This window comes from Sphingomonas adhaesiva, assembly GCF_036946305.1.
GTDB lineage: Bacteria > Pseudomonadota > Alphaproteobacteria > Sphingomonadales > Sphingomonadaceae > Sphingomonas > Sphingomonas adhaesiva_B.
On the sequence record NZ_JAQIJJ010000003.1, the window covers coordinates 1 to 111831 of the forward strand.

Annotated in this window: 113 protein-coding genes, 2 tRNA genes and 2 pseudogenes (1 of these 117 only partly in view); 75 read left to right on the top strand and 42 right to left on the bottom strand. The window is 68.5% G+C overall.

The genetic code is table 11. The annotated features are described in order from the left end of the window. Positions 1-188: 188 nt before the first annotated feature. Positions 189-443 carry a helix-turn-helix domain-containing protein gene (locus PGN14_RS16825; protein WP_443019445.1) on the bottom strand — a complete coding sequence of 85 codons (255 nt, stop codon included), beginning with the start codon at positions 441-443 and terminating at the stop codon, positions 189-191. Between the two features lie 151 nt (positions 444-594). On the opposite strand from PGN14_RS16825, the gene PGN14_RS03535 reads away from it, so the two are divergent. The 8 genes from PGN14_RS03535 to PGN14_RS03570 all read left to right on the top strand — a co-directional run bounded on the left by PGN14_RS03535 (position 595) and on the right by PGN14_RS03570 (position 3484). Then, positions 595-738, top strand: coding sequence for a hypothetical protein (locus PGN14_RS03535; protein WP_335298054.1), 144 nt, complete (start codon positions 595-597; stop codon positions 736-738). Continuing rightward, positions 738-1070 (top strand): hypothetical protein, encoded by a 333-nt coding sequence (locus PGN14_RS03540; protein WP_335298055.1) that lies wholly within the window; start codon positions 738-740, stop codon positions 1068-1070. Before PGN14_RS03535 ends, PGN14_RS03540 begins: the two co-directional genes overlap by 1 nt. A gap of 1 nt (position 1071) precedes the next feature. Further along, a complete protein-coding gene (locus PGN14_RS03545) occupies positions 1072-1455 on the top strand; it encodes a hypothetical protein (RefSeq protein WP_335298056.1) in 384 nt (127 codons plus the stop codon). Position 1456: 1 nt separating this feature from the next. Continuing rightward, entirely contained in the window at positions 1457-1852 is a 396-nt protein-coding gene (locus tag PGN14_RS03550) for a hypothetical protein (protein WP_335298057.1), read from the top strand. A gap of 3 nt (positions 1853-1855) precedes the next feature. Next, the gene (locus tag PGN14_RS03555) at positions 1856-2473 is read left to right on the top strand and encodes a hypothetical protein (protein WP_335298058.1); all 618 of its coding nucleotides are present in this window, start codon (positions 1856-1858) and stop codon (positions 2471-2473) included. Then, on the top strand, positions 2470-2766 hold the full coding sequence (locus PGN14_RS03560) for a hypothetical protein (protein WP_335298059.1): 297 nt from the start codon (positions 2470-2472) through the stop codon (positions 2764-2766). Before PGN14_RS03555 ends, PGN14_RS03560 begins: the two co-directional genes overlap by 4 nt. Beyond that, on the top strand, positions 2763-3011 hold the full coding sequence (locus PGN14_RS03565; protein WP_335298060.1) for a hypothetical protein: 249 nt from the start codon (positions 2763-2765) through the stop codon (positions 3009-3011). Before PGN14_RS03560 ends, PGN14_RS03565 begins: the two co-directional genes overlap by 4 nt. Positions 3012-3085: 74 nt before the next feature. Then, positions 3086-3484, top strand: a complete 399-nt coding sequence (locus PGN14_RS03570; protein WP_335298061.1) for a BLUF domain-containing protein — start codon at positions 3086-3088, stop codon at positions 3482-3484. Here PGN14_RS03570 and PGN14_RS03575 read toward each other — a convergent pair. From PGN14_RS03575 to PGN14_RS03590, 4 genes are all read right to left on the bottom strand, one after another. Further along, complete coding sequence (locus PGN14_RS03575; RefSeq protein ID WP_335298062.1) at positions 3468-3968, bottom strand: hypothetical protein; 501 nt, start codon at positions 3966-3968, stop codon at positions 3468-3470. The genes PGN14_RS03570 and PGN14_RS03575 overlap by 17 nt on opposite strands. Positions 3969-4087: 119 nt before the next feature. After that, entirely contained in the window at positions 4088-4456 is a 369-nt protein-coding gene (locus PGN14_RS03580; RefSeq protein WP_335298063.1) for a hypothetical protein, read from the bottom strand. Positions 4457-4556: 100 nt separating this feature from the next. Next, positions 4557-4976 carry a BLUF domain-containing protein gene (locus tag PGN14_RS03585; RefSeq protein WP_335298064.1) on the bottom strand — a complete coding sequence of 140 codons (420 nt, stop codon included), beginning with the start codon at positions 4974-4976 and terminating at the stop codon, positions 4557-4559. A 46-nt stretch (positions 4977-5022) separates the two neighbouring features. Next, positions 5023-5313, bottom strand: coding sequence for a hypothetical protein (locus PGN14_RS03590; protein WP_335298065.1), 291 nt, complete (start codon positions 5311-5313; stop codon positions 5023-5025). Positions 5314-6402: 1089 nt separating this feature from the next. Here PGN14_RS03590 and PGN14_RS03595 point away from each other — a divergent pair. Next, positions 6403-6921 carry a hypothetical protein gene (locus PGN14_RS03595; protein WP_335298066.1) on the top strand — a complete coding sequence of 173 codons (519 nt, stop codon included), beginning with the start codon at positions 6403-6405 and terminating at the stop codon, positions 6919-6921. A gap of 463 nt (positions 6922-7384) precedes the next feature. Here the strand turns inward: PGN14_RS03595 and PGN14_RS03600 are convergent, their stop codons facing one another. Then, the gene (locus tag PGN14_RS03600; RefSeq protein WP_335298067.1) at positions 7385-7636 is read right to left on the bottom strand and encodes a hypothetical protein; all 252 of its coding nucleotides are present in this window, start codon (positions 7634-7636) and stop codon (positions 7385-7387) included. 86 nt (positions 7637-7722) lie between these two features. Between PGN14_RS03600 and PGN14_RS03605 the strand changes: the two genes are divergently transcribed. Then, a complete protein-coding gene (locus PGN14_RS03605; RefSeq protein WP_335298068.1) occupies positions 7723-8412 on the top strand; it encodes an SOS response-associated peptidase in 690 nt (229 codons plus the stop codon). Between the two features lie 37 nt (positions 8413-8449). Here PGN14_RS03605 and PGN14_RS03610 read toward each other — a convergent pair whose 3' ends face one another. After that, on the bottom strand, positions 8450-9175 hold the full coding sequence (locus PGN14_RS03610; RefSeq protein WP_335298069.1) for a haloacid dehalogenase type II: 726 nt from the start codon (positions 9173-9175) through the stop codon (positions 8450-8452). A 621-nt stretch (positions 9176-9796) separates the two neighbouring features. On the opposite strand from PGN14_RS03610, the gene PGN14_RS03615 reads away from it, so the two are divergent. Beyond that, the gene (locus tag PGN14_RS03615; protein WP_335298070.1) at positions 9797-10309 is read left to right on the top strand and encodes a helix-turn-helix domain-containing protein; all 513 of its coding nucleotides are present in this window, start codon (positions 9797-9799) and stop codon (positions 10307-10309) included. A gap of 1488 nt (positions 10310-11797) precedes the next feature. On the opposite strand, the gene PGN14_RS03620 is transcribed toward PGN14_RS03615, so the two are convergent. The 12 genes from PGN14_RS03620 to PGN14_RS03675 form a co-directional block, all read right to left on the bottom strand. Further along, positions 11798-12595, bottom strand: a complete 798-nt coding sequence (locus PGN14_RS03620) for a S1/P1 nuclease (RefSeq protein WP_335298071.1) — start codon at positions 12593-12595, stop codon at positions 11798-11800. Between the two features lie 59 nt (positions 12596-12654). Further along, complete coding sequence (locus tag PGN14_RS03625) at positions 12655-13155, bottom strand: flagellar basal body-associated FliL family protein (protein WP_335298072.1); 501 nt, start codon at positions 13153-13155, stop codon at positions 12655-12657. A 522-nt stretch (positions 13156-13677) separates the two neighbouring features. Continuing rightward, positions 13678-14235, bottom strand: a complete 558-nt coding sequence (locus PGN14_RS03630) for a hypothetical protein (protein WP_335298073.1) — start codon at positions 14233-14235, stop codon at positions 13678-13680. A 760-nt stretch (positions 14236-14995) separates the two neighbouring features. Further along, on the bottom strand, positions 14996-15604 hold the full coding sequence (locus PGN14_RS03635; protein WP_335298074.1) for a hypothetical protein: 609 nt from the start codon (positions 15602-15604) through the stop codon (positions 14996-14998). Between the two features lie 259 nt (positions 15605-15863). Beyond that, on the bottom strand, positions 15864-16106 hold the full coding sequence (locus PGN14_RS03640; RefSeq protein ID WP_335298075.1) for a helix-turn-helix domain-containing protein: 243 nt from the start codon (positions 16104-16106) through the stop codon (positions 15864-15866). Positions 16107-16149: 43 nt separating this feature from the next. Next, on the bottom strand, positions 16150-17616 hold the full coding sequence (locus tag PGN14_RS03645; protein ID WP_335298076.1) for an AAA family ATPase: 1467 nt from the start codon (positions 17614-17616) through the stop codon (positions 16150-16152). Next, positions 17613-18527, bottom strand: a complete 915-nt coding sequence (locus tag PGN14_RS03650; protein ID WP_335298077.1) for a DUF7146 domain-containing protein — start codon at positions 18525-18527, stop codon at positions 17613-17615. The genes PGN14_RS03645 and PGN14_RS03650 overlap by 4 nt, the downstream gene beginning before the upstream one ends. Before the next feature lie 40 nt (positions 18528-18567). Further along, entirely contained in the window at positions 18568-18912 is a 345-nt protein-coding gene (locus tag PGN14_RS03655; protein ID WP_335298078.1) for a hypothetical protein, read from the bottom strand. After that, positions 18909-19118 carry a hypothetical protein gene (locus PGN14_RS03660; RefSeq protein ID WP_335298079.1) on the bottom strand — a complete coding sequence of 70 codons (210 nt, stop codon included), beginning with the start codon at positions 19116-19118 and terminating at the stop codon, positions 18909-18911. Before PGN14_RS03660 ends, PGN14_RS03655 begins: the two co-directional genes overlap by 4 nt. Then, positions 19111-19302 carry a hypothetical protein gene (locus tag PGN14_RS03665; RefSeq protein WP_335298080.1) on the bottom strand — a complete coding sequence of 64 codons (192 nt, stop codon included), beginning with the start codon at positions 19300-19302 and terminating at the stop codon, positions 19111-19113. Before PGN14_RS03665 ends, PGN14_RS03660 begins: the two co-directional genes overlap by 8 nt. Before the next feature lie 211 nt (positions 19303-19513). Further along, positions 19514-19681 carry a helix-turn-helix domain-containing protein gene (locus PGN14_RS03670; protein ID WP_335298081.1) on the bottom strand — a complete coding sequence of 56 codons (168 nt, stop codon included), beginning with the start codon at positions 19679-19681 and terminating at the stop codon, positions 19514-19516. Between the two features lie 558 nt (positions 19682-20239). After that, a complete protein-coding gene (locus tag PGN14_RS03675) occupies positions 20240-21466 on the bottom strand; it encodes a tyrosine-type recombinase/integrase (RefSeq protein WP_335298082.1) in 1227 nt (408 codons plus the stop codon). 280 nt (positions 21467-21746) lie between these two features. Here PGN14_RS03675 and PGN14_RS03680 point away from each other — a divergent pair, with 280 nt between their 5' ends. The 4 genes from PGN14_RS03680 (at position 21747) to PGN14_RS03695 (ending at position 24099) form a co-directional block, all read left to right on the top strand. Beyond that, positions 21747-22844 (top strand): hypothetical protein, encoded by a 1098-nt coding sequence (locus PGN14_RS03680; protein ID WP_335298083.1) that lies wholly within the window; start codon positions 21747-21749, stop codon positions 22842-22844. Beyond that, positions 22841-23155: a hypothetical protein gene (locus tag PGN14_RS03685; RefSeq protein WP_335298084.1), complete on the top strand. Its 315-nt coding sequence runs from the start codon at positions 22841-22843 to the stop codon at positions 23153-23155. Before PGN14_RS03680 ends, PGN14_RS03685 begins: the two co-directional genes overlap by 4 nt. Positions 23156-23203: 48 nt before the next feature. After that, entirely contained in the window at positions 23204-23470 is a 267-nt protein-coding gene (locus PGN14_RS03690; protein ID WP_335298085.1) for a hypothetical protein, read from the top strand. A 122-nt stretch (positions 23471-23592) separates the two neighbouring features. Continuing rightward, on the top strand, positions 23593-24099 hold the full coding sequence (locus tag PGN14_RS03695) for a hypothetical protein (protein ID WP_335298086.1): 507 nt from the start codon (positions 23593-23595) through the stop codon (positions 24097-24099). An 85-nt stretch (positions 24100-24184) separates the two neighbouring features. Here PGN14_RS03695 and PGN14_RS03700 read toward each other — a convergent pair whose 3' ends face one another. Continuing rightward, entirely contained in the window at positions 24185-24475 is a 291-nt protein-coding gene (locus tag PGN14_RS03700; RefSeq protein ID WP_335298087.1) for a DUF1244 domain-containing protein, read from the bottom strand. 93 nt (positions 24476-24568) lie between these two features. Here PGN14_RS03700 and pyk point away from each other — a divergent pair, with 93 nt between their 5' ends. Beyond that, on the top strand, positions 24569-26059 hold the full coding sequence (gene pyk, locus PGN14_RS03705; protein ID WP_335298088.1) for a pyruvate kinase: 1491 nt from the start codon (positions 24569-24571) through the stop codon (positions 26057-26059). Between the two features lie 108 nt (positions 26060-26167). On the opposite strand, the gene PGN14_RS03710 is transcribed toward pyk, so the two are convergent. Together PGN14_RS03710 and PGN14_RS03715 are read right to left on the bottom strand one after the other, a co-directional pair. Beyond that, entirely contained in the window at positions 26168-27235 is a 1068-nt protein-coding gene (locus tag PGN14_RS03710; protein WP_335298089.1) for a phosphotransferase, read from the bottom strand. Next, positions 27232-27975, bottom strand: coding sequence for an SDR family NAD(P)-dependent oxidoreductase (locus PGN14_RS03715; RefSeq protein WP_335298090.1), 744 nt, complete (start codon positions 27973-27975; stop codon positions 27232-27234). Before PGN14_RS03715 ends, PGN14_RS03710 begins: the two co-directional genes overlap by 4 nt. 102 nt (positions 27976-28077) lie before the next feature. Here PGN14_RS03715 and PGN14_RS03720 point away from each other — a divergent pair, with 102 nt between their 5' ends. After that, entirely contained in the window at positions 28078-28413 is a 336-nt protein-coding gene (locus PGN14_RS03720) for an HNH endonuclease (protein ID WP_443019464.1), read from the top strand. A 236-nt stretch (positions 28414-28649) separates the two neighbouring features. After that, complete coding sequence (locus PGN14_RS03725; protein WP_335298091.1) at positions 28650-29243, top strand: opacity protein; 594 nt, start codon at positions 28650-28652, stop codon at positions 29241-29243. Positions 29244-29363: 120 nt separating this feature from the next. On the opposite strand, the gene PGN14_RS03730 is transcribed toward PGN14_RS03725, so the two are convergent. Both PGN14_RS03730 and PGN14_RS03735 read right to left on the bottom strand, forming a co-directional pair. Further along, a complete protein-coding gene (locus PGN14_RS03730) occupies positions 29364-30254 on the bottom strand; it encodes a hypothetical protein (protein ID WP_335298092.1) in 891 nt (296 codons plus the stop codon). 94 nt (positions 30255-30348) lie between these two features. Further along, positions 30349-31578, bottom strand: a complete 1230-nt coding sequence (locus PGN14_RS03735) for a S8 family serine peptidase (protein ID WP_335298093.1) — start codon at positions 31576-31578, stop codon at positions 30349-30351. Between the two features lie 89 nt (positions 31579-31667). On the opposite strand from PGN14_RS03735, the gene PGN14_RS03740 reads away from it, so the two are divergent. The 6 genes from PGN14_RS03740 (at position 31668) to PGN14_RS03765 (ending at position 38112) form a co-directional block, all read left to right on the top strand. Continuing rightward, a complete protein-coding gene (locus tag PGN14_RS03740; protein ID WP_335298094.1) occupies positions 31668-32150 on the top strand; it encodes an RNA polymerase sigma factor in 483 nt (160 codons plus the stop codon). Next, positions 32147-32854: an anti-sigma factor family protein gene (locus PGN14_RS03745; protein ID WP_335298095.1), complete on the top strand. Its 708-nt coding sequence runs from the start codon at positions 32147-32149 to the stop codon at positions 32852-32854. Before PGN14_RS03740 ends, PGN14_RS03745 begins: the two co-directional genes overlap by 4 nt. A 129-nt stretch (positions 32855-32983) precedes the next feature. Further along, the gene (locus tag PGN14_RS03750) at positions 32984-34159 is read left to right on the top strand and encodes a carbohydrate porin (RefSeq protein ID WP_335298096.1); all 1176 of its coding nucleotides are present in this window, start codon (positions 32984-32986) and stop codon (positions 34157-34159) included. A gap of 35 nt (positions 34160-34194) precedes the next feature. Next, on the top strand, positions 34195-37566 hold the full coding sequence (locus PGN14_RS03755) for a glycosyltransferase (protein WP_443019465.1): 3372 nt from the start codon (positions 34195-34197) through the stop codon (positions 37564-37566). Between the two features lie 10 nt (positions 37567-37576). Further along, positions 37577-37918 carry a PilZ domain-containing protein gene (locus PGN14_RS03760; protein WP_335298098.1) on the top strand — a complete coding sequence of 114 codons (342 nt, stop codon included), beginning with the start codon at positions 37577-37579 and terminating at the stop codon, positions 37916-37918. A 53-nt stretch (positions 37919-37971) separates the two neighbouring features. Beyond that, complete coding sequence (locus tag PGN14_RS03765; RefSeq protein WP_335298099.1) at positions 37972-38112, top strand: hypothetical protein; 141 nt, start codon at positions 37972-37974, stop codon at positions 38110-38112. Between the two features lie 119 nt (positions 38113-38231). On the opposite strand, the gene PGN14_RS03770 is transcribed toward PGN14_RS03765, so the two are convergent. Next, entirely contained in the window at positions 38232-39902 is a 1671-nt protein-coding gene (locus PGN14_RS03770; RefSeq protein ID WP_335298100.1) for an acyl-CoA dehydrogenase, read from the bottom strand. A 37-nt stretch (positions 39903-39939) separates the two neighbouring features. Between PGN14_RS03770 and PGN14_RS03775 the strand changes: the two genes are divergently transcribed. After that, positions 39940-40866, top strand: coding sequence for an L-threonylcarbamoyladenylate synthase (locus PGN14_RS03775; RefSeq protein ID WP_335298101.1), 927 nt, complete (start codon positions 39940-39942; stop codon positions 40864-40866). A gap of 126 nt (positions 40867-40992) precedes the next feature. Here the strand turns inward: PGN14_RS03775 and msrA are convergent, their stop codons facing one another. After that, complete coding sequence (msrA, locus tag PGN14_RS03780; RefSeq protein ID WP_335298102.1) at positions 40993-41532, bottom strand: peptide-methionine (S)-S-oxide reductase MsrA; 540 nt, start codon at positions 41530-41532, stop codon at positions 40993-40995. 65 nt (positions 41533-41597) lie between these two features. Here msrA and galE point away from each other — a divergent pair, with 65 nt between their 5' ends. Together galE and PGN14_RS03790 are read left to right on the top strand one after the other, a co-directional pair. After that, entirely contained in the window at positions 41598-42593 is a 996-nt protein-coding gene (gene galE / locus PGN14_RS03785) for a UDP-glucose 4-epimerase GalE (protein ID WP_335298103.1), read from the top strand. Beyond that, positions 42590-43423, top strand: a complete 834-nt coding sequence (locus tag PGN14_RS03790) for an HpcH/HpaI aldolase/citrate lyase family protein (protein ID WP_335298104.1) — start codon at positions 42590-42592, stop codon at positions 43421-43423. The genes galE and PGN14_RS03790 overlap by 4 nt, the downstream gene beginning before the upstream one ends. On the opposite strand, the gene PGN14_RS03795 is transcribed toward PGN14_RS03790, so the two are convergent. After that, positions 43400-44137, bottom strand: a complete 738-nt coding sequence (locus tag PGN14_RS03795; RefSeq protein WP_335298571.1) for a phosphatase PAP2 family protein — start codon at positions 44135-44137, stop codon at positions 43400-43402. The genes PGN14_RS03790 and PGN14_RS03795 overlap by 24 nt on opposite strands. Positions 44138-44168: 31 nt before the next feature. Between PGN14_RS03795 and ruvA the strand changes: the two genes are divergently transcribed. Both ruvA and ruvB read left to right on the top strand, forming a co-directional pair. Then, a complete protein-coding gene (gene ruvA / locus PGN14_RS03800; RefSeq protein WP_335298105.1) occupies positions 44169-44768 on the top strand; it encodes a Holliday junction branch migration protein RuvA in 600 nt (199 codons plus the stop codon). A gap of 284 nt (positions 44769-45052) precedes the next feature. Continuing rightward, on the top strand, positions 45053-46078 hold the full coding sequence (gene ruvB, locus PGN14_RS03805; RefSeq protein WP_335298106.1) for a Holliday junction branch migration DNA helicase RuvB: 1026 nt from the start codon (positions 45053-45055) through the stop codon (positions 46076-46078). A 121-nt stretch (positions 46079-46199) separates the two neighbouring features. On the opposite strand, the gene PGN14_RS03810 is transcribed toward ruvB, so the two are convergent. Further along, positions 46200-46664, bottom strand: coding sequence for a hypothetical protein (locus tag PGN14_RS03810; RefSeq protein ID WP_335298107.1), 465 nt, complete (start codon positions 46662-46664; stop codon positions 46200-46202). 153 nt (positions 46665-46817) lie between these two features. Here PGN14_RS03810 and ptsP point away from each other — a divergent pair, with 153 nt between their 5' ends. The 5 genes from ptsP (at position 46818) to ftsH (ending at position 54111) form a co-directional block, all read left to right on the top strand. Then, entirely contained in the window at positions 46818-49085 is a 2268-nt protein-coding gene (gene ptsP, locus PGN14_RS03815; RefSeq protein ID WP_335298108.1) for a phosphoenolpyruvate--protein phosphotransferase, read from the top strand. Between the two features lie 118 nt (positions 49086-49203). Continuing rightward, the gene (locus PGN14_RS03820) at positions 49204-50112 is read left to right on the top strand and encodes a helix-turn-helix domain-containing protein (RefSeq protein WP_335298109.1); all 909 of its coding nucleotides are present in this window, start codon (positions 49204-49206) and stop codon (positions 50110-50112) included. Positions 50113-50186: 74 nt separating this feature from the next. Next, on the top strand, positions 50187-51080 hold the full coding sequence (locus tag PGN14_RS03825) for a hypothetical protein (RefSeq protein ID WP_335298110.1): 894 nt from the start codon (positions 50187-50189) through the stop codon (positions 51078-51080). Position 51081: 1 nt separating this feature from the next. Further along, a complete protein-coding gene (tilS, locus tag PGN14_RS03830; protein ID WP_335298111.1) occupies positions 51082-52056 on the top strand; it encodes a tRNA lysidine(34) synthetase TilS in 975 nt (324 codons plus the stop codon). Between the two features lie 75 nt (positions 52057-52131). Further along, a complete protein-coding gene (gene ftsH, locus PGN14_RS03835) occupies positions 52132-54111 on the top strand; it encodes an ATP-dependent zinc metalloprotease FtsH (RefSeq protein ID WP_335298112.1) in 1980 nt (659 codons plus the stop codon). Between the two features lie 303 nt (positions 54112-54414). Here ftsH and PGN14_RS03840 read toward each other — a convergent pair whose 3' ends face one another. Then, positions 54415-56493 (bottom strand): TonB-dependent receptor, encoded by a 2079-nt coding sequence (locus PGN14_RS03840; RefSeq protein WP_335298113.1) that lies wholly within the window; start codon positions 56491-56493, stop codon positions 54415-54417. An 88-nt stretch (positions 56494-56581) separates the two neighbouring features. Here PGN14_RS03840 and PGN14_RS03845 point away from each other — a divergent pair. The 21 genes from PGN14_RS03845 (at position 56582) to PGN14_RS03945 (ending at position 72240) form a co-directional block, all read left to right on the top strand. Next, positions 56582-56655: transfer RNA gene (locus PGN14_RS03845), tRNA-Gly, on the top strand. 208 nt (positions 56656-56863) lie between these two features. After that, on the top strand, positions 56864-57295 hold the full coding sequence (locus PGN14_RS03850) for a hypothetical protein (RefSeq protein WP_335298114.1): 432 nt from the start codon (positions 56864-56866) through the stop codon (positions 57293-57295). Beyond that, positions 57292-58629 carry a DNA-packaging protein gene (locus PGN14_RS03855; RefSeq protein ID WP_335298115.1) on the top strand — a complete coding sequence of 446 codons (1338 nt, stop codon included), beginning with the start codon at positions 57292-57294 and terminating at the stop codon, positions 58627-58629. The genes PGN14_RS03850 and PGN14_RS03855 overlap by 4 nt, the downstream gene beginning before the upstream one ends. Before the next feature lie 135 nt (positions 58630-58764). Continuing rightward, positions 58765-59838 carry a phage portal protein gene (locus tag PGN14_RS03860; protein ID WP_335298116.1) on the top strand — a complete coding sequence of 358 codons (1074 nt, stop codon included), beginning with the start codon at positions 58765-58767 and terminating at the stop codon, positions 59836-59838. Next, positions 59835-60155, top strand: a complete 321-nt coding sequence (locus PGN14_RS03865; RefSeq protein WP_335298117.1) for a DUF6127 family protein — start codon at positions 59835-59837, stop codon at positions 60153-60155. Before PGN14_RS03860 ends, PGN14_RS03865 begins: the two co-directional genes overlap by 4 nt. Then, positions 60152-60523 carry an HK97 family phage prohead protease gene (locus tag PGN14_RS03870; RefSeq protein WP_335298118.1) on the top strand — a complete coding sequence of 124 codons (372 nt, stop codon included), beginning with the start codon at positions 60152-60154 and terminating at the stop codon, positions 60521-60523. The genes PGN14_RS03865 and PGN14_RS03870 overlap by 4 nt, the downstream gene beginning before the upstream one ends. Before the next feature lie 196 nt (positions 60524-60719). Further along, positions 60720-61727, top strand: coding sequence for a phage major capsid protein (locus PGN14_RS03875; protein WP_335298119.1), 1008 nt, complete (start codon positions 60720-60722; stop codon positions 61725-61727). Between the two features lie 68 nt (positions 61728-61795). After that, the gene (locus PGN14_RS03880) at positions 61796-62308 is read left to right on the top strand and encodes a hypothetical protein (RefSeq protein ID WP_335298120.1); all 513 of its coding nucleotides are present in this window, start codon (positions 61796-61798) and stop codon (positions 62306-62308) included. Continuing rightward, on the top strand, positions 62305-62478 hold the full coding sequence (locus PGN14_RS03885) for a hypothetical protein (protein WP_335298121.1): 174 nt from the start codon (positions 62305-62307) through the stop codon (positions 62476-62478). Before PGN14_RS03880 ends, PGN14_RS03885 begins: the two co-directional genes overlap by 4 nt. Next, complete coding sequence (gp17, locus tag PGN14_RS03890; RefSeq protein ID WP_335298122.1) at positions 62475-62870, top strand: tail completion protein gp17; 396 nt, start codon at positions 62475-62477, stop codon at positions 62868-62870. Before PGN14_RS03885 ends, gp17 begins: the two co-directional genes overlap by 4 nt. Further along, positions 62870-63277 (top strand): phage major tail protein, TP901-1 family, encoded by a 408-nt coding sequence (locus PGN14_RS03895; protein ID WP_335298123.1) that lies wholly within the window; start codon positions 62870-62872, stop codon positions 63275-63277. The genes gp17 and PGN14_RS03895 overlap by 1 nt, the downstream gene beginning before the upstream one ends. After that, positions 63274-63576, top strand: coding sequence for a gene transfer agent family protein (locus PGN14_RS03900; RefSeq protein ID WP_335298124.1), 303 nt, complete (start codon positions 63274-63276; stop codon positions 63574-63576). The genes PGN14_RS03895 and PGN14_RS03900 overlap by 4 nt, the downstream gene beginning before the upstream one ends. Further along, the gene (locus PGN14_RS03905; protein ID WP_335298125.1) at positions 63573-63764 is read left to right on the top strand and encodes a phage tail assembly chaperone; all 192 of its coding nucleotides are present in this window, start codon (positions 63573-63575) and stop codon (positions 63762-63764) included. Before PGN14_RS03900 ends, PGN14_RS03905 begins: the two co-directional genes overlap by 4 nt. Then, positions 63757-64320 carry a tail tape measure protein gene (locus PGN14_RS03910; protein ID WP_335298126.1) on the top strand — a complete coding sequence of 188 codons (564 nt, stop codon included), beginning with the start codon at positions 63757-63759 and terminating at the stop codon, positions 64318-64320. The genes PGN14_RS03905 and PGN14_RS03910 overlap by 8 nt, the downstream gene beginning before the upstream one ends. A gap of 12 nt (positions 64321-64332) precedes the next feature. Further along, a complete protein-coding gene (locus PGN14_RS03915; protein ID WP_335298127.1) occupies positions 64333-66594 on the top strand; it encodes a DUF2460 domain-containing protein in 2262 nt (753 codons plus the stop codon). Continuing rightward, entirely contained in the window at positions 66591-67409 is an 819-nt protein-coding gene (locus PGN14_RS03920) for a DUF2163 domain-containing protein (RefSeq protein ID WP_335298128.1), read from the top strand. The genes PGN14_RS03915 and PGN14_RS03920 overlap by 4 nt, the downstream gene beginning before the upstream one ends. After that, positions 67406-67783, top strand: a complete 378-nt coding sequence (locus PGN14_RS03925; protein ID WP_335298129.1) for a peptidoglycan endopeptidase — start codon at positions 67406-67408, stop codon at positions 67781-67783. The genes PGN14_RS03920 and PGN14_RS03925 overlap by 4 nt, the downstream gene beginning before the upstream one ends. Positions 67784-68289: 506 nt before the next feature. Beyond that, complete coding sequence (locus PGN14_RS03930; protein ID WP_335298130.1) at positions 68290-69903, top strand: GTA baseplate fiber-binding domain-containing protein; 1614 nt, start codon at positions 68290-68292, stop codon at positions 69901-69903. A gap of 10 nt (positions 69904-69913) precedes the next feature. After that, positions 69914-70414: a DUF2793 domain-containing protein gene (locus PGN14_RS03935; protein WP_335298131.1), complete on the top strand. Its 501-nt coding sequence runs from the start codon at positions 69914-69916 to the stop codon at positions 70412-70414. Positions 70415-70545: 131 nt separating this feature from the next. Next, positions 70546-71667, top strand: coding sequence for an OmpA family protein (locus PGN14_RS03940; RefSeq protein WP_335298132.1), 1122 nt, complete (start codon positions 70546-70548; stop codon positions 71665-71667). Between the two features lie 132 nt (positions 71668-71799). Next, on the top strand, positions 71800-72240 hold the full coding sequence (locus PGN14_RS03945; protein WP_335298133.1) for a VOC family protein: 441 nt from the start codon (positions 71800-71802) through the stop codon (positions 72238-72240). 3 nt (positions 72241-72243) lie between these two features. On the opposite strand, the gene ygfZ is transcribed toward PGN14_RS03945, so the two are convergent. Beyond that, a complete protein-coding gene (gene ygfZ / locus PGN14_RS03950) occupies positions 72244-72987 on the bottom strand; it encodes a CAF17-like 4Fe-4S cluster assembly/insertion protein YgfZ (RefSeq protein WP_335298134.1) in 744 nt (247 codons plus the stop codon). Between the two features lie 53 nt (positions 72988-73040). On the opposite strand from ygfZ, the pseudogene PGN14_RS03955 reads away from it, so the two are divergent. Continuing rightward, positions 73041-74376 (top strand): annotated as a pseudogene (locus tag PGN14_RS03955) (dihydroorotase). A gap of 39 nt (positions 74377-74415) precedes the next feature. Here the strand turns inward: PGN14_RS03955 and PGN14_RS03960 are convergent. Beyond that, positions 74416-75160 (bottom strand): annotated as a pseudogene (locus tag PGN14_RS03960) (DUF1134 domain-containing protein). A 182-nt stretch (positions 75161-75342) separates the two neighbouring features. Here PGN14_RS03960 and PGN14_RS03965 point away from each other — a divergent pair. Next, positions 75343-75432, top strand: a tRNA-Ser gene (locus PGN14_RS03965). Positions 75433-75583: 151 nt separating this feature from the next. Here the strand turns inward: PGN14_RS03965 and PGN14_RS03970 are convergent. Then, on the bottom strand, positions 75584-77980 hold the full coding sequence (locus PGN14_RS03970; RefSeq protein WP_335298135.1) for a TonB-dependent receptor: 2397 nt from the start codon (positions 77978-77980) through the stop codon (positions 75584-75586). Between the two features lie 426 nt (positions 77981-78406). Here PGN14_RS03970 and PGN14_RS03975 point away from each other — a divergent pair, with 426 nt between their 5' ends. The 9 genes from PGN14_RS03975 to PGN14_RS04015 are packed head-to-tail and all read left to right on the top strand — an operon-like array spanning position 78407 to position 89295. Then, complete coding sequence (locus tag PGN14_RS03975; RefSeq protein ID WP_335298136.1) at positions 78407-79489, top strand: putative urea ABC transporter substrate-binding protein; 1083 nt, start codon at positions 78407-78409, stop codon at positions 79487-79489. A gap of 25 nt (positions 79490-79514) precedes the next feature. Beyond that, positions 79515-80330 (top strand): ABC transporter permease, encoded by an 816-nt coding sequence (locus PGN14_RS03980; protein ID WP_335298137.1) that lies wholly within the window; start codon positions 79515-79517, stop codon positions 80328-80330. Further along, complete coding sequence (locus tag PGN14_RS03985) at positions 80327-81106, top strand: ATP-binding cassette domain-containing protein (protein ID WP_335298138.1); 780 nt, start codon at positions 80327-80329, stop codon at positions 81104-81106. Before PGN14_RS03980 ends, PGN14_RS03985 begins: the two co-directional genes overlap by 4 nt. Continuing rightward, positions 81103-81558: a CopG family ribbon-helix-helix protein gene (locus PGN14_RS03990; RefSeq protein WP_335298139.1), complete on the top strand. Its 456-nt coding sequence runs from the start codon at positions 81103-81105 to the stop codon at positions 81556-81558. Before PGN14_RS03985 ends, PGN14_RS03990 begins: the two co-directional genes overlap by 4 nt. Further along, positions 81555-82379 (top strand): urea amidolyase associated protein UAAP1, encoded by an 825-nt coding sequence (locus tag PGN14_RS03995; protein ID WP_335298140.1) that lies wholly within the window; start codon positions 81555-81557, stop codon positions 82377-82379. The genes PGN14_RS03990 and PGN14_RS03995 overlap by 4 nt, the downstream gene beginning before the upstream one ends. 11 nt (positions 82380-82390) lie before the next feature. After that, positions 82391-83026: an urea amidolyase associated protein UAAP2 gene (locus PGN14_RS04000; RefSeq protein ID WP_335298141.1), complete on the top strand. Its 636-nt coding sequence runs from the start codon at positions 82391-82393 to the stop codon at positions 83024-83026. Then, positions 83023-86622: an urea carboxylase gene (gene uca, locus PGN14_RS04005; RefSeq protein WP_335298142.1), complete on the top strand. Its 3600-nt coding sequence runs from the start codon at positions 83023-83025 to the stop codon at positions 86620-86622. Before PGN14_RS04000 ends, uca begins: the two co-directional genes overlap by 4 nt. Beyond that, entirely contained in the window at positions 86619-88382 is a 1764-nt protein-coding gene (gene atzF / locus PGN14_RS04010) for an allophanate hydrolase (protein ID WP_335298143.1), read from the top strand. Before uca ends, atzF begins: the two co-directional genes overlap by 4 nt. A 1-nt stretch (position 88383) precedes the next feature. Next, positions 88384-89295 carry a Vgb family protein gene (locus tag PGN14_RS04015; protein WP_335298144.1) on the top strand — a complete coding sequence of 304 codons (912 nt, stop codon included), beginning with the start codon at positions 88384-88386 and terminating at the stop codon, positions 89293-89295. Between the two features lie 320 nt (positions 89296-89615). Here PGN14_RS04015 and PGN14_RS04020 read toward each other — a convergent pair whose 3' ends face one another. The 6 genes from PGN14_RS04020 to PGN14_RS04045 form a co-directional block, all read right to left on the bottom strand. Continuing rightward, positions 89616-89951, bottom strand: a complete 336-nt coding sequence (locus PGN14_RS04020; RefSeq protein ID WP_335298145.1) for a UrcA family protein — start codon at positions 89949-89951, stop codon at positions 89616-89618. Between the two features lie 115 nt (positions 89952-90066). Beyond that, entirely contained in the window at positions 90067-90441 is a 375-nt protein-coding gene (locus PGN14_RS04025; RefSeq protein ID WP_335298146.1) for a hypothetical protein, read from the bottom strand. Continuing rightward, the gene (locus PGN14_RS04030) at positions 90428-92032 is read right to left on the bottom strand and encodes a tetratricopeptide repeat-containing sulfotransferase family protein (protein WP_335298147.1); all 1605 of its coding nucleotides are present in this window, start codon (positions 92030-92032) and stop codon (positions 90428-90430) included. Before PGN14_RS04030 ends, PGN14_RS04025 begins: the two co-directional genes overlap by 14 nt. Further along, positions 92032-92919 (bottom strand): sterol desaturase family protein, encoded by an 888-nt coding sequence (locus tag PGN14_RS04035; RefSeq protein ID WP_335298148.1) that lies wholly within the window; start codon positions 92917-92919, stop codon positions 92032-92034. The genes PGN14_RS04030 and PGN14_RS04035 overlap by 1 nt, the downstream gene beginning before the upstream one ends. 5 nt (positions 92920-92924) lie before the next feature. Beyond that, positions 92925-93101, bottom strand: a complete 177-nt coding sequence (locus tag PGN14_RS04040) for a hypothetical protein (protein WP_335298149.1) — start codon at positions 93099-93101, stop codon at positions 92925-92927. A 79-nt stretch (positions 93102-93180) separates the two neighbouring features. Further along, the gene (locus tag PGN14_RS04045; RefSeq protein ID WP_335298150.1) at positions 93181-94119 is read right to left on the bottom strand and encodes a LysR family transcriptional regulator; all 939 of its coding nucleotides are present in this window, start codon (positions 94117-94119) and stop codon (positions 93181-93183) included. A 121-nt stretch (positions 94120-94240) separates the two neighbouring features. Between PGN14_RS04045 and PGN14_RS04050 the strand changes: the two genes are divergently transcribed. From PGN14_RS04050 to PGN14_RS04065, 4 genes are all read left to right on the top strand, one after another. After that, a complete protein-coding gene (locus tag PGN14_RS04050; protein WP_335298151.1) occupies positions 94241-95233 on the top strand; it encodes an isopenicillin N synthase family dioxygenase in 993 nt (330 codons plus the stop codon). Continuing rightward, positions 95230-96036, top strand: coding sequence for a hypothetical protein (locus PGN14_RS04055; RefSeq protein ID WP_335298152.1), 807 nt, complete (start codon positions 95230-95232; stop codon positions 96034-96036). The genes PGN14_RS04050 and PGN14_RS04055 overlap by 4 nt, the downstream gene beginning before the upstream one ends. Positions 96037-96152: 116 nt before the next feature. Next, entirely contained in the window at positions 96153-97136 is a 984-nt protein-coding gene (locus PGN14_RS04060; protein WP_335298153.1) for a sterol desaturase family protein, read from the top strand. Continuing rightward, positions 97133-97813 carry a hypothetical protein gene (locus tag PGN14_RS04065; protein ID WP_335298154.1) on the top strand — a complete coding sequence of 227 codons (681 nt, stop codon included), beginning with the start codon at positions 97133-97135 and terminating at the stop codon, positions 97811-97813. The genes PGN14_RS04060 and PGN14_RS04065 overlap by 4 nt, the downstream gene beginning before the upstream one ends. An 81-nt stretch (positions 97814-97894) precedes the next feature. Here the strand turns inward: PGN14_RS04065 and PGN14_RS04070 are convergent, their stop codons facing one another. Next, on the bottom strand, positions 97895-99040 hold the full coding sequence (locus PGN14_RS04070; RefSeq protein ID WP_335298155.1) for a helix-turn-helix transcriptional regulator: 1146 nt from the start codon (positions 99038-99040) through the stop codon (positions 97895-97897). Positions 99041-99218: 178 nt separating this feature from the next. On the opposite strand from PGN14_RS04070, the gene PGN14_RS04075 reads away from it, so the two are divergent. Then, complete coding sequence (locus PGN14_RS04075; protein WP_335298156.1) at positions 99219-102275, top strand: Calx-beta domain-containing protein; 3057 nt, start codon at positions 99219-99221, stop codon at positions 102273-102275. A 49-nt stretch (positions 102276-102324) separates the two neighbouring features. On the opposite strand, the gene PGN14_RS04080 is transcribed toward PGN14_RS04075, so the two are convergent. Then, the gene (locus PGN14_RS04080) at positions 102325-104154 is read right to left on the bottom strand and encodes a methyl-accepting chemotaxis protein (RefSeq protein WP_335298157.1); all 1830 of its coding nucleotides are present in this window, start codon (positions 104152-104154) and stop codon (positions 102325-102327) included. A gap of 271 nt (positions 104155-104425) precedes the next feature. Between PGN14_RS04080 and PGN14_RS04085 the strand changes: the two genes are divergently transcribed. Then, positions 104426-105595: a carbohydrate porin gene (locus tag PGN14_RS04085; RefSeq protein ID WP_335298158.1), complete on the top strand. Its 1170-nt coding sequence runs from the start codon at positions 104426-104428 to the stop codon at positions 105593-105595. A gap of 4 nt (positions 105596-105599) precedes the next feature. Here PGN14_RS04085 and PGN14_RS04090 read toward each other — a convergent pair whose 3' ends face one another. After that, entirely contained in the window at positions 105600-107408 is a 1809-nt protein-coding gene (locus PGN14_RS04090; RefSeq protein ID WP_335298159.1) for an SLC13 family permease, read from the bottom strand. A gap of 139 nt (positions 107409-107547) precedes the next feature. Here PGN14_RS04090 and PGN14_RS04095 point away from each other — a divergent pair, with 139 nt between their 5' ends. Then, entirely contained in the window at positions 107548-108360 is an 813-nt protein-coding gene (locus tag PGN14_RS04095; RefSeq protein WP_335298160.1) for an SDR family NAD(P)-dependent oxidoreductase, read from the top strand. Positions 108361-108521: 161 nt separating this feature from the next. Here PGN14_RS04095 and PGN14_RS04100 read toward each other — a convergent pair whose 3' ends face one another. Beyond that, positions 108522-109292, bottom strand: a complete 771-nt coding sequence (locus PGN14_RS04100; RefSeq protein WP_335298161.1) for a helix-turn-helix transcriptional regulator — start codon at positions 109290-109292, stop codon at positions 108522-108524. 197 nt (positions 109293-109489) lie between these two features. Here PGN14_RS04100 and PGN14_RS04105 point away from each other — a divergent pair, with 197 nt between their 5' ends. Both PGN14_RS04105 and PGN14_RS04110 read left to right on the top strand, forming a co-directional pair. Next, positions 109490-111214: a thiamine pyrophosphate-binding protein gene (locus PGN14_RS04105; RefSeq protein ID WP_335298162.1), complete on the top strand. Its 1725-nt coding sequence runs from the start codon at positions 109490-109492 to the stop codon at positions 111212-111214. Further along, positions 111211-111831: the 5' portion of a zinc-binding dehydrogenase gene (locus PGN14_RS04110; RefSeq protein ID WP_335298163.1), read on the top strand. 432 nt of this gene lie beyond the right edge of the window; the window shows 621 of its 1053 coding nt (coding positions 1-621); it begins with the start codon at positions 111211-111213; its stop codon lies beyond the right edge, outside the window. The genes PGN14_RS04105 and PGN14_RS04110 overlap by 4 nt, the downstream gene beginning before the upstream one ends.

Genomic DNA, 111831 nt, shown 5'->3' on the forward strand with positions numbered 1-111831 from the left:
GGGGCCGCTACCGCGTGGGGGATCCAGCCCCGCTATAGCCTAACTAACCTCGGCGCCGGCGTGACGATTCGCCTCGACCGGACAGGCGGAGACATGATCGGGTGCGAAAGGCTCGCGTGTCGGGCTATCGTCAAAGACGGCAAGCCGACCACATCGAACCCTTTTGACAGGTTCGATGGCGCGACGCACTAACCCCTAAGGCGGACACCAGCGCCTGAGGTGTCTCGACCAGGGCGCATGATCGAGCCGGCCTCGACAAACTCAACTCCCGCCGCCTCCAACGCCCGTTGTATAGCGTGACCGGTTTCCGGACGAACCTCATTGCCCGTCTCAAATCGGCGAACTGTTGCGACACCTACCTCCGCGGCCCGAGCAAGGTCGTCAGCATTCCAGCCGAGAAGAGCGCGGGCCGCTTTGCACAGCCGGTCATTGAACATCAACATCTGGCGATAGGAATAATATCAAACAGGAGTTGACGCAATCGGCGCATTTGATATGTTTCATATCACCGCTTGCAGCGGCTGCGACCGAACGGGAGGCTTGAGCCCCTCCCGCCCGGTCTGATCGACAACCCTCCTACGAAGGGCAACGACTATGCTGGTACGTACCGCATCGGTGCGTGAGACGCTACGCGCGCTCGCCACCGTCACCCTGTATATTTTCGGCGCTGCCACCCTTGGCACCGGCCTTGCGCTGGTGGCCGAGGCTCACGCCACCCCAATGGCGGAGGTGCGCTGATGGGACAGCTTCTCGCCTTCACCGGCGGCATCGGCCGTCCCGTTCTCACGCCCGGCCAGCGCGCCGCGATCGAGGGCCAGATCGAAACGCTGATCGCGTTTCTCGACCTGGCCGATGGCGATACCGACAGCGAACCCGAACATGATGTGGACGAGGCGCACGACGACGGCTGCGGCCCGATCGTGCTTCAGGGGCGCACCGTGTGGGGTGCGGTAGACGACGAGCCTTATCGCTACTCGCCGCTTCCCATCTACGCGCTCGACCAGACCCGCGGACCGATCAACCACGCTGCTGCCGTGGCTGCCTACCTCGACCAGATGGAGGGCCGCTGACATGGCCACCATCGTACCCACCCGCCGGGGCATCCTCGGCGCAATGGTTATCGCTCCTGTCGCCATCGTCGCCCCCGCTGTGGCGGCGGCACCGTCGCAGCCGTATGCCGACCTTATCCAGCAGCTTCGCGACTGCGCTGCGTGGGTAAAGCGCCTTGATGCCGCCCCGCAGGCGCCGGACACCGAATGGGAGGCGTGGGAAGCCCATCACGGCGCTTTGCTCACCAAGGTTGAAGCGCTGCCGTTGGCTTCGGATGCGGTCCGCGTCCGCGCTGTGGCTGTGCTGGCGATCTACGGCGGGGACGAGATGTGGGAGGACGATCAGACCACGGCTACGCGTCTCGCTCGACAGCTGATCTACTCGCTCGATGGGGAGGGTCGCTGACATGGCGCAGATCGTCCCAACCCGACGCACTCTCATCGGCGCAGTTGGCATCGCCGTGGTCGCCGCCGCTGCCGCTCCTACCTCAGCCCACATGGCCCCTGCGGGCACGAGGACGCTCTTTGCGGCGCGACTTGCCGCATGGAAGGAGGCGAACGCCCGCCTTCTTCACGCGGCGAACGTCACGCTTCCTGACGACCAGCACGTTGACGCTCTGTGTGACGCTGCGGGAAACGCGAACTGGTTGCTTCTTCGGACCCCGGCTCCGGATGCACCGGCGCTTTTAGAAAAGATCGTGGCGCTCACTGACTGGGCCGTGGGAGCCGACATCCCATCCGAGACAATCGAAGCGCTCGGGCGAGAAGCCAGCGCCATCCTAGCAACGCATCGGGAGGCCTGAACCATGGCCAATGTGAACACCACGCGCCGCGCCCTGCTGGGTGCGGCAACCACCGCGCTCGCCTATGCCGGCGGTGCTGCCATCGTTGGCGGAGCAGCTGCCGTCGCTTCCGAAGCGAAGGGCGCAACGATCGACGCCGAATGGGACCGGCTCTATCGCGACTTCCAAGCCGCTGCCGCCCGCTCGCGTGCGGCGATAGAGGTCTACACGAAGGCTGAGACTGCCCACAATTTGCGGCTCCATGAGCTGGGTGACAAGCCGGCCAAGCCTGCGTCTCCGCCTCTCGACACGTCGTTGTCGCTGGCAACGATCATCGCGCAGACAGACGATCCCGCATACGTGAAGAAGTGGGACCACTACGAGAAGCGCGTTGCCGAATGGGACGCACGTAGCAAAGCGCTAAAAGCCGAAACGCTGGACGACGCCGAAAAGGGCTGGAACCTCGCCGACAATGCCGCGATTGCAGTTGCGGCGCGCGTAAGGGCCTACCCGGTGTCGACGCTCCTTATGCTGTCGCAGAAAGCTTCGGCTCTCCACGACTTCTTCGACGGTCACCTTGAAGCGCACGACGCCGCAGCGCTCGTCGCCGACATTTGCCGTCTGGCAGGGGAGGCGCTGTGATGGCCCATGAGCATCAAGCCGCTGCGACTACTCCGATCGCGATCATCGCACGCGGCTTCCTCGCGATCGGCGGGCGCATCATGGTCAATCCTGCCGGGCATGTCGAAAGCGCCATCAACGCCCGCATCATTCTCGGGCATAACGTGCCCCGGAAGGATCGCCGCGCCTGCCGCGAAAGCCTCCGGGCGATGGCACGGGCGGAGGAACGACACACGCGTGAGCTGACCTCGCTTGCCACGGCCCACGGCGCACGTCGTCGCGATGGCTGGATCGTGTGGGAGGGCCGGGCATGACAGAGCAGACTGTCACCGCACGGCCCTGTGCCACGCCCTTCGACGCCTCCGCTTGGCTCAACGCCTGGAGCGACCAAGGCGGGATCGTCATGCTGGTGGATGACCGGCTATGGCTCAGCCGCCTCGCCATGATCGACAGGGGCTCCGCCGTCGCGCTCGACACCCTGCAGGGGCACCTGCATCGCCCAGGTGCAAAGGATGCGCTGACGAAATTATTGCAGGCGAGAACAACGGCTTTCGGCTAAGGAACGCTTGGAACCGCACTGATGTAATCCGGTGATCGCTATCGGTTGCAGCGTTGCGGCCCGCGGAGGTGGCTGTGCTGCAACTGATTTACACAAGCTTGCCTGTTGGCCGGATCGACCTGACCCGCCTTTGCGAAGAGTGTGTAAGCAAAAACATACGTGATGAGATCACGGGGGTTCTTGCAGAATATAACGGCTTCTATTTGCAGGTTCTTGAAGGCCCGCAGGTGCCGGTAGAGGACGCCTTCGTGCGCATCATAAGCGATCAGCGTCATAAAGAACTTCAGTTGCTCTCACGGAGGCTCGTGACGGTTCGGGGCTTCGGCCATTTCGCTATGGCGGAGGTAAGCGACAACAAGGGTCAGCGGCAAATTATTGATGCCGTTCGCCCTCTGCTGGCGAACGCGCCAGAAAATTGGAGAACCCTTTTCGAATCCCGCTTTGGCGATCCAGGTTTTAGTCGTCCACGATAGGCCGCCCCCGTGCCGCCCGCTCGTACTGCTCGCTGACCTTGGGCTTCAGGCTCAGGCTGTGCCGGATCCACTCAGCCGTAGTCATCTTGTCCTCAACGGGCTTAGGCTCATCCTCCGGGATGAAGTCGATATAGATGTCCGGCAGGTTCGGTTCGAACCGCCCTTCGACATTGCCCTTGTCGTCGTAGCCAAACCAGCCGTCGCCGCGAATCTCTACCGGGCCATCGTCGCACATGCCGTCGATCACGATGCGCGCTGGAATAGCCTCGCCGGCATCCGGCACGGGGGCACCGAGCGTGCGGAATGCGGCTGCATGCTCTAGCTGGGAGGGCACGAGACGATCAGCAGCCCCGTACTCGACGGCATATCGCCCCTCCTCGTACTCGAAGTCGCCTTGCTCCACGATCGCGCCCCCACCCTTGAGCATGACCACGATCCGGGCGTTCCGGATCTTGTACGTGGTGATGAGATTGTCCCAGCCCATGATTCGCCTTCCTGTTGCGGTTGGCGATGCTGCTCGCTTCAGGCAGGGGCACCATCCCTGCGACGGTGACAATGCGATGGGGGGAGTCGAATCTGAGTCCAGCCGCGTGGACCGTTACGTCAGGCCGGCAGCGGCTCAACGTGCTGCACTACCCACGCCTGCCCTTCCTCGATCGTGTTCACGATCCTGGCGTAGGGCTGGGTGAACAGCCGGCGAATCTGCATCTTCGCCAGCGAACTACCCGTGACCACCGCGAGAGAGCGGGCCTTGGGCATGGTCGCCATATGCGCGCCCATAGCTTTGATGGTGTCCTGCTGCTGGATCGGGCAGTCGCGCACGTCGATGACCATGGCATATTCGCGAAGCCGGTTTGCGACGCAGGTGCGTCGAACGTCCGTGATATAGGCGGCCACTTCGTCAAGGGTCATCATACCCGATAGCGTAACGTTGATGACCGACTGCTCGCCGTCGAGTACAATCTGGTACATATTCCCTCCTATCTAGAAGGGCTTAGCGACATAAAATTGAGAACGTATGAAAGCGCCGCAGCTGTGCGACGGTCTGAAATTTCGCCGGTACGGGCTTTATCTAGGCGCGGTTCCGACCGCTGCTCGCCAACCGGGCGAAGCCGATGAATAGTGCCTTCAAGCTCGCGTCGGAAACCAGCTCGACATCGCTTTTCACCTTTTCCAGAAAGACCTGTGCGTCATCCCCAAGCTCAAAAGGAGCATCCATAGACCATTCAGGAAATTCGCGATGGGGCGCCCTGTCACGGTAGGCATAGGTCATGTCATAGTGGCGCTTGTCATCGGCAATCCGCCGCATAACCGAGATCACATTATCGTGGTCACCTTCTAAGGCTTGAAGGAAGCGAACGCCATCGTACAGCAGCAAGCCCGTAAGACCATTCCGGCGATTGTTCGCAGCTGCAACATGACAAAGTTCGCGCATCTCCGCGCTTTCGAAAAAGCGACTGGCGCGGCTCGTGTAGATTATCCGAAATAGCATACGGCTATGCGGATTATCGCATTTTCTAAGTACGAGTAGAGGCGCCTTATATGTTGTAAGGAATCGCGTCAGAGGCTGGCTTGATTTGATCGCCCTGCCAGTCGAGCCGGTTGATGAGATCCGTCACAACGATAGCCACCTCGAAGCAGCGGGCGTCACCGACGAACGCGGTGATAATCTCGACCATGAGGCTGCCGCGAAGAGGACCGCCCAAATCGTTCAACATCGAGACAGCCGTGCGACGCGCTGCGGCGCACGCGGCATCTAGTGATGGATGATGCTCGTAAGCCCTCGCCACACAGGCCCCGTCATCGATCGAGATGCGGTATTCCGGCATCTGTCGACCCTACCGCCGCCACACCGGAGCGCTCTAACCTATTTCATTGAGCCGAGATGGTGCTCATCGTCTGATGGAGCTGTGACGCCGCCAAGACGGAAATGCCGCGCCCATCCCGGTTGCCGGGCATCCGCTTGAGCTATTGAAGCCGGAACTTGCGCTCCAGTGAAGCCGCCTCGCGTTCGCTTTCATCGGCGAGCTGTAGGATAATCCTGCGCGTGGCTGCGTCGCTCACACCCTCAGCTAAGCGCCGACATCGTGCCGCTTCGGCGCGCAAAGATAAGCCCCGCGAAAAGTCATCAACATCGCTCACGTGGGCTCTCCCGAAGCGCGCTCGCGCACTGCGCGCTCTGCTATCGGAGCCGGGCGAAAGGGGCTAGCGGATCGATCCGGTTGTTCGGGCGCTTCGCCGCAAGACGTCTAATACATGTTAATCTGCACCATTCGCTGAAGGATGATGTTCTTTGTCAACCGATGACGGTTGCTTACCCTCGCCACCGCCAAAGCCACGCAGCCATTCGTTACGCTCTCGTTCCAACAACTCTGAGCTGTACGGACAATCATCTATAGTGCTTTTCCTGCCTGCCCGGGCGGCTACTCCCTCGGAGTATGGGTTGTGCATCGCCAGCAATCCCTCTGCATCTCGCCTTTGGTCTAGAGCAAAGGCAGGGTAAATCCAGCTTTAAGTCAATGATTTATGTGGTGAATATCGTCATGGCTTTCGCCGAGGACGAGGGTGGTGCAAGCCGAACGACGCGCTCTGTCGGCCGGAGCCAGACACTTGCAGTGGTCGATCGCATTATCCGACATCGTTACGTCCCGCGCCTACAAGGCTTCGTTCGTAGCCATATCACTCAGTAGATCGGCTACCCACTTCACTGCGTGGCTAACTCGTTACAGATTGGCCATTGACGTTAGGGTCTGAGCAGGGCGAACGGGTCGGTGAGGCAGCGCATGCGAGACCGTAGGGTGCCGCCGCTGCGGTACGACCCACCGGTGCCGTTTCGTGCAGCCATTCCATGGTGATGGTGCATAAAGCATCCAAATGCCAGTCTTTTTGTTCCTAATGTGTTCTGCAATTGTCGTTGCATGGTTGACGATCCAAAATCCCTGTCAGACCTGTATCGCGTGGAGGCGCAGGTGCGTGTCTCGTGCCGCGGCTGCGGCGCTGCTGAGGTGTGGGAACTGGACGCCCTAATAGCGGAGGTCCGGGCGAACGGTGGCAACACAGACTGGAGAGGCGCCCGATCGGCGCTGAAGTGCCCGCGACGCTGCGCAGCGCCCCGAATCGACCTTCTCCCGCTACCCTATGGCAAGCAGCGTGCCCGGCGCCGTGCTCATCGTCACGCGCTCATCAACTTGTCGCTCCAAGTGCTGCGGGAGGCGGCGCAGCGATCCGCGAGCGAGACGGTGGGTACGATCGAGGTTCGGCTTGCTCTGCACGTCCTACGGCCCTTCGTGCGCGAGCAGCGGCTGCTGACAGAATACTGGAAGGCCGCTACGATCGAGCCGCGGCATCCGTGGACCAGCTGCCATCTGCCTTATCGCTGGATCGCGCAGCGGCTGCTGGATCAGGGGGCGGAGGTGGAGGAAGCCAACCGGCCGTGAGAACCAATGTCCGGGATTGGTGGTTAGCGGACGTTCCTGCGCAACCAGCGAGGCACCACCTGTCGCGGCTCACTCACATGCTCAAGCCGCACGCTAGGCCTGCCAAACGCCGTCCCTGCCACTTCTCCTTCCACCCGAGCCTCATAGAACAGGCGCTCGGGAGGAACGCTCGCATCCGCACCTCGATGGCCGGGAAGAATCACGCCGTCCGGCAGATCGGCAGTGACGCCGCCGTCACAGGCCACTGGAGAGATCATCGGCCTCTGATCGTAACCGGCTAAGATCAGCACCGTGCCACGAAACCTGTCGCCTTGCCGCAAGTCGGCCGCTCGCCAGCACGGCGATAACGTCTTTCGGGTCGATCCGCAGGCACCGAGCGCCGCGACCGCGAGAACAGTAAGCAGTGGACGACCGAGCCGCATGGTCCGACTATACGGAAAGCTTGAATGTCCGCAATTGGGCGTTAGCTGCCTTTCAGCATCAGGGCAGTGAGGTGATCGCGCATCCGCTCACGCTTAAAGGCGGCGTAGCGTTCATCCCGCTCACGGATGTCATTATCGTCGGTCCAATGGCTCAATTCTACCCACGCGTTCTTCTCGGCAGGATCGAGCGCAATTGGGTGAGGAACGGCGGCATCAAGTTCGGCTTCTCTTATGTCCCCGCCGCGGGCCACGCGGTCGAGTGCTTCGAGAAGAAAGGCACGTGTGGCGCTCATCCGGTCACTCTGCGCTACATCCATCATGTCTGCTAGGGGACGTGAGCGAACGTTGACTCCGCCGCGCCAGCCAGCACGATACGACCATGTGCAACCGCTACCGCATGACCGAGGCCCAAGCCGCTGTCGCCGCGCGCTACGGCATCGACGTCCTCTACCCGCCTGACCTCGACATCCCGCCGCCTGAACTGTTCCCAGACAAGGCGGCATACGTAGTGCGGCAGGAAGACGGCGCCCGCACGCTGGACGTCATGCGCTGGGGCTTCCCGCGAAAGGTGCCGGGCAAGCGCATCGACAAGGCGACCGGAAAGCCCGTGCTGCTCGACACCAAGGTGACGAACGTCAGGAATTACACGTCTCCGTTCTGGAAGTCCGCGCTGGCGAACCCTGAGCGGCGATGCCTGGTGCCGTTCACCGCCTTCAGCGAATATGGGCCCGGGCCGGTCGGTAAAAAGCCGCTGTTCTGGTTCGACGTGTCAAGCAGGCCGATCGTCAGCTTCGCGGGCGTGTGGAGGCCAACCGAGACGGGAGCGGTGTTCGCCTTCCTGACGACCGAACCGAATCCGCTGGTCGCTCCGATCCACCCCAAGGCCATGCCGGTTCTGCTGGACGAGGAGGACGAACAGCGCTGGCTTACCTGCCCGTTTGACGAGGCAATGGCACTGGCCAAGCCATACCCGTCACAGCTCATGACAGCGACGCAGGCAGAGCCGAAGGCGGAAGTTGCCGCCGGCAGCGCAGATGACGCATCGCAACCTACTTTGGATTTGGGCTGACACCAGCCAGCAGGTTGGAGAGCGTTTTCCTGAGCGGCTAGCAGCCCATCAGATCGGCAAGGTGGGTGATGCTGGTCGCGTCCCAGTCCCACTCCTGCCGTTTATCCGCATCGGGGGCAGGCCTTCCCCCATACTCCATGGGTCGCGCGACGAAGGCGGTTGCCAGCCCGCAGGCGCGAGCCGCAGCCAGATCGGTGTGGTGCGCAGCGACGAGACATAGTTCCGCCGGAGAGACATCCAGCATCTCTGCGGTCCGGACATAGGCACGAGGATCTGGCTTGTAGGCGCGGACGACCTCGGCTCCCAAGATAGCATCCCACGGCAAGCCCCCGTGACGCGCCAGCTCCAGCATCAACGCCACATTGCCGTTCGACAGGGTGACGATCGGCATAGCGCGCTTCAGCCGCGTCAGACCGGCGACGCTATCCGGCCACGGCGCAAGGCGCCGCCAGGCGTGCGCCCAGTCCACGAGAAGGTCGTCGCTGAGTGCACCGGGATCGATGTCCTTATCCTTGAGCATCGCCTCCAGCATCTCCCGGTGGAGCTGGTCGAGGGGGACGAAGCCTCGCCCGGATGCGGCATATGCCATCATCGTGCTGAGGTACCGCCCGCGCCAGTCATCAGTGAACGCGGCGGGATCGAGACCGCCGTGCCCGATCCGCTCCAGAAAGCTGGCGGTCTGGGCGATGATGCTCGTGCGCCAGTCGACCACCGTCCCGAATACGTCGAAGGCGAGAACCCGAGGGCGTTGCTGCTTGATCAATGGGCTGCTCCTATTCGATGGCAGCGTACCCGGTCACGGTTGAGTTGGAAGCCCGAGAGAGTGCGACGACACGCTTCCTGACCACTTACGCGCAACCTTGCGGCGATTTAAGTTTCTTCCGATCCTATCCGGCCATAGCCTCCTCTCGCCCGATGGCCGGGCAGGAGGATGACCTATGCGTTCCCTGATGGCTGCAGCCGCTGCGCTGACCCTCATCGCTGGATCTGCGCCCGCACTGGCGGCACCGTGCAAGGATCCCAAGACGGGCAAGTTCGTAAAGTGCCCCGCCGCGCCTGCCAAGGCGACCAAGTGCAAGAATGCGAAGGGTCAGTTCGCGAAATGCGGCACGCCTGGTGCCAAGCCCATGTGATGGGGAGGCGGACCAATCAAGCCGATGTGATGGGGAGGCGGACCAATTTGGCAGGTCCGCCGCACCGCACCCAGCAGCCATGCCTCCGCCAAAAGCCGGCGCCATTCGTCGCACGCTAATGCCTCTAACGCTGTGAAAAGCTGATGCAGCTTGCCTGCGCTTCGCCTCCACCGCTGCTGATCTGATGTCACGTTCGCATACGTGTTGATTCAGATCGTTGACCCACGAAGTATGGCCCTCATAGCGTGCGAATGCGCGGCTGGGGCGTCGTGCATCGTTTTGGGGGCGCACATGCGAACTATGATTCCGTTATCATGCAGCGGCTGACGCCGCGGCAGCAGGAATGCTTGCGCCTTACCTACGAACGCAAAACTTCGAAGGAGATCGCCAGCACGCTTGGGCTCAGCGTGGGGACCGTAAATACATACATTTCTGAGGCAATTTCGGTACTTGGCGCGCGAAACCGCAGGCACGCGGCGGAGCTGCTGCATGCTTCGGAACCGCCCCAGGCGACCCCCGATAAAGTTGAGTTGCACTCCGAAGGGGTGCCCGCAACCCCGGCGGCCACAGCAGTCGAGCCCCAGGGCAGCGGCGATTGGCGCCGACTGCTCCCCATCCGAGCAAAAGGGGCTACTGGTAATGACCTCTCTGTCACCCTCCGCATCTTGTGGATCTTCGTCCTTCCTGTCCTCGCCGCCATCGCCTTCGGAATGCTCGCGGTCGGCACCCGCGTTCTCTCCGACTTCCTCAACCTCCTTCGGTAACGTGGAGGCGGTTCCAGCATCCGAGCGCTTCGTTGCGGAACTGCACGCCTTCGAACGCCTGCTGAGCGATGCATTCGCAGCGGGAGGTCGATTGGCCGCAGCCGCCGTCGGAGCACAATCTGAGAACCGCCTTTCGCCGACGGCAGGTCATCAGGTACTCGGGGCGATTAGCGCAGCGAACCTTTCCATCAGCGAGGCGCTCAGCCGTGCATCACAGAGCCATCGCCTGGCTGAAGCGCTGGGTCGCCAACTTGGCATTGATCCTGCCGCATATGGCGATGGCCTCAAGCCGCCCGCCATGTCCCTATCGACCATCCCGACCTCGGTCGACGGCTAGGTTTACGCCGGAGTGTCGCCTCTAGCTTTCGCGAACTTCATCGCCTTCTACCTCACCCAGGTACTCGTGTCCGGGTACGCCGTGGCGAGGGGTGGGGCGCCGGAGCGTTTTGCAGGGGCGGCATTGCTTGTTGCCGCGATCCTCTCGACCACGGCACAGCATCTCATTGGATTTAGCTTCGCGGAGGCAGCGCCAGCGCTCGTCGGGATCGACCTGCTCCTGCTGCTCTTCCTGATCACGTTGGCAGCGGTTGCAGACCGATTTTGGCCGCTTTGGCTAGCTGGATGCCAGCTACTCTTGATCGCCAGCCACGGCGTCCGAAGCTACGATCCGTCCGTTCTTCCATTCGCGTACTGGCTCATTGTCAGCAAGCTCGCGTATCCGATGCTGCTGATAGTCTTTCTGGGGGTTCACCGGCACCAAGCCCGCGCACCTGAGCCAGCGTGGACATCCGATAGGAAGCGCAGTGAAAGCGCAAATCGAACCCATAACCCACCTTACACCGAGTAGGTTGGAAGCTATCGTCATCACAGGGGACGCGTCGATCTCCCCTTCAGACCGAACCTTGCGGCTTTTAGCCTCGGACCTCATCCGCATCCGCCGGCGAAGGGACGAGCTTATCGGAGATAGCGTAGATCTATTCGGCGAACCCGCTTGGGATATTCTTCTAGACCTATACGTCAATCGCGGATCGCGTCCGGTGAGCGTCAGTAGCGCCTGCATAGCAGCTGCATCCGCTGCAACCACAAGTCTTCGCTACATCTCCAAGTTGCAGGCGCGCGGATTAATCATCCGGACGCCAGATCCGTTCGATGGCCGTCGCAGCAACGTCAGTCTGACGGCAGTTGCGATTGCGTTTATCGAGGTGTTGCTGCGCGACCATGTTGGTGGGCGAGAGAGTAAGGTGAGGTATCGGTTCAGAGATCCCACTCTCCGACGCGGCGCCGCCGATCATTAATCCCGAAGGCTTCGGCTGTGCCCGATGACTTGGACGTGCGACATGATGCTGTCCTACATCGTCCAACAATCGCGACCTTCCCGTCATGGACGAGGAAGATCGAGCCGCGCTGCTCTGGTGGCTGATGACGGCGATGCTATGCGGCGCATTCGTCGCCGGCCTCTTGAGCGGAACTGCGGCCCTGGCACATCCGCTATCGCGGACGCCGCCCGGAGAAGATGTCGTTGAGCACTGCCGCGAGCCGAACCCCAGCCCGCTCAAGCCGCCCCTCCAGCCGAGGCTCGTTGTCGTAGACGTACCGGTACGACAGTGTGTTGTCCCCTGCGGGCGGATAGACCTGATCGCGCAGCGCTGTGCTCTCGGCAATCCACACGCGCGGATTGGTGGAAGACCACGCTCGAACATCCGCCGCCGTGATCCGCGTATTCAGCCAAGCCGCCATCTCGGAGAAGGACAGCTGCGTTTCGTCGATGAGGCCGGAGTCCCACACGCTGTGCAGGTTGGTCGACCGACCGAAGAACGTGACGCGGCGATCATTGCCACCACGATCGGTGCCGTTCCCGGCATGCAGCGGCTGATGAAGGTCGCCGACCAGATGCACGACGAAACGGAGGGCAATCTGCTTGTCAGCGGGTGACGCCCTACGGTCGCGGAGCACTGCCGAGTAGCGGGCGAGCGCAGTTACCGCATCGCCTTCCGGCGGATGGTCAGCCTCATCGTAGGTCTTCCCGACCGGCACCGTCACGTAGTGCCAGGGGTCAGCTGTCTTCTGCCAGAAAGGCGATGGGTCCGACTTCATAAAGTCCGGCCAGTTTGCTGCTTCCGCCAGCGTCTCGGCGCCGAGGATGCGCTTCACCGCCGCTCGCGACTTGGTCGTCAGACGCGCGTCTGCGATCTGGCCGACGATGCGATGCCCCGTCTTGCCCCAAGCGATCGCCTGCGACGGAACCAGCAGGGCGATAATCAGCGTCATTGCAGAGAGGTAGCGCATGTGACGCCGATGCCCGCTCTCCGTGGCATAATCGTGTCATGGGCGCGCACTCTATGCGCTTACTGAGCGTCACCTCCGCCGACGACGAAGCTGGTGAAGTAGGCGCCATCCACGTTACCGGGATAGCCATCACGCTGTAGCTGCTCGTTGACGGCGGTGACGATACGAGAAAGCATCAAAGCTTTCCCCTGATCGGATGATGCCGTGTCCTGAGGTAGATCTGCGAGAGCCATAAGGATCGCGGATCGCAACGCTGGATCGTCGTTCTTGAGCGCGTCGTTGGTTGCGGCGTAGTGCGTCGACAGAGACACTCCGGCATCGATGACAGCGTCACTATCTTTGACGTTCAGCGTGATGTCCGGGCTGAAGGAGTAGTAGAGCGGCTGGGCTTGCCGAGCGAGGTCAGCGGGTACTGCGCTCGCGTCCGCCTCCGCTTGGCCGGCATCGCGATCTAGATGGGTTGCGAGGCCATCTCGCTGCATCCAGATGCCGAACGCACTGCCTGCTGCCACTATGAGCAGGGCCGCAAATGCCCACACGAGCTTTCGCTTGATCGTCAACGCTTTTCCCCGTTCACAATAGCGGTCGACCCCCCGCTAAGGAAAGCGGCGGGGACATACCGCACGACATGTAAGGCACTGATAGCGAGGCGAGTCTTGTGATTGCCCTAATTAGCCAAGGAGGTGCGTTCGAAGGGGCGGGCGCATGGCAGTCGAGACTGCCACCTCCATCCTTTTGGAGCTTAGGTCCGGTGACGGGTGGCTTGTGATCAAAGGACGCTGGCGCATCGCGTCCCGACGCCTAACGCAAATTTGTGAGTAATTGCCAGCAGGCTAGCCGCAACTGGCGTTTCCAAGTTGCGTTAGCGGCGAATGGCAACCGTCCAACCAGCTCCGCGCGCATCGCAACCTGAAGCCGCTGTCATCGCCAGCGACTTTAGGGAGCGGTTTGGGACCGACGCAATCCCCGCCGCAAGAGCGCTGTACGCGCTGATGCTGCAGAAGGAGCAGTCAGAGCGTGCGGGCGTGTATCATGCCGTCATCGCTGTCTTGGAAGGTAGCGGGCGCTGAAGCCGCTGGTCCTCAGCGTCGGCTACAGATCGGACGCCCGCGGCTATCGCGGAGCATCTCTTTGCGCTCGCGGCCATTGCGCGCAGTGCCCTGATACAGCGCACAGCCTTTGGCATCGTACTCGATGCGGGCGTTGCGGTAGTTGAGGCGCTTGTCGGCTTGCTGAAATGCGACCACCTCCGCGCTTGGAAGCGCGTCGTTCCCGTATGAGCGAACGCCAGAGACGGAGCCCAGCTCAGCGTCAATCCCGACAACCAATCGATCGTAGCTCGCCAACTCGGCCGCGCTGACGAAGCCCTGCTGGCGCTCGAACCGTTCCATCTCACGCTGTGCTTGGACAAGCTGACGGCGCAGGGCGTCCGAGCGCGCGGGCGACAGCCTACCGTGCTCCTGCGTAACACGAACCCGATCGATGGCCGCGGACAACCTGGAACGCATGTCCTTCGTCGATTGCGCATTGCTCGGACGGTAAGCCTGATTGCCCCGGTACTGAGCGGCAGCGCTTGTGGGCAGCCCTCCGGCCACGGCAAGGATAGCGAATACAGGAAGAACGATCTGGCGAAGCGGCATGAGCAAAACCCGATTTAGAGGACGGCCTACCAGACGCTCCACTGAGGGACGCGATCCAAGAGACTGCGGATTATGGTCGCGATCCTGTCCACTGCCACGACGGCCTGCGAGCGTTCCGGCCTACCGCTTACCCTTCGCCAGATCTGGGATCAGCCCGCTCTCTCGAGCAATCGCGGCCTGATGGATCGCGTGCTCGAGATGGATCGCCGCAACCTCCTTCATCGGGCTTTCCACCGCCGACTTCACAAGCCGGCTCGCCGCCTCTCGGGGATCATCTAGAAACGGGGACTTACGCATTCCGCCTCTCCCGCCGCGCCTTCATGGCACCGACCGGTCTCAACGATCCAATCACCGACTGGTGCCAGCTTCGGCTAATGCCACAGCCCGCTCGGCGTCGGCTCCAGATCGTGTCGCTCCTCGATCGACCAGGCCTCGTCCGACAGCCGCTCCGCGCGCATCACGTGCTCGTCCTGATCAGCGCCCGGCGGGAGTGCTGCGGCAATCGCCTTCTCCCGCTCTTCCTCTGCATGGAGGCTTTGGGCCTCGGCCTCCGTGGCGTCTCGGTCCATCAACATCGACTTTCTCCCGGTCAGGCGGGATCAACGCGCCTGCATGCGAGATCGTGTCGAGCAATCGTCATGACGCAGGTTAGCCTTACCTGCTCGTTCAATGAGGCCGTCGCGCTGGCGGATCCCTATTCGCCGCAGCTCATGCCGGTGAGGCAGGCCGATCGCTAAGGCCGGCAGCTACCTTTTTCACGTCAACGCTCACGGGCTCGGCCGAGACGCTTCAGCACTGCATCAACTTTCACGAGCTTTATGGGCGCACGGCCGGGCTTTCCAATGTCGCCAACGTAGAGGTAGCTTGAAAGGTAATCTTGCACTCGGCCTTGAGCCGCGGTCAAATCCGTCCACCTCTGTGGAACCGCTAGAGCGGCATCCCGGTCGCCATCGCGTGCTGCAAGGTGCGCCATGGCCACTTGATTGTCCGCCTCAATCACGCCGGCCATGAGCGCGACCATTTCCGTACTGAACAGCCATCCTGCCTCGGTTTCAAGCTGCCAAAGCTGAGAGAGGTAAGGGCTCCTCGGCGGCACACCCCCGGCCAAAATTCTGTCGATATGTTCCATTCGTTCCACGGCTCTGCCGTCAAGCGCGGCGCGAACCCTGTCATACCATTCTGCCCGCCGGGGCATCAGGTCCAGAAAGAGCTTTCGCTCGGCCAACTTTCTGTTGGCGCTGGCAACTCGCCACGTCAGGATGATCCCGCCGGCGGTAACCAACAGCGGCAAGCTCGCGATTGGAAGTGCCACGAAAGCCGAGGTAATCGCAGCCGCGAGAAGTATTAAGACGATAAGCGCGTCAATCATCACACCCCTAGTAACCGAGATACGCCCTCGACAGAATAGCGCCACGCGCGCGCCGATAACCGGTGCCTCACAGCTCTGTTTCCAGCACGGCTGCCTGTTGTCGCCTGTAAAAACAGGCCGGGCGGGAGCCGTCTTTTTACTAAATAGGCCTATTATATTCCGGGCATCCCGTACCGCCCGTCGCAGGCCGCCCCTCCTTCTAAGTAAGGTATTTAACGCGCACGCGCGCGCGATGCGCGGCGAAACGACGGGCATCCCGTCATTTCGGAAGTCCCCACCGTTCCTCCGCCGCCTGAGCCGCTTTCGCCATAAAGAACGGGTCCAAGTCGATCGCCGCAACGAGCACCTTGAACGCCGAGTGTGGGTTATGCCGTCCCTGCTCCTGATCCTTCAGCATCGCGAGGCTCACGCCATACCGCTCGGCGAATGTCTCTTGGCATATGCCCAACTTGCGGTGGCGAATGTACCCGAGGTCCCGCGCGAAGGTGGTGCTGTCGCTCATCGCCGTTTCTCCTGTTTGTTCGCCTCGTAGCTTCGCTACGCGATCAATCATCGGGGCCGCTGTACCCATAAGCCTTCGGCTCTCTCGACTGCGTTGCCGGCACGACCGGTTTGCCGTGCGGGGATGCACCACCAGCCGCCCCACCTTCGCACAGCCCTGCGCCGGGTGCCCCGCCCACCTCCCCTATAAAGGGGGAGGTGGGGCGGGGCGCTTTCGGTGCCCCACCTTGCCCCACTTCGACCGCCCCACCTTGCTCAAGTGGGGCACCCCTCGCATCAGCCCACTCGCCGACTTCCACAAAGGGCTTGTCCTCACGCTTCGCGGGATCTCGACGGCTCACCACAACGAGAGCCTTGTTCGAATACCAAGACCGGAGCAGCTGGCTGATCCGTCCGCGGTCGACACTTCCCTTGCCGGCATCGAGCCCCAGCACCTCGGCGACGCAGTAACCCACCCAGTCGCGGGCTTGACTGCTCTCCTTCCACGCCCCTGCTGCAACAGCCTCCTGCACCCGAAGGAGATGATCGACATTCAGTCCCTCAAAGGCGTCAGGCGGCGTCCAGCGCGTCACCACGCCAACGCTGTCGCCCCACTCCCCGTAGGGATCGTCAGGCCCGGCTGCGTTGCCGATGTCCTGCGACGCCATGCGGAACCACAGAGCATCCTCGGCTGGCGCCCGATTGGCTTTGTCATCTCGCACGTTGAACAGGCGCAGCCGCTCCTTGTCGTCAGCGATACCGAAGCGGTTGGCCTCTTCCCGGTCCATACGGTTCAGAACCAGGGTAATACGCGCAGCAGCGATCAGCGCGACCGCGCCGCGCGAGGCCTCCGCCGTCACCTTCTCGCCCGACAGCTTCTTTGTGTGATGCACGAGGACGATGGCGCAGTTGGCTTCCTTGGCGATCCGCGCCCAGACCTTCGCCACGGCATCGATCGCGCCGTTGTCGTTCTCGGGCACGGCGTGTGACGAGACGAATGGGTCGATGACCAGCACGTCTATCCGGCGCGTCTTTAGCTCCGCAATAAGCGCCTCGACCACCGGCACGGCGATCTTAAAGCCGTCCCGATCCTCCACCGCGATGCATAGCGCCGAACCTTCAGGCCCGCTGTCGATGTAGACGCGGTTGCCGCACGCCTCCTGTGTGACCCGGTGAAACATCGACGCAGCGGTGAACTGCATCTCCAGCTCGGCGAGCGTGTCTTCCAAATTCCAGTACCAGACGGTCTTCGGACCGCCCCATACCGTCTTCCCCAGCACGTCCTCTCGTCCACTAGCGAGCGACAGAAGCATGGAAGCGACGAACGAAGACTTGCCCACGCCACCAGGCGACACGATCGCGCTGACGGTCTGGCGCAGCAGCCAGCGGCCAAATACCCACGGCCGACGAGGCAGCGTGGACGCGGCAGGCCAGCGGAAAGGCGTGGCGCTAATTTGGAGCGGGGGGGCAGGTTGCGGTCCGCCGAAAGGCGTGGCCCCCTCGAAGCACTTCTGAATGGAAGCAGCGTTCATGCGCGCATCCCCATCAGTTCGGCGTTGAAGTCCTTGAAGCCGGGGGACGGCCGCATAATTCGCACCTTCCGCCCGGCCGCGGTGAAAGCGTGCGCCGCTTTGGTCGCTGCCACCTCGCCAGGCGCGTCCCCGTCCGCCCCAATGACGACTGCACGGGTGATGTCCGCCAACTCCATGCGGGGCAGCATCGACGTGCCAGCCGACACCCAGACCGTTCGGCCTAGAGCCTGGGCGAGCGTTAGGCCGTCCTCCAGCCCTTCGGTGACGATGAGGCTGGCGACGGGCGGTCCAAGCTGGATCGCGCCGCCAGCTACCCGCCCAAGCGATAGCTTCACCTCGGGCACATCAGCCTTGCGGCCGTCGTCAGTCAGGAACGTGCGTTGAATGCCCGTCAGATCGCCCGCCGCGTCACATACCGCCGCGACTAGCGCGGGACGGCGGTCCTGCTCCTGCGGGTAGCGCAAGCGAGCGAAGCGCAGCGTGTGCGGCAGATCCATCGTGATGCCGCGCGCGCGGAGATACCGCTCGGCAGGGGTGCCGGCGATCGGCGACGCGGCATCCCAAATCGAGCGTGCCGCCTTCGACCAGTCGGCCTTGGGCGTAGCGACAACGCGCTGCTGCTCCAGCTCGCGAAGCGCCCCGCCATCCAACATCGCGATCCCATCCAGCAGCTTCACGCCGTATGCACGCTGGACGAAGTCAAGAACGTCGCCTTCGGCGCCGCAGCCGAAGCATTGGAAGCGGCGGTCGTCCGCGTAGATCGTAAAGCTTGGTGTCTTATCGGGGTGAAAGGGGCAGCGGCCTTTCAGCTCCCGCCCCGCCCGGATCAACTTGACGCCCGCCTGACTCGCCACGCCGGACACCGGAAAGCGGTCGCGAATGTCGGCGCAAATGCGGGGAATATCGGCCATGGTACGCTGACCGTATTCTCGCCCATGGGCGGCATATGGATCAGGCATCATCGGCGCTTCCGATCTTCACCGGTCCGGCATGTTCGCGCGTGACCCACACGATTGAACGAATGCCGCTCTCGCTCGGTCGGCGCTGCTGGCTGTCACGTATCCAGCCGAGTTTGCGCAGTTCCGCAGTGCGGGGGCGAACGCGATACTTCTCCCAGCCCAACGATGCGGCAATCTCATCGCCGGTCATGCCCTCAGCGCCCGCAGTCTCCAGCTTCTTCATGATCTGCTGCCACAGAGCGTCCCGCGCAGGCGTGATGACCTGGGCAGCTTCGATGGACCCGCCGATGCCACGATGGCCGGCGTGGTCGCGTGGATAGTCAGAGGTGTTGTTCATGCTTCGCCTCCATCGGCGAGAGGGGGAAGGCCGTGCTTCTTCAGCAAGTCTTGCAGCCAGCGCGCTTGGCGCTCGCTCAGGTCTTCGGCATCACTGTCGAAGAGAAGTTGCCCGATGAAACTGCCGCTACGGCGGTTCAGGTCGGGCTGGGGGTGGTCGATCAGCGCGCGCGCAGCCGACTTTACCGTGCGAAAGGGCTCAGCCATGGCCGCCCTCCTGCGTCTCATCGACGATCTGGAAGCCGCAATACCGCTTTACGCCACGAGCGAATGTCCACCCGCTGCGGTAATCGGGGTAGATAGCGTTGAAGTCGAACCCCGGTACGCTGGGCTCAACGGTGACGGCGAAGCCGTCAGCAACTGGACGGACGTGAATGATGCTATCAGTCATTGTGACCTCGCAGCATAGCGAGCACCACACCAGCGACAGGGCCTGAGAGGTGAAACCTCGCCGCGAGATGTTGCGATTGGGCCTGAAATTCGTTAGTCGCTGCGGTGCTGACGTTAATTGGTTTCCGGGAGCCCTGTGAGCCGAGTAGGACCGGCTTGCGGGGCTTTCGCGATTTAGGGCTGACCTCCCGTGTGGTAGCGAACACAGGGGGTCACGCCGCCTGATCCACGAGCGCACGGATGCTCTCAGTTTTTACAAGCGTGCGGCGACCAACCTTGATCGTCTGAAGTTTGCCTTCGCCGATCAGTTCATACAGTTTCGTGGTTCCAAGACCGAGAGCCTTACGAGCCCCTTCAACAGTTACCGTCAACGGTTCCATGCGCGTTCTCCTGCAATCGCTAGCGGTCGCCAGCGGGAGAACACGAATTAACTGAGTGGAAATCGGGCCCGCTGAAATGGGACAGAAATCAAAGCCTAGTCGGCTAGAGCCGAGTTGGTTGCCTTCCAGCACGTTCGAACATGGCGCGCTGATACTGCCGATCCAAACCTTTCACTCGCCCATTTCGCAACATCCGCTTCGATTTTCGATCTGATGCCATACGTGCGTGTTACGGGTACGCGGACAGCTCGGTTTGGAGCATCATCGTCGGGCGTGCATTGAATTTCACGCAACGCGCTATCAACGTCATCGGAATGGTCGGTGCCTTCGAATGAAGAAGCCCATCGGCTCCGATCGACTATGGGAACAGACTTTGCAGTATTTACCAAGTCTTGATAATCGCTGCGATTATCAAGATAGTGTCGTATGGATGTCTTTCTCTTTTCTTCTCGCGCCTCATTCAATCGTCGCTCACATTCAATACCAATCTCAAGCTCTTGCCACGGGTCAAGGACTCGCGGGCGGCCAGCACCGATACGTTTCCCGCCGCGTGGCGGGTCAGCCATTTTTAGTATCCGTCACGAACGCGCCCCATCCATCAAGGAGCTGGCGCCGCATCTCCATGAAGGTGGTCCGCTTGTACGCTCGCACCACCTTGTCAGGCACAACGTGCGCGAGCGCTGCCTCCGCAACCGGGTCAGGGACCTCGGGCATCTTCTCCGCCGCCCAATCGCGGAACGAGCTGCGAAACCCGTGCGCGTCATAAGGCTCGTCAGCCGATCGCAGCACTTTGTTCATGGTCATGTCGGAAAGCACGCCACCCCGCTGGCCGGGGAAGATCAGATCCTCCGCCTTTGGCTTCTTCTCGCCCTTGGCCTGCCCCAGGAGCGAGATCGCGGCAGCGCTCAGCGTCACAGTGTGGGGAGGGGCGTCGACGCCCTTCATCAAATCGGACGGCCTGTTCCACTCCGCCTTGTCGAAGTCGATTTGGCCCCACCGGGCACCGCGAACCTCTCCAGGCCGGGCAGCGGTGTAGATCTGAAAGAGCAGCGCCAGCCTCCCGTTCGTCGCCGGCTTGTCCTTAAGCGACGCGACGAAGGCTGGCACTTCTGCATACGGCATCGCGGCGTAGTTGCCGCCCTTGGGCTGGCGCGGAAGGCCGACCGTCACCGAGCGCCCAGGCGCCTCAGTCGCCCGCCATCCTTTCCCATGCGCGAAGTTGAGCACGGTGCCGATCCGCTGGCGTACCTTGCGTGCCATATCCGGCTTGGTCGTCCAGATCGGCGCGAGGACGCAGGTGATGTCAGCTGCCGTGATCTGGTCAATTCGGGTGGTGGCCAGCTTGGCAAAGACGTGGTTTTCGAGCGAGCTGATGAAGGTAGCGGCCCCCTTCTTCGACCAGCCCTCCTTTAACGCGGCATGCGCCTCCTTCGCAGCCTTCTTGAAATTCGGGATCTGGAAACGCTCACGATCGCGCTCAGCGACCGGATCAAGACCGGACTTCGCCGCGACGCGCAGCATGGACGCTTTCTCTCTAGCCTCGCCAAGCGACAGGATTTTCCGGTGAAGGATGGGAATGACGATCGGCGATGTCTCGCCCTTCCCCAGCGCTCGCGGTGACGTGTCGACTGTGCCAAGTCCAACATCCCGGCGCTTTCCGTCGACCTGCACGCGAAGCAGCCACGACTTGGCGCCGGTCGGCTTGACGAGCAGATACAGACCCTCGCCGTCAGCGTGCCGGCCCGGCTTAGCATTCTTAACTGACAGGGCAGTGAGTTTGGCCATTCCGCTCCCGATTCCGTTCCCTCATTCTGGAGCGGCTAGGGGCGAACGTCAACGAACAAGTGCGGAACGGGAAACGTGAATCTATAGGGAACACCAAGGCGTAAGCGGTCATTGGCGAACAACCGCGAACAATAAGTTAGATGCCTGTAGGCGGCACCACCTATCATTTCTTACAATTCGCAATTCTGGATGGGGCGCCAACCGCTTGCGCGTTACCGTGGCAGATTGATTTGGATTAGTGCGTTCTGTATATGTTCCCATGCTGAAGGGGGTGACCAGCATGGACCGTATGATGGATGGCGAGGAGCAGAGCGCCTTTTCCTGGTGGCTGCGGACCGGGCGATTGCCTCGGGTTCGTGATGCCGATGGAGTCGAGCTCAAGTTCAATCCCTGGCACGATCCCGCGAACGGCCGATTCACCTTTTCCGGCACGGGGAGCCGGAACGGCGGGGGCGGGGATCCGCGGATCAAACGTGCCGGGCACTCACCGCAGATGGTTGGCCACGGCCGCGGTCATCAGCGGAAGAATGCGGTCATTTTGTCGGGTGGGGCATCGCGCGCAACCGGGCGGATACCGCCTGGGAAAGCAATCGGAACATTGCGAACGAGCGCGGCGGCACCGGCATCCGGCGCGCCTGCCGTGCCGAAGCGTGATCGCAGCCATGTCGCCACCGAGTTCGTCGCCGGGGTCGGCGAGGGGCTCTATGGTGTCGCGGACGGGGCTGTGCGGGGTACCTATGCGCTGCTGACCACGAATCCTGTCGTGACCGTGCGCGAAACAGGACGCGGTATCGCGGGCATGATCGACAAGGTGATCGCTGCCGAAGACACGCCGGCTCGTATCCAGGTCGCGCGCGCAGCCGATGTGGTCGCTCACGCCTCCGCACGTGACATCGGCCGCGCCACCGGCACGACGGTCGGCAATGTCGCGCTGGCGGTGGTGCCGGGAAGCGCGGCGGCCAAGGTGTCGGCGATGCGTCATCTGCGCACGCTGCGGCCGCGGCCGGTGTTCGATCCGCCGCAGATCGGATGGGCCAAGGAGACGCTTCCGCCTGACAAGCCCTGGGCATTGTACAACGATACCGCGACCGGCGCGCGCCCCGGCCGCGCACCGACGCTGATGCGAACGATGCCGGACGGATCGAAACGACCCGTCAAGTTCGACGGGATCGAGGGCGATTACGTGATTGACCGGAAATGGTCCGTAAGCGGACGATCGAATGCGGTCGCTCAGTTGAAACGGCAATCGCAGGTGTTGGCCGAACACAGATTATCGGGAACGTGGGAAGTCCCCAATGAAAAACAGCTGAAGGCTGCGCGAAGGCAGTTCAAGAGGCACAATGTACGCAACATCAAGGTAAGGGTGGTTAGGCCATGATCGCTTTACAGGTTGCCCGGATCGTCGCTCACATCGCATTGTTCCTCGACACGGAGGATGAGGACGTCCTGGAGCTGGACGCCGCCGTCGATATGCAGGAGTGGCTTGCAAAGCAGCTTTCGGAACTCGATCCCGTCTTCCTCAGGGAGTTGGTCGACGCATTCGCGGTTATTGCTCCCGAATATTCTGGTGACGTGCAAAAATCGGTGAGAGATATACCGTATCATTTCTATCTCGAAGAAGAGCTGGCTCAGGATGATCCGGTGCGGCTTGCCGAACTGGATGCGATCAGGGACAGCCGCGAAGATTGACTCGGTTAACACCCGTGTCGCTGAGACACGAACAGAGGATAGTCCATCATGGTTTCACGTGATGTCGCCGGTATCGTTGCCGCTTTCGTGGTATTCCTCAGGCTAAGCGGCAAGGACATTGTCGATCCTGTCGTCGCGGCCGAGGCGATACAGGAGCTTGCCCCGAAAGTGCGGGCGCTCGACAGGGCATTTCTTCGTGAATTGGTCGATGCCTTTCCGGTCATCGCATTGGACTACGACGAGGAGAGCAAAGAGGTAGTACGCAACATCCCGCGCGACTTTGGTCTGGAGGAGGCGCTGGCTGTCGACGACTGATGTCTGCCGGGCTGCCACGCTGCACTGTCGGTCAGGTAGAGCCGGGTGACGCCGGGGGCGTCCGACATCGGGCATTCTTCTTCATGCTGTCCGTCAGGTAACGCAAGTCGGTCACCTGCAGGATGGCAGCGATCGATCGCTATCATCATGAACAATTAAGCTTTTTGGCGCAGAGTGGTCGCGTCATGGAAGAACAGATCGAACATCTCGAAGAGCTGTATCGGTTGGCCGCTATCCGTGTTGCCGCGCTGAGGCGTGTCTGTACTGATCCGACACCCGATATCGCGCAGTTGAGCAAGGCGCGGCATGGCTTGATCTCCGTCAGCATCGCGCGATCGCGCTATCTGCAAACCGTGATCTATCCTCTCTTGGGGGCGGTGTCCGATGCCGCGCTGTCGCTGGCGATCCAGGATCTGGACAGCGATCTGGCGACCAGGCGTGCGCTGTCCAGCCGTCATGTGACGCACTGGTCGCTCGACGCCGTGCAGGCGGACTGGCCCGGCTACCGAAAGGCGGTGGCGCGGCTGTTGCGGGGTGTCGAGACGCGCATCGTCAAGGAGAAATCCGTTATCCTGCCGGCGCTTCACAAGGCGGTGATGACACGGGCCGAGTGCAGGATACCGGCGTGACGACGTGACGACGTGACGACGTGGCGCGTTGCTGGCAACGCCCGGCGATGAGACACGGGCGCCGGGCACACGCGCCGGCGCGGCGTCAGGCGTTCTTCTTCACGCTCTCCGCCATACGCGCCAGCTGTTCGGGCGTCGCCTCCTGCTGGTGCCCGGCCTTCCACTGCGCATAGGGCATGCCGTAGATCGCCTCGCGCGCGGTGTCCTTGTCGAGCCCGGCGGCCTCCGCGGTCCAGTCGGACAGGCAGTTGCGGCAGAAGCCGGCGAGCCCCATCAGGTCGACATTCTGCGCGTCGCTACGGTGGCGCAGGTGGCGCACCAGCCGGCGGAAGGCGGCGGCCGCGGCGGCGTCGTCGATGGTGTCCAGCGGGTCCATGCAATCGTCTCCAAAACCTGATCGTGAAAACCAATCGAGGTTGATCCGTCGCCGTTAACCGCTAGAGCGCCGGGCGGCAAAGCAGGAACGCGCATGACCCAGATTCCGACGCTCGACGCGAACACGATCCTCCCGCGGTCGCGCAAGGTGCGCGTGCTCGCGACGCTCGGCCCGGCCAGCAACACGCCCGAGATGATCGCGACGCTGTTCCAGGCCGGCGCGGACGCCTTCCGCGTCAACATGAGCCACGGCGACCAGGCGTCCAAGGTCGGCGTGATCCGCGCGATCCGCGACATGGAGGCGCGGTTCAACCGCCCGACCACGATCCTGGCGGATCTCCAGGGGCCGAAGCTGCGCGTCGGCAAGTTTGCGGGCGGGCGCGTGGTGCTGGAGACGGGCAGCACCTTCGTGCTGGATCATGACCAGACGCCGGGCGATGCGACGCGCGTGCGGCTGCCGCATCGCGAGATCTTCGCCGCGATCGAGCCGGGTGCACGGCTGCTGCTGGACGACGGCAAGCTGGTGCTGCGCGTGACCGATCATGACGCGGATCGCATCGTGACGACGGTCGAGGTCGGCGGTGCGCTGAGCGACAACAAGGGGTTGAACGTTCCCGACGTCGTCGTGCCGATGGCGGCGCTGACCGACAAGGACCGGTCCGACCTGGCGTTCGCGATCGAGCAGGGGGTGGACTGGATCGCGCTGTCGTTCGTGCAGCGCCCCGAGGATCTGGCGGAGGCGCGCCGACTGATCCAGGGGCGCGCGGCGCTGATGGCGAAGATCGAGAAGCCGGCCGCGATCGAGCGGCTGGAGGAGATCGTCGAGCTGTGCGACGGCGTGATGGTGGCGCGCGGCGACCTGGGCGTCGAACTGCCGCCGCAATCGGTGCCGCCGTTGCAGAAGCGCATCGTCGAGACCGCGCGCAAGATGGGGCGCCCGGTGGTGGTCGCGACGCAGATGCTGGAATCGATGATCCAGTCGCCGTCGCCGACGCGCGCGGAGGTGTCCGACGTCGCCACCGCGATCTACGACGGGGCGGACGCGATCATGCTGTCGGCGGAAAGCGCGGCGGGAGCGTGGCCGGTCGAATCGGTGGCGATGATGAACGCGATCGGCGACGCGGTGGAGCGCGACCCCGCGCATGGCGACCGCATCCATTTCACCGTGACGCGCCCCGATCCGACGACCGCGGACGCGCTGGCGGAGGCGGCGAAGAACATCGCCGCGACCGTGTCGGCGTCGGCGATCATCTGCTTCACCACCTCCGGCTCGACCGCGCGGCGGATCGCGCGCGAGCGGCCGGCGGTGCCGATCCTGGTGCTGACGCCCAGCCGCGACACCGCGCGCCGGCTGGGTTTGCTGTGGGGGACGCACAACGTCACCACGCGCGACGTCGAATCGTTCGAGGAGATGGTGGCCAAGGCGAAGCGGATCGCGCTGCGCCAGGGGATCGCCAAGGCGGGCGACAGCGTGATCGTGATGGCGGGCGTGCCGTTCCGCACGCCGGGATCGACCAACGTGCTGCACGTCGTGCGGATCATCGGCGACGAGCTGAAGGGGTATAAGGGGCCGGACGCGGCGTAATTGAGCCGTCACCCCGGGCTTGACCCGGGGTCCCGCTTCTTCTGCGACGTGGAAAGGAAGCGGGACCCCGGGTCAAGCCCGGGGTGACGGGCGATTATCGATTGTGGGTCAGTTCAGCAACGCCAGGGCGTCGGTGTCGATCGCCTGGGCGCAGCCGCCGCGGGCCATGGCGAGGAACATCGCGTCGCCGCGCTCGGTCCGCTTGGTGCTGGCGCTGGCGAAGACCGCGGTGGAGACGCCCGAGAGTAACGTCAGCCGATAGTCGCGGTACAACTCGTCATAACCATAGTCGCGCACGCCGCGGGTGCGCAGCTGGTCGAGGTAGTAATCGAGCAGGTGCCGTTCGTGGCGGCGGCGGTCCTCCACCGACAATGCGAGGCCGAGGAAATAGGCGACATCGACCGCGCCCTTGCCGATCGCCGGCGACTGCCAGTCGAGGATCGCGAGCCGGTCGCGCCCGCCATTGGCGTCGAACAGCATGTTGTCGAGCCGGAAATCGCCGTGGGTGAGCGTGACGGCGCCCTCGGGCGCGGCCATGGCGGCGTGGATGCGCGCACCATAATCGTCGCACACCGCCATATATTCGGGTTCGAGCACGCCGTCGTAGCGGCGGTGGAACTCGGCGAGGCAGTCCGGAAAGACGCGCAGCACCACGTCGCGCGCGGCGCTGGTGTCGAGGAAGTCGTGCGCGCGCAGCGTGGCGTCGTTCCAGCGCGGCGCGTGGAGCGCGGCGGCCTGTTCCATCGCCGCCTCCGCGTCGGCCAGGTCGCAGCCGGTGAGCTGGTTGCCGGGACGGGCGGGGGTGAGATCCTCCAGCAGCAGCGCGAAGCAGCCGTCCGCCGCGTCATATTCGGCGACGTGGCAATGCGGCGTGCGGACCGCCACGGTCTGCGCGAGATGGCGGTAGAAGCCGACCTCGCGCGCATAGAGGCCGAAGTCGCGCCCGGTGGCGCGGCTGACCGGATCGGTGGCGGCGAACTTGCCGACGAACGAGGCGGGCGCGCCCTCGTCACGGTCGTAGGTGACCGCGAAACGGATCGAATCGCCCAGCATCCCGACGCCCACCGGCGTCGCGTCGACCGCGATCACGCTGGCCTCCCGGATCGTGCCGGCGTCGCGCAGCCGCTGCGTCAGCCAGGCGGCATCGACCGCGTCCGCTTCCAGTGCGGCGCTCACCGCTGTCCACCGTCGCAACGCACCACCGCGCCGGTAACGAAGGACGAGGCGGGGCTGGCGAGCCACAAGGCGGTCGACACGATCTCCTCCGGGCGGCCGGGGCGGCCCAGCGCGTTGGCGGCACGCTCACGCGTTTCGTCGTTCCACGCCTTGGCGATGTCGGTCAGGAAGGGGCCGGCAGCGATCGCGTTGATGCGGACCTTGGGCGCATATTCCGCGGCCATGCCGACGACCATCGCGTTGAGCGCCGCCTTCGCCCCGGCATAGGCGACGACCGCGGGCATCGGCTCCATCGACGCGATCGAGGAGGTGGCGATGACGGTGCCGCCATCGCCGCGCGCCATGCGATCGGCGACATGGGCGACCAGCCGGAACGGCCCCTTGAAGTTGAGCGAGACGACGCTGTCGAACAGCGCCTCGCTCACCTCGTGGCTGGGGGTCATCGGCCCCATGCCGGCATTGGCGACGAGCAGGTCGATGCGGCCGAACTCTTCCCACGCGCGGTCGGCGAGCGCATCCATCTCGTCCCACCGCCCGGCATGCGCGGGCATGGCGGCGGCACGGCGGCCCTTGGCGCGGATCTCGTCGGCCACGGCCTCGCACGCGTCGCCCTTGCGGCTGGAGATGATGACGTCCGCCCCCGCGTCGGCGAAGGCCAGCGCCATCTCGCGCCCCAGCCCGCGCGACCCGCCGGTGACGAGCGCGACCTGACCCGACAGATCGAACAAGGGATGCGGCATGTGTCTTCCTCTCCGTGGTGCCCCGTCGGCCGGGGCGGGCATAACTCCTGTTATGCACATCACGCGGGGAACGCCAAGCCGCTGATGCGCGCTGTCGGCGGCATGGCCGGACGGGTGAAGCGCAAGGCGGGGCTGGCGGCGGCGGCGGCGCAGGCGGCGTCCGCCGCGGTCGCGCCGGTGACATGTGCGCTGTGCGGGCGCCCGCTGGGCACGCGGGTGGAATGGCATCACGTCGTGCCGCGAAGCCAGGGCGGGGTGGAGACCGCGCCGCTCCATCCGATCTGCCACCGCGCGATCCATGCCGCGGCGGACAATGCGACGCTGGCGCGCGCCGGCACGCTGGATGCGATCCGCGACTGGCCCTCGATCCGACGGTTCCTGGACTGGGTGGCGGACAAGCCACCCGATTTCCACGCGCCGACCCGGCGCAGGCGCTGACACGATCGGCGCATGCATGTGGCGCGTTTGCGGCAGGGGTGCCGCATCGCTGCCACAAAGCCACCGATCCGTTCATGCTGGCGACAGGAACCGTGGCGGTTGCGCAACAGTCGCCGAATTGATCGCGATCATTGTGCGATTGCGAGCAACCAAGCCGCGCGACCTCGGTTAGCGCAGTCCAAGCCCGGCACCGCGATACGGCAGAACGGGCGACAACAGAGAGTTTGAGGGATCGTATGCGTAAGCTCGTTCTTGCGGCCGTCGCCGCTTCCGCCGCGTTCGTGGCCACCCCGTCGCTGGCGCAGGACGCCACCACCGATACCGGCGTCGCGACCGCACCCGACGGCACCCGCGCGTTCGGCATCGAGCCGTATTTCGGCGTCCGCGGCGGCTGGGAGGAATTCTCCAAGGACAGCGTCCCCGGCGCGCCGATCGGCGACAAGCTGAACGGGTCGCTGGTCGAGGGGCTGGTCGGCGTCAACGTGCCGCTCGGGCCGTTCTTCGTCGGCGCCGAGGGCAATGTGGCCAAGGGCGTGTCGGGCGACATCGACTGGCAGTATGGCGCCGCTGGCCGCTTCGGCCTGCGCGCCGGCGAGAGCGGCATGATCTACGGCAAGGTCGGCTATCAGTGGGTGAACTTCGACAAGCGCGTCGACACCAACCAGGACTTCCATGACGTGACCTATGGCGTCGGGTTCGAGGTCGGTCCGAAGGAGATCGGGCTGGGTGGGATCACCGGCAATTCCGGCATCCGTCTGCGCGGCGAGGTGTCGACCTTCGGCTGGACCAACAGCTTCCGTCCGACGCTGGGTGTGATCGCCCACTTCTGACGAACCGGTTCCGGTCGCCGAGAAAGCCGAGGCGACCGGCCGCACCAGTAGCGTTTCGTGCGGACAAGAAGAGGGGGCGGTGCCGGGTGGCACCGCCCCCTTTTCCGTGCGGGGACGGGATCAGTTCTTCGTCACGTCGCCGGTGCCGGTGACGAGGACGTTGCCGTCGGCCCCGAAGCTGGCGGCGGGCAGCGTCGACACCTGACGCCCGATCGCCATGTCGACCGCTTCGACCCGGCCCTGCGCGTCGCGACGGACCTGCCGGACGTGCCCGACCAGCCGGCCGCGCGCATCCTCGATCCGCGCGCCGGGCGCGAGCTCCTGCGGCGAGGCGGCATCGAGCGAGACGAGGCCGTTGCCGCCGGCCTGGCCCGACGCCCCGCCGTTCCCCGCGCTGCCGTTGGCGGAACCGCTGCCCGAGGCCACGCCGGAGACGCTGCCGGTCAGCCCGCGTGCGGTGCCGACGGCGTTGCCCGCGGTGTCGCGGGCGCGACCGGCCACCGCCTGCGCGCGGTCGCGGGTGTTGCCGATGGCGGTCGTCGCGCCGTTGCGGACGCGGCCGGCGGTGTCGCGCACCGCATCCGTGCCGACCAGCTGCGCGTCGAGCGAGCCCGAGCCGCTGCCCGATCCGGCGGCGCTGCCCGATCCGGACAGCGGCGTGCCCAGCGCCTGCGTTTCGTTGGTCAGGCCCGCCACCGCGCTGCCATTGGCGTCGCCGCCGGCGCTCACCTTGCCGCTGCGGTGATCGACGCTGCGGCGCGTCTGGACGTCGCCGCTCAGGTCGCGGCTGGTGCGGGTGGTGCTGCGCGTCGTCTCGCGCAGGCGATCGGTGCCGCGATCGAGCGAGCCCATCGTGCCGCCCAGGTTACCACCCAGACTACCGCCCAGTCCGCCGGTCACGCCACCGGCGAGCCCGCCACCGAGGCCGCCGCCGCCGCCGAGCAGCTGCGCCTGCGCCGGAACCGCCACGAGCACCGCCAGGGTCGCGCTGGCGAGGAAGAGAGCTTTCATCGAATGTCTCCTTTCGAGTGACCGCGCGTCGGTCGCGACGCGCTTCGAAAGGAGAACGGGCGCCGCTTTCGGTTTAATCCCGCCGCGTGGATTTTTATCGCGCCGGCGTGCGGCAGTCGCCGCAGAGGATGCCGCGGCCGGTCGCCGGCCCGCCGCGCTTCGCCTCGCGGTCGAGCGCCGCCAGCGCGCGGTCGATGCCGGGGAGATGCGCGGACAGGCGGGCGGCGACGAACGGGGCGGCGAAGGAGGTGCCGCGGACCGCATGCGCGCGTCCGTTGCGGTCGAGCGCGAGCAGGTCGGCGGCGGGCGCGGCATAGTCGAGCTTCGCCGCACGCCCCGCCTCGATCAGCACGCGACCGCGCGCGTCGACGCCGGTCACCGCAATCGCCTGCGGATAGGAGGCGGGATAGGCGGGCGGTGCGGCGGGGCCGTCGTTGCCGACCGCGGCGACCACCACCGTCCCGCGCTGGCGCGCCGCCGCGACGACGCGCGCGACCAACGGGTTGGCGGGACCGACCAGGCTGACGACCGCGACCGGCACCTGCTCGCGCGTCAGCCAGGCGAGCGCGCGCGCGATCGCCACCGCATTGCCGCCCGCGGGATCGCTGCCATAGACGTCGGCCACGTACAGGCCGGCGCTGGCGGCACTCGCCCGGATGCCGCCGCCGCCGGTCAGCAGCGAAGCGATCGCGGCGGCATGGTCGTTGGGCTGCGGCGCGCCGATGGCGAACGCTTGCTGACCGACCAGTCCGGGGGTAGCGGCGCGGACGCCGCCGTCGATGATGCCGATGCGCGATGCGGCGGGGGCGGCGGCCGTGGGTGCGGCAATGGCCGTCGCCCCCAGCGCGCCGACGGGAAAGTGGAGCGGGTCGGCGCTGACCTCGCGCCCGCCGGCGATGCGGCGCAATCGCGACAGTGCGCGGTCGATCGACTGGCCGGCGGGGGCACGGAAACGCGCATAGCCGATGCCCAGACCATCGAGGTCGGCGCGCTCGATCAGGCGGAAGCCCTGTGCCTCCGCCGCGCGGATGAGCGCGGTGTCGGCATCGACCACCACCAGCTCGCCCGCGCGGACCGCGTCGCCGGCGCGGTCGACCTCGATCCGGTCGGGATAGCGCCGCGCCAGATCGCGCACCCGGCGCATCTGCGTGCGGGCCAGTGCGCGTGCGTCGGACAGCGTCGCCTCGACCGGCGCCAGCGTGGATGCGACGCCGTCGAGCGTCCGCCCGACCATGTTGCCGAGCGGGGGCACGAACTGCGCCGCGGCGACGGCGGGCAGCAGCAGCGCGGTGGTGGCGGCAATGGTGCGCAGGGATCGCATCATGGCAGGCGTTTTAACCCAAATCACATTCATGTCATGCTGGATGAAACGGCGGGTGCGGTTCGTTTCATCCATCGAAAGGCGAGGTATCGGTGCGGTTCGAAGAGGAATTGCTGACGCTGATCCCGCGCCTGCGCCGGTTTTCCCATGCGCTGGCGCGTCATCCCGCCGATGCCGACGACCTGTTGCAGGCGTCGGTGGAGCGCGCGCTGACGCGTCGCGAGCAATGGCAGCCGGGGACCAGGCTCGACAGTTGGATGTACCGGCTCATGCGCAACCTCTGGATCGATACCGCCCGCAGCGTGCAGCGCCGCGCCGAGACGTTCGTGCCGCCCGAGGCAGGGGAGCAGGTCGGCGCCCCGGGCGGGCAGGAGGCGCAGGTGGAGATGGGCAATGTGATGCGCGCGATGCGGGCGCTGCCGCCGGAACAGCGCGAGGCGGTGGCGCTCGTGGTGGTGGAGGGGTTCGCGTACAAGGAAGCTGCCGCGATCCTGGACGTGCCGATCGGCACGCTCACCTCGCGGCTGGTGCGCGGGCGCGAGGCCTTGATGGCGCGGCTGGGAGAAGCGGCATGACGATCGAGCCCGAGATGCTGATGGCCTATGCCGATGGCGAGCTGGACCCGATCGCGGCGAAGCGGGTGGAGCGCGCGATCGCCGACGATCCGCGGCTGGGGGACGAGGTGGCGCGCCACCGCGCGCTGGCGGCGCGGATGCGCGACGCGCTGGCCCCGGCGGCGCAGGCCCCGGTGCCGGAGGCGATCGCGCGGATGCTGCACGGATCGGCGAGCGTAACGCCGATCGCCGCCGCCCGGCCCGCGACACGCGGGTGGATCGGTTGGGCGGGCGCGATCGCGGCCAGTCTGGTGGTGGGGGTGATGACCGGGCAGATGCTGTCGCGCGACGCCGCTCCGATCGCGCTGGCGCAAAGCGGCGCAGTGGTACGCGGCGATATCGCGCACGCGCTCGACACCCAATTGGCGTCGACCCAGCAGGCGGATGCGCCGGTGCGTGTCGGCGTCAGCTTCCGCAACGCGCAAGGATCGCTGTGCCGCACGTTCGAGCGCGCGGCGGTGGCGGGGATCGCCTGTTCCGACGGCGGCGACTGGGGCGTGGCGCGGCTGTACGGTGGTGCGGCGGCACCGCGCGGCGCGTTCCGCCAGGCGGGATCGGCGAATGCGGCGATGATGGCGGATGCGCAAGCCATGGCGGTGGGCGAGCCGATGGACGCGACGGCGGAGCGACGCGCGCTATCGCAGATCAAGGCGCGCCGCGACTGAGAATGATGCGCACGGCATCGACTGCCGAGGCGGGACGATTCGGCAACAATCGCCTCCGTCGCCGGCGGTTTCGACCTTTTCTTTTGTGAGGACGGCGGCACCCTTTCCCCGTTGCGTGGGGGGAAATGCGTGCCGCGGTCGGTGAAGCTGGCGTCGATGCTGGGCTGGGGGGCGACGGCGCTGCTCGCCCCCGGCGCGGTCGCGGCGCAGCAGGCGGAACGGCCGGTCGTCTTCGACCTGCGCTACAAGGCGGACGTGCTGGCGGTGGCCGCGGGCGGGGTGCGGCACGGGGTGCGCTATCTCGACAATCTGGATGCGACGATGGCGGTCGATCTGGATCGGGTCGCGGGCGTGCCGAAGACGCAGGCGTTCGTCTATCTGCTGTACAATAACGGCACCAGTTTCTCCTCCACGCTGGCGGGCGATGCGCAGATCGTGTCGAGCATCGAGACGGGGGTGCAGGCGGTGCGCCTGTACGAGGCGTGGGTGGAGCATGGCGACGCGCGGCTGTCGGCGCGCGCCGGCCTGTACGACGTCAACAGCGAGTTCGATGCGCTGACGGCGTCGATGCTGTTCGTGCATAGCGGGCATGGCACCGGCACCGACATCTCGCAAACGGGGAACAACGGTCCGTCGATCTTCCCGGTGACCGCGCCGGGGCTGCGCGTGCAGGGCATGGCGGGCGAGCGCGTGACGCTGCGCGCGGCGGTGCTGGGGGGCACGCCGGGAAATCCGGCGCATCCGGGACGTACCGTCGTCACGCTGCGCCCGCGCGACGGCGTGTTCGCGATCGCGGAGGCCGACTGGCGCATCGGCCACGCACGGCTGATCGCGGGGACGTGGCGCTATACCGCGCGCTTCGCGCTCCATACCGCGGACGACGCGCGCGCGCCGGCGCGGGGCGGGGGCAATGCCGGCGTCTATCTGCGCGGCGAAGCGCGCGTCGCGGGCAGCGCGGCGCGGCCGGTGTCGGCCTTCTTCCGGCTGGGGACCGCGGCGGGGCGGTTCAACCTCTTCGATCGCTTCGCCAGTATCGGCATCAATGCGCAGGGCGTCGCCGCGCCCGGCGGGCAGGACGAACTGGGCTTCGCGATCGCGCATGCGCGCACCGCGGGGGCGGCGCGTGCGGTCGCGCGCGATGTGGCGGACAGCGAAACGGTGTTCGAGCTGACCTATCGCACGCCGCTCACCGCGCATCTGTCGATCCAGCCCGACCTGCAATATGTGGTCGACCCCTCTGCCAGCCGGCGGCAGCGCGACGTGCTGGTCGTGGGCGTTCGGTTCGAGATGACGCTGCGGCGATAAACTCGCGGGATGTGGTTAACCGCTTGTTCGCGGTCATGGCGTATCGGCGGCGCGACCAATCGGCGACAGACGGAACAAGCGTGGCGATATTCTACGATGCCAGCGGGCGACGCGGGCGGCGGGTACGGGTGCTGCTCGTCATGCTGGCGGCGGTGCCGGCGCTGCTGCTGGCGATGCTGGCGGCGGCGGTGCTGCGCCCGATGGCGGCGGCCGCGCCGCGGTTCGCCGCGACGGCGGAGGCGCCGCGCGGGCTGGTGCCGGCCTCGGCGACGGTGGAGCGTGGCGCGTGGCTGCCCGAGGCGGCGCGGGGCCGGCTGACCGGTGGGACGATGGGCTTCTACATGCCGTGGGACGATGCGTCGCGACGCTCGCTGGCGGCGCATGTCGGCGAGCTGGAATGGCTGGTGCCGGGGCTCGCCACCGTCACCGGGGCGGATCACCGCTTCGTCGCGGACAGCGACGATTATCTGCGCGGCGTGCTGGCGCGCGCGGGCAAGCGGCCGGGCGTGCTGCCGATGGTGCAGAATGCGGCCGCGGACGGGACGTGGGACGGCGCGGGCACCGGGGCGCTGCTGGCGGATGCGCGCGCGCGTGCGCGGTTCGCCGGGCAGATCGAGGCGCTGGTGACGCGCGAGAAGGGGGCGGGCGTGCTGCTCGACCTCGAAAGCCTGCCGGCGAGCGCGCACGGGAATTACCGCATGTTCCTGCGCGAGTTGCGCGCCCGGTTCGGGGCCAAGGGGTGGATCGTGACGCTGGCGGTGCCGGTGGCGGACCCCGACTGGGATCTCGCCGCCTATGCCGCCGCCGCCGATCGCGTCGTGCTGATGGCCTATGACGAACATTGGATGGGGGGCGCGGCGGGGCCGATCGCGTCGCAGCCGTGGTTCGCGCGCGTCGTCGACGCGGCGGTGCGGCAGGCCGGCGCGGACAAGGCGATCGTGGCGATCGGCAGCTATGCCTATGACTGGGCGGGCCGGAAGACGACACCGCTGGGCATCGCCGACGCCTGGGCGCTGGCGACGCGCGCCGGCGTGGTGCCGACCTTCGACGCGGCCAGCGGCAACAGCCATTTCGCCTATGCCGCCGACGGGCAGGACCATCAGGTGTGGCTGCTCGACGCGATGAGCGCAGCCAACCAGATGGCGGTGATCCGCCGCACCGGCGCCGCGGGCGTCGCGCTGTGGCGGCTGGGGAGCGAGGATCCGCATGTGTGGAACGCGCTGTCGGGGGCGCGGCGCCCCGACATGGCGGCGCTGCCCGCGCCCGCCGGGATCACGGTGACCGGGCATGGCGAGATCATGCGGATCGCGGGCGAGGCGACCGCGGGCGCGCGCGCGGTGCGCTGGGACGGCGGGCTGATCCGCGCGGCGCATTATGCGCGGCTGCCGCAGCCCGACCGGGTCGAGCGCACCGGCGCGCACCGGCGGCTGGTGGCGCTGACCTTCGACGACGGACCGGACCCGGCGTGGACGCCCGCGATCCTGGACGTGCTGGCACGCGAGAAGGCGCCGGCGACGTTCTTCGTCACCGGGGCCAATGCGCTGGGGCAGGGCGAATTGCTGCGGCGGATCGTCGCGCAGGGCAGCGAACTGGGCAATCATTCCACCTCGCACGCCGACCTGTCGAAGCGGTCGGACGATGCGATCGCACTGGAGCTGAAGGCGACCGAGCGGCTGGTCGAGGCCTATACCGGGCGCGCGATGACGTTGTTCCGCCCGCCGTTCCTGGGCGATGCCGATCCCGACCGGCGCGACGAACTGCACGCCACCCGGGTCGCGGCGCGGCTGGGTTACTGGACGGTCGGCCTCAACGTCGATCCGCTCGACTGGCAGGGGCCGGCGGCGGCGACGATCGCGGCGCGCACCATCGCGCAGGTCGAGGCGGGCACCGCGACGCGCCCGGCGCAGGTGGTGCTGTTGCACGATTCGGGTGGCGACCGGACGCAGACGATCAAGGCGCTGCCGCTGATCATCCGCGGTTTGCGGGCGCGGGGCTATGAGCTGGTCGGCGTCTCCACGCTGGCGGGCGTGTCGCGTGCGCGGGTGATGCCGGTGCTGGCGGCGGCGGAGGCGAGCGGTGCGGCGGGGACGCGCGGATTGTTCGACACGCTGGCGTGGCTGCGCGATGCGGGAGCGGTGCTGTTCGCCGCGGTCATCGCGATCGGCATCGCGCGCGCGCTGGCGCTGACCGGACTGGCGTTGTGGCGGCGCGGGCGTGAACAGGCGCCGGCGGGGGCGCCGCATCTGGTGCCGAATTTCGTGACGGTGCTGATCCCCGCGTTCAACGAGGCGCGCGTGATCGAGGCGTCGGTGCGCCGCATCCTCGCGAGCCGGGGACCGCGCATCGAGGTGATCGTGATCGACGACGGATCGACCGACGACACCAGCGCAGTGGTGGCGGCGGCGTTCGGGATCGATCCGCGCGTCCGCCTGCTGACGCTGGAGAATGGCGGCAAGGCGCGCGCGCTCAACATCGCCTTGGCGCAGGCGAGGGGCGATGTGGTGATCGCGCTGGATGCCGATACGCAGTTCGAGGAGGATACGATCGCAAAGCTGGCGCGCTGGTTCGCGGACCCCGCGATCGGCGCGGTGGCGGGCAATGCGAAGGTGGGCAACCGCACCACGCTGATCGCGCGCTGGCAGGCGCTGGAATATGTCACCGCGCAGAATCTGGAGCGCCGCGCGCTCGCCGCGCTGGGCGCGGTGACGGTGGTGCCGGGCGCGGTGGGTGCGTGGCGGCGCACCGCGCTGGATGCGGTCGGCGGATACCCCGAGGATACGCTGGCGGAGGATCAGGACCTGACGATCGCGATCCAGCGCGCGGGGTGGCGCGTGGCGTGCGACAATGATGCGATCGCCTGGACCGAGGCGCCGGAAACGGTGCGTGCGCTGTTCAAGCAGCGCTTCCGCTGGGCGTTCGGGACGCTGCAATGTTTGTGGAAGCATCGTGCGCTGCTGGGGCGGCGGGGCGGGCTGGGGCGCGTCGGGCTGCCGCAGGCGTTGGTGTTCCAGTTCCTGTTCACGCTCGCCGCGCCGCTGATCGACGTCGCGCTGTTGCTGGGCATCGGCGGGACGGCGTGGCGGGTGTACGATCGCGGCTGGGACGCGGCGGGCGGCGATGCGCTGGCGGTCGCCGCGTTCTGGGCGGCGTTTGCGGCGATCGATCTCGCCTGCGGATGGATCGCGTTCAAGCTGGACGGGCGAGAGGCGCGGTTCCCGGCGATGCGACTGCTGATGCAGCGGTTCGGCTATCGCCAGCTGCTGTATGCGGTGGTGCTGCGCGCGCTCTATGTCGCGGCGACCGGGCCGAAGGTGGGCTGGGGCAAGCTGGAGCGCACCGGCAGCGTCGCCGTGGTGCCGGCGCAGGAGAGCGACGACTTAACCTATCCGCAGGCAATCGCAGCCTAATATCGGCGCCATGAGCTTCGAACCCACCCCTGCCATCCTGCCGCGCTGGCTGGATCGCGATGCGCGCACCGTCGAACGGTATCTGTCGGGCAGCCATGTCGGCGTCCGGCTCGGCATGGGCGAGCCGCGACTGCTGCGGCTGGTCGATGTGTCGGTGCTGGGCTGCCGCGTCGAGCGGCCGGCGGATGCGCTGATCGGGCGGAGCGTCACCGTCGCGTTTGCGGGCGGGGTGGAGACGCACGGCTGGATCGTGTGGTCGGACGGCGCGGAATGCGGGATCGATTTCGCCGAGCCGCTGGCCGAGCACGATCTGTCGCGCATCGCCCGGCCGCGGCAGAAGCGCGACGGCTGACGCGACCGCGGGCGCCGCCGTGCGTTGACGCTCCTGAACGAGAGGAGTGGACGATGCAGCAGGATCCCGACGAGAACGAGGGCGTGCGCCCGACCCCGGCAGACGATGTCGCCAAGCCCGAGCAGCCGCCGATGGACGATGACGCCTCCGGCCTGCCGGAGGGGGAGGCGGACAGACTGGGGGATTTTGCGTAGCGTCGCGTTACGTCCGGTAATCTTGTTCCCCGGCGAAGGCCGGGGTCCAGTTGCGGGCGGATCGCGGGATGCGGCAACCTTGCCCAACTGGACCCCGGCCTTCGCCGGGGAACAGCGCGTCAGAACGCGTCGGCGGGCAGGTCGTACAGCACCTTCGCGGGGGCGTTGGCGGCGGCCTCCAGCCCCAGCGCCTCGGGCACCAGCTGGTCGAGGTAGAAGGCGGCGGCGGTCTTCTTGACCGTATCGGCGCTATCGACGCGCGCGGAGCGCTCCATCAGCCAGCCGCACGACGCCACCGACAGCATCGTCAGGAACGGATAGCTGGCGGCGTGGCGATCGTCGGCGTCGGCGGACTGGAGGCGGCGGCCGATGCCCTCGCAGGCGTCGATCAGGCGCACCAGCTGCGGATGCTGCGCCTCGGCGCGCAGGTCCGCGATCAGGTCCGCGAAGGCGCCGCCATTGGACATGGCCAGCTTGCGCCCGACGAGGTCGGCGGCCTGGATGCCGTTGGTGCCTTCGTAGATCGGCGTGATGCGCGCATCGCGGAAGAACTGCGCCGCGCCGGTTTCCTCGACATAGCCCATGCCGCCGTGGACCTGCACGCCGAGATCGGCGACCTCGTTGCCCAGATCGGTGGCATGCGCCTTGGCGAGCGGGGTCATGATCTCCAGCCGCTCCTTCGCCTTGGCATCGCCCAGCCCGGCGCGGTCGACCATGCCGCAGGCGTAATAGACCAGCGCGCGTGCCGCCATCGTCTGCGCCTTCATCCGCAGCAGCATGCGGCGGACGTCGGCATGTTCGACGATCGCGGCGGGCCGGCCGTCGCGCGCGCCCTGGATACGCTCGCGCGCATAGGCGACGGCCTTTTGCGTCGCGCCTTCCGCCACCTGCACGCCTTGCAGGCCGACATTGAGGCGGGCGTTGTTCATCATCGTGAACATCGCACGCATCCCGCCGAACTCGGGGCCGATCAGCTCGCCGAGGCAATCGTCATGGTCGCCGAACGACAGCACGCAGGTGGGGGACGCATGCAGCCCCATCTTGTGCTCGATCGAGACGACGCGGACGTCGTTGGGAGTGCCGTCCAGCCGCACCTTGGGAACCAGGAACAGCGAGATGCCGCGCGTGCCCGCGGGGGCGTCGGGGGTGCGCGCCAGGACGAGGTGGACGATATTGTCCGCCAGATCGTGGTCGCCGAAGCTGATGAAGATCTTCGTGCCCTTGATCGCGAAGGTGCCGTCGCCCTTTGGCGTGGCGGTGGTGCGCAGCGCGCCGACGTCGCTACCCGCCTGCGGCTCGGTCAGGTTCATCGTGCCGGTCCATTCGCCGGTCGCGAGCTTGGGCAGGTACGTTTCCTGCTGTTCCGGCGTGCCGTGGTGCGCCAGCGCCTCGATCGCGCCGACCGACAGGATGGGCGCGAGCGCGAAGCCCATGTTGGCGGTGCCCAGCGTCTCCAGCACCGCGGCCTGGATGACGAAGGGCAGGCCCTGCCCGCCGAACTGCTCCGGCACGCCGATCGTGCCCCAGCCGCCCTCGACATAAGCGCGATACGCCTCCGGGTAGCCGGCAGGCATGACGACCCCTTCCGGGGTCCATTTCGCACCCACGGTGTCGCCGGCGCACGCGAGCGGTGCCCATTCGCCCTCGGCAAATTGCGCGATCCCTTCCAGCACCGCGTCGACCGTGTCCGGGCTGGCGGCGGCGAAGCGGTCGGTGGCGGCCAGTTCGTCGACGCGGACGATGTGATCGAGGACGAAACGCTGGTCGGCGACGGCGGCGGTGAAGGTCATTTCTCTCTCCCGGATCGTGCCGCTATAGCCGCTGGACATGGACGCTCAACTCCCCGTCATCCGACGCTACGGCGAGGCCGCGGTCGCAGAGGCGGCGGCGGTGCTGCGCGCCGGCGGCATCGTCGCGCTGCCCAGCGAGACGGTCTATGGGCTGGCCGCGGATGCGCGCGATTCGGCGGCGGTGGCGCGCATCTATGCGGCGAAGGGGCGGCCGAGTTTCAATCCGCTGATCGTGCATGTGCTGGACCTTGCCGCGGCGGAGGCGATCGCGCTGTTCGATGCCGATGCGCGCGCGCTGGCGGCGCGGTTCTGGCCGGGGCCGCTGACATTGGTGCTGCCGGTGCGCAGCGAAGCGGGGATCGCGTCGCTGGTGACCGCGGGGCTGACGACGGTGGCGATCCGGGTGCCGGCGCATCGCGCGTTTCGCGCCGTGCTGGCGGCGAGCGGGACGCCACTGGCGGCGCCCTCGGCGAATGCGAGCAATGCGATCAGCCCGACGCGCGCGGACCATGTCGCGGCGAGCCTGGGGGCGCGGGTGCCGCTGATCCTGGACGATGGTGCCACCGCGGCGGGGGTGGAATCGACGATCGTGGCGGGGCGCACGATCCTGCGTCCGGGGCCGGTGACCGTGGAGATGCTCGCCGAGGTGCTGCCGGTGGCGGCGGGGCGGACCGCGCATGTCAGCGCGCCGGGGCAGCTGGCGGTGCATTACGCGCCGGTGAAGCCGGTACGGCTGGGGGCGGTCGGGCGCCGCGAGGGGGAGTGGCTGATCGGATTCGGCGAGGTCGCGGGAGACGATACGCTGTCGGCGCGCGGGGATGTGGTGGAGGCGGCGGCGCGACTGTTCGATGCGCTGCATCGCGCGGATGCGAGCGAAGCGCGCGCGATCGCGGTGGCGACGGTGCCGGAGGCGGGGGTCGGGGTGGCGATCAACGATCGGTTGCGGCGGGCGGCGGGGCGGTAGGATTACTTACTAGCCCCTCCCCTTCAGGGGAGGGGTTGGGGTGGGGGATGTCTCACCGAGATTGTCGCTCGTGACTGCCCCACCCCCAACCCCTCCCCTGAAGGGGAGGGGCTTTTTTCCCGTTCGTTACGCCGTCACCGTCTTGCTCCGTGCCGCGAAGCTCTTGCGGAGTTTCTGCAATTTCGGCGGGATGACCGCGAGGCAGTAGGGATTGCGCTGGCCTTCACTGTCCCAATAATCCTGATGGTAATCCTCCGCGGGATACCAGTCGCCGAACTCCTCGATCGTCGTCACGATCTTCTGCGGCCAGTCCGCCTGCGCGCGCGCGATCGCTTCATTGGCCTGTTCCTCCTGCATCACCGTCTCCGGGAAGATAGCGGAGCGATATTGCGTGCCGACGTCGTTGCCCTGGCGGTTCAGCTGAGTCGGATCGTGGGTGGCGAAGAAGATGTCGAGGAGGTCGGCGTAGCTGACCTGTTCGGGGTCGAAGCCGACGCGGATCGCCTCGGCATGGCCGGTGCTGCCGCTGCACACCTGCTTGTAGCTGGGATTGGCGACATGGCCGCCGATATAGCCGCTCTCGACGCTTTCGACCCCGATCACGTCCTTGAACACCGCCTCCGTGCACCAGAAGCAGCCGCCCGCCAGCGTCGCATATTCCGTCATGTAAGCGTCTCCTTTACCGCCCATGTAGGAAGGCCTACGCGCACGACAAAGGGAGACGCGCGACGATGCTCGACGGCAAGGTGATGGTGACGGGCGGGGCCGGCTATATCGGCAGCCATGCGGTGCTGGCGCTGCTCGACGCAGGCTTCCAGGTGGTGGTGATCGACAATCTGGTCACCGGGTTCGACTGGGCGGTCGACGCGCGGGCGGCCTTCGTCGAGATGGCGGTGGAGGATGCGCGCGTCCGCGACGTGATCGCCGAGCATGATGTGAAGGCGATCATGCATTTCGCCGGATCGGTGGTGGTGCCCGAGTCGGTCAGCGACCCGCTCAAATATTATCGCAACAACACCGCCGCGACGCGCAGCCTGATCGAGAGCGCGGTGCACGCCGGCGTGCCGCATTTCATCTTCTCCTCGACCGCGGCGACCTATGGTACGCCGGAGCGGGTGCCGGTGAAGGAGAGCGACGCGACGCGCCCGATCAACCCCTATGGCATGTCGAAGCTGATGACCGAGGCGATGCTGCGCGACGTCGCGGCGGCGCATCCGATCAATTATGCCTGCCTGCGCTATTTCAACGTCGCGGGCGCCGATCCGCAGGGGCGCAGCGGGCAGTCGACCGTGGGCGCCACGCACCTCATCAAGATCGCGGTCGAGGCGGCGACGGGCAAGCGCGACGCGGTGTCCGTGTTCGGCACCGATTTCGACACGCGCGACGGCACCGGGGTGCGCGACTATATCCATGTCAGCGATCTGGCGGAGGCGCATGTCGCGGCGCTGAAGCTGCTGATCGCTGAGCCGGGCGAGAGCCATATCCTGAACGCCGGCTATGGCCGCGGGTTCAGCGTCCTGGAGGTGCTGGACGCGGTCGACCGGGTGACCAACCTGACGATCGCGCGCAAGCTGGAGGGGCGACGCGCGGGCGATCCGGCGGAACTGGTGGCGGACAATAGCGCGATCCTGAAGACGATCGACTGGACGCCGAAGCGCGACCAGCTCGACGGGATCGTGCGCGATGCGCTGGCGTGGGAACGCGCGCTGGCGGAACGCGGGCGGTGAGGCTGCGCTCGCTGCTGTTCGTGCCCGGCGACCGGCCGGAGCGGATGGAAAAGGCGCTGGGGCTGGGCGCGGATGCGCTGATCCTCGACCTGGAGGATGCGGTCGCGCCCTCGGCCAAGGCGGCGGCGCGGGCGGCGGTGCGGGCGTTCGTGGACGCCAGGGCGGGCGAAGGGCCGGCACTGTTCGTGCGGGTCAATCCGCTCGACGGCGATCTGGTGGCGGACGATGTCGCGGCGATCGCGGGCGCGGCGATGACGGGCGTGGTGCTGCCCAAGGCGGAGGGGCGCGCGTCGGTCGCGACGCTGCGCGCGATGCTGCCCGGCGATTATGCGGTGCTGCCGATCGCGAGCGAGACGCCGCGTGCGGTGTTCACGCTGGGTGATTACGACGCGACGGGCCTTGCGGGGCTGACCTGGGGGGCGGAGGACCTGCCCGCCGCGATCGGCGCCGCGACCTCGCGCGAGGCGGATGGCGGATACACCGATCCGTATCGCGTGGTGCGCGCGCTCACCCTGTTCGGCGCGCATGCGGCGGGGGTGCCGGCAATCGAGACGGTCTATCCCGATTTCCGCGATCTGGACGGGCTGGCCGCCTATGCCGCGCGCGGGCGGCGCGACGGGTTCACCGGCATGATGGCGATCCACCCGGCGCAGGTGGCGGTGATCAACGCCGCTTTCTCGCCGTCCGAAGCGGAACTCGCGCAGGCGCGGGCGGTGGTGGCGCTGTTCGACGCCAACCCGGGAGCAGGGGCGCTCCAGCTCGACGGCAAGATGGTGGATGCGCCGCACCTGAAGGCGGCGCGGCGGTTATTGGCGACGGCGGGCGAGTGACGTGCGGGCGGTCGCGCCCAGCCACCACCATAATGCCGCCCAGCCGGTGCCCGCGCACCAGCCCGCGACCACGTCCGACGGCCAGTGGACGCCGAGATACACGCGGCTGACGCCGATCGCGCCGACCAGCAGGATCGCCACCGCGCTGGTGTAGCTGCGCGCGCGATGGCCGCGCTCGACCTGTGCGAGCAGGCCGGCGAGCGTCAGATAGACGATCGCGCTGTTGGTGGCGTGTCCGCTGGGGAAGCTCAATCCGGTGACGGGGACGAGATGATCGACCAGCTCCGGCCGGGTGCGGTGGAAGAAGAACTTGGCCTGCGCGGCGAGCAATGATCCGGTGACCGTCGCCGCCAGCACCAGCGCGGCGGTGAGCCACAGGCGGCGCACCAGAAGCAGCCCGACGGCGACGACGACCGCCAGCGTCAGCACGGTGCCGCTGCCCAGCGCGGTGATGTCGACCATCGCCTGATGCAGCCAGTCCGGCCCGATCGGCTGGCGGGTGTCGCCCGGCACGCGCAGCGCCAGGATGATGGCGCGATCCCAGGCGAGGGGCACGTCGTCGAGGATCGAGAAGCCCAGCAGCAGCACGGCGAGCAGGCCGGCGCCGGCCATCGCGATCCATGCGGCGCGCGGCGCGGCGGGCGCGACGGCGGGCTCCCCGATCGGGATCAGCGGGTCGTTGGACATCGTGCCGCGCTGCCACAGGTGTTGCACGCGGTTCAAGGATGGCCTTAACGCGGGCACCATGATCGCGCATCTGAAGGGACGGCTGGAGGCCACGGGGATCGACCATGCGGTGATCGACGTCGGCGGCGTCGGCTATCTGGTCGGCGCGTCCGCGCGCACGCTGGCGGCGATCGGCCCGGTCGGCGAGGCCGCGACCCTGTTCACCGAGATGCTGGTGGGGGAGGATTTCATCCGCCTCGTCGGCTTTGCGCATGCGGCCGAGCGCGACTGGTTCCGGCTGCTGACCGGAGTGCAGGGGGTAGGCGCACGCGTCGCGCTGGCGATCCTGTCGGCGCTGGAGCCGGCCGACCTGTCGCGCGCGGTGATGGCGCAGGACAAGGCGACGGTGGCGCGCGCCAACGGCGTCGGTCCGAAGCTGGCCGAGCGGATCGTGCGCGAGCTGAAGGACAAGGTCGGCGGGGTGGCGCTGGGGCCAGCGGCGGCGGCGCAGGTGGTACCGGCGGGTGCGGGCGCGGACGCGGTGTCCGCGCTGCTCAACCTGGGGTTCCGCCCCGCGGAGGCGGCGAGCGCGGTGGAGGCGGCGGAGGAGGAACTGGGCGGCGGCGCGACGCTGGATGCGCTGGTGCGGCTGGCGTTGAAGAAGGCGGCGAAGGGGTGATGCTCCTTCCGTGAGCCTCGTCACCCCGGGCTCGACCCGGGGTCCATTTGTCCGCGAGCACAGCGTTCTCGGCGGGATGGATGCCGGATCAAGTCCGGCATGACGGTTTGGGCGATGGAAAACTTCGTTATGTCATCATCCTCGTCACCCCGGACTTGATCCGGGGTCCCGCTTCCTTTCCGGCGTCGCGGTAGAAGCTGGACCCCGGCTCAAGGCCGGGGTGACGGGTTTTGGAACGAGGTGGTTCTCGACACGCCGCCCCCGCCTCCGCTACGGAACGAAGCGTGACCGAGGACGACGATCGCCTGCTCTCCCCGCTGCGTGCCGCGGAGGATGTGGATGCCGCGCTCCGGCCGCGGCATCTCGACGAGTTCGTCGGGCAGCAGGCGGCGCGCGAGAATCTGCGCGTGTTCATTCAGGCGGCGAAGGCGCGCGGCGATGCGCTGGACCATGTGCTGTTCTTCGGGCCGCCGGGACTGGGCAAGACGACGCTGGCACAGATCGTCGCGCGCGAGATGGGGGTGGGGTTCCGCGCCACCTCCGGTCCGGTGATCGCCAAGTCGGGCGATCTGGCCGCGCTGCTGACCAATCTGGAGGATGGCGACGTCCTGTTCATCGACGAGATCCACCGGCTCCAGCCCGCGGTCGAGGAGGTGCTGTACCCCGCGATGGAGGATCGCGCCCTCGACCTGATGATCGGCGAGGGGCCGTCGGCGCGGTCGGTGCGGATCGACCTGCCGCGATTCACGTTGGTGGGGGCGACGACGCGGCAGGGATTGCTGACGACGCCGCTGCGCGATCGCTTCGGCATCCCGATCCGGCTGCAATTCTATACCGTCGAGGAGCTGGAGCGCGTGGTCAGCCGCGCGGCGCAGCTGCTGGGGCTGGGGATCGCGCGCGATGGCGCAGTCGAGGTGGCGCGGCGCTCGCGCGGGACGCCGCGTATCGCCGGGCGGCTGCTGCGCCGGGTGCGCGACTTCGCCAATGTCGCGGGCGCGACGACGGTGGATGCGCGGGTGGCGGATGCGGCGCTCAATCGGCTGGAGGTGGATGCGCTGGGGCTGGACGCGATGGACCGGCGCTATCTGACGATGATCGCCGACATCTATCGCGGCGGGCCGGTGGGGGTGGAGACGCTGGCCGCCGGCCTGTCCGAGCCGCGCGACACGATCGAGGAGGTGATCGAGCCGTATCTGATCCAGCTCGGGCTGGTGGCACGCACCGCGCGCGGACGCGTGCTGAACGCGGGCGGGTGGAAGCATCTGGGGCTGAACCCGCCGGCGGGCGCGCAGGACGGGTTGTTCGACTGATCGATCGTCATGCCGGGCTTGTCCCGGCATCCAGGGCGCCATCCATCTCGCTTGGGCGGTGCGCGCAACCCCGGACCCCGGAACACGTCCGGGGTGACGGCATGTGCAGGGTGGGGGCGCGCTACTGCACGTCGATATCGGCGGCGATGCGGCGGACGAAGCCGTCGGAATTGGCGTTCTGGAAGGTGAGGTGGTCGTGGCCGTGGAAGCCGGGGTCGGGGGTGTAGAACACGACCTTGCCGGGCACCTGCTGACGGTCGCAGGCGACGCGCGGGTTGGGGGGCGTGAAATTGGGATAGAAGGGTGCGTCGACGATGTCGGCATGGCCGTGGCGCGGCGTATCGATCAGTTGCGACGCGATCGTGCCCGAGGGCGTGCAATCGGGATTGATCATCGTCGCCGACCACAAGCGGATTTTCTGCCCGTCGATCGACACCTTGGTGATGTGGATCGTCTGTTCGCCCTTCGGCTGCTGCGTGGGTGAGACCTGATGGACGACATAGGTCTGCGCCGTGGCGGCGGTGGTCAGTGCGGCGCTCAGGAGAGCGGCCGGTAGCCATCGGGATCGTGCGGTATCGCGTAGCATGTTCGTCACCTCGCTTCCCGGCGCGGACGATCTAGCAGGGCGGCGGGGCGGCGAGAACATCGCCGCGGCGACATTACCGATATTTCATCCACGCCGGATGCGCGCAAAAATGCTGCGTGGCACCCAAGCCCCGCGTCTGTTAGCCACGTCGCCATGCCCGTTTCCGCCGCCCGTTCCGCCCGCGACATCCTGGTCAACCTGCACGACGTGATGGCGGCGCGATCGAACGCGCAGGCGAAGCTCAACTCGGTGGTCGAGATCATCGGCGAGGCGCTGGATAGCGAGGTCTGCTCGATCTACCTGCTGCGTGAGGGCGTGCTGGAGCTGTTCGCGACGCGCGGCCTGTCGCCCGAGGCGGTTCACGTCACCAAGCTGGCGATGGGCGAGGGGCTGGTGGGCACGATCGCCGCCAATAACGAGGTGCTCAACCTCGACGAAGCCGCCAGCCATCCCGACTTCGCGTACAAGCCGGAGACGGGAGAGGACCGCTACCATAGTTTCGCGGGCGTGCCGATCATCCGGCGTGAGCGCGCGGTGGGGGTGCTGGCGGTGCAGCATGCCGATCCGCGCCGCTACGAGGATGTCGAGATCGAGGCGTTGCAGACGGTGGCGATGGTGCTGTCGGAGCTGATCGCCAATGCCGGGCTGATCGATCAGGGCGGGCCGAAGGACCGGCCGCAGTCGACCGCGCCGACACGGATCGCGGGCCAGAAGCTGGTCGACGGCATGGCGGCGGGCTGCGCCGTGTTCCACCAGCCACGCATCCATATCGAGCATACGGTCGCGGAGGATACCGAGGCGGAACGCCACCGCGTCTATGCCGCGTTCGACAAGATGCGCGAGCAGATCGACCGGATCGCACGCGAGGCGGAGTTCGGCGTCGGCGACGAGCATCAGGAGGTCATCCAGACCTACAAGATGTTCGCCTATGACGAGGGATGGTCGCGCCGGATCAACGAGGCGATCGACAGCGGGCTGACCGCGGAGGCGGCGATCGAGCGGGTGCAGCAGCGCACCCGCCAGCGGATGCGCGAGATCGACGATCCGCTGCTGGCCGACCGGATGCACGACCTGGAGGATCTGTCCAACCGGCTATTGCGGATCGTCAGCGGGCAGATGGGGACCGCGGCGCAGCTGGGCCTGCGACAGGACACGATCCTGATCGCGCGCAACCTGGGGCCGGCGGAGCTGCTGGAATATGACCGGCGGCGGCTGAAGGGTGTGGTGCTGGAGGAAGGCTCGCTGACCGCGCACGTCACGATCGTGGCGCGCGCGATGGGCGTTCCGGTGCTGGGGCGCGTGCGCGATGTGCGGCGGTTGATCGCGGAGGGCGACCTGCTGCTGCTCGACGTGACCGAGGGGACGCTGACGGTACGCCCCACCACGCCGATGGAGGAGGCGTTCGACGCCAAGCTGGCGGCGCGGCAGAAGCGCAAGGCGGCCTATGCCGCGCTGCGCGAGGTGCCGCCCGAGACGAAGGACGGGCATCGCGTCACCGTGATGGTCAATGCGGGGCTGCGCGACGATGTCGCCGCGCTGGACCTGACGGGGGCGGACGGGATCGGGCTGTTCCGCACCGAATTCCAGTTCCTCGTCTCCGCCACGCTGCCGCAGCGCGAGCGCCAGCAGCGGCTCTACAAGGAGGTGCTGGACGCGGCGGGGCAGCGGCCGGTGATCTTTCGCACGGTCGATATCGGCGGGGACAAGGCGCTGCCCTATCTGGTCCATGCCGAGGACGAGGAGAATCCGGCGATGGGGTGGCGCGCGCTGCGGCTCGCGCTGGAACGCGACGGGTTGATGAAGGCGCAGGCGCGCGCGCTGCTGGAGGCGGCGGCGGGGCGCACGCTGAGCGTGATGTTTCCGATGGTGTCGGAATATTGGGAGTTCGAGGAGGCGCGTGCCCTGTTCGAGGCGCAGCGCGCGTTCCTGGTGGCGCGCGGAAAGCGGTTGCCGCTCGACATCCGCTATGGCGCGATGCTGGAGGTGCCGGCGCTCGCCTATCAGCTCGACCTCCTGCTGCCGCAGGTGGACTTCCTGTCGGTGGGCACCAACGACCTGACGCAATTCCTGTTCGCCGCCGATCGCGCCAACCCGAAGCTGGCCGAGCGGTACGACTGGTTGTCGAGCGCGATCCTGCGCTTCCTGCGGCAGGTGGCGGGGCCGGCGCGCGCGGCGGGCGTGCCGATGGCGGTGTGCGGCGAGATGGGCGGGCGGCCGCTGGAGGCGATGGCGCTGATCGGGATCGGGATCGACCGGCTGTCGATCACTCCGGCGGCGGTGGGGCCGGTGAAGGCGATGCTGCGCTCGCTGGACCGGGGGGCGCTGATGGCATTCATGGACGCGCTGCTGGCGGCGCCGCCGCGCGACATGCGCGGGGCGCTGACGCAATGGGCGGGCGAACAGGGCGTGGAACTGGCGTAAGGGTGCGGCGAGCCGAGCGCGCGTGGCGCGCGGGTCGGTTGACACTCAACCGGCGCTTTGGGAGACGAACGCTTTCCCGCGGCGCGAACGGGCGGCGCCGGGGGAAGCGGAGACAGGAATGAGCGACGGTCAGCAACCCGCACCAGCGGCACCGGCCCAGGCACCGACAACGGTCGGCGCCCGGCTGCGCGCCGCGCGCGAGGCGCAGGGACTGTCCTTGCCGGAGGTGGCGGCGCGCACCCGCGTGACGCAGCGCTTCCTGGAGGCGCTGGAGAACGACCGGCTCGACCAGCTGCCGTCGCCGACCTATGCGTCGGGCTTCGCGCGGGCCTATGCGCGCGCGGTCGGGCTGGACCAGGCCGAGGTGGGGCGCGCGATCCGCGGCGAACTGGCACGCGGCGCGATGCCGGTCCGCCAGCATCATATCGAGGAGATCGCCGACCCCGCGCGCGGGCCGTCGCGCGGGCTGGTGATCGTGGCGGCGGGCGTGGCGCTGGCGGTGCTGGTGCTGGGCGTGCTGTGGCTGACGACGGGTGTGTTCCGCGGCACGCGCGAGGCGCCCGAGGCGGGGCAGGTGGTGGCGGCGAGCTCGCCGGTGCCCGCCGCGCGCGCGGTGCCGACGCCGGCGCCCGCGGGCAAGGTGGTGCTGACCGCGCGCAGCGACGTGTGGATGCGCATCTACGATGCCGCAGGGCAGACATTGTTCCTGGGCACGAAGAAGCCGGGCGAGACGTTCGAGGTGCCGGCCAATGCCAATGCGCCGATGATCAATGTCGGGCGGCCGGACCAGCTGACGATCACGGTCGACGGGCGCGAGGTGCCGCCGCTGGGCGACGGCAAGCGCGCGATCAAGGACGTGGGGATCAGCGCGACCGCGCTGGCGGCGCGTGCCGGCGGCAATGCGCCGGTGGCGGCGTCCTCGCCCGCCGCCGCCGTCGCGCCGCGGCCGCGCGCGTCCGGTTCGCCCGCCGTGACGCAGGCGGTGCCGGCGGCCTTTCAGGATGCGCCGGGGAATAGCGCGCAATAACGACCGCTTCAGGCTGGAGTCAGCCGGGGTGGTGCAGACGGATCGGGTGCAGCGGCGCATTCGGGGGTGAGGGCATGAAGACGTATTGGCTGGCGGCGGTGGCCGTGGTGATCGCGGTTCCCGGGCTGGCGCAATCGGGCGCGCCGCTGGAGGGACGCGTCGGCAAGCTGGAAAGCGAGATGCGCGCGGTGCAGCGCAAGGTGTTCCCGGGCGGCGCGGGCCAGATGGTGGAGCCGCAGATCGCGCCCAGCATTGCGCCGGTGACGCCCGACGGCGTGCCCGCGACCAGCGCGATCGCGGACGTGTCCGCCCGCGTCACCTCGCTGGAACAGCAGATGGCGACGATGACGGGGCAGATCGAGCAGGCGCAATATCGCCTGCGCCAGCTGGAGGAGCAGTTCGCGGCCTATCGGAAGGCGACCGATGCGAAGCTGACCGCGCCGATCGCGCCCGCGCCCGCCGCAGAAAGCGACGTGGTGGTGCCGACCGCGCCCAAGCCTGCGGCGACGAAGCCGGGCGCCAAGCCGGCGGCGGACGCGTCGGCCGATGTCGCGGGCGTCGAGAAGCCCGATAGCGGCGACGCGGCGGAGGACGGCTATCTCTATGGCTATCGCCTGTGGTCGGCGAAGAAATATGCCGCGGCCGAGACGCAGCTGAAGAAGGTGGTGGCGGACTTCCCCAAGCATCGCCGCGCGAGCTATGCGCAGAACCTGCTCGGGCGTGCCTATCTGGACGACGGCAAGCCGAGCCTTGCGTCGATCGCCTTCTACGACAATTACAAGAAATATCCGGACGGCGAACGGGCGCCCGACAGCCTGTTCTATCTGGGCAGCGCGCTGGTGAAGCTGAACAAGCCGGCGGATGCGTGCAAGGTCTATGGCGAGCTGACCGACGTCTATGGTGCGACGATCTCCGCGACGATGAAGGCCGATGTCGCCAAGGCGCGCACCGCCGCCAAGTGCAAGTGAGGTGATCCCGCCGCCGGGCGCGGCGGTGGCGCGGTTCCGTGACGATGTGGCGCGGGTGGCGAACGCGGCGAGCGTGGCCGGTGCGCCGCTCGCGCTGGCCGTGTCGGGCGGGGCGGACAGCATGGCGATGCTGGTGCTGGCCACCGCCGCGTTCCCGGGAAGGGTGGCTGCGGCGACGTTCGATCACCGGCTGCGTGCCGCGTCGGCGGACGAGGCGGCGATGGTCGGGGACGTCTGCGCCGCTTTGGGCGTTCCGCACGCGATCCTGACGCCTGATGCGCCGATCGTCGGCAGCAGTATCCAGATGCGCGCGCGGGCGCCGCGCTATGCGGCGCTGACGCGCTGGGCCGCAGGTCGCGCGTTGCTGACCGCGCATCATGCCGACGATCAGGCGGAGACGCTGCTGATGCGGCTGAATCGCGCGTCGGGCCTGGCGGGGCTGGCGGCGATCCGGGCGTGGCGATGGAGCGACGGGGTAGCGATCCTGCGGCCGTTGCTGGCGTGGCGGCGCGCGGAATTGCGCGCGGTGGTGGAGGCGGTGGGGGTTCCCTTCGTCGACGATCCGTCGAATGACGACCCGCGCCACGACCGGACGCGCTTGCGCATGCTGCTGGCGACGACGCCGGAACTGGACGCGGTGCGGCTGGCGGCGTCGGCGGGGTGGCTGGCGGAGGCGGAAGAGGTGATCGCGCGCCAGGCGGCGCGGCTCTGGAGCGAGCGTTGGGGTGGTGTGCGGCATCCGCTGGACATTGCCGACGAGCCGCGCGAATTGCGCCGGCGGCTGGTGCGCAAGGCGATCATCGAAACGCGCGATGCGCTGGGAATCGTGCTGCCGGCCTTCAGCGAATCGGCAAACGTCGAACCGCTGCTGGATGCGCTGGAGTCGTGGCAGGCGACCGTTCAGGGCGGGGTGAAGGTGACGCCGGGACGCGATGGCTGGACCTTCGCGGCGGCTCCACCGCGTCGATCACACTGACCGGCGTTCTTCCGCCCCTCGTTCCATTGCCATTAACCCACATGCGCCTACATTGTCGGCGACGAAAGGTATCGCATGAACGACAACGATCGGCAGAATGGCGGCGGCGACCCGAATGGTGGCGGGGGCAACCCCAATCCCTGGATGAAGAGCCTGTTGATCTGGGTAGGCGTGCTGCTGTCACTGGCGGTGGTGGTCACGCTGTTCGACGGCCGCACGACATCCGGCTCCGGCAACACGGTCGCTTACTCCACCTTCCTCGACAAGGTCGACGAAGGGACGGTCAAGGACGTCAACGTCTCGCGCGACATGATTACGGGCACGTTCAGCAGTGGCGACAAGTTCCGCACCTATCCGGTGCAGGACAGCGGGCTGATCGAGCGGCTGCGCAAGGCGGGTGTCGAGGTGGCGGGCAAGCCGGAGGAAGGCCCGTCGATCTGGATGCTGATGCTGTACAATTCGCTGCCGTTCCTGCTGTTCATCGGCATCGCCTTCTTCGTGCTGCGCCAGATGCAGAAGGGTGGCGGCGCGGGCGGCGCGATGGGCTTCGGCAAGAGCCGCGCGCGGATGCTGACGCAGAAGGAAGGCAAGGTCACGTTCGACGATGTCGCCGGCATCGACGAGGCGCGCGCCGAACTGACCGAGATCGTCGACTTCCTGAAGGATCCGTCGAAGTTCGCGCGGCTGGGGGGCAAGATCCCCAAGGGCGCGTTGCTGGTCGGCAGCCCCGGCACCGGCAAGACGCTGCTGGCGCGCGCGATCGCGGGCGAGGCGGGGGTGCCGTTCTTCACCATTTCGGGTTCGGACTTCGTCGAGATGTTCGTCGGCGTCGGCGCCAGCCGCGTGCGCGACATGTTCGAGCAGGCCAAGAAGAGCGCGCCGTGCATCGTCTTCATCGACGAGATCGACGCGGTCGGGCGGCATCGTGGTGCCGGGCTGGGCAATGGCAATGACGAGCGCGAGCAGACGCTGAACCAGCTGCTGGTCGAGATGGACGGCTTCGAGGCGAACGAGGGGATCATCATCGTCGCGGCGACCAACCGCCCCGACGTGCTGGACCCCGCGCTGCTGCGTCCGGGCCGCTTCGATCGTCAGGTCGTGGTGCCGCGCCCGGATATCGAGGGTCGGATCAAGATCCTCGAAGTCCATATGAAGAAGGTGCCGCTGGCGCCCGACGTCGACGCGCGCGTGATCGCGCGCGGCACGCCGGGCTTCTCGGGCGCCGACCTCGCCAACCTCGTCAACGAGGCGGCGCTGATGGGCGCGCGCAAGGGCAAAAGGCTGGTCGCGATGGCCGAGTTCGAGGAGGCCAAGGACAAGGTGATGATGGGCGCCGAACGGCGGTCGATGGTCATGACCGAGGACGAGAAGCGCATGACCGCCTATCACGAGGCGGGGCATGCGATCGTCTCGATCCACGAGCCGGCGTCGGACCCGATCCACAAGGCCACGATCATCCCGCGCGGGCGTGCGCTGGGCATGGTGATGCGGCTGCCGGAGCGCGACAGCTACAGCTATCACCGCGACAAGATGTACGCGAACCTGGCCGTCAGCATGGGCGGGCGCGTCGCCGAGGAGATCATCTTCGGCTATGACAAGGTGTCGTCGGGGGCGTCGGGCGACATCCAATATGCCACCGGGCTGGCGCGCGACATGGTCACCAAATGGGGCATGTCGGACAAGGTCGGGCCGGTCGAATATGCGCAGCCGGAGGGCGAGAGCTTCCTGGGGTATTCCAACAGCCAGCCGGTGCGCATGTCGAACGCCACCGCGCAGCTGATCGACGATGAGATCAAGGGCATCGTCGAGGGCGGGCTGGTGCGCGCCAAGCAGCTGCTGACGGATCATGTCGACCAGCTGCACCTGCTGGCGGGCGCGCTGCTGGAATATGAGACGCTGTCGGGCGAGGAGATCAAGCGCCTGATCGCGGGCGAGGATATCGGCCGCAATGATTCGGGGCGGACGACCAAGGCGGTGCCGACGGCGGGGACGTCGATCCCGAAGACGAAGCGGCCGTCGGGGCCGTTCGGAAGCCCGTCGCCGGCCGGGGCGTGATCGGGTTGGTATCGGGATGAGGGGGCGGCCTGCGGGCCGCCCTTTTTTGTTCACGCGGAGGCGCGGAGACGCGGAGAGGTTGCGTTCCCGGCGAGGTGGTGGCCGCCGCAGGCAGGATGGGCCGGTTGATAGGACCATAGGGTTTCCCCGGTGTGAGCCCTCTCTGCGCCTCCGCGCCTCCGCGTGAACATCTCTTTCTTTGTTCGCGCGAAGACGCGAAGACGCAAAGAGGGCGCGCGTGAGGCCGATGTGCGGATCATGATGGGCGCGCGGGATGTGGAGGGCGCTGCGCGCCGAGGAGCTCTACATCGTTGCGGCTTCGCGGCTTCGCGTGAACCTCGTCAACCGCCGCGGTAGCGCAGGCCGATCCACAGGGTGCGGGGGGGTGGCGCGTTCGATCACGTCGGCGCCGCTGATGCCGGCCTCGACGCGGGCGTCGAACAGATTCTCGGCGCGCGTTTCCAGCGCGAGCGTGCGGGTGATCGGAACGGCGAGCGCGGTGTCCAGCGTGGTGGCCGGCGCGAGGGTGCGGGTGTTGGCGTCGTCCTCGAACTGGCGCGCGACGTGGCGCAGCGTGGTCGAGGCGGCGATGTCGCCGCGGCGCCAGGCGAGCGTGGCGGACAGCTGGTCGAGCGGGGTCTGCGCCGGGCGCAGGCCGTTCAGCGCGGCGGCGGTGCCGGAGGCGGCGACGCGCGGGTCGACGTGGCTCCACGAGGCGAGTGCGGTGACCTCTCCGGTGGTGGCGCGCGCCTCGACCTCGACGCCGGAGGAGCGGATCGCGTCGAGGTTGCGGCGGACGCGATAGGTGCCCGCGACGAAACCGACGCCGGAGAAGGTGCCCGGTCCCGCGCCCGCCGTGACATTGGCGATCGCACCGTCGAGGCGGTTGCGGAACACGCCGGCGGACAGCGACAGGCCGGCGAGCGGGGTCAGCGTGAGGCCGGCATCCACGCCGGTCAGCCGCTCCGGCGCGAGCGCGGGGTTGGCGGCGGTGGCATCCGCGCCGACGCGGAACGGGCGGTAGAGTTCGTTAAGCGTCGGCAGCCGCCAACCGCGATAGCCCGCGGCGCGCAGCGTGACCGCGCGCAGCGGCGACCAGGCGAGGCCGGCGCGGCCGGTCGCCTGCGTGCCCGTGCGATCGGCAAAGCGGGCGTCGGTCAGCGCCGGTCCGCCGGCGAGCGGGGTCTCGGTAAGGAAGCCGCGGGTGATCTGCCAGCGGTCGATGCGCCCGCCGAGCGTCAGCACCCAGGCGCCGCGGGTGGCGCTGCCGTCGGCGAACAGGCCCATCGTGCGAGTGTCGCCGCCCGCGACGCGGCGCCGCGTGGGGTGCGCGGCGACGAAGGTGTAGCGTTCCTGCGTCCGCCCCGACAGCGCACGCACGTCGGCGCCGAACCGCAGGTCGTTGCCGGTGCCAACGGGAGGGACGATCTCGACCCGTCCGCCGAGGCCGGTGGCGGGGGTGTTATACTGGTCGAGCGTCTCGGTCGCGGTGATGCGTGCCGCGTCGACGCTGGCGAATTGCGACGCGAAGGCGCGGGTCTGGAGATAGGCAAGCGCGGACCAGCCCCAGTCGCCGCGGCCGACGAGGCGCAGCGAAGCGTCGGCGCCCTGGCTGCGGTTGCGGGTGAAGGCGGTGCCGCGATCGCGCGTGTCGGTAAAGGCGGCGACATTGGCCTGAAGCTCGGTCGCGGCGTCGAGCGCGACGACGGTGCGGAGCGCGACGGATGCCTGTTCATAGGGCGCGGGGCGATCGGCGGGGCCGCGATCCTCCGCCACCGTCGGCGTGAAGCCGTCGCCGCGGGCATAGGCGGCGGACAATGTGGCGAAACCGGCGTCGCGCGACAGCAGCGCGGTGGCGCGGGTGTCGAGCGACTGGCGGCTGCCATAAGCGAGGCTGGCGACGAGCGGGGCGAGCTGTGCCGGGGTGGCGCTGTCCAGCTCCACCGTGCCGGCGAGCGCGCCGGGGCCGAGGTAGCCGCTGCCCCCGCCGCGCGTCACGCGGATGCGGCCGATGCGGTCGGTGGCATAAGCGGGGAAGGCGACCCAGCCGCCGAACGGATCCGCCTGTGGCACGCCGTCGAGGACCAGCAGCGCGCGGCTGGACGCATTGCCGCCGATCCCGCGTAGCGAGATGCCCTGGCTGGTCGGGTTGGCGGAGCGCGAATCGGAGCGGCGGAACTGCTGCAACCCGGCGACATCGGCCAGCACGTTCTCCAGCCGCGCGCTGGCGCTGGCGGCGATGCGATCGGCGTCGATCGTGACGATGTCGAACGCGCGGTCGCCGGGACGATCGGCAAGCCCGCGCCCGGTGACGACGATGTCCTGCGCCGCGGCGGGGGTGGCGGCGAGGACGGCGGGGAGCAGGATCAGGACGTGGCGCATTCGCGGTGCGGTGTAGGGGAGGTGTGCGAGATTGCGAAGGGCGCGGTTGACCCGCGGGCGCGGAACGTGGCAAGCGGTCGCGGCGCGGGCGGGTATAGCACAATGGTAGTGCAGCAGCCTTCCAAGCTGAATACGCGGGTTCGATTCCCGCTACCCGCTCCACCTTTCCGACATCGTCAGGTTCCTGTCGCGGGGCAAATCCGTGCTTGACATCGTCACGCTCTTTGGGTACAAAACAGGAACATCGAGATGATGCGAACGGGCCGGGCGGCTCGGGGCCGGATGACGGCTCCGCCGCGCCGGCCCTTTTCGTGTCCGGCGAACGTGGGGGTGCGACATGGCGGCGGATGGAGATCGAACGGATGGCGTGATGGCCGATGCAGCGGTCGACGAGTGCCGGACGGCGACGACGGCAGGGGATACGCGCTGGACGAAGGCGAAGCGCGAGACGTTCCTGGATCACCTGAGCATGACCGGCGACGTCGCCGCGGCTGCGGCGGCGGCCGGGGTGGCGATGATGGCGGCCTATGCCAGGCGGCGGCGCGACGCGGGGTTCGCGGCGGCGTGGCAGCAGGCGGCGGCGGGCGCGTATGAGCGGCTGGAAGCGGCGGTGGTGGCGCAGGTGCTGAGCGGGGGGCAGGGCATCGACCTGGCCACCGCGATGCTGCTGCTGGCGCAGCGACCAGGCGTGGCGGCGGCGCCCGTGGCGAAGAAGCGCGACGAGCGGCGCGAGGCGGCGGCGGCGCTGCTGAAGCAGTTGCGCGCCCAGGCCAAGCGGGGCGGCACGCCGGAGCCGGCATGACGGAGCCGGCCGAGGAGGCAGGCGACGGCGGGCTGTATCGCGTTGTCCGGTGGATGCTGGCCAGCGATGCGCGCGAGCGGGAACGCGCGGCCGATCCGGTGGGGGACGGTCTGTTGCAGACGGTGCGCGAGGCATGGGAGGTATGGGCGCACGAGGGGCAGTTGCCGCCGCCCGGCGACTGGACGGTCTGGCTGATGCAGGCGGGGCGCGGGTTCGGGAAGACGCGCGCGGGCGCGGAATGGGTGAGCGCAATGGCGCGCGCGCATCCCGACGCGCGGATCGCGCTGGTGGGTGCGACGATCGAGGACGCGCGCAAGGTGATGGTGGAGGGGCCGAGCGGCGTGATCGCGGTAGCGCGCGCGGCGGAGCCGGTGGTGTGGCGACCCACCAGCGGCGAGGTGCGCTTCGCCAGCGGAGCGGTGGCGCAGGTCTATTCGGCGGCCGCCCCGGAGAAGCTGCGCGGGCCGGAGCATCACCTCGCCTGGGCGGACGAGCTGGCGAAATGGCGTGGGGTCGCGGCATGGGACAATCTGATGATGGGATTGCGGCTGGGCGATCGGCCGCGCGTGCTGGTGACGACGACGCCGCGCCCGACCGCGCTGATGCGGCGGGTGGCGGCGTTGCCGGGGACGCATGTCACGCGGGGACGGACGCGCGACAATCCGCATCTGCCCGACGCGTTCGTGGCGGCGGTGGCGGCGACCTATGGCGGCACGCGGCTGGGGCGGCAGGAACTGGACGGCGAGATGATCGGCGACGTCGCGGGCGCGCTGTGGCCGCGCGCCCTGATCGAGCGGCAGCGCGCGGCGCGGGTGCCGGCGCTGGTGCGGGTCGTCGTCGGCGTCGATCCGCCGGCGGGGGTCGAGGGCGACGCCTGCGGGATCGTCGCGGCGGGGCTGGGCGACGACGGCCATGGCTATGTGATCGAGGATGCCAGCGTGGTCGGCGCGACGCCGGAAGGCTGGGCGCGTGCGGTGGCGGCGTGCAGCGCGCGGGTGGCGGCGGACCGCGTCGTGGCGGAGGCGAACCAGGGCGGGGCGATGGTGAAGAGCGTGCTGCAGGCCGCGGAAGCGGCGCTGCCGGTGCGGCTGGTTCATGCCACGCGCGGCAAGGTGGCGCGCGCGGAGCCGGTGGCGGCGCTCTATGAGGCGGGGCGGGTGTGGCATGCGCGGCCGTTCCCGCAGCTGGAGGACGAGCTGGCGGGGCTGTCGGCGGGTGGCGGGTATGACGGGCCGACGCGCTCGCCGGATCGCGCGGATGCGTGTGTCTGGGCGCTGACCGCATTGATGTTGGAGCGGCAGGGCGAAGCACGGGTGCGGAGTTTCGGAGGGTAGCGAGCGGGGCTCCTGCGCATGCAGGAGCCCAGGGCCACGACGTGTAACCGGCGTTGTCCTGCTTGGCCCTGGGTTCCGGCGTTCGCCGGAACACGGTGGCGGCATGACGGGGCGGGGCTGAAAAGGAACAATCGGATGGCTTGGTTCGGGTGGAAGTCCGGGCGCGATGATGCGCGTCCGGCGTTGGCGGGCACTTCCGGGGCGGTGCGGCCGATCGGGCAGTGGCCACAGGGGTATGAGGCGCAGGTGCGCGCAGGCTATTGCGGCAATCCGATCGCGCAGCGCGCGGTGAAGCTGATCGCGGAGGGTGTCGCGGGCGCGCCGCTGGATGCGAGCGATGCGCGGCTGGGGGCGATCGTCGGCGCGGTGCTGGAGGGGGTGGCGGCGCAGGTGCTGCTGCATGGCAATGCGTTCGTCCAAATTCTGCGCGACGATGACGGGGACGTGGCGGAGCTGTTCGCGTTGCGGCCGGAGCGGGTGACGGTGGAGCTGGGCGCGGACGGGTGGCCGGCAGCGTACCTGTATCGCGTCGGCGTGCGCAGCGTGCGGCTGGATATTGCCAGCGTGGTGCATGTGCGGCGGTTCAACCCGGTCGACGATCATTACGGGCTGGGGTGCCTGGGCGCGGCGTCCGGCGCGGTGGCGATCCACAATGCTGCGTCGGCGTGGAGCAAGGCGCTGCTGGACAATGCGGCGCGGCCGTCGGGGGCGCTGGTCTATGATGCGGGAGACGGATCGGTGCTGTCGCCCGACCAGTTCCGCCGGCTGCGCGAGGAGATGGAGACGGGGTTCGCCGGGGCGGCCAATGCCGGGCGGCCGATGCTGCTGGAGGGTGGCCTGAAATGGCAGGCGATGAGCCTGACGCCCGCCGACATGGACTTCGCGGGCACCAAGGCGGCGGCGGCGCGCGAGATCGCGCTCGCCTTCGGGGTGCCGCCGATGCTGCTGGGGCTGCCCGGGGACAGCACCTATGCCAATTACAAGGAGGCGAACCGGGCGCTGTGGCGGCTGACGGTGCTGCCGCTGGCGGGCGCGATCCTGAGCGCATTGCGCGGCGGGCTGGCGCCGTGGTTCGCCGACGCCACGCTGGCGATCGATCTGGATCGCGTGCCGGCGCTGGTCGAGGATCGCGAGCGGCTGTGGCGGATGGTCGGGGCGGCGGACTTTCTGTCGCCGGAGGAGAAGCGGCAGATGGTGGACTGGCAATGACCGCCGCCACCGTGCTGGCGCAGCTGATGGCGCAGGAGCAGGCGCGCGGGGTCGACATGGAGACGCTGCGCGCGATCGTGGAGGAAGCGGGCGAGCTGGGCGCGACGCGCGCGCTGACGCGGCTGGGGCTGGCCGACGAGGGGGCGGCGGGGGATGTCGCCGAGCTGCGCGAGCTGTTGAAGGCGTGGCGCGAGGCGAAGCGATCGGCGTGGCGCGCGCTGGCGGCATGGGTCGTGCGGATGGTGTGGGCGGCGCTGCTGGTCGGGATCGCGGTGAAGCTGGGGTTCGGCGCGTGGATCGACGGGAGCGGGGCATGAAGATCGCCGGCTATGCCGCGGTCTATGACCGGGTCGACCGCGCCGGCGACGTGATCCGTGGCGGTGCCTTTGCCGGCGCCGCGGCGGTGCCGCTGCTGATGCAGCATCGCGGGCGCGCGGTCGGCACGCTGACCGCGGTGGCGGAGGATGCGCGCGGCCTCAGGATCGAGGCGGAGGTGGCGGATGCCGAGGTGGCGCGGCTGGTGCGCGCCGGTGCGCTGCCGGGGCTGTCGGTGGGCTATCGTGCGCGGGCGACGCGGCAGGGGGTGTGGCGCGAGATCCTGCGCGCCGATCTGGCCGAGGTGAGCCTGGTGGCGGTGCCGATGCAGCCCGCCGCGCGTGTCGACCGCGTGTTCGAGCGGGGATAGGGAGGATCTATTCCCTACCGTTTGCCCTGAGGAGCCGTTGAGCGAAGTCGAAACGGCGTCTCGAAGGGCGGTGCTTCGAGACGAGGCTTCGACAAGCTCAGCCTCTCCTCAGCACGAACGGTTCTGACTTGAATCTCGATCAGCTTTTGATTGCTTTTTCGGGGTCCGGGGGCGGACCCATCTTCAGGAGACAGTGATGAGCGATACGGTGGTGGCGCGCCCGGTGCTGGACGGCGCGCGGGCGGTGGCGACGGATGCGGCGTTCGACGGCTTCGTGCGGACGGGGGCGGCGATCGAGATGAAGGCGTTCACGGGGGTGAGCGGCGACCAGGGCGGCTATGCGATCCCGCGCGAGATCGACCAGCAGATCGATGCGGTGCTGAAGAGCGCCAGCCCGATCCGCAGCATCGCCAATGTGGTGCAGGTGGGATCGGCGGGGTATCGCAAGCTGGTGACGACGGGCGGCACGCCGTCGGGCTGGGCCGGCGAGACGGAGGCGCGGCCGGTGACGGGCACCTCCACCTTCGTCGAGATCGCGCCGCCGATGGGCGAGCTGTACGCCAATCCCAGCGCCAGCCAGGCGATGCTGGACGATGCGCAGTTCGACGTCGAGGCGTGGCTGGCCGGCGAGATCGCGGCGGAATTCGCCAAGGCGGAGGGCGCGGCGTTCGTCAACGGCAGCGGGACCAACCGGCCCAGGGGGTTCCTGCAGGCGCCGACCGCAGCCACGGGTGACGCGGTGCGCGCGTTCGGCACGCTGCAATATCTGGCGACGGGCGCGGCGGGTGATTTTGCGTCGAACGGCGCGGACCGGCTGATCGACCTGGTGCAGGCGCTGCGCGCGCCGTACCGGCAGGGCGCGGCGTTCGTGATGAACGCCAGCACCGCGGCGCGCATCCGCAAGTTCAAGACCAGCGACGGTCAGTTCCTGTGGCAGCCGAGCCTGGTCAGCGGGCAGGCGGCGACGCTGCTGGGCTATCCGGTGGTCGAGGCGGAGGACATGCCCGACATCGCCGCCAACAGCCTGTCGATCGCGTTCGGCAATTTCCGCGCCGGATATCTGATCGCGGAGCGGACCGAGACCGGCATCCTGCGCGATCCGTACACCAACAAGCCGTTCGTCACCTTCTACGCCACCAAGCGCGTGGGCGGGTGCGTGTCCAACAGCGAGGCGATCAAGCTGATGAAGTTCGCCGCCAGCTGACACGAGTTGCGGTGGGGGCGGCGATGCGGCCGCCCTCGGAGCGGGGATGACGTTTCGAAAGGATGGATATGGCGATCGTGACGGGGGCGCCGGGTACGGTGACGCTCTCTGCGGCCGACCGGGCGGCGGCGCTGATAGCGGTGAAGGCGCAGCTGCGCGCCGGGCTGCCGGACGACGACGCGCTGATCGTGGCGTTCGCGGAAGCCGCGCTGGGGCTGGCGGAGGGGTTCACGGGGCAGGTGCTGATCGTGCGCGACGTGGTGGTCGACGTGCGCGGCGCGGAGGGGTGGCAGCTGCTGCCGGCGCGGCCGGTGCGCGCGATCGTCGCGGCGGGTGTGTCGGTCGATATCGATGCGGGCGGCAGCGGCTGGGTGCGGGCGGCGGCGGATGCGCGGGTAACGTTTACCGCGGGTATGGCGGCGGATTGGGGCACGCTGCCAGCGGCGTTGCGGCAGGGCGTGGTGGTACTGGCGGCGCATCTGTTCACCGATCGCGAGGGACGCGCGCCGGTGCCGGCGGCGGTCACCGCGCTGTGGCGACCGTTCCGGGTGATGGAACTGGCGCCGGCGGCGCACGCATGACGGCGGCGGAACGAGCGGTCGCGCGGCTGCGCGCGCGGGTGGCGGCGCGGCTGCGCGAACTGCTGCCGGATGCGCGGGTCGAGGAGCGCGACGACGGCGTCGGCGTCGAGGCGCGCGGGCTGAGGCGGCGGTGGGTCGAGGATCCGCAATTGTCGTGGTGGCGACAGTGACGGGCATCGCAGAGCTGCGTGCGGCGATCCTCGCGCGGTTGCGCGGCGATCCGGCGGTGGCGGCGCAGCGCGTGGTGGAGGGCGCCGCGGCGCGCGCGGCGGCGGTGCCGTTCGTGGTGCTGCGCGATGTCGCCGCGACCGATTGGGGCACCAAGGATCGCGGCGGGCGCGAGGTGCGCGTGAGCGTGGCGGTGCGCGACGAGGGCGAGAGCGGTGCGCGGGCGGCGGCGATCGGCGCGGCGGTGGAAGCGTCGCTGCTGGGGCTGCCGTCCGCGCTGGGCGGGTGGCGGGTCGTCACCGTCGTGCCGGTGCGCAACGCGCTGCTGCACGAGGGCGGGCAGCGCTGGGCGGCGCTGGTCGATGTCAGGGTTCGGATGCTGGAGGAGGTGTGATGGCGGCGGAGAAGGGAAGCGCGTTCCTGCTGAAGGTGGGCGACGGTGCCAGCCCGGTGACGTACCGGACGGTGGCGGGGCTGCGCACGACGCAGCTGAGCATCAACGGCGAGGCGGTGGCGATCACCAGCAAGGATTCGGGCGGGTGGCGCGAATTGCTGTCGGGCGCGGGCGTGCGCTCGGTCAGCGTGTCGGCGGCGGGCGTGTTCACCGGATCGGCGGCGGAGGCGCGGGTGAAGGCGAGCGCGCTGGCGGGCACGCTGGACGATTATCGCCTGACGTTCGAGGGCGGCGAGACGATGACTGCGCGCTTCCTGGTGACGCGGCTGGACTATGCCGGGGATTACAACGGCGAGCGCAGCTACACGATCGCGCTGGAGAGCAGCGGCGCGGTGGTGAGCGCATGAACCCCGCGAGGGGAGAAACCGCCATTCGCGTGGCGGGAGAGGCGGTGGTGCTGCGCCCGACCTTCGCCGCGCTGGTGGCGGCGGAGCAGGAGCTGGGGCCGCTGTTCGCGTTGGTCGAGCGGGCCGCGGAAGGGCGGCTGACGCTGGGCGAGACGGTGGGACTGTTCTGGCATTGCCGGCATGAGGCGCCCCCGGCGATGACGCGCGACGCGATCGGCGACGCGGTGGTGGCGCAGGGGGTGGCGGCGTGCGCGCCGGTGCTGAACACGTTGCTGCGCCAGATCCTGGCGGGGCGGTGACGTTCGCCGAACGAGCGGCGCGGCTGGCGGGGCTGGCCGGGGTCGTGTTCGGTTGGCGGCCGGCGGAATTCTGGCGCGCGACGCCGGATGAACTGGCGGCGCTGGTCGCCGCGCTGACGCCGGAAGAGGCGACGCCCCCCGATGCGGGGCTGATCGCGCGGATGCAGGAGGCTTTCCCGGATGGATGAGGAGATCGAGCGGCTGGTGATCGGCGTGCGCGCCGACACCGCCGCCTTCGCGCGTGACGTGCGGGACATGTGCGGCAGTGTGGACGTGCAGTTGCCCAAGGCCGCGGACCGCGCCGGGCGCGCGATCGAGGGGGCGCTGGGGCGGGCGATCCGAACCGGCAAGCTGGGGTTCGACGACCTGAAGGCGGTCGCGCTGGCGGCGATGGCGGAGATTGCGGCGGGAGCGATCCGCGCCGGGATCGGCAGCGTCACCGGCACGGGGGCAGGTGGCGCCGCGGGGCTGCTGGGGCCGCTGATCGGGCTGCTGGGGTTGCCCGGGCGCGCCACCGGCGGGCCGGTAAGCCCGGGGCGACCCTATTGGGTCGGGGAGCGCGGGCCGGAGGTGTTCGTGCCGACCAGCAGCGGACAGGTGGCGGTGCCCGGCGGCGGCGGTGCGCGCGACGTGCGCGTGGCGATCACGGTGCAGGCGGCCGGCGGCGAGGCGCCGGCAGCGCTGGCACGGTCGAGCCGGCAGGTGGCGCGCGCGGTGCGGGCGGCGCTGGCGGAGGCCCAATAGCGGAGGGTGCAGATGGGGCATTGGCTGGCGACCGAGCGGGTCGAGCAGGCGAGCGATATGGTCACGCGGTTCGATCCCGTCTTCTGGACGGTCAATTTCCCGCGGCCGATGATGGCGGCGGTGACGACGACCGCGGCGGATGCGCTGCGGGTGGATGCGGTCTTCTATCGCCGCGACGATCTGGCGGGGCTGATCTGGGAGAGTGCGGATCGGCACGACCATCCGCTGCTGCGCTACGAAACCGATCGCGACTATCGCGATTGCGTGCTGTCGTTCCGCTGGCGGTCGGCAGGGGTGCTCGCGCTGGATGCGGTCAACGGCCCCGTGCTGACGATCGAGGGGCGCGATGCGCAGGGGCAGGCGCGGGCGTGGTACGTTCGGCTGTGGAACTATGCCGTCGGCACCCCGACCGATGCGCGGGTGACGATCGACTTCGCGACGATACAGGGCGGCTTCCTGCTGCCGGGCGAGGCGGACCCGGTGTGGGCGGGGGATATCGACCGCATGTTCGTCTCGCTGGTCGCGCCGGGTTACGACGCGGCGGGTGGAGCGCTGCCCGTGCCGGTGGAGGCGTGGGTCGAGCTGAGCGAGATCGCGTGCGCCGGGGCGGGATCGGTGTTGCCGATCGGCGACGTGGTGGTGCCCGGCCACGACCTGCGCATCGCGAGCGGATATGACGACAGCTATCACCTGACGCCCGCGCGGCTGCTGCGCAATGCGCTGCACTTGGGGTATCGCGGCGGGATCGTCCATTATGTGGGGATGAGCCATTATTTCCGGCTCGACGCGGCGTTGCTGGCGACCGCGGCGGGCGGGGTGCTGAACGTCGCGTGCGCGGCGTGGCACGCGGATTTCGCGCGCCGGGCGCAGGCGCTGGGCTATGAGCTGATCTGGTCGCTGTCTTACGAATTGTTCGACGCGCATTGCCCGCCGCCGTGGAAGCAGCGCGCGGCGGATGGATCGCCGGCGCTGACCGGCTGGTCGCCGCCGTCGACGCTGCTGTCGCCGACGCAGGGCGACGCGATGGCGTATCTACAGTCGGTGGCGCGCGCGTTCGTCGCGATCGGCAACGCGGCGGGGCTGGCGCCGCGGTTCCAGGTGGGGGAACCGTGGTGGTGGGTGACACCCGATAACGCGCGGCCGTGCCTGTATGACGCGAGCGCGGTGGCGGCATTGTCGCCGGTGCCGATCGCGACGGTGCGCGGGCCGCTGGATGCGGCGCAGCGCGCGACGCTGGATCGTGCGGGGGCGGCGCTGGCCACGTCCACCGCGGCGCTGATGGCAGCGGTGAAGGCGAGCCGCGCGGACTGCGTCACCTATCTGCTGACCTATCTGCCCACGGTGCTGGACGCCGCCGCGCCCGAGGTGAAGCGGATGAACATGCCGGCGGGCTGGGCGGCGCCGGCGTTCGATGTCCTGCAACTGGAGGATTACGACTGGGTGACGGCGGGCGACACCGCGTCGAGCGCGGCGGGCGCGGCGGCGGCGGTGGCGCGGCTGGCGTATCCGGCGGCGCGACAGGAGTATCTGTCGGGGTTCGTGCTGAACGCGGCGGATCGCGCGCAATGGAGCGCGATCATCGCGGCGGCGGGGACCGCGCAGCGTCGCGGGGTGGCGGGCGTGTACCTGTGGGCACTGCCGCAGGTGATGCGCGACGGATTGATCTACTGGCAGGAGGAGGAGCGCGTGGAGGCGTTCGACGACGTGGCATTCCCGCTGGCGCTGGGGCGCGAGGCGGAGGTGACGCCGGGCTTCTCGACCCATATCACCACCAGTGCGGGCGGGCGCGAGACGCGCAACGTCGCCTGGGCGCAGGCGCGCACCCGGTACGACGTGGGGCCGGGGGTGCGCAGCGAGGCGGACGTGGCGACGCTGCTGGCGTTCTTTCGCGCGCGACAGGGGCCGGCGCGCGCGTTCCGGCTGCGCGATCCGTTCGACTGGCAGGCGAGCGATACAATCATCGGCACCGGGGACGGGGTGCGGCGCACCTTCGCGCTGGTGACATCATATGGCACCGAAGTGCGTAGGATCACGCGGCCGGTGGCAGGCAGCGTCAGGGTGACGGTGAACGGGGTCGCGACGCAGGGCTTCGCGATGGCGGGGCTGGGCGAGGTGGTGCTGGACGCCGCACCCGCGGCGGGCGCGGTGGTGCGCGCGTCGTTCGATTTCGATGTGCCGGTGCGGTTCGCGGAGGATCAGTTGAGCGTGGCGCGCGCGACGCATCTGGCGGGCGCGGCGCCGACGGTGCCGCTGATCGAGGTGCGCGAGGCATGAGCGCGGGCATCGACGCGGACCGGGTGACGGCGCTGTCCTTGTGCTGGCGGATCGAGCGGCGCGACGGGGTGACGGTGGCGCTGACCGATCACGACCAGGATCTGGTGGTGGGCGAGACGACCTATCGTGCCGCGCCGGGGATGACGCCATCGGCGATCGTGCGCGCGGAGGGTGTGCAGCCCGATACGATGGAGGCGAAGGGCGCGCTGGACGCGGCGGCGATCACCGCGCGCGACCTGGGGGCGGGGCGCTGGGATGCGGCGCGCGTGGTGATGCTGGCGGTGCGGCGCGACGATCCCGCCCTGCCGCCGATCGCGCTGGGCGAGGGACGGATCGGCGAGGTCGAAATGCACGACGGCAGCTTCACCGCCGAACTGCGCGGCGCGGCGGCGGCGCTGGAACGTCCGGTCACGGAGGCGACCTCGCCATCGTGTCGCGCGCAGCTGGGCGATGCGCGCTGTCGCGTGGCGATGGCCGGGCGGCGGCGGTTCGCAAGCGTCGTGGCGAGCGCGGGCGAGGTGGTGACGCTGGACCGCGGCGAGCCGGGTGCCAACGCCTATGGTGACGGGCGGCTGCGCTGGTTCGGGGGTGAGAACAGTGGGCTGGAGAGCGCGATCGTGGCGTCCGCGGGGACGGCGGTGACGCTGCGCCACACGCCGCCCTTCGCGATCGCGGCGGGCGTGCTGGTGGAGGTGGTGGAGGGGTGCGACAAGCGGATCGCCACCTGCGCGGACCGCTTCGGCAATGCGGCGAACTTTCGCGGCGAGCCATACCTGCCGGGGATGGACCTGCTGACGCGCTATCCCGGCGCATGACCGCGGGAGAGGCGGTGGCGGCGGCGGCGCGCGCCACGGTGGGCGTGCGCTTCCGGCCGCAGGGGCGCGATCCCGCGCTGGGACTGGATTGCGTCGGGGTGGTGGCGGTGGCGCTGGGGGGCGTCGACCTGCCGCGCGACTATCGGCTGTGGTGCGGGCGGGTGCCCGACGGCGGCGTGCCGCCGGGAATGGCGGCGTGCGACGGCGCGCGGCCGGGCGACGTGCTGCTGTGTCGCGTGTCGCCGGCGCAGCTGCACCTGATCGTGCGGACGGCGACCGGGTTCGTCCACGCCGATGCCGGCGCGCGCCGCGTGGTGGAGCGACCCGGCGAGGTGCCATGGTCGGTGGTGGCGGCGTGGCGGAAGGAGGGGTGAGATGGCGACGCTGGTGCTGACGACGGTGGGCGGGGCGATCGGCGGACCGATCGGTGCCGCGCTGGGGGCGGTGCTGGGGCAAGCGGTGGATCGCACGATCTTCGCACCGCCCGGGCGGCAGGGGCCGCGGTTGAGCGACCTGCGCGTCCAGACCTCCTCTTATGGCATGCCGATCGCCAAGGTGTTCGGCACGATGCGGGTGGCGGGATGCGTCATCTGGTCGACCGACCTGATCGAAACGCGCGGGCGGGCGGGCGGGGGCAAGGGGCAGCCGGCCACGACCACCTACAGCTATGCCGCGTCGTTCGCGGTGGCGCTGTCGGCGCGGCGGATCGCGGATGTCGGGCGGATCTGGGCCGACGGCAAGCTGCTGCGCGGTGCGGCGGGCGACTGGAAGAGCGCGACCGGGTTCCGGCTGCATCGCGGCGGCGAGGATCAGATGCCCGATCCGCTGATCGCGAGCCTGGAGACGGCCGCGCCCCGCGCATCGCGGCATCGCCTATGCGGTGTTCGAGAACCTGCAACTGGCGGACTTCGGCAACCGCATCCCGTCGCTGACCTTCGAGGTGATCGCGGATGCCGTGGCGCCGGACGTCGGCGCGATCGCGCGCGCGCTGGCGCCCGATGTCGTGACGGGCGCGGGGCCGGAGCAGGCGGTTGCCGGCTATGTCGCGGCGGGCGATACCGCGGCGGCGGCGCTGGGCACGCTGAGCGCGCTGGGCGGGGCGTGGCTGGTGCCCGACGGGCGTGCGATGCGACTGGCGGACCGGCTGGACGCGGATGCGGCGCTGACGCTGGACGAGGATGCGACGGTGGTCGAATCGCGGCGCCCGATCGAGACCGTGCCGCGGACGCTGGCGCTGTCCTATTACGATCCCGCGCGCGATTATCAGCTGGGGGTGCAGCAGGCGCGCCGCGGCGGCGGCGGATGGCGCGACGAGGCGGTCGAACTGCCGATGGTGTTGAACGCGGTGGATGCGCGCGGGGCCGCCGATGCGGCGCTGCGACGGGCCGAGCGCGGGCGGATCACGCGGCAGGTGACGCTGGACGCGACCGCGATCGGGATCGCCCCGGGTGCCGCGGTGCGGGGGGAGGGGACCGGGCTGTGGCGCGTGACGCGGGCGAGCGTCGAGGGGCATCGCGTCACGCTCGACCTGGTGCCCGGTGCGGTGGCGCCCGTCTTAATGGGGGCAGCGGATGCGGGGCGCGGGACGGTGGCGGCCGACATCGTCGTCGGCGCGACGCGGCTGATCGCGGCGGAGCTGCCCGCGCTCGACGATCGCCTTGCGGGCGAGCCGTCGCTGACCGTCTTCGCCGCGGGCGAGGCGGCCGGGTGGCGACAGGCGACGGTGCTGCTGAGCCGCGACGACGGTGCCAGCTGGGACGTGGCGGGCACGACCGCGGCACCCGCGGTGATGGGAACGCTGACCGCCGCGCTGCCGCGTGCGCCGGGTACGCTGGAGGATCGCACCGGCACGATCGAGGTGACGCTGGCGCATGACGCGATGCAGCTGGAGGCGATCACCGACCGCGCGCGCGATCGCGGCGGCAACCTGGCGCTGGTCGGCGAGGAGCTGATCCAGTTCGGCGATGCGGTACAGGTCACGCCACGGCGATGGCGGCTGTCGCGGCTGTGGCGCGCACGACGCGGCACCGTCGCTGCCGCGCATGCGACGGACACGCGCTTCGTCCTGATCGAGCGCGAGGCGATGCTGGTGGTGCCGCTGGCGGGGGCGGAGCCAGGCGCGACGGTGCGGCTGCTGGCGAGCGGCGTCGGCGACGTTGCGGGACCGGTCGCCGCCGCGGCGACGCTGACCGGCGTTTCCGTCGCGCCGCCATCGCCGGTGCGGTTGCGCGGCGCGCGGCGTGCCGATGGCACCGTGGCGCTGTCGTGGACGCGGCGCAGTCGGCTCGGCTGGTACTGGCGCGACGGAGCAGAGGTGCCGCTGGGCGAGGAAAGCGAGCGCTATCTGGTCACGATCGAGGATGGTGGCGCCGTGCGCACGATCGCCACCGGTACGCCGGACCTGATCGTGGCGGTCGGCAGCGCGCCGGTCGTCGTGTCGGTTCGGCAACAGGGGAATGTCGCGGCGTCCGCGGCGGCGATGCTCACGATCTAGGAGATGACGGATGGACGATGCGACCGCGCGGCTGGCGCTGCCCCTGCTGGAAGCGGGGCAGGCCCAGAAGGAGATCGCGCACAACGAGGCGCTGGCGATGCTGGACATCGCGGTACAGGCGATCGTGCAGGCCGGGCCGACCGACCAGCCGCCGGCGGCTCCGGCCATCGGCGCGTGCTGGATCGTGGGCACCGCGCCGCAGGGCGCCTGGGTCGGGCAGGCGGGGCGCGTGGCGGGATGGACCGGCACCGGCTGGCGCTTCGTCGTGCCGCAGCCGGGCTGGTGTGCGTGGGATGCGATCGCGCGGCAGGAATGGCGCCTGACGGCAGCCGGATGGGAGCGCGGCGTGGTGCGTGCCGAGCGGGTGACGATCGGCGACCGTCAGGTGGTCGGCGCACGGCGGCCCGCGATCCCGGATCCGCTCGGCGGTACCACGGTCGACGGGGAAGCGCGTGCGGCGCTGGCTAAGGTGCTGGATACATTGCGCCAGCACGGGCTGATCGAGCCCTAGGCACGGTGTCGGTCGCAATCGGAGGTGTGTCCAAAGCGCCACAGTGGCCGGCTTTTGTCAGCTTGTCGTGAAACCATCGTTCCGATACTGGGTTTGGCTGTCCGTAGTGACACCATGGAAAGGGGATTATGATGCGTAAGCTTGCCATTTTGGCGGCGCTTGCCTCCACCGCCCTCGCCACGCCCGCGCTTGCCCGCGACAAGGCGTGGTATGTCGGCGTGGAAGGCGGTGCGATGATCGTCGAGGATATCGACTATTCGATCGTCGGCGCCACCGGCTCGGGCCGTTCGGGCACGGCCACTGTCGACCACGACTACGGCTATGACGTCGACGGCGTCATCGGCTACGACTTCGGTGCGTTCCGTCTGGAGACCGAGGTCGGCTATCGTTCGGCGACGGTCGACGCGTACCGCAACACCGGCGTGACGCCGAACGGCGGGACCGGCCTGGCGGCCGGCACGTACAACGGCTTCGGCGGTCGTACCTCGGCGCTGAGCTTCATGGTCAACGGCCTGCTGGACTTCGGTCCGGACGACGGCCTTCAGGGCTTCGTCGGCGGCGGTGCGGGTGTCGCCCGCGTGAAGGCGACCGTCGATGCCAGCCGCGCCTATCGTCTGGTCGACGATTCGGACACGGTCTTCGCCTGGCAGGCGCTGGCGGGTATCCGCGCGCCGCTGAGCGAGAACGTCGACGTCTCGCTGAAGTACCGTTTCTTCAACGCCGACAGCGTCAAGCTGTTCGACCGCGTTGGCAGCGCGTATGACGGCCGCTTCCGCTCGCACTCGCTGCTGGGTGGCGTGACCTTCAACTTCGGCGCTCCGGAAGAGGCCGCTCCGCCGCCTCCGCCGCCGCCCCCGCCGCCGCCCCCCCCGCCCCCGCCGCCGCCGCCGCCGGAGGTGGTCTGCTCGCCGGGTCCGTTCATCGTGTTCTTCGAATGGGATAAGTCGGACGTCACCCCGGAGGCCGCGTCGATCCTCGACAACGCCGTCACCCAGTATCAGAACTGCCAGAACGCGCAGGTCATGCTGGCCGGCTACACCGACACGTCGGGTTCGTCGAAGTACAACGTGGGTCTGTCGCAGCGCCGCGCGGACTCGGTGAAGGCGTACATGGCGTCGAAGGGTATCCCCGACGGCGTGATGACGACCGAAGCGTTCGGCGAGACCCGCCTGCGCGTCGAAACCGCCGACGGTGTGCGCGAAGTGCAGAACCGTCGCGTGGAGATCACCTACGGTCCGGGTTCGGGCCAGTAAGGTCGGTCGCTTCGGCGAAGGAAATGAGGGAGGTCGGCATCCGCCGGCCTCCCTTTTTCTTTGTGGCCGTCATCGCGGACTCGCGGCGCGATCCGCGCGGCGGGGCGTTCTATTCCGACAGGGAGATGCCACATGACCGCGCCGCGTATCACCGGCCTGCTGGAAAGCGCGATCTACGTCGACGACATGGCGCGCGCCTGCGCCTTCTATCGCGACGTGCTGGAGCTGGCGGAGATGTTGGTCACTCCGCGGCTGACCGCGTTCGATGCCGGTGCCGGCGGTGTCCTGCTCGTCTTCGCGCGCGGTCAGTCACGCGACGACATGCCGGGAGCGGGCGGAACCATTCCCGGGCATGACGGGGCGGGGCCGCTCCACCTCGCCTTCGGCATCCCGGCCGATGCGGCACCGGCATGGCGCGCGCGGCTCGACGCCGCGGGCGTGGCGATCCGCAGCGAGGTGACGTGGCCGCGCGGCGGGATCAGCCTCTATGTCGACGATCCCGATGGCCATGTCGTCGAACTTGCCACGCCCGGGCTGTGGGCGAACGATGCCGACCGGCCGGGCGCGCGGTGACGGCTACGATACGGCCGTGTCCTGCGGCAGCGCCATCGCCAACCAGTCGGGCACCAACGCATCGCCGAGCGCCTCGACCCGGCGCAGCGTCACCATCCGGCCCAGATCGTCGTGTATCGCGCGATGCCGCGGATCACTCGCATCGACCGGTGCGACGACCAGCCGCCGGTTGACCTTCGCGCGGTGGTGCATGCGCGCGGTATTCTCCTGTCCGACGTAGCAGCCCTTGGTGAAGCTGACGCCGTTCAGCTCGCGTGCGTTGCACTCCAGCCACAGCCTCTCGCCCGAACCCAGCTCCGCCACGCCCTCCGCCACGCCCAGCGCCAGCCGATGCGCGTGCCAGCCCTCCACCGGCGCCGCAGGGGGCGCCAGCCAGCGCCAGCCGAGCGCGTCCAGCCGCGGATCGCGCGTCGCCCCCGTCTGGGCCGGACGATCGCGGCTCCAGTGGACCGCCAGCGCATCGTCGCGCGCGATCGTGATCGCGCGGCGCAGCCGGTACATCGACAGACGCCGCGCCAGCGCGTCCGCCTGCGCGCGCTCGACGTCCAGCAGCACGTCGTCGCCATCCGGCCAGACGATCATGTCGAACAATGCCTTGCCCTGCGGCGTCAGCAACCCGGCCCAGACCGGATGCGCAGTGGCCATGTCGTTGGTCAGCAGCCCTTGCAGGAAGCCGCGGACATCCTCGCCCGACAGTCGCAGCAACGCGCGGTCGGCCAGCATCGTTGGCGGGGTGGTTTCGTCCATCCCGGCAAGGTAGGGAGGCAGCCGATCCGACGGAAGAGCTAGAAAGGCGAGAGATGGCGACCTACGACCTCCTGCTGCGCGGCGGCACGGTGCATACCCCGGGCGGCGCGGTACGCGCGGACGTGGGCGTCCGCGACGGACGGATCGTCGCGATCGGCGCCAGCGGCGACGCGGGGCGCGTGGTCGACTGCACCGGGCTGGACGTGCTGCCGGGCGTGATCGACACGCAGGTCCATTTCCGCGAGCCGGGGCTGGAGCATAAGGAAGACCTGAAGACCGGCAGCGAGGCCGCGGTGATGGGCGGCGTGGTGGCGGTGTTCGAGATGCCGAACACCAAGCCCAACACCGATTCGGCCGAGGCGATCGCGGACAAGCTGACGCGCGCGAAGGGGCGAATGTGGTGCGATCACGCCTTCTACGTCGGCGCGACCAATCACAATGCGCGCGACCTGACCGAGCTGGAGCGGCTGCCCGGCACTGCGGGGGTCAAGATCTTCATGGGCGCCTCGACCGGCGACCTGCTGGTAAGCGAGGATGCGCGGCTGGCCGAGGTGTTGGCCCACGGCCAGCGCCGCGTCGCGATCCATGCCGAGGACGAGGACCGGATGAACGCGCGCACCGGCGAGCGCATCACCGGCGATCCCGCCTCGCACCCCGTATGGCGCGACGACGAGAGCGCGCTACTGGCGACGCGGCGCATCCTGCGGCTGGCGCGTGCGGCGCGGCGGCGGATCCACGTGCTGCACGTCACCACCCCCCGCCGAGCTGGAACTGCTGGGGCAGAACAAGGATATCGCCACCTGCGAGGTGACGCCGCAGCATCTGACGCTGGCGGGCGAGGAGGCCTATCCGCGGCTGGGCACGCTGGCGCAGATGAACCCGCCGATCCGCTCCGGCGCGCATCGCGACGGCTTGTGGCACTGGCTCAACCAGGGCGTGCCCGATGTGATCGGCTCCGATCACGCGCCGCACACGCTGGAGGAGAAGGCCAAGCCCTATCCCGCGTCGCCGTCGGGGATGCCGGGCGTGCAGACGCTGCTGCCGCTGCTGCTGGATCATGCCGCACACGGGCGGCTGACGCTCCAGCGCGTGATCGAGCTGACCAGCGCGGGCGCGCAGCGCGTGTTCAACATCACGGGCAAGGGGCGGATCGCCAAGGGCTATGACGCCGATTTCACGATCGTCGACCTCAAGAAGCGCTGGACGGTGGACGAGGCGTGGCTGGCGTCGCGCGCCGGCTGGTCGCCGTTCACGGGGATGGAGCTGACCGGCAAGGCGATCGGGACGATCGTGCGCGGTCATGTCGCGATGTGGGAGGATACGCTGGGCGACGCGCCGCTGGGCGCGCCGATCCGGTTCGAGGCGACCGAGTTCCCCGGCGGCGCGTGACCGCGGCCGGGCGGTGCGATCAGTGGGCGGGCTGCCGCGTCAGAACGGCAGCCACTTCGACGTTTCGCTGAACTTCATATAGCCGACGTTGACCCCGGCCCGCCAGCCGACGCCCAGCCGCACCGGGATCAGCACCACATTGCCGCTGCGCAGATAGGTCGCGGCGAACCCGCCGACGAAATACAGCCGCCCCTCCGCGCCCGGGAAGCGCTTGAACAGCTCCTGCGAATCGTAGAGGTTGTAAACGAGCACGAAGACCTTGTTGGCGTCGCCGCCGACGTCGAACCCGACCGATGGCCCGGTCCAATAAACCGGGCGCTGCCCCTCGACCTTGTGCGTCATGACGCCCGAACCGTAGCGCAGCCCCACCACGAACGCGCCCGCCGCCTCGCGCCCGGCGATATAGGCGTTGGGCTCGCCCTGGTCCTTCAGGATCTTCTCGATGATCTGCGCGAAGCCCTCCGCGCCCTTGCCGAACACGTCCTCGCCCGCGGCGATCAGGTCGTCGCGCTTATAGGTGTCCGCCGCGACGGTGGTGGCATTGGCGCGGGTTTCGGCGCCGGGGGACGGCACCGGCGGCGGGGGTGGTCACCTGCGCGCGCGGCGCCGGTGCCGGCGCGTCTGGGTAGGAGGGGGTCGGTGCGGGGGCAGGGGCGGGGCGCGAGCTGCGCGGTGCGACGTCGCCGTCGATCGCGGCGTTGGGATCGATCGTGCGGACCTGCGCCGCGGCGGGCGCGGTCAGCGCCAGACCCATGACCGCCAATGCGGTCCACCGCTTCGTCATCCCCATGATCCCCGCCATCTCACCCTCACCCGCCACGCGTCGTATCAGTCTAGCCACGAACAGGCTGTCGCCGCAATGAACGGGCGACGATGCGAGTCCGCGACGCGCCGGGTGGAATTTGCGCGCACACTCGGTTGATCCCGCGCCACGGCCTCGTTATAGCCCCACCCCACGCCGGACCCGGAGACGTGGGTGAGTGGCTGAAACCAACGCTTTGCTAAAGCGTCGTATGGGAAACCGTACCGAGGGTTCGAATCCCTCCGTCTCCGCCATCTGCTGCGAGCAGCGGAAAGCCAGCCTTTTCTCCACGCATCTGCCGGATTTGCGGCAGTCGCGCGGCACCCGTGGGCAGCGCAGCGAATGCGCACCCATCGCGCTCCCGGCGACGGCGTCCCGTCCGTCGCCGGTCCGGGGATGTTTGCCCTAGTAGCGCACGCGAAAATCGACGCCCAGGCGTCGCGGCGTCAGCACGCTGCGTGCGTAATAGCGCTCGACCACGCCCGTGCGGACCTGGTTGTACGAGCTGAGGTCGTTCGACACCGAGGTGATCGCATATTTGTCGAACAGATTGTCGCCGAACAGGCCGATGTCGAAGCGATCGGTGCGATAGGTAATCGCCGCGCGGTGCGTGACATAGCCGGGGATGACCTCGCCATTGCCGCGCAGCCCGACGCGCGAATAGATGTCGCCGATGTACGAAGTCGCCCAGGTCGCCTCCACCTCCGCGCCATGGTCGAGCGGGTGGGTATAGGTGACCTGCCCGCTGGCGGTGTGCTTTGCCGAACCGGGGAGGCGGTCGCCGGCGAAGGCATCGTAATTCTGCCCCTGGCTGACGATGATCCCCGGCGCGTCCTGCGTCAGCTTGGCATCGACATAGGAATAGGTGCCCTGCACCGACAGCCGCGGCGTGATCCGCAGCAGCGCCGACACATCGAAGCCCTGCGATCGCGCGTTGCTGCCGTTGACGGTGATGCCGACCGCGCCATTGACGGTCTGGCTGGGCACCTGAATGCCCTTCCACAGGATGCGATAGAGTGATGCGGTCAGCTGGAGCCGCTTGTCGAACAGCGTGCTGCGGGCGCCGACCTCCGCATTGCGGGTGCGATCGGGGGCATAGAACAGTTCGTTGGGCAGCGCGCAGACGTTCTGGACGTTGGTGTTCAGCGGCAGCACGCACGGCGCGACGCGGTTGACGTTGCCGGTGCGATAACCGGTGCTGTAGGTTCCATAGACCAGCAGCGCGTCGCTGAATTTATACGACGTATTCGCCTTCCACACCGTGCCGTTGGCGCCGGTATTGCCGCTCTTGATCCTGCTGGGCGCGAAGACGACCAGAGGATAGGGCGTGTTCTTGCTGAACAGCGGTGTGTCGGTGCCGCCCTGTGCGAAGGCGTCATATTCGAAATACCGCAGGCCCCCGGTTACCTGCCATGCATCGGTGATGTGCAGCGTGCCCTCGCCATACACCGCCTTTTCCTTGGTGCGCGTGTTGATGAAGGACATGTACTCCAGATTGTCCGGGCGATAGATACCGGCGAACTCGGGATAGCCCGGCACATATTCGCGATATTGCTGCTGCTGGCGCAGGTTGTTGTAGAAGCCGCCGATCACCCAGCTGAACGGGCCGCCATGCGTCGACACCAGCCGCACCTCGCCGTTGAACTGGCGATACTGGTTCGTCGACTGGTTGTAGGAGGAGAAGCCCGGAAACGCCTCATATCCGTAATCGAGGTCGAGCAGCAGGTCGGTGTTGTCGAACTGCGACACGATCTTCTGGTTGGTCAGCGCCGCGGTCGCGACCAGGTCGGCGACATGGCCCAGCCCCAGGTTGAACTCCGCGGCGTACAGGTCCGCCTTGCGGCTGCGCGGCTCGGCATAACGCCACGGCGCCTCGTAGCGCCCGGTGCCCAGCACGCCGGCGCCGTTCGCCTGCTGCCCGCCGGTGTCGGTGGTCTGGTGCGCATAGGTCAGGAACAGCTTCGCGGTCGCGCTGGCCTGGAGCAGCAACTGGTTGCGCGTGGTGAAGGTGCGCTCGTAGTTGAGATCCTTGCGGCGGTAGAAGTTGGCGGCATAGTCCGCCGGGGTGCCGAACGATCCCTGCGCCGCGGTGGTGCCGCGCACGGGCTGCGGGTTGGACACGCCCGGCTGCTGGAGCAGATAGGGATAGTCGATGAAGCCGGGATTGTCGTAATAGCCGGTGGCGGTGCGAAACGCGATGTGATCCGCCACGATCGGCAGGTTGAGGGTCGCGTCGCCGTTCACGCCGGGGCTGCTGCCATGCGCCACGCCGAAGTAGCGGCCGTGATATTCCAGCGAGATACGATCGGTCAACGGGCGGTTGGGCATGTAGCGGATCGCGCCGGACAGCGTGCCCAGCCCGTACAGCGTGCCCTGCGGCCCCTGCAGCACCTCGACCCGCGCCAGATCGATCAGCTTGAAGTCGAGGTACAGCGGAACCTCGCCCAGATAGATGCCCAGCGCGCTCTGGGCATTGGCGCCCGACGCGCTGGTGTCGGCGGAGGAGATGCCGCGCAGGATGACGTTGCCCGTCGACGACGGGCCGGTGTCGGCCACGGTCAGCCCCGGGGTGAAAGCGGCCAGTCCGCGCACGTCGTCGATGCGCTGGCGCGCCAGCGTCTCGGCGCCGATCGCGCTGATGTTGATCGGGGCGTCCTGCAGCGTCGTCTCGCGCCGCGTCGCGGTCACGATGATCTCGTCGCCGGCGCCGTCCGGCGCGGTTTGCGCCAGCGCCGGCGCGGCGACCAGGCCGGCCAGGAAGCTGGCGCCCAGCAATGCTTTACGAAACGATGTCCCAGCCACGTCGACCCCCTTGCTCGTGAGCGTGTCGCCTGGCGGCATCTCTCCTTCGTGGCGCGCTGGTCTGTGCCGGCACCTTGTCATGTTGCGAGGCGCGACGTTGTCGTCGTCGCCCCATCGTCGACGCCGGCTGGTGTATGGCGATCAGGCCCACCAGCGACGGCGCCGGACATGTTCCCGTTCCCTGCGTCGTCACCGTCGTTGCGGCACCGACCCCGCTAACGGTATGGATATTACCTAATCCGTCAAGCGTAATATTTGTGCGGTGCGCAACCTTGGGAACGTAATACCGGCGCCCGTGTGGCGACCGATTTTCAACCCCGGATATCCCGGCCGAATCGTTATTACAGAAAACTCATCACGTAATAATTTTCCGGTGGACAGGTCGGCGCGATGCCGCAATGCTGCATTGCGAAAGGGGACCGAATCATGCGCACGATGATCGGCAAGGCGATGAGCGTCGTTGGCCTGGGGGCGGCGATCGTTCTCGCCTCCTGCTCGCCCAAGTCGGAGGGACCGGCGGCACCGCGGACCGAGTTCAGGATCGGCTGGTCGATCTACGCCGGCTGGATGCCCTGGCCCTATGCGCAACAGGCCGGGATCGTGAAGAAATGGGCCGACAAATACGGCATCAAGATCGATGTCGTGCAGGTCAACGACTATGTCGAGTCGGTCAACCAGTATAACGCCGGCAAGTTCGACGGCGTCACCGTCACCAACATGGATGCGCTGACCATCCCCGCCGCGGGCGGCAAGGATACCAGCGCGATCATCGTCGGCGATTATTCGGACGGCAACGACGGCGTCCTGCTGAAGGGCGCGAACAACCTCGCCGCGATCAAGGGGCGGCAGGTCTATCTCGTCGAACTCTCGGTGTCGCACTATCTGCTGGCGCGCGCGCTCGACTCGGTGGGGATGAAGCCCAGCGACGTGCGCACCGTCAACACGTCGGACGCGGACATCGTCGGCGCCTTCGGCAGCCCGGACGCGACCGCCGCGGTCGCCTGGAACCCGCAATTGTCGGTGATGAAGACGCAGCCGGGAGTCGGCGAGGTCTTCAGCTCGAAGCAGATCCCCGGCGAGATCCTCGACCTGATGGTGGTCGACACCAGGACGCTGAAGGCGAACCCCAATCTCGGCAAGGCGCTGACCGGCATCTGGTACGAAACCGTCGCGCTGATGAAGCGGCCGGATGCGCAGGGCGCGGCGGCGCGTGCCGCCATGGCGAAGCTGGCCGGCACCGATGCGGCGATGTTCGATCGCCAGTTGGCTACCACCCACCTCTACGATCAGCCCGCCGCTGCGGTGGCGGCGACCGATGCGCCTGCGCTGATGACGACGATGACGCGGGTGCGCGACTTCAGCTTCGCCCGCGGGCTGTTCAAGGGCGCGGCCAATGCCGATGCGGTGGGCATCGCTTTCCCGGGCAATCGCACGCTGGGGGACAAGCAGCATGTCACGCTGCGCTTCGACGACAGCTTCATGAAGCTCGCCGCCGACGGCAAATTGTGACCGAGGGGGCGGGGGAGCACGCGCCATGCGCTGGGTAAGCCATCGGCCGTCGCGCGGTGCGCGCACGTTGCTGGGCGCGCTGCCGATCGCGATGCTGCTGCTGGTCTATCTGATCGCCGCCGCGTCGCGCCATGCGGCCGATCCGACCGACAAGGTGCTGCCGCTGCCCGATGCGATGCTGCGCGCGATGGCGGCGCTGGTGACGCAGCCCGATCCGCTGTCGGGACAGCTGGTGTTCTGGGCCGATACGCTCGCCAGCCTGCAACGGCTGGGGCTGGGGCTGGGGATCGCCACTGCGGCGGCGCTGCTGGTCGGACTGGTGCTGGGCGTGTTGCCGCCGGTGCGCGCGACCTTCGCGCCGCTGGTCACCGCGATCGCGGTGATCCCGCCGATCGCGTTGTTGCCGATGCTGTTCATCGCGCTGGGGCTGGGGGAGACGGCCAAGGTCGCATTGATCGTGGTCGGCATCGCGCCGGTCATGGTGCGCGACATCGCCGCGCATGTCGCCGCCTTGCCGCGCGAGCAGATATTGAAGGCGCAGACCTTGGGCGCGTCGAGCTGGCAGATCATGACCCGCGTCGCGCTGCCACAGGCGATGCCGCGGCTGGTACAGGCGGTGCGGCTGTCGCTCGGCCCCGCCTGGGTGTTCCTGATCTCCGCGGAGGCGATCGCGTCCGACGTCGGGCTGGGCTATCGCATCTTCCTGGTCCGCCGCTATCTCGCGATGGACGTCATCATCCCATATGTCGCGTGGATCGCGCTGCTGGCCATCGCGATGGACGTCGCGCTGGTCCAGGCCGACCGCCGCCTGTTCCCCTGGGCGCAGGGGGGCGGTCGATGAGCACGATCCTCTCGCTGCGCGATATCTGGGTCGAATATGGCGACAAGATCGTGCTGGAGCGCGTCAATCTCGACATCGCCGCGGGATCGTTCGTGTCGATCGTCGGCCCGTCGGGGGCGGGCAAGAGCAGCCTGTTGCGGCTGCTGCTGGGGCAGGAAGCGCCGACGCGTGGAGCGATCCTGCTCGACGGCATTCCGCTGCGCGCCGAATGTGATCCCGACCGCGGCGTCGTGTTCCAGCGCTATTCGGTGTTTCCGCACATGAATGTGCTGCGCAACACGCTGTTCGGGCTGGAATGCGCGCAGGCACCGCTGATCGCACGGCTGTTCGGCGCCCGTCGCCGCGCCGCGGAGGAAGAGGCGGTGGCGATGCTCGACGCCGTGGGTCTGCGCGACAGCCTGCATCTCTACCCCGCGGAAATGTCGGGCGGGATGCAGCAGCGGCTGGCGATCGCGCAGGCGCTGATCAAGCGGCCCCGCATCCTGCTGCTCGACGAGCCGTTCGGCGCGCTCGATCCCGGTATCCGCGCCGATATGCACGCGCTGATCACGCAATTGTGGCGCGACCATGCGCTGACCATCGTCATGGTGACGCACGACCTGCGCGAGGCGTTCTCGCTCGGCACGCGCGTGCTGGCGCTCGACAAGCGCCGGCACGATCCGCACGCGCCGCACCGCTATGGCGCGACCGCGGTGTACGACCTGCCGCTGACCAAGCGCGTCGATCCCGATATTACGATTGACGATGAACGTAATAATATGGAGGGTGTCGCATGACCTCCGATTCCACGACTCTCGCCCGGCTCAGCATGAGCTTGCCGGCCGAACTCTTCCGCCAGCTCGACGTGATGGTGGAGGAGCGCGGGCTGCCGTCGCGCTCGCGGCTGATCTCCGAGCTGATCCGCCACGCGCTCGCGGAGCATGATGCCTTCACCCATCCGGACAAGATGCTCGCGGGCACGTTGACGCTGGTCTATCGCGGTGATCGCGGTCGCGTGCGTCACCAGCTGGCGCAGATGCAGGCGGATTACCTGAAAGAGGTGATCTCCTCGCAGCACGTCTTCCTGGAGGACGATCAATCGCTGGAGGTGCTGCTGGTGCAGGGGCCGGCGGTGCGGCTGAAGGAGCTGTGCGACGCGCTGCGCCGCGTCCGCGGGGTGCAGCAGCTCCAGCTCGTCACCACCACCTCGCTGCTGCCGCCGCTTCACGAACAGGGGGACGACGCATGACCGCGATTCTCGCCGATCCGCTCGCCGCGCGCGACCATGCGCGCGCCATGGCCGGCACCGTGGTGGAGGCGATGCCGGTGCTGCCGCCGATCGCCGACGACCTGCCGGATGGCGTCGATGCCGCCGATCTGGTGTGGGAGGAGACGATCGCCGCCGGCGGCTATGCCACACGCCGCCTGTCGCGCGGATCGCGCCTGCGGCTGATCGACGTGAAGGGCGACGCCTGCGCCTCGCTGCTGGTGTTCAACGCCGACCTGCCGACCGAGCGGCTGAACGTCGCCGACACGGTCAAGGTGCAGTGGAACGCCTATCTCGGCGCGGGCAAGCTGCTGCTGTCCGACATGGGCCGCGTTCTGATGAGCATCGTCGCCGACGACGCGGGCACGCACGACTGTTTCTGCGGTCCGTCGACGCCGGCCAGCAATGCCGCGCGCTATGGTGACGGCAGCAACAGCGGCGCGCAGCCCAGCGCGCGCGACCGCTTCCTGCTGGGCGTCGCCAAGCACGGGCTGGGGCGACGCGACGTCCATCCGTGCATCAATCTGTTCAAGGGCACGCGGATCGAGGCGGACGGCACCGTCACCCCGCTGGTCGGTCCCTATGCGCTGGGCCGCAGCGTGACGCTGCGCGCGGAGATGGACGTGATCCTCGTCCTCGCCAACTGCCCGCACGTCCTCGATCCGCGCGACGCGTACACCGTCACCCCGCTGCGCGCGACCGCATGGCGTGGGCCGGTGACGCCCGAGGACGACGCCATCCGCACCGCGACGCCGGAGGGGCTGCGCGCCTTTCAGAACGTCGAAGACTATTTCCGCCGCTGAAGGAGGACAGCATGAGCGCCGATCCCCATCTCGCGGGCCTTCCCGGCCCGGTCGTCCACGACGCCATCGTCCCGGCGCGCGCGCCTTGGCGCCATCGGATCGAGCGCGGCCAGACGCTGCGCATCGTCGATCTGGAGGGCAATCAGGCGGTCGATTTCCTGCTCTATGCCGCGGCGGACGATGCCGAACGCTACAGCGCGCAGGACACGATCGCGGCGCAGGGCAATCTGTTCCTGCGCACCGGCAGCGTGCTGCGCTCCAGCGAGGGGCGCGCGATGATGACGATCGTCGCCAGCGCGGTCGACTATCACGACACGATCGGCGGCGCATGCTCGTGCGAGTCCAACACCTTGCGCTACGGTCACCACACCAAGGCGCAGCATGCCTGTGTCGAGAATTTCCTGGAGGCGAACCTCGCCGACGGGCGCGGCAAGCGCGACATCGTGTCGAACATCAACTTCTTCATGAACGTGCCGGTCGAGGCCGATGGCGCGCTGGGCATCGTCGACGGCATCTCCGCCCCCGGGCTGACGATCGATTTGCGCGCGGAGATGGACGTGATCGTCGTCGTTTCCAACTGCCCGCAGATCAACAACCCCTGCAACGCGTTCAACCCCACCCCCGTGCGCATGATCGTCGCGGCATGACGGCGCTTCGGACCGTCCTGATCGCCAATCGCGGCGCGATCGCCACCCGCATCATCCGCACGCTGCGCGCCATGGGGCTGCGCTCGGTCGCGGTCTATTCGGAAGCGGACGAGGCATCGCTCCATGTCGCGCAGGCGGACGAGGCGGTGTGCATCGGCCCCGCGCGCGCCAGCGACAGCTATCTCAACATCCCCGCGATCATCGACGCGGCGAAGCGCACCGGCGCGGACGCGATCCACCCCGGCTACGGCTTCCTCGCCGAGAATGTCGAGTTTGCCGAGGCGTGTGCCGCCGCCGGCATCGTCTTCATCGGCCCCACCGCAGACAACATCCGCACCTTCGGCCTGAAGCACAGCGCGCGCGCGCTGGCCGCGGCGCATGGCGTGCCGCTGGCACCGGGCACCGACCTGCTGACCGACGAGGCGGCGGCGGTCGCGGCGGCGGACGCGATCGGCTTCCCCGTGATCCTGAAGGCGACCGCGGGCGGCGGCGGCATCGGCATGCGCGTGTGCGAGGATGTCGATGCCGTGCGCGACGGTTTCGCCACCGTGGCGCGGCTGGGCAAGGGCAATTTCGGCGACGCCGGCGTGTTCCTCGAACGCTACGTCCGCCGCGCACGCCATGTCGAGGTGCAGATCTTCGGCGACGGCAAGGGCCGCGTGCTGCCATTGGGCGAGCGCGACTGCTCGCTCCAGCGCCGCAACCAGAAAGTGGTCGAGGAGGCGCCCGCGCCGCTGCTCCCCGACCATGTCCGCACCGCGCTGATCGCGGCGGCGGTCCGGCTGGGCGAGGCGGCGCGCTATCGCTCCGCCGGCACGGTCGAGTTTCTGTACGATGCGGAGCGCGAGGAGTTCTTCTTCCTCGAAATGAACACCCGCCTCCAGGTCGAACATGGCGTCACCGAGGAGGTGATGGGCGTCGATCTGGTCGAATGGATGATCCGCGGCGGGGCGGGCGACTTCGCGTTCCTCAATCGCGAGGTGCCGGTGCCGCAGGGTCATTCGGTGCAGGTGCGCCTGTATGCGGAGGATCCCGCGCTCGACTATCGCCCCACCTCCGGCACGCTGACCAACGTCGCCTTCCCGGCGGAGGCGCGCGTCGAGACATGGTGCATGGCGGGCAGCGAGGTCAGCGCCTGGTACGATCCCATGCTCGCCAAGCTGATCGTCCACGCCCCCACCCGCGATCGGGCGGTGGCGGCGATGCAGGCGGCGCTCGACGCGACCCGCATCGACGGCATCGAGACCAATTTGCGCTGGTTGCGCGACGTCGTCCGTGCGCCCGCCTTCATCAGCGGTGAGGTATCGACGCGCGCGCTCGACGCGATCCCCTATCACCCGCGCGCGATCCGCGTGGTGAGCGGCGGCACCGCGACGACGGTGCAGGACTGGCCGGGGCGGCAGGCGATGTGGGCGGTGGGCGTGCCGCCATCGGGGCCGTTCGACGACCAGTCGTTCCGCGTTGGCAACCGCCTGCTCGGCAATGCGGAGGGCACCGCCGGGCTGGAGGTGACGATGATCGGCCCGACGTTGTCGTTCACCGCACCCGCGCGCATCTGCCTGACCGGGGCCGATTTCCGCGCGACGCTGGACGGCGCGCTTATCGAGCGCGGCGTCGCGATCGACGTGCGCGCGGGGCAGACGCTGGCGCTGGGCCGCGCCACCGGCGGCGGGATGCGCGGCTATATCCTGTTCGCGGGCGGGCTGGACGTCGCGCCCTATCTCGGCAGCCGCGCCACCTTCGAGCTGGGGCAGTTCGGCGGCCATGCCGCGCGCCGCCTGCTGGCGGGCGATACGATCCATCTGGGGGACGAACCCGTTTCCGATGTCCTCACCGCGGCCGCTTTGCCCGCGCTGTCGACCGAATGGACGCTGCGCGTCCTCTACGGCCCGCACGGCGCGCCCGACTTCTTCACCGATGGCGATATCGCGACCATCGTCGATGCGGAATGGCAGGTCCATTACAACAGCAACCGCACCGGCGTCCGCCTGATCGGCCCCAAGCCGCACTGGGCGCGCACCGACGGCGGCGAGGCGGGGCTGCACCCGTCGAACATCCACGATAACCCCTATGCGATCGGCGCGGTCGACTTCACCGGCGACATGCCGATCATCCTGGGGCCGGATGGTCCGTCGCTGGGCGGGTTCGTCTGCCCGTTCGTGGTGATCGCCGCCGACCGTTGGAAGATCGGGCAGCTGATGCCCGGCGACACGTTGCGCTTCGTCCCCGTCAACATCGACGACGCGACCATGGCGGACACGCTCCAGCGCCGGCTGGTGGCGAACGGCACCGCTGCCGATGCCGGCCCCGCACGCCCGATCGCGACGCTCTCGCCGATCCTCGCCGAATTGCCGGCAGGGGGAGGGCGCCCGCGCACCGTCTATCGCCAGCAGGGCGACCGCAACATCCTGGTCGAATATGGCCCGATCGTCCTCGACATCGAGCTCAGGCTGCGCGTCCACGCGCTGATGGTCGAGCTGGAGCGGATGGCGCCCGCCGGGATCGTCGACGTGGTGCCGGGCATCCGCTCGCTTCAGGTCCATATCGATGGCCAATCGCTCGACCAGCGCGCCGCGCTCGCGCTGCTGATCGATGCCGAGGACCGGCTGGGTGACCTGGAAACTTTCGCGATCCCTTCGCGCATCGTCCATCTGCCGCTCAGCTGGCGCGACCCCGCGACGATCGAGACGATCGAGAAATATATCGGTGCGGTGCGCGACGATGCGCCGTGGTGCCCGGATAATGTCGAGTTTATCCGCCGCATCAACGGCTTGCCCGATGCCGCCGCGGTCGAGAGCCTGATCTTCGACGCCAATTACCTCGTGATGGGGCTGGGCGACGTCTATCTCGGCGCGCCGGTGGCGACCCCGATCGACCCGCGCCACCGACTGGTGACGACCAAGTACAATCCCGCGCGCACCTGGACCCCGCCCAATGTCGTCGGCATCGGCGGCGCCTATATGTGCATCTATGGCATGGAGGGGCCGGGCGGGTATCAGCTGTTCGGCCGCACCATCCAGGTGTGGAACACCTATCGCCAGACCGATGCCTTCATCGACGGCAAGCCGTGGCTGCTGCGCTTCTTCGACCAGATCCGCTTCTATCCGGTCAGCGCGGAGGAGCTGGTGGACTGGCGCCGCGACTTCCCCAGCGGGCGGCGCTCGATCCGGATCGAGCCGTCCGAGTTCCGCCTGTCCGACTATCGCGCCTTCCTGAAGGACAATGCCGATGACATCGCCGCGTTCGAGGCGCGGCGGAAGGCGGCGTTCGACGCGGAGCGCGCCGATTGGGAACGCCGCGGCGAGTTCGATCGCGTCGCCGACCTCGCGAAGGAAGAGACACCCCCCGCCGCCGCGATCGAGGTGCCCGCGGGCGCCGATGTGATCGAGGCGCCGTTCGGTGGCAGCGTGTGGAAGCTGCTGGTCGCCGCCGGCGACACGGTGGAGGCGGGCGACACAATCGCGGTGATCGAGGCGATGAAGATGGAATGCCCGGTCGAAAGCCCCGCCGCGGGCACGATCGCCGCGCTCTATATCGAGGAGCGCCAGCCGCTCCAGCCCGGCTCGCCGCTGCTGGCATTGCGGGCGCACGCATGACGGCTCGCTTTCACGCCGCCGCGATCGCCGCCGATGTGGCGGTGGGCAGCACCAGCGCGATCGCGGTGGCGCAGGAGGTGCTGGCGCGCCTCGCCGCCTATGACGCGATCCAGCCGCAGGTGTGGATCAGCCGCGTCGCCCCCGACGCGCTGCTCGACGCCGCGCGCGCGATCGATGCGCGCGTCGCGGCGGGCGAGCATCTGCCGCTCGCGGGTGTGCCCTTTGCGGTGAAGGACAATATCGACGTCGCCGGGCTGGAGACGACCGCGGCCTGCCCCGCTTTCGCCTATCGGCCACAGGCGTCGGCGACCGTGGTCGATCGCCTGCTCGCCGCGGGCGCGCTGTGCGTCGGCAAGACCAACCTCGACCAGTTCGCGACCGGGCTGGTCGGCACGCGCTCGCCTTATGGCGCGCCGCGCAATGCCCACAATCTGGCCTATGTCAGCGGCGGGTCCAGTTCCGGATCCGCGGTCGCGGTGGCGGCGGGGCTGGTGGCATTCGCGCTCGGCACCGACACCGCCGGGTCGGGGCGTGTCCCCGCCGCCTTCAACCACCTGATCGGGTTCAAGCCCAGCAAGGGCCGCTGGAGCACGCAGGGTCTGGTGCCCGCGTGCCGCACGATCGATTGCATCACCGTCTTCACCGACGATACCGCCGATGCGCGGCTGATCGACGGCGTCATCGCCGGGTTCGATGTCGCCGATCCCTTCTCGAAACCGCTGGCGGATCGCACCGTCCTGCCGCGCCGCATCGGCGTGCCGCGGCGCGACCAGCGCGTCTTCTTCGGCGATGCCCAGGCGGAATATCTCTACGAGCGCGCGCTCGCCACGCTGGCCGGTATCGGCGAGCTGGTGGAGATCGACATCGATCCGCTGCGCGAGGCCGCGCAACTGCTCTACGGCGGCCCCTGGGTCGCGGAGCGCACCGCCGCGATCGCCGGACTACTGGCGCGCGATCCAGACGCGATCGACCCGGTGGTACGCGAGGTCGTGGCGCCGGGCGCGAACATCGATGCGGTCACGCTGTTCCGCGGCATCTATCGCCTCGCCGAGCTGAAGCGCGGGGCGGACCTGATGTGGCAGGATATCGACCTGCTCGCCTTCCCGACGACCGGCACCACCTATCGCGTCGCGGAACTGGCCGCCGCGCCGATCGCGCTCAACAGCAACCTGGGCGCCTATACCAATTTCGTGAACCTGCTCGACATGGCGGCGGTCGCGGTGCCCGCGGGCGCGCGCGACAATGCCACCGGGTTCGGCATCACGCTGATCGGTCCGGCCGATACCGACCGCGCGCTGCTCGACGTCGCCGACACCTATCTCGCCGCGGCGGCGCTGCCGCCATCACCCCCGCTCGACAAGGAGGGCCGAATGGACACCGTCAAACTCGCCGTCGTGGGCGCGCATCTGAAGGACATGCCGCTCCACTGGCAGCTGACCTCGCGCAACGCGACCTTCGTCGGCGCATTCGAGACCGCGCCGACCTATCGCCTCTATGCCATCGCCGACAGCGTGCCGCCGAAGCCCGCGCTGGTCCATGACGAGGACGGTGCCGCGATCCAGCTGGAGGTGTACGAACTGGGCGTCGCCGAGTTCGGCAGCTTCACCGTCGAGGTGCCCGCCCCGCTCGCGATCGGCACCGTGACGCTGGCGGACGGCAGCAGCGTCAAGGGCTTCGTCGCGGAACCGCGCGCGCTGGCGGGCGCGCAGGACATCACCGCGCTGGGCGGCTGGCGCGCCTATATCGCGCAGCGCGGCTGAGATGCGGCGTCTTCTTCTCGCACTCGCGCTCGGCGGTGCCACTCCGGCATGGGCGCAGACCGAACAGGTCATCGCGGTCCCCGGCTTCGCCGATTTCCTCGCCGTCGATGGCGACGCGGTCTGGGCCACCAACAAGGGGCGGGTCGAACGCTGGTCGCGTGACGGGCTGACGGCGACGGTCCCGCTGGCGCATCCGTGCGGCGCGATGGCGTTCGATCGTGACACCTTGTGGGTCGCCGACTGCGACACGCGCACGCTCAACCGCATCGACGCGCGCGCGGCGAAGCTGGTGACCGCCATTGCGACCGGCGTCGCCGCACCCGACGGCGAACTGAACGTCGTCGCCGGCGCCGGCTCGGTCTGGATCGCCAGCGATGCCACCGGCGCGGTGGCGCGGGTCGATCCCGCCACGGACAAGGTCGTCGCCACGATCGCCGTGACGCCGGGTACCTCCTACCTCGCCTTCGGCCTCGACGCGCTTTGGGCGGTCAGCCTCAAGGGACGAACGCTGCAACGGATCGACCCCGCCACCAACAAGGTCGTCGCGACGATCCCGCTCGGCGCGAAGCCCGGCTTCCTCACCGCCGGCGAGGGCGCGGTGTGGGTGCAGGAACAGGGCGACGGCACCGTCGCGCGGATCGATCCTGCGACCAATGCGGTGACCGCGCGCGTCAAGGTCGGCGCGACGCTCGCCTATGGTGACATCGATACCGGCGGCGGCAAGGTGTGGCTGCGCACCACCGAGGAGCAGACCTTCGTCGTCATCGACGCGCAGACGCTCGCGATCGAGGCACGCGTCGGCAAGCCGGTCGGCAGCGGCGCGCTACGCTATACGCCGGCGGGCGTGTGGACGAGCGCGCACGATCACCACACGCTGTCGTGGTGGCCCGAACCCGCGACGATCGGAAAATAGGCCGCCCTTCATTTCGGCGAACGGCGGACCTTCAACGATCCTCACTGTCATGCCGGGCTCGTTCCGGCATCCACCGTACCGCAAGCGCGGACCGGTCGAGGCCTCTGCGAAACCCTCCTGTTCCCCGGCGAAGGCCGGGGGCCAGTAACGGTCGGCTCGTAAGATGCGAAAACAGCCCGTAACTGGACCCCGGCCTTCGCCGGGGAACAGGCGATGAAGGCTTTGCAAAGCCTACGCGACCGCCCAAGCCCACGGTCATGCAACCGCGATGGCGCGCCACGACCCGTGCTCCTGCCTTCGCAGGAGCACGGCAGCGTCGATCAGCGCGTCGCGGCGAGTTGCGCGGCGGGACCGAGCGAGGCCTGGCGCGATTCGATCTGCTGGCGGATGTCGGCGATCACCTGTGCCCGGCAATTGCGCGCCTTGTCCGCCAGCGCGAGATGGACGCTCGCGAGCCGCTCGTCGCCGCACACCGCCTGTGCCGCGGCGTCCATGCGGATCGCGAGGCGCTGCTGACCGTCGGCGGTGGCGAGATCCAGTCCCTTGAGCTGGAGCACCGCGGCGTCCTTCGCCAGCGGATTTTCGGAACCGGCGGCGTTCGCCGCGCCCGCACATGCCAGGCCGAGTGCGGCCATGGCCATGAAACCGACCTTCATCATCCTCTCCTCGCGTCTCGTCTCGACGGCCGCTCGTCCAACGGCGGCGGCCAGCACATAATGCGTGACCGGAGGAGTGACAATGTGCGGCCGGTAAGCCGCTGACGCGCAACGTTCAGTGCAGCCGCACGACCAGGGCGGCGAGGTCGATGCGCCCGCCCAGCAGCCCGATCGGCAGGTCCGCCTCTTCCTCGACGCGATCCTCCGTCCCCGGAGTCGCGGTCGCCACCCGGATCGTGCGTGCGCGGGGCGATGACCAGCCGCGCACCGTCTCCACCGGCAACCGGATACGCCAGCGCCGCCCGCCCTCGACCGCGATCGGGTGGCCGTTGATGAACACCGCACTGCCACGCGTGGCGCGCGTGCCCGAAATCTGGAGGCAGTCGACCGGTTCGCACGACACCAGCCGCGCTTGCGGCTCGGCCGCCGCGACGCCGGGCATCGCCGCCGCGGCGAGCAGCGCGATCACGATCCGGTCAGTCGATCGCAATGCCCGCCTCCTCGAACACGCGGCGCGCCGGGGCCAGAATTTCGGCATGCCGCTTCCACCGCGCCACTGCGTCGCGGTACATCGGGCGCCGCACCTGTGCCGCGCTGGGCGTCGATACCGGGGCCGTATTGTCGTGGAAGGCCAGGCACGCGTCGGACCAATCCAGTCCGGCATGATCGAGCAGCCGGCGCGTCTGCGCTTCCTGGTCCGCGACCAGATCCTCGTAGTGCAGTTCCAGCACGCGCCCCGGCAGCGCCGCGCGCCACGATGTCATCAGCCGGTCGAATCGGACGTAATAATGCGCGATGTCGGCAAGGTCGTAGCTGTAATCGTAATAGCGCGAGCCGATCGCGAACAGGTTGCGGAAATTGCTGAGCACCGTGTCCATCGGATGTCGGCGCAAGCAGACGATCCGCGCCGCCGGCAGCGCGCGCGCGATGATGCCGGTATAATGGAAATTGCCCGGAAACTTGTCGACGAAGCGCCGCGCCGCGTCGCGACGATGATGCCGCGCCCGCCGCAGATAGTCGGCGCCGATCGCGCTCATGTCCGTGCCCGCGACCGCGCGGATCGTGTCCACGTCCAGCACCTGGCGGGTGCGCGTGCCGGCCGCGGCCTTCACCGCCAGCGGCATCGCCTGTAGCTCGCCCGCACTCTCCACGTCCGGGTGCGACGACAGGATGCGGTCGACCAGCGTCGTGCCGGTGCGCGGCATGCCGATGACGAAGATCGGCGCATCGGACGGCGGTGCGGTCACCGGGCTGCCGGCGATCGTCGGCCACGCCGCCTCGATCGCGTCGAAGATCGCGGCATCGTCCGCTGCCGAATAGCCCAATGTCGCGCGATGGGCGGCGTTGGTCGCGCACAGGGTGGCGAGCGCCTCCGCCTCCCGGCCGACGTCCTCCATCTCCTTGGTCAGCGCATAGCCCAGCAGCACGCGCGACCGATCGTCGCGTGCGCGCTCCCGCACGACGGTCAGCCGCGCGATATGATGGCGTTCCGGCGTCTGCCGCCGCAGCCCGGCGAGCAGGTGGTGCGCGCGCGCATCGTCCGGCGCACGCGCCAGCAGCGCCTCGGTCGCTGCCTCCGCCGCGTCGGTGCGTCCAAGGAAGCCGAGCGTGGCGGCCTGATTGTAGCGGAAGTCGATATGGTCGGGCGCCAGCGCCACCGCGGCGTCGAAATGCGGCAGCGACGCGGCATGGTCGCCCAGCCGGGCATAGACGCAGCCCATCGTGTCGCGGCTCAACGCGTCGTCGGGCAGCATCGTCTCCGCGGCCGCCAGCGTCGCCGCGGCGTCGCCGTCGCGGCGCACCCCGACGTACAGCCGTGCCAGTTGCGCCCGATATTCGCCCGCAGGGCAGCGCGCCACCGCCCGCTCGATCAGCCCGATCGCGGTGGCGACGCGGCCCGCCGCGGCCTCGGTCAGGCCATGGAGGAACAGCGCCTCGGCGTCCTCGCCACGCTCCGCCAGCACCGCGCCGGCGAAGCGGGCGACCGCGGTCCAGTCGCCGCGCGCCAGCGCCGCGCGCGCTGCTGCGATCCGCTCGCGACGCGGGGCGCCGCCGTCGACCGGGCGCGCGTTCAGCAGCATCAGTTCGCCGTCGCCGACGCGCCGTCCTGCGCCCGCCGCGCCTGCACGCGGTCGCGCAGCGGACGCAGCGGGAACAGCGTCTGCTCGACGACCGACAACCGGCGTCGTTCGTCCTGCCCGACGATCACCCCCTCGCCCTCGCGATAGGTGCCGAACAGGCGGTCGAGCAGGATCAGCGAATTGGCATAATTGCTCCGCGTTTCGTCATAGCCGGTGGAGTGATGCAGGCTGTGATGGCGGATCGTGGTGAAGAAGAAGGAATAGAAACGCGGCGGGTCGGCGCGGACATTGGCATGCGCGAACACGGAGACGACGACCAGCACGTTGATCCCGCAGAACAGCGCCGCCAGCGACAGGTCGAACAGCGCGATCACGCTCAGGCTGATCAGGAACAATTCCAGCGGATTGCCCACCGCCCCCTTCATCGCGTTGAGCTGCGTCAAATGGTGGTGCGGCGCATGCGTGTACCACAGGAAGGTGTTGTGCATCGCACGATGCATCCAATACTGGCCGAATTCGATCACCACGATCACCAGCGCCACCTGCGCCAGAAACGGCAGGTGCATCGCCCAGTGCGTCGTGATCCCCAGCCACGTCTTGAGCGCGCGCAGCGGATCCTCCGCCAGATGCGTCGTCAGCCAGCCGATGACGGTGGCGTTGAAGATGACATAGCCGAGGTCGGTCGCGAACTCGCGCCGGTTCAGCCGCCATCCGGCGTGCCGCTCCGCCACCGCCTCGATCGCCTGCACCAGCAGCGGCACCGCGGTGGCGGCGATGACGATCGTCCACGGGCTGTCGACCCAGGCCTGTGGCGCATAGGCCCAGAAGGCGCAGACGATCGCGACGAAGGCGGGGGGCAGCAGGTCGAGCGGCTTGGTGGTCATCATCGTCCCTATGGTGTCCGTCCGGCGGAGCGGGCGCACAGGTTGGGCAGCCCGCCCACCGCGCTGGCGCGTGCGGCCAGTCCGTTCAGGAGCAGTCGTCCGATGCGGCGGGCGAGGCTGCCGATCGCATCGATGAACGCCGGTCGCTGGTCGCTGCGCACCTGTTCCTCCGTTAACGAGGGCACAGGGTGATCCAGCACGGGGTCATCGCGGCAGACGGGAATCGTCTATGGAACGCATAGGCAGCATCTATGCCCTTCGTCGTCAGGAGTGGCGTTGCGCGCGGATGCGGCGATAGACTTCGTCGATGAACAGTTGCGTCGCGGTGTCGCGCGCCGGTTGCGCGCGCGCGAGCAGGAAGATGTCGTACGACGGTTCGAACTCGGTCAGCAGGATCGGCCACAACGCGCCCGCCGCCACCGCCTCGCGCGCGGACAGTACCGGCAGGAAGCCGATACCGACGCCGTTGACGATCAGCCGTCGCGCTTCGTTGACGTCCTCCGCCACGCCATTGACGCGCGTGCCGAGCCGATAGCGGCGGCGCAGCCGGGTGATCGTCTCGATCTCGTCGGCGCCGGTCAGGACGAAGCCTTCGTCCTTCAACTCGTTGAGCCGCCCGACGCGATAGCCGAACAGCGGGTGGCTGCGCCCGCAATACAGCTGCTGGCGCTCGACGAAGAGCGGTTCGTACACCAGGCTGCCGCGATCGCCACCGTCATAGCCGACGCCGATCTCCACATCGCCGCGCTCCAGCGCGTCCAGCACCTCGCGCCACGGCGATACGCGGATCTCGATATGGATGTCGGGATTGCGGCGGTGGAAGCTGGCGATCGCCTCGTCCAGCTCGGACGAGACGATGGCGGACACCATCTGGATCCGCACGATGCCCTCGACCCGGCGTGTCGCCTGCGCGATCTGGTGCGGCATCATCCGCGCGGATTCGAGCATGTCCTCGCACAGCGCCATCATCGCCTTGCCCGCGGCGGTCATCTCCACGCCGGTGGCGGTGCGGTGGAGCAGCGTGGCGCCGACATGCTCCTCCAGCCGCTTCAGCGCGGCGCTGATGCTCGGCTGCTGCTTGTTGAGCTGGCGCGCCGCCGCGCCGATGCCGCCCGCGCGCACGATATCGACGAAGGTGCGCATCAGGTTCCAGTCGACCCGACTGGCGAATTTCCGGTCGGTCGGCACCGTCCGCTCTTCCATCAATGTCCTTCCGGCGGCCCGTTGTCAGATGGGCCATGCTTATCGCCTCATAGATCGAATTGATGCAAACCATAAATGATCTCCATCTTTCTCTATGCCCTGCGCGTGGCGATATGGCGCAATGAACGACCCCGCCGCGCTGCCGATCGTCGACATCTCCGATCTTGCTGGTTCGAGCGTCGCGGACCGCCTCGCGGTGGCGCATGCGCTGGACGACGCCTGCCGCCGCTCGGGCTTCCTCTATATCCGCGGCGCGCAGCTCGACTGGCGACTGGCCGACCGCCTGCTCGCCACCGCGAAACGCTATTTCGCGCAGGGAATGGCGGCGAAGATGGCGCATTATATCGGCGGATCGTCCAACCACAGCGGCTATGTGCCCGCGGGTGAGGAGGAGTTCGGCGGCGGCACGCGCGACCTGAAGGAAGCCTATGACGTCAACAACGACTATCCGCACGCGGAGGGACGCCGCCCGCTCCTAGGGCCGAACCTGTGGCCCGACCTGCCGGGGTTCCGCGACGACGTGCTGGCCTATTACCGCCATCTGGACGCGATCGGGCGCCAGCTGTTCGGCGCCTTCGCGTGCGCGCTCGGGCTGGCGGAGGATCATTTCGCGCCGCATCTGCGTCACCCGCCCAACCAGTTGCGGCTGATCCATTATCCGCTCGCGCCCGCGGCGGAGGATCGCCCCGGGATCGGCGCGCACACCGATTACGAATGCTTCACCCTGCTGTTCGCGACATCGGGCGGGTTGCAGGTGATGGACCGTTCGGGCGAATGGCGCGACGTGCCGCCCGTCGACGGTACGATGGTGATGAACATCGGCGACATGATGGAGCTGATGTCCAACGGCCGCTGGCTCGCCACCACGCATCGCGTGAAGAAGGTGGCGGAGGAGCGCTATTCCTTCCCGCTGTTCTTCACCTGCGACTATGACCATGTCGTCGCGCCGCTGGTACCGCCGCACGGCGCGCGTCGCTATGCCCCGATCCGCTGCGGCGAGCATCTGTTCCACCAGACCGCGCAGACCTTCGCCTATCTGAAGCAGCGGCAGGCGCGCGGCGAGGTGACGCTGGCGCAGCCGCTGCCGCTCGGGTCGTTCGGGGTGCAGGCGTGACGCTGGCGGAGCTGCTCGCCGCGCTGCCGCCGCGCACCGCCGATGCGGCCTTCCCCGCGCACCTGCTGGGCGCGTTCCGGCGGCACGCGATCACCTTCTGCAACGGGTTGACCGATATGGCCACGCGCGTCTTCTGGTTCCAGTCGCGCACGTTCACGATCGACCTGCGGCTGCCCGATGGCGCCGCGACCCCGCCCGACCTGCGGCAGGGCTGGGTCGGTGACACACGATGGGACGCGGCGGCGAGCGAGATGTCGTGGGACATCGCGTCCAGCTATCAGCCGCACGACCAATGGCCGGAGCCGGCGCGGCTGGTCGCGATCGGCAACAGCGTGATCGAGTTCGCGCCGTCGGGCGCCTATGTCGAGGACTGGCGGCAGCAGGCCGCGACCGGTGCATTGCTGGGCCTGCGCCTCGTCGCGGTCACCGATCGTGGCGACGGTGCGCGGCGACCCCGCGACGGCGGGCTGATCGTCGCGGGCGCACAGATCGCGCTCGCGATCGCGCGGGCACCGGAGGCGGGGATCGACGACTATGAGGTGTCGGTCGCGCTCGATGGCGACCGGGTGACGTGGAGCACGCAGCCGCCGCGCGTCGGCGCCGCGATCCTCGATGGCGCGTTCGCGTTGGAGCCGGACGGTTCGGTGACGCTGGCGCAGGCGACGCGGACGCTCCATTTCGCGGTCGACGCTCATGTCCCGGAGATGGCGTTCGGCATCACGACCGCATGCACCCCGGCGGCCGCGGACTGGTGGCGGCGCGAGGCGGCGCATCTCGCACGTCATGCGGTGCCGCTGCGCTGACGGCGGCCATCGCATAGGCGGCATCTATGGGGTCCATATGACGTTCGCGGGTGGCGTATTACGCCGCCGTCCGGAATCCTCCCCTTCACAGCCGTGATCAGAACGAGGGGCGACAGATGAACGGGGTTCGCGTCGGCAACAGGATCATCGGGGCGCAGTCGCCGGTGACGGTCGGATGGGAAAACGTGCCGCGGGTCGAGGGCGGGCGGTTCAAGCAGATCTTCTTCACCTGCTTCCAGCCCGCAATGCTCTTCGGGCTGATCCTCTTCTGGTATTACGCGCCCAATTCGATCGCCAAGGCATCGACCGCAATCTGGATCGGCATCGGCTTCAAGGCGCTGCTGCTGGTGATGGAATATTTCTTCCCGCGCTATGAGAGCTGGAAGCTGACGTGGAAGGAACTGACCGTCGACCTCTTCTACGTCGGTCTGGGCTATACCGCGCTGCGGCTGGTCGACGAATTCATCGGCGACGGCGCGATCATCTCGGCGATCCAGAGCGGGCTGGAATGGGACAAGCTGGCCTGGTTCATGAGTGCGCCCTTGCTGGTGCAGGCGTTCCTGATCTCGTTCATCTTCGATTTCGGGCAATATTGGATGCACCGCGGGATGCACAATTGGTATCCGCTGTGGCTGACCCACTCCGTCCACCACTACATCACGCAGCTGAACATCAACAAGGGCGCGGTCGGAAATCCGGTCGAGCTGTTCCTGATCGGGCTGGGCATCGGCGGCTTCTTCGACTTCCTGCCGCGCGCCGCGCTGCTGGCGGGGGCGATCGGGCTGGCGGTGGGCACCTACCAGCATATCAACGTCCGCTTCAACACGCCGCGCTGGTGGCGTTTCCTGTTCAACACCACCGAGCATCACAGCCTGCACCATTCGCAGGATTTCGAGGCGAGCCGCAGCAATTATTCCAACACCTATATCTTCATCGACCGCCTCTTCGGCACCTGCGTCGATGGCGAGGCGGAATTGCTGGGGATGGAGGGTGGCCGCCGCATGTCGATCCGCGAGCAGATGACCTATCCCTTCACCGAGGCGTGGAAGACGATGCGCGAGCGCTTCGGCCGCGCCCCGCACGCGGTGCCCGCGGAATGACCGCGGCGGCGATGGGCGAGGCGGCCGCACCGGCGGGCGAGGGGGCGGGCGAGGGACGGGCACCGTCGCTCCGCCGCTGGATCGAGACGATCTGGCATATCGAGGGCGCGGTCCCGCTGGCGCCCGGGCAGACGCCGGACGACGCCTTCGACCGGCTGATGCCGCTGTTCCGCCATACCGGCACGACGGTGCAGCAGCAGGGCGACACGCTGACCTTCCACAAGACCGATCCCGCGGCGCAGGATCCGCTCGCGGTCTTCGACCGCGGCGTGCTGGAGGCGCGCACCACGGATGCGGCGCCGGTGCTGCACTATCGGCTGGTCAGCCGCATCCTCCTGCTCTGCTTCCTCGCGCCGTTGCTGTTCCTGGCCTTCGCGCAGGCGACCGTGCTGGTCGGCAAGCTGGAGGCTCCCTCCGCCGAGGCCGCGAAGAAGAAGGCGGAGAAGAAGCAGATCCAGCTGCCGCAGAATGCGATCGACAAGGCGCTGGGCGCGCCCGCCCCCGATGCGCCGAAGAAGGACAAGAAGCCCGACGACGACAAGAAGCCGAAGCCCACCGCCGCCTATGTCTTCGCCGGCATCTTCGCCTTCCTCTATGTCGCCGGCCGCTTTCTGGAGGCGTGGCGCGTCAGGAAGGCGTTCGCGAAACGGCTTGCGGGGGACCTGTCGGGCGATTGATCCGTCGTTGCGACCCCGGCTCAAGACCGGGGTCGCAATGACGACGTGGCGCGATTGCACCCTACAGCATCACGCGTGCCGTCACGCGCCCGACAACGGGCTGCGGAACGCCTGTGCCAGCTTCATGACGTCGATCTGGCGATGCACGCCGCTCTTCTCGAAGATGCGCAGCAAATGGGTGCGGATCGTGCTGACGCTGACGCCCTCCGCGGCGGCGATCGCGGTGACCGGCTCGCCGCGCGCCACCGCCTCGAACACGCGCGCCTCGCTGGGGCTGAGGTCGAGCAGGCGGCGTGCAAGCCCCGGGATCGAGTCCGTCCCGCTCGCCGCCTCCGACAGAATGATCGCGACCGTGCCGGTGCGCGGCACGCCCCAGCGGAGCGTCCCCAGCGTCAGCGCCCGGAGGTGCAGCGCCGCCGCGCTGCCGTCCGCCAGCCGGATCGGCAGATCGCACGCGGACGCCGCCGGCTCGCGCACGGCGGCCAGCATCCCCGGCAGCGCGCGCGCCGCGGCAGGATCGGCGAGCGAGAGCAGGTCGTCACGCACGCGAAAGGGATCGCCACGCTCGATCATCGCCCTGGCCGCGGCATTGGCATGGAGCAGGCGTGCGCCGCCATCCACCACCACCAGCGGCATCGCCAGCCCGTCCAGCACCGCCTCGAACGTCGCGGCGGCGAGCGAGGCGCCGTCGAGCAGGCGGCTGATCGTGACCGCGCGGCGCAGATGCGGCGCGAAGAAGCGGACGCGTTCCAGATCGGCCTCGGCGATCGGGCCCTGCCGCTCGTGCCGTACCAGGCTGGCGGCGGCGAGCGCGGTGTCGTCGCGGATCAGCCCGATCGCGACCGTGTCGATCAATCCCTGCGGCCGGCGCCATTCGGTGTAATAGCGATTGTCGCTGGTGCCGTCGCCCACCGCGGGGTTCATGCGCGACAGCACCGCCGGCTGCTCGATCGGGGCCGCCGCGATCGCGCGCGTGCCGCCCCATAAGGCGACGATATCCTCGCCATAATCGCCGATCCGCTCCAGCCACGGGCTGGGGATCCCGCTGTGGAAATTGAACAGCACGCGTCCCGTCGGCATCGTCTGCAGGCTGATCGTGGCATGTTCGAAGCCCAGCAGCGCGCGCAGTCGCGCCAGCGCCGCGGGCCAGTTCTCCGGCTCCAGCGCGCAATGATAGATGTCGCCGATGAGGTCGGACACCGTCTCCGCCGACAGATCGATCGCCATGCGCAAGCCCCCCGCTCCGCCGTGAAGCCCATTTTGGCACAGGCGACGCGAAGCACGCCGCGCTCCACCATTTGGTGGACGACCGCACCGCCGGGCCGTGATCTAGCTACGCACGAAGGGGCCGCGACGCAAATCCGGGGCGGATGTCGCGGCCCGTCGACAGCAACGGGAGGCTGGGATGAGCATCGAATCGGGTCGCGAGCTGGTGTACGGCCAATATGTCCAGGCGGTGGAGGGCGATTCCGGCGTCACCACAGCGCAGGTGATGCTGTATCTGGCGGACGGACCGGCCGCCTACGACTTCAGCGTCGATTATGCGACGGACTCCTTCGTCGGCGCCACCGGCTGGGCGACTCCCGACGTCGATTATCAGAGCGTGGCGGGCACCGTCACCTTCCACGCCGGCGAGAGCAGCGTGCTGATCGACGTGCCGATCGTCGGCGACCTCGACAACGAGAGCAACGAGATCTTCTACGTGCGGCTGGCGAACCCCACCAACGGTGCCGAACTGGGGCAGGACGCCGCGGTGGTGGAGATCGTGAACGACGACAATCCCGCCGCGGGTCACATCAGCATCGGCGACGCCGTGGTGACCGAGGGCGGGCTGGCCACCGTCACGATCACGCGCACCGGCGGCAACGGCGCCTTCTCGGTCGATTTCGCGACCGGCGACGTCACCGCGACCGCGGGCAGCGACTATGCCACCGCGACCGGCACGGTGCACTTCGCCGAGCGGCAGAACACCGCCACCATCACCTTCCAGACCAACACCGATACCCAGCTGGAGAATGACGAGCGGTTCCACGTCACGCTGTCGAACGCCACCAACGACGGCACGTTCGATCGCGCCACCGGCACCGTCAACATCCTCGACAACAACGCACCGACGACGGCCGTCGCGACCAAGGTCGGCGGCGAGTTCCTGGTCGACAGCTACAGGCCCGGCGTAGCGACGAACGACGAATATCCCTCGGTCGCGCGTCTGTCGAACGGGCATTTCGCGGTGGCGTGGGACTTTCTGGGCGAAAACGGTGCCGGCGGCGCCAACGACGTGCGCGTCCGGCTGTTCGCGGCGGACGGCACGGCGCTGACCGGCGAGATCGCGGTCAACACCACGACCGACGGCTATCAGGACAATCCCTCGATCGCGGCGGTCGGCACCGGCTTCGTCGTCGCATGGCGCAGCTATGCCGAGGGCGGCGATCAAAGCGTCAAGGTCCAGCGGTTCGATGCCGCGGGCAACAAGGCGGGCGCCGAATGGTCGCTCGGCACCACCGGGCAGAGCGATCCGGAGGTCACCGCACTCGCGTCCGGCTTCCTCGTCAGCTGGCAGGACGGGCCGAGCAACACCGTCCATGCGCAGCGTTACGACGCGGCCGGCCAGCCGGTCGGCAACGAACTGGTGCTGGCGACCAATTCCTATGGCCAGTATGTGCAGGAGACGGTGGCGCTGGCCAATGGCGGCTTCGCGCTCACCTGGGCGATCGACGGCAACTGGGGACCGGATCGCGGCTCGATCGGGCTGCGCATCTTCAACGCCGACGGTACGCCCGCGACCGGCGAGCTGATCGCCAACACGCTCGACGCCAATTACCAATGGTCGCCGAGCATCAACGCGCTGGCCAACGGCAATCTGGTCGTCACCTGGACCACGCTGGACCCGATGGCCGACGGCAGCACCGGATCCTATTACGGCGAGGCGATCAAGGGACAGATCTTCTCGGCCACCGGCGCGAAGATCGGCGAGGAGTTCCGCGTCAACACGGTCGCCACGGGCGAGCAATTCCTGTCGTCGGTCATCCCGCTGGGTAGCGGCTTCGTCGTCGCATGGCAGGACGGCGACCTGTCGCAGACGCAGAAGAACACCATCCAGGGCCAGTTGTTCGATGCCAACGGCCAGAAGGTGGGCGCCGAGTTCGCGGTGAGCACGGGCACGGATACGCTGCAACAGAATGTGCAGCTCGCGGCGCTGGACGCGACGCATTTCGTGGCGACGTGGATCGCGGACGATGCCAGCGACGGCTATGGCAATTCGATCAAGGCGCAGGTGTTCAGCGCCACGATCCCCGACGTCGGCACCACCGATCACGCGCCGGTCATCACCAGCAACGGCGGCGGGGCGGACGCGACCGTGTCGATCGCGGAGAATCCGGCCGCCACGCCGGTCGCGATCACCAATGTCGTCGCCAGCGATCCCGACGGCACCGCCGTCACCTATGCCATTGGCGGCGGCGCGGATGCGGCGCTGTTCACGCTGTCCTCGACCGGCGCGCTGACCTTCGCGCCGACCGGCGGCAAGCTGGATTTCGAGGCGCCCGCCGACGCCGACGGCAACGGCATCTATGACGTCGTCGTCACCGCGACCAGCAACGGCATGGCGACATCGCAGGCGATCCATGTCGCCGTCACCGACGTCAACGAGGCACCGGTCCCGCTCGGCAAGTCGCTGATCGCCGGATACGGACAGCCCGTCACGCTCTCCGCCGCCACGTTGCTCGCGGGCGCGACCGATCCGGAGGGCGATGCGCTGGCCGTCGCGGCGGCGGGGAATGCGGCGCACGGCACCGTCACCGTCGCGGCCAGTGGCGCGGTCACCTACACCGCCTTCACCGGCTATGTCGGCAGCGACAGCTTCACCTATTCGGTATCGGACGGACGCGGCGGCGTGGGCACCGCGACGGTCGCGGTCACCGTGACCGGGCCGGGCGGTTCCAGCAGCGCGCCGGCCTATATCTACGGCGGCGGCTTCACCGCCGGGCGGACGTTCGATGTCTCGGGCGACGGCCAGACGCACAGCGTGCGGGGCACCGCCTATGACGATGTCATGATCGGCGGTGCGGGCGCGGACACGCTCAACGCCGGCGCGGGCGACGATCGCGTCTATGGCGGGGCGGGGCGCGACACGCTGACCGGCGGTGCCGGTGCCGACCAGCTATGGGGCGGCGCGGACAACGACACCTTCGTCTTCGCGCCCGGCGATGTCGCGGCGGGTGCGAAGCTGGACGAGATCATGGACTTCGAAGGCGCCGGCAACGGCTATGGCAACGGCGACGTGATCGTGTTCAGCGGGTTCGGTGCCCATGCGCGGCTGACCTATGACGCCACGCGCAGCGCCGCCTCCGGCGACCCCAGCGCGCATTATTACGACATCGACTCGGCGACGTTCCACGGCACGATCGTGGTCCATTACGTCGATAATGCGATCCTGACGCCGGGCGATTACTGGTTCCGCTGATCTTCCTGCGTCATTCCCGCCTTCGCGGGAATGACGGGGAAAGCAATCCTCAGAACGCCGACCAGTCGTCGTCCTTCACCGCCAGCGCGCCGTTCCCCGCCGCGCGCGACCGCAGTTGCACGACCGGGCGGGCGCCGGCCTGTGCGGCGCGGGCGCCCGGCGCGCGCTGTGCCTGGCCATCGACCAGGCGGAAGCTGGCGATCTGGCGCGTCATGCCGTTCGCGTCCGACGCCAGGCTGCGCACCGCGGCGGTGGCTTCTTCGACCATCGCGGCATTCTGCTGCGTCATGCCGTCCATCTCGGACACGGCGGTGTTGATCTGCTGCAACCCCGTCGCCTGTCGGTCGGCCGACGCGGCGATATCGGCGACCAGCTCGTCGATCTGCGTGATCCGCCCGATGATGCGATTGAGCGCATCGCCGGTTTCCCCCACCAGCTGCACGCCCGCGCCGATCTGGCTGGACGAGGCGGTGATGCGCGTCTTCACGTCCTTGGCGGCATCGGCGGAGCGTTGCGCCAGCGCGCGCACCTCGCTCGCCACCACCGCGAAGCCCTTGCCCGCGTCGCCTGCGCGCGCCGCCTCGACGCCCGCGTTCAGCGCCAGCAGGTTGGTCTGGAACGAGATGCCGTCGATCACGCTGATGATGTCGCTGATCTCCGCCGAGGAGCGCTCGATCCCGTTCATCGCCTCGACCGCGCGGCGCACGATCTCGCCCGACACATTGGCTTCCTCGCGTGCCTCGCCGACGATCCGGTTGGCCTGCGACGCGCCAGCGGCGGTTTCCTTCACCGTCGTGGTGATCTCGTCCATCGCCGCCGCGGTCTGCTCCAGCGAGGCGGCCTGCTGCTCGGTGCGCTGCGACAGGTCGTCGGACGCCTGGCGGATGTCGTCGGCGCCGTTGTTGATGCTGCTGGCGGCCTCGGTCACGCTCGCCAGCGTCGCCTGCAACGAGGAGACGGCGGCGTTGAAGTCGGCCTTGATCCGCGCGAACGGGCCGGTCAGATCGGCATCGATCCGCGCGACGAGGTCGCCCTCCGCCAGCTTCGTCAGCGCCTTGCCGAAGCTGTCGACGATCAGCGTCGTCTGCTCCTCCTTCGCGCGTTCCGCCGCGACCAGCTGATCGCGCAGCGCGGCGGTGGCGCCAGCCAGCTGCCCCAGTTCGTCGCGGCGCCCGATCGCCGGGATGGCGACGTCCATGTCGCCCGACGTCATGCGCTTCAGCGTCTCGACCAGCGCCAGCAGCGGGGCCACCATGTGGCGACGGCTCGCGATGCCGATCGCGACGACCAGCGCAAAGGTCGCGAAGGTCGTGATGGCGAGCAGGATGCTGGCCAGTTCCGCGATCTCCGACGCCTGTCGGTTGACGTCGGTCAGATGACCCTCGATCGCGTCCGACAGCTTGCTCATCCCGCCTTCCAGATCCTCGAAGGCGGCGAGGAACGTCGGCAGCAGCGCGGACGCCCGGGCCGGATCGGTCGTTGCGACGGCGGCGATCTTCTCGGCGGCGGCGACATAGGTGTCGACCTTCGGCTGGATGTTCTTCGCCTGGGCCATCACGACCGGCGCATCGGCATAAGCGGCATCGACCAGCACCGCCTTGCGCAGCAGGCTTGCGTCGGCCGCCAGCGCCTTGCGGCTATCCGCCAGATCGAGGTCGCCGGCACTCGCCGCGCGCAGGATCGACAGCACGTCACCGCGTACCGAATCGTGCATCATGTCCGCGGTCATATGGTTGCGCAGCAACCCCGACCCGCGGGTGATCGCGGACCGTGCCGCGCCCTGCTGGCCGTTCGACCAGACGCTTGCCCCGGCCGATACCAATACCAGCATCACGATCGCGGCGATCGCGGCCGAAACCATCCTGTTGATCGACTGCATACGATGCCCCCATCAGACGAACTGATCGTGGGGATAGACTCCGACGGTCTAATATCTGGTTATCGTGCCGATCCTACACGGCCGGCGATGTCATAATGTCACATCCGATAGTCTGTCCTGATATTCCGTAACAACGGACGGCGGCAATACGCCCAAGCAGATGGCAAGTGTTTACCACGTCGCTCAATTCGCATTCCACATGTCCATATTATCAGCCGGTCATTGATATCGATGGTATGCGAGGTTTCTTACAATGAAGAAGCTGGCACAGATGGCATCTGTCCTGACGATCATCACCGGATGCATGGGGGCGCCGGTTGCGGCGCAGACGAATGAGTCCGACAACAAAGCCTTTTCTATCAACGTCATATACAAGGCCGATGCGACCGGCGTGGCGACCGGCGGGGTGCGGCGCGGCGTGCGCTTCCTGGATAATCTCGACGTTGTCGCGGATGCCGATCTGGACCGCGCGATCGCGTGGAAGCGTGCGTCGGCGCATGTCTCGCTGCTCAACAATCTGGGCGGGCGGCCGAACGATCTGGTTGGCTCGATCCAGGGCGTCGACAATATCGAGGTCGCGAACAGCCGGCTGAAACTCTACGAGGCGTGGCTGGAACAGGGCATCGGCGAGCGGGTGACGCTGCGCGCCGGGCTGTACGACGTGAACAGCGAATTCTACCAGAACGATGCCGCCGGGCTGCTGGTGTCGCCGATGTTCGGCGTCGGGTCGGAACTGGCGTCGACGGGCACCAACGGCCCGGCGATCTTCCCGTCGACCGCGCTCGCGGTGCGGCTGCGCGTGGCGACCGAGCGGCACTATGCCGCGATTGCGGTCGTCAATGCGAAGGCGGGGACGATCGGCGATGCGGAGGGCGTCGACCTGTCGGGCCGCGACGGCGCGCTGCTGATCGGGGAGGCGGGGCTGACCGGGCGCGGCAAGCTGGCGGTGGGCGCATGGCGCTATACCCGCAAGCAGCCGGCGATCATCCCGCCCGGCGTGACGGTGACCGACGATCATCATCTGTCGCAGGGCATCTATCTGCTGGCGGAGCACGACCTGATCGGGGAGGCGGAGGGCGATGCGCGGCATCTGGTCGGCTTCCTGCGGCTGGGCGTGTCGGACGGCCGCACCACGCCGTTCCGCGGCGGGTGGCAGGCCGGGATGCTGCTGGAACGCGCCGTCGCGACGCGCCCCGCCAGCGCCTTCTCGTTGGGGGCGGGCAATGGTGCGCTCGCGCGCAGCTACCGGCTGAGCAACCCCGCCGACCTGCCGCCGCTCGGCACCAGCGAGACGATCGTCGAGGTCACCTACCGCGACGAGATCGTCCCCGGCGTGTCGCTGCAACCCGACATCCAATATGTCATCAACCCGTCCGCCGATCCGACGATCGACGATGCGCTGGTGCTGGGCATCCGCGTGTCGATCGACTGGTCGGCGTGACCCCTCACGCCAGCGGCCAGAAGAACAGGATCAGCGGCGTTCCCAGCACCAGCACCAGCAGCGACAGGGGCGCGCCCAGCCGCGCATAATCGCCGAACCGATAGCCGCCGGGGCCGAGCACCAGCGTGTTGCACTGGTGCCCGATCGGGGTCAGGAAGTCGCAGCCCGCCCCCACCGCGGTCGCCATCAGGAACGCCTCCGGCCGATAGCCGAGGTCGCCCGCGAACTGCGCCGCGATCGGCGCCATCACCAGCACGGTCGCGGCATTGTTCAGGAACGGCGTCACCGCCATCGCTGCCGCCAGGATCAGCGCCACCGCGCCCCAGGCCGGCAGCGTGGTCGCGAACTGCGCCAGCCAGGTCGCGATCACGTCGGAGGCGCCGGTGGTGCGCAGCGAATCCGATACCGGGATCAGCGCGCCCAGCATGATCAGGATCGGCCATTCGACATGGTCATAGGCGTCGCGCGGCGAGATCGCGCCGGTCGCCATCACCAGCCCGGCGGCGGCGAAGAAGGCGACCGCGACCGGCACCCATCCCATCGCGGTCAGGAACATCGCCACTGCCAGGATCGAAATCGGCAGCCAGGTCGCACGCCGCGAGCCGAGCCGCAGGTCGCGCTCCGCCAGCGGCAGGCAGCCGAGCTCGCGCAATTTCTCCGGCATGGTGTCGAGCGGTCCCTGCAGCACCACGACATCGCCCGCGCGCAGCACCGTATTGGCCAGCCGCCGCGCCAGCCGCTCGCCGCGGCGCGAGATGGCGATCAGGTTGACCCCGAACAGCCGCTGAAGGTTCAGCCCGCCCGCGGTCTGCCCCTCCAGCCGCGAACCGACGTTCACCACCGCCTCGATCACCCCGACCTCGCCGGCGTCGCCGTTCTTTTCCCTGCCGTTCTCCTTGTCGCGGCGCTCCTGTGCCTTTTCGCGCGCCTCGCCTTCATAGGCGAGGCGGTCGCCAGCGATCACGCGCTCCAGTGCGTCGGGCTCGCCGCCCAGGATCAGCGTGTCGCCCTCGCGCAGTTCGGTGTCGGGCAAGGGCGCGCTGCGCATCCCCGCGCGCAGCAGCTGCGTCATCGTCACCTCGCCCTCGTGCCGGTCGAGGAACGCCTGCACCGTCTCCCCCACCGCGGGCGAGCCGGGGGTCAGCACCACTTCGGTGACATAGGCGGTGATATCCAGCGCCTCGCCCATCGTCGGCGCGGCGCGGCGATCGCGCGGGATCAGGCGATAGGCGAAGCGCAGATAGATCAGCCCGATCACGAACAGCCCCAGCCCGACCGGCGTATAGTCGAACATGCCGAACGGCTCGCCCGTCATCTGTTCGCGCGCGCGGCTGACGATGATGTTGGGGGAGGTGCCGACCAGCGTCATCAACCCGCCCAGAAGGGCCGCGAACGACATCGGCATCAGGAAGACCGACGGGCTGGCATCGTTCTTCTTCGCCATCTGGAACGAGGCCGGCATCAGCATCGCGAGCGCGCCGATATTCTTCACCAGCGCGCTGGCAACCCCGACCGATCCGGCGAGCACCAGCAATTGCGAGCGCACCCGCGTCACCCGTCGCCCGACACGTCGCAACGCGCGCTCCACCACGCCGGAGCGCTGGACCGCAGCGGAGATGACCAAAGCGGATCCGACGATGATAACGATATCGTCGGAAAAGCCGCGAAACGCGTCCCCGGGTTTGACGATCCCCAGCAGCAGCGCGACGAGCAGCGCGATGATCGCGGTCACATCGTAGCGGAACCGGCCCCAGATGAAGAGCGCCATCATGCCGATGAGCGTCGCGATGGAGAGTAGCTGGGGCAGCGTCATGGTCGATAGCGCAAATGCGCGAGACCGGCACAATGTCCGGCGCCGCGTGCAAATGGGTGATACGGGTTCCCGTCCATCGACAACGTCCCCCCGCCCGGCTTCACTCCCCGCCCTGACGGACAGCGAGGGATCGTGGTCGATGCGATATGACGGCAAGGTGGTGATCGTGACCGGCGGCGGCTCCGGCATCGGCGAGGCGACGGTGCGGCGGTTCGCGCAGGAAGGGGCGTCGGTCGTCGTCGCCGACAACCGTGCCGAGGCGATGCGGGGCGTGCTGGCCGCGATCGGCGGCGAGGGGCGGCACCTGGGTGTGGTCGTCGACGTCATCGATCCCGACGCGATCGGCCGCATGATCGACGACACGATGGCGCGGTTCGGGCGGCTCGATACATTGGTCAACAATGCCGGCATGGGATCGTTCGGCAAGGTGACCGATATCGATCTCGACCATTGGAACACGGTGATGGCGGTCGATGTCGCGTCGATCTTCTGGGCGTCGCGGCAGGCGATGCCGCATCTGGTCGCGACCGGCGGCTCGATCGTCAACGTCGCCTCGGCCTCCGGCATGGCGGCGGATTATGGCTTTGCGGCGTATAATGCGGCTAAGGCGGCGGTGCTCAACCTGACGCGCGCGATGGCGATCGACCATGCGCCCGCGGTGCGCGTCAATGCGGTCAGCCCCGGCCTCACCGCGACCCCGCTCGCCACCGGGCTGACCGGGAACCCTGCGATCATGCAGGCCTATGACGGCGTGCTGCCGATGGCACGCCCGGCCCGCCCGGACGAGATTGCGTCCGCAATCGCCTTCCTGGCGTCGGACGACGCCTCCTATGTCAACGGGCACAATCTGGTGATCGACGGCGGCATGACCGCGCACACCGGTCAGCCCCATTTCACGAAGCTGCTGGGCGGCGACAGCCATCTGGCGGGCGCCGATACGGCGGTGCGGTGACCGTGCGTCGAAGCGACATTCATGCCACCAACCGTTCGTGCTGAGGAGAGGCTGAGCCTGTCGAAGCCTCGTCTCGAAGCACATGCACCCTTCGAGACGCCGTTTCGACTGCGCTCAACGGCTCCTCAGGGCGAACGGAGAGGAAGGTCGACGGCTCCGCGTCAATGCGGCCCATTCCCCGCCGCGACCATCGCCGCGACCAGCGCGGAACGGTTGTGGATCGACAGCTTGGCATAGATGCGGCGCAGGTGGTTCTCGATCGTATGCTCGGTCAGATCGGTCAGATAGGCGATCTCCTTGTTCTGCCGCCCCTGACAGACCAGTGTCGCAATCTCCATCTCGCGCGGAGACAGCCGCTTGGCGACCGGCGACGACGCCCCGTCGCAGCGGTCGAAATAGCTGGAGCGGAAGCTGCTGAGCCCGTTGGCGCTGCTCAGCAGCTGGCGCAGCATCTGCCCGCCGATCATGTCCTGCAACCGTCGCGTCAGCATGTCGAGCTGCGGCAGGACGATATCGCCTTTGGCGCCCGCGGCGCGGCGGCGGTGCAGGCCCACGGTGGCGTACAGGCCCGGCAGCAGCCGGCGCGTGGAGGCGCCGACCACCTGCACGTCATGCTCGACCATGAAATGCCAATAGCGCGCCGGCGGCGGCCCCGCCTGCAACCGGCGGTCGTTCGCCAGCAGCACGCCGTCGTCGTCGGCGATGTCCTTGCGTTCCTGGATCGAGGGATCGGTGAACGGATCCTCGTGGAAGATCGCGTGCCGTTCGTAGCGGTCCTGCAACTCGCGCGAGATATTGTGGTGGAACAGATAGGAGATGCGCGGCGCCGTGCCGGTGCGGTCGCACAGGAAGATCGACGCGCTGTCGAGGCTGCAGCTGTCGACGATGTGGCGCGTGAAGTCGCGCGCATCGCCCGATAACGTCAGTTCCATCTCGCTCTCCTTCGATCGCCCGCTTTCATCGGGTCAATTCGTCGGCCTCGTTTGTAGCGCAAGCGCATCGCCCGAAACCAGCCGCGCCTCTGTAGCGCGCGCGGGCAGGCGATGCAGCTTACGGATTTCCGTCGATCCCCGCACTGCGCAACTCTGCCTAGCATGCCCGCCGACACGACGCAGGATGGGGATGAGTGATGGCGGACGCGGATGATCGGCACCGGACGACCGACGGCGGCACGGCGGTCGCGCGGGCGATGAAGGCGGCAGGGGTCACGACGATCTTCGCGCTCCACGGCGGCCACCTCGACGCCGCGTTCAAGGGCTTTCTGGACGAAGGCATCACGCTGGTGGATACTCGGCACGAGGCGTGCGCGGGTCATGCCGCGGAGGGCTGGGCGCGCGTGACCGGCGGGCTGGGCGTGTGCATGATCACGGCGGGTCCGGGCTTCACCAACGCGCTCACGTCGATGGCGAATGCCCGGCTCGACGGCGTGCCGGTGCTGTTCATGGCGGGCGCGCCGCCGCTGCGCGAGGAAGCGCTCAACGTCCTTCAGGGCGGGGTCGACCAGATCGCGATGGCACGCCCGGTCGTGAAGCATGCGATCCGCATCACCGACCCGCACCGCATCGCCGACCAGCTCGCCAATGCGATCACGATCGCGCTGGGCGGGCGCCCCGGCCCGGTCTTCGTCGAACTGCCGATCGACGTGCTGGCCAAGTCGGCGGACCTGCCGGCGGTCATGCCCCGGCCGGTCCCGCCGGTCGCGACCGCGCCGATGCCGGCGCAGGTGGATGCGGTCGACGCGCTGCTGAAGACGGCGCAGCGTCCGGTCGCGATCCTGGGCGGGCTGGCGCGCTATCAGGCGACGCCCGCGCAGGTCGCCGCCTTCCTCGACACGCTTGGTATCCCGGTGGTCCATTCCAGCCGCGCGCTGGGCCTCGTCGACCCCGCGCACCCGGCCTATGCCCACGATCCCAGCGCGATCGCGGTGGCGGGTGCGGAGGGGCAGGCGCCCGACCTGATCCTGATGCTCGGCTCGCGCTTCGGCCTGTTCCTCGGCGGGCGCACCCGCGCCTTCTTCCCGGAGGACGCGGCGATCGTGCAGGTCCATGCCGACGTCGCGGAATTCGGGCTGATCCACGAACCAGCGGTGGCCACCACCGCCAGCGTCGGCGCGTTCATGGACGCGGTGGCTGCCGCCTGGGACGAGCCCGCGGCGCGCTTCCACGCGTGGCGCGACACGATGCGCGCCGCCGCCAGCACGGTGGGCGCGGAGTTCGTCGAGGAAACCGCCTCGGGCAAGATCAACCCCTATTTCGCCACCCGCGCCGCGGTCGAGGGCTCGCCGGAGGGCACCAGTTTCGTGCTGGAGGGCGGCGAGGCGGGCCTGTGGGCCGGCTATCACGCGCGCGTCGCGCACGCCGGCGGCGTGCTGACCTTCGGGCAGCTCGGCGCGCTCGGCACCGGGTTCGGCTTCGCATTGGGCGCGGCCTATGCGCGGCCGGGCAAGCCGGTGGTGCAGATCACCGGCGACGGCGCGGTCGGCTTCCACCTCCAGGAATTCGAGACGATGGTGCGCCAGCGCCTTCCGATCGTCACCGTTGTGATGAACAACAGCTGCTGGGGACAGTCGATCCACGGCCAGCAGATCCTCTACGGCCCGAACTACAGCTGCATCTCGGTACTGGGCGACATCAAGTACCACGAGATCGCGCAAGGCTTCGGCCTCTACGGCGAGCGCGTCACCACGCTCGACGAGATCGGGCCGGCGATCGCGCGTGCCTTCGCCTCGGGCAAGCCGGGGTGCATCGACGTGGTGGTCGACGCCGACCTGGTGCTGCCGATGACCTCGGCGATGCTGGGCGAGGCGGGGCCGGACGAGGTGATGGTGCCCTATTACGAGAACTTCAAGCTGTGAGGGCCGCGGTCCTGCAGGGCGGGCGCCTCTCGCTGGAGGAGGTACCGGAGCCGGTGCCCGCCGCGGGGCTGGTGCTGGCCGCGCCGCTGGCGTGCGGCGTGTGCGGCAGCGACCTGCACGCGCGCGACCATGCGCCGCATCTGTGCAACCTGCTCCACCGCGCTGGTTTTCGCGGCTTCATGGACCCCGCACGGCCGGTGGTGATGGGGCATGAATTCTGCGCCGAACTGGTGGAGCCGGCCGCCGGCCTGCCGCGCGGCGCGCGCGTGGTGTCGCAGCCGTTCCTGATCGGCGATCAGGGCGTGGCGCTGATCGGCTTTTCCAACACCTATAACGGCGCCTTCGCGGAGCGGATGCTGTTGCAGGAGGATGCGCTGCTTGGCGTCCCCGACCACGTCGCGACCGACATCGCCGCACTGACCGAGCCGCTCGCGGTCGCGGTCCATGCGGTCAACCAGGCGGATGTCGGCGCGGGCTGCGTCTTCGCGGTGCATGGCTGCGGCCCGGTCGGGCTGTTCGTCATCGCACGACTGCGCGCGTTGGGGCTGGGACCGATCCTGGCGGTCGATCCGGTCGCCTCGCGCCGGGCGATGGCGGAGCGGATGGGCGCCGACGCG

Excerpts from the sequence above, each read along its gene's own strand:
- PGN14_RS03540 (WP_335298055.1), top strand. The coding sequence starts at position 738 with ATGGGACAGCTTCTCGCCTTCACCGGCGGCATCGGCCGTCCCGTTCTC.
- PGN14_RS03645 (WP_335298076.1), bottom strand. The coding sequence starts at position 17,616 with ATGAACGCTGCTTCCATTCAGAAGTGCTTCGAGGGGGCCACGCCTTTC.
- PGN14_RS04050 (WP_335298151.1), top strand. The coding sequence starts at position 94,241 with ATGAACGACCCCGCCGCGCTGCCGATCGTCGACATCTCCGATCTTGCT.
- PGN14_RS03690 (WP_335298085.1), top strand. The coding sequence starts at position 23,204 with ATGGTTTCACGTGATGTCGCCGGTATCGTTGCCGCTTTCGTGGTATTC.
- PGN14_RS03985 (WP_335298138.1), top strand. The coding sequence starts at position 80,327 with ATGAGCACGATCCTCTCGCTGCGCGATATCTGGGTCGAATATGGCGAC.
- pyk (WP_335298088.1), top strand. The coding sequence starts at position 24,569 with ATGACCCAGATTCCGACGCTCGACGCGAACACGATCCTCCCGCGGTCG.
- PGN14_RS03660 (WP_335298079.1), bottom strand. The coding sequence starts at position 19,118 with ATGGCTGAGCCCTTTCGCACGGTAAAGTCGGCTGCGCGCGCGCTGATC.
- PGN14_RS03630 (WP_335298073.1), bottom strand. The coding sequence starts at position 14,235 with ATGCCGCTTCGCCAGATCGTTCTTCCTGTATTCGCTATCCTTGCCGTG.
- PGN14_RS04090 (WP_335298159.1), bottom strand. The coding sequence starts at position 107,408 with ATGACGCTGCCCCAGCTACTCTCCATCGCGACGCTCATCGGCATGATG.
- PGN14_RS04015 (WP_335298144.1), top strand. The coding sequence starts at position 88,384 with ATGCGGCGTCTTCTTCTCGCACTCGCGCTCGGCGGTGCCACTCCGGCA.
- PGN14_RS03870 (WP_335298118.1), top strand. The coding sequence starts at position 60,152 with ATGAAGATCGCCGGCTATGCCGCGGTCTATGACCGGGTCGACCGCGCC.
- PGN14_RS03545 (WP_335298056.1), top strand. The coding sequence starts at position 1,072 with ATGGCCACCATCGTACCCACCCGCCGGGGCATCCTCGGCGCAATGGTT.
- PGN14_RS03620 (WP_335298071.1), bottom strand. The coding sequence starts at position 12,595 with ATGCGCTACCTCTCTGCAATGACGCTGATTATCGCCCTGCTGGTTCCG.
- PGN14_RS04065 (WP_335298154.1), top strand. The coding sequence starts at position 97,133 with ATGACCGCGGCGGCGATGGGCGAGGCGGCCGCACCGGCGGGCGAGGGG.
- PGN14_RS04085 (WP_335298158.1), top strand. The coding sequence starts at position 104,426 with ATGGCATCTGTCCTGACGATCATCACCGGATGCATGGGGGCGCCGGTT.
- PGN14_RS03910 (WP_335298126.1), top strand. The coding sequence starts at position 63,757 with ATGGATGAGGAGATCGAGCGGCTGGTGATCGGCGTGCGCGCCGACACC.
- PGN14_RS03875 (WP_335298119.1), top strand. The coding sequence starts at position 60,720 with ATGAGCGATACGGTGGTGGCGCGCCCGGTGCTGGACGGCGCGCGGGCG.
- galE (WP_335298103.1), top strand. The coding sequence starts at position 41,598 with ATGCTCGACGGCAAGGTGATGGTGACGGGCGGGGCCGGCTATATCGGC.
- PGN14_RS03775 (WP_335298101.1), top strand. The coding sequence starts at position 39,940 with ATGGACGCTCAACTCCCCGTCATCCGACGCTACGGCGAGGCCGCGGTC.
- PGN14_RS03590 (WP_335298065.1), bottom strand. The coding sequence starts at position 5,313 with ATGCCGGAATACCGCATCTCGATCGATGACGGGGCCTGTGTGGCGAGG.
- msrA (WP_335298102.1), bottom strand. The coding sequence starts at position 41,532 with ATGACGGAATATGCGACGCTGGCGGGCGGCTGCTTCTGGTGCACGGAG.
- PGN14_RS03770 (WP_335298100.1), bottom strand. The coding sequence starts at position 39,902 with ATGACCTTCACCGCCGCCGTCGCCGACCAGCGTTTCGTCCTCGATCAC.
- PGN14_RS03975 (WP_335298136.1), top strand. The coding sequence starts at position 78,407 with ATGCGCACGATGATCGGCAAGGCGATGAGCGTCGTTGGCCTGGGGGCG.
- PGN14_RS03555 (WP_335298058.1), top strand. The coding sequence starts at position 1,856 with ATGGCCAATGTGAACACCACGCGCCGCGCCCTGCTGGGTGCGGCAACC.
- PGN14_RS03595 (WP_335298066.1), top strand. The coding sequence starts at position 6,403 with ATGGTTGACGATCCAAAATCCCTGTCAGACCTGTATCGCGTGGAGGCG.
- PGN14_RS04060 (WP_335298153.1), top strand. The coding sequence starts at position 96,153 with ATGAACGGGGTTCGCGTCGGCAACAGGATCATCGGGGCGCAGTCGCCG.
- PGN14_RS04045 (WP_335298150.1), bottom strand. The coding sequence starts at position 94,119 with ATGGAAGAGCGGACGGTGCCGACCGACCGGAAATTCGCCAGTCGGGTC.
- PGN14_RS03685 (WP_335298084.1), top strand. The coding sequence starts at position 22,841 with ATGATCGCTTTACAGGTTGCCCGGATCGTCGCTCACATCGCATTGTTC.
- PGN14_RS03700 (WP_335298087.1), bottom strand. The coding sequence starts at position 24,475 with ATGGACCCGCTGGACACCATCGACGACGCCGCCGCGGCCGCCGCCTTC.
- PGN14_RS03665 (WP_335298080.1), bottom strand. The coding sequence starts at position 19,302 with ATGACTGATAGCATCATTCACGTCCGTCCAGTTGCTGACGGCTTCGCC.
- PGN14_RS03655 (WP_335298078.1), bottom strand. The coding sequence starts at position 18,912 with ATGAACAACACCTCTGACTATCCACGCGACCACGCCGGCCATCGTGGC.
- PGN14_RS03980 (WP_335298137.1), top strand. The coding sequence starts at position 79,515 with ATGCGCTGGGTAAGCCATCGGCCGTCGCGCGGTGCGCGCACGTTGCTG.
- PGN14_RS03840 (WP_335298113.1), bottom strand. The coding sequence starts at position 56,493 with ATGCGCCACGTCCTGATCCTGCTCCCCGCCGTCCTCGCCGCCACCCCC.
- PGN14_RS03600 (WP_335298067.1), bottom strand. The coding sequence starts at position 7,636 with ATGAGCGCCACACGTGCCTTTCTTCTCGAAGCACTCGACCGCGTGGCC.
- PGN14_RS04075 (WP_335298156.1), top strand. The coding sequence starts at position 99,219 with ATGAGCATCGAATCGGGTCGCGAGCTGGTGTACGGCCAATATGTCCAG.
- PGN14_RS03535 (WP_335298054.1), top strand. The coding sequence starts at position 595 with ATGCTGGTACGTACCGCATCGGTGCGTGAGACGCTACGCGCGCTCGCC.
- PGN14_RS03765 (WP_335298099.1), top strand. The coding sequence starts at position 37,972 with ATGCAGCAGGATCCCGACGAGAACGAGGGCGTGCGCCCGACCCCGGCA.
- PGN14_RS03635 (WP_335298074.1), bottom strand. The coding sequence starts at position 15,604 with ATGATTGACGCGCTTATCGTCTTAATACTTCTCGCGGCTGCGATTACC.
- PGN14_RS03605 (WP_335298068.1), top strand. The coding sequence starts at position 7,723 with ATGTGCAACCGCTACCGCATGACCGAGGCCCAAGCCGCTGTCGCCGCG.
- ftsH (WP_335298112.1), top strand. The coding sequence starts at position 52,132 with ATGAACGACAACGATCGGCAGAATGGCGGCGGCGACCCGAATGGTGGC.
- PGN14_RS03860 (WP_335298116.1), top strand. The coding sequence starts at position 58,765 with ATGGCTTGGTTCGGGTGGAAGTCCGGGCGCGATGATGCGCGTCCGGCG.
- uca (WP_335298142.1), top strand. The coding sequence starts at position 83,023 with ATGACGGCGCTTCGGACCGTCCTGATCGCCAATCGCGGCGCGATCGCC.
- PGN14_RS03995 (WP_335298140.1), top strand. The coding sequence starts at position 81,555 with ATGACCGCGATTCTCGCCGATCCGCTCGCCGCGCGCGACCATGCGCGC.
- PGN14_RS03880 (WP_335298120.1), top strand. The coding sequence starts at position 61,796 with ATGGCGATCGTGACGGGGGCGCCGGGTACGGTGACGCTCTCTGCGGCC.
- PGN14_RS03920 (WP_335298128.1), top strand. The coding sequence starts at position 66,591 with ATGAGCGCGGGCATCGACGCGGACCGGGTGACGGCGCTGTCCTTGTGC.
- PGN14_RS03650 (WP_335298077.1), bottom strand. The coding sequence starts at position 18,527 with ATGGCCGATATTCCCCGCATTTGCGCCGACATTCGCGACCGCTTTCCG.
- PGN14_RS03865 (WP_335298117.1), top strand. The coding sequence starts at position 59,835 with ATGACCGCCGCCACCGTGCTGGCGCAGCTGATGGCGCAGGAGCAGGCG.
- PGN14_RS03575 (WP_335298062.1), bottom strand. The coding sequence starts at position 3,968 with ATGGGCTGGGACAATCTCATCACCACGTACAAGATCCGGAACGCCCGG.
- PGN14_RS04035 (WP_335298148.1), bottom strand. The coding sequence starts at position 92,919 with ATGATGACCACCAAGCCGCTCGACCTGCTGCCCCCCGCCTTCGTCGCG.
- PGN14_RS04000 (WP_335298141.1), top strand. The coding sequence starts at position 82,391 with ATGAGCGCCGATCCCCATCTCGCGGGCCTTCCCGGCCCGGTCGTCCAC.
- PGN14_RS03735 (WP_335298093.1), bottom strand. The coding sequence starts at position 31,578 with ATGATGCGATCCCTGCGCACCATTGCCGCCACCACCGCGCTGCTGCTG.
- PGN14_RS03670 (WP_335298081.1), bottom strand. The coding sequence starts at position 19,681 with ATGGAACCGTTGACGGTAACTGTTGAAGGGGCTCGTAAGGCTCTCGGT.
- PGN14_RS03760 (WP_335298098.1), top strand. The coding sequence starts at position 37,577 with ATGAGCTTCGAACCCACCCCTGCCATCCTGCCGCGCTGGCTGGATCGC.
- PGN14_RS03640 (WP_335298075.1), bottom strand. The coding sequence starts at position 16,106 with ATGAGCGACAGCACCACCTTCGCGCGGGACCTCGGGTACATTCGCCAC.
- PGN14_RS03725 (WP_335298091.1), top strand. The coding sequence starts at position 28,650 with ATGCGTAAGCTCGTTCTTGCGGCCGTCGCCGCTTCCGCCGCGTTCGTG.
- PGN14_RS03720 (WP_443019464.1), top strand. The coding sequence starts at position 28,078 with ATGGCCGGACGGGTGAAGCGCAAGGCGGGGCTGGCGGCGGCGGCGGCG.
- PGN14_RS04070 (WP_335298155.1), bottom strand. The coding sequence starts at position 99,040 with ATGGCGATCGATCTGTCGGCGGAGACGGTGTCCGACCTCATCGGCGAC.
- PGN14_RS03850 (WP_335298114.1), top strand. The coding sequence starts at position 56,864 with ATGGCCGATGCAGCGGTCGACGAGTGCCGGACGGCGACGACGGCAGGG.
- PGN14_RS03550 (WP_335298057.1), top strand. The coding sequence starts at position 1,457 with ATGGCGCAGATCGTCCCAACCCGACGCACTCTCATCGGCGCAGTTGGC.
- PGN14_RS03730 (WP_335298092.1), bottom strand. The coding sequence starts at position 30,254 with ATGAAAGCTCTCTTCCTCGCCAGCGCGACCCTGGCGGTGCTCGTGGCG.
- PGN14_RS03900 (WP_335298124.1), top strand. The coding sequence starts at position 63,274 with ATGAACCCCGCGAGGGGAGAAACCGCCATTCGCGTGGCGGGAGAGGCG.
- PGN14_RS04100 (WP_335298161.1), bottom strand. The coding sequence starts at position 109,292 with ATGGAACTGACGTTATCGGGCGATGCGCGCGACTTCACGCGCCACATC.
- ptsP (WP_335298108.1), top strand. The coding sequence starts at position 46,818 with ATGCCCGTTTCCGCCGCCCGTTCCGCCCGCGACATCCTGGTCAACCTG.
- PGN14_RS03915 (WP_335298127.1), top strand. The coding sequence starts at position 64,333 with ATGGGGCATTGGCTGGCGACCGAGCGGGTCGAGCAGGCGAGCGATATG.
- PGN14_RS04105 (WP_335298162.1), top strand. The coding sequence starts at position 109,490 with ATGGCGGACGCGGATGATCGGCACCGGACGACCGACGGCGGCACGGCG.
- PGN14_RS03825 (WP_335298110.1), top strand. The coding sequence starts at position 50,187 with ATGAAGACGTATTGGCTGGCGGCGGTGGCCGTGGTGATCGCGGTTCCC.
- PGN14_RS03675 (WP_335298082.1), bottom strand. The coding sequence starts at position 21,466 with ATGGCCAAACTCACTGCCCTGTCAGTTAAGAATGCTAAGCCGGGCCGG.
- PGN14_RS03755 (WP_443019465.1), top strand. The coding sequence starts at position 34,195 with ATGGCGTATCGGCGGCGCGACCAATCGGCGACAGACGGAACAAGCGTG.
- PGN14_RS03585 (WP_335298064.1), bottom strand. The coding sequence starts at position 4,976 with ATGCTATTTCGGATAATCTACACGAGCCGCGCCAGTCGCTTTTTCGAA.
- ygfZ (WP_335298134.1), bottom strand. The coding sequence starts at position 72,987 with ATGGACGAAACCACCCCGCCAACGATGCTGGCCGACCGCGCGTTGCTG.
- PGN14_RS03935 (WP_335298131.1), top strand. The coding sequence starts at position 69,914 with ATGGACGATGCGACCGCGCGGCTGGCGCTGCCCCTGCTGGAAGCGGGG.
- PGN14_RS03580 (WP_335298063.1), bottom strand. The coding sequence starts at position 4,456 with ATGTACCAGATTGTACTCGACGGCGAGCAGTCGGTCATCAACGTTACG.
- PGN14_RS03565 (WP_335298060.1), top strand. The coding sequence starts at position 2,763 with ATGACAGAGCAGACTGTCACCGCACGGCCCTGTGCCACGCCCTTCGAC.
- PGN14_RS04080 (WP_335298157.1), bottom strand. The coding sequence starts at position 104,154 with ATGCAGTCGATCAACAGGATGGTTTCGGCCGCGATCGCCGCGATCGTG.
- PGN14_RS03925 (WP_335298129.1), top strand. The coding sequence starts at position 67,406 with ATGACCGCGGGAGAGGCGGTGGCGGCGGCGGCGCGCGCCACGGTGGGC.
- PGN14_RS03745 (WP_335298095.1), top strand. The coding sequence starts at position 32,147 with ATGACGATCGAGCCCGAGATGCTGATGGCCTATGCCGATGGCGAGCTG.
- PGN14_RS03680 (WP_335298083.1), top strand. The coding sequence starts at position 21,747 with ATGGACCGTATGATGGATGGCGAGGAGCAGAGCGCCTTTTCCTGGTGG.
- PGN14_RS04030 (WP_335298147.1), bottom strand. The coding sequence starts at position 92,032 with ATGCTGCTGAACGCGCGCCCGGTCGACGGCGGCGCCCCGCGTCGCGAG.
- PGN14_RS04020 (WP_335298145.1), bottom strand. The coding sequence starts at position 89,951 with ATGAAGGTCGGTTTCATGGCCATGGCCGCACTCGGCCTGGCATGTGCG.
- PGN14_RS03945 (WP_335298133.1), top strand. The coding sequence starts at position 71,800 with ATGACCGCGCCGCGTATCACCGGCCTGCTGGAAAGCGCGATCTACGTC.
- PGN14_RS03940 (WP_335298132.1), top strand. The coding sequence starts at position 70,546 with ATGCGTAAGCTTGCCATTTTGGCGGCGCTTGCCTCCACCGCCCTCGCC.
- PGN14_RS03855 (WP_335298115.1), top strand. The coding sequence starts at position 57,292 with ATGACGGAGCCGGCCGAGGAGGCAGGCGACGGCGGGCTGTATCGCGTT.
- PGN14_RS03810 (WP_335298107.1), bottom strand. The coding sequence starts at position 46,664 with ATGCTACGCGATACCGCACGATCCCGATGGCTACCGGCCGCTCTCCTG.
- PGN14_RS04095 (WP_335298160.1), top strand. The coding sequence starts at position 107,548 with ATGCGATATGACGGCAAGGTGGTGATCGTGACCGGCGGCGGCTCCGGC.
- PGN14_RS03615 (WP_335298070.1), top strand. The coding sequence starts at position 9,797 with ATGCGCGGCTGGGGCGTCGTGCATCGTTTTGGGGGCGCACATGCGAAC.
- PGN14_RS03820 (WP_335298109.1), top strand. The coding sequence starts at position 49,204 with ATGAGCGACGGTCAGCAACCCGCACCAGCGGCACCGGCCCAGGCACCG.
- atzF (WP_335298143.1), top strand. The coding sequence starts at position 86,619 with ATGACGGCTCGCTTTCACGCCGCCGCGATCGCCGCCGATGTGGCGGTG.
- PGN14_RS03695 (WP_335298086.1), top strand. The coding sequence starts at position 23,593 with ATGGCAGCGATCGATCGCTATCATCATGAACAATTAAGCTTTTTGGCG.
- PGN14_RS03895 (WP_335298123.1), top strand. The coding sequence starts at position 62,870 with ATGGCGGCGGAGAAGGGAAGCGCGTTCCTGCTGAAGGTGGGCGACGGT.
- PGN14_RS16825 (WP_443019445.1), bottom strand. The coding sequence starts at position 443 with ATGTTGATGTTCAATGACCGGCTGTGCAAAGCGGCCCGCGCTCTTCTC.
- ruvA (WP_335298105.1), top strand. The coding sequence starts at position 44,169 with ATGATCGCGCATCTGAAGGGACGGCTGGAGGCCACGGGGATCGACCAT.
- PGN14_RS03715 (WP_335298090.1), bottom strand. The coding sequence starts at position 27,975 with ATGCCGCATCCCTTGTTCGATCTGTCGGGTCAGGTCGCGCTCGTCACC.
- PGN14_RS03990 (WP_335298139.1), top strand. The coding sequence starts at position 81,103 with ATGACCTCCGATTCCACGACTCTCGCCCGGCTCAGCATGAGCTTGCCG.
- PGN14_RS03885 (WP_335298121.1), top strand. The coding sequence starts at position 62,305 with ATGACGGCGGCGGAACGAGCGGTCGCGCGGCTGCGCGCGCGGGTGGCG.